Genomic DNA, 112,515 nt, shown 5'->3' on the forward strand with positions numbered 1-112,515 from the left:
ATCCGTTCGGGCGGTGCCCGAACCGCCTTTGCGATATGTGCAACAGCCTGGGCAGACGTACGCGTTCGCGGTAGAGCGGCCTCGCTCGTGCGGTGGCGGCGGAGTGTTCCGACGGTCGTTGATTCGCCGGACCAGCCACGTCGGCGTGTTGGACCCGGTTCGCCTACGCGGTCGCGACAGCGGTGCTTCGGGATACTGCCCGGCGCTTACCGCCGTCGGCGACGGCTACGTCGAGAGCTGCTGAGGCCCTGCCCGAGCTGGCAAGGCGCTTTGTCCTTGGTACGAGTGTGCGCTGGCCGATGCGGTAAGCCGTGACGGCCGGTAGCGATCAGATCGCAGCAGATCCGGGAACCCGATCATGGCGACGCGAGGCGAATGGGGATGGCCTTCGGTGAACAGCAGGGGGAGCGGAGTTGGGTCGGGTGGGTGGATGATCGGGTTGTGAATTCCTCTGTGGACGAGTCAGGTCGGGGCAACTCCGACGCCGTGGTCCTGCTGCACGGATTGGGTACCAGCGGTTGGATGTGGCATCGGATAGCGCCGGTGCTCGCGGAGGAATTCCATGTTTTGGTGCCCGACCTGCCGGGCCACGGGCGCAGCGACGAAGCCTGGGTGTCGCTGGCCGACACTGTGCAAGCGGTGGCGGAGCTCATCAGATCCCGTACGGCGGCAAGGCGGGCTCACATCGTTGGCCTGTCGCTCGGCGGCTATGTAGCCGCGCTGCTCGCGGCGAACGAACCAGCCGTGGTGCGCAGTGCTGTCGTCAGCGGTGTGAACGTGCTGCCCTTCGCTCATCCGACGATGATGCGACTGGCCGGCCGGATCATCGGCCCGTTCGCCACGTCCGGGGCGATGATCCGCGCGAACGCGAAGGCGCTCAAGGTGCCCACGGGGGACTTCGCCGGCTACCGGAGAGCGGCCAAGGAGGTGAAGCGGGGGACCTTCGCACGAGTCGGTGACGAGGTCACCGTGTTCGAGGTCCCCGCCGAGGCGGGATCGTCACCGTGCCGCCTGCTGGCCGTCGCCGGAGCGGACGAGAACGAGATGGTGCAGCGGTCGTTGCCGCTCCTGGCCAAGGGGTTCGCGCGAGGCGACGCGCGAGTCGTACCCGGAGTCGGTCATGCCTGGAGCGGCGAGAAACCCGATCTGTTCACTGAAATGATCCGTGCCCACATTGCTGACGCGGACCTTCCCCCGAGCCTCCATCACCTGGCCGAGGCCTGACCGTCCTGGTTCTCCGCACTGCCGTCCCCGGCCCGGATCGCTGACCGTTCATCAAGCAGATGAGGACGCCAGCCCGGTATCGTGGGTCATCAGGGGAATGGGCATTCAGGTCGAGCTGCGTGTGGCCGCCATGCGGATACAACGACTACCGAAACGGCACGGATGGAACTGGAGCGTCTCGATCGACACGCCGTACTCGTGTTCCCAGTCCCCATCGCATTGCGTCGCGTACCAGCCTTGCAGCCAGGTCAACGCGTCAGGTTCGTAGTAGTGAAAATCGGCTTCGGGTCCGGCCATCCGCTCATGATGTCTCAGGCACGGTCGTTTCAACATCATCTGGTGAGACCGAGGATGGTGAATGGCCTGGTCATGTCGCGGTTGGCCCAGCGGGTGGCTTCGGTGATGTCGGTGCGGCCTGCCAGGCGTAGGGCGTTGATGGCGAGGTTGCGTAGCGATGCGAGGACGCGGGGTCCGGAGCGGGTGCGGACGTGGGAGTGGTCCTCGCGGTAGCAGGTGTCCCTGATGAAGTGCAGGGTTTCGATGGCCCAGTGGCCGCGGTTGAACGCGGCCAGTTCGGCGGGTCCGGCCAGTTCGGCGGGGTGGCTGGTGACGCCGAGTTGTGCGGCTGCGGACTGTTTGCCGTTGCTGTGGGTGACGTAGCGTTCGATCAGCCAGACCTGTTTGACGTGCGGGAACGGCAGGCCGGGTGGAGTGGGTAGGACCCGGATGGTGCGGCGGGTGGTGCGGCCGTGCCCGGTGTCAGTGCTCTCGTGGCCGATCGGAGTGTCGGTCCAGGGCAGGGCGTCGAGGGCGTCGAACAGGGCGTGCCGGTTCTCTTTGACCGGTAGGACGAAGTGGCCACCCTGCTGGTGGATGAGTTCGGCGGTGGCTTTGACGGTGTGCAGGGCGTCGGCGGTGACCGTGACGTCGCGTAGGTCGAGAGACTCGAGCAGGGCACGGGCGGTGGCCGGTTCGCGGGTCTTGGCGCCGTCGGTCGGCGCTTGGGCGATGACGACGGCCGCTGATCCCTGGTGCGGTGGGCCGGCCAGAGCGGACAGCAGGTGCAGTTGTTCACCGTCGATGTCGACGGCGCCGCGGACGGTCTTGCCGTCCAGGCGCACCTGGATCGGGGTGTCGGTGCTGGTGGCGGTCTGCTGGGTGGTGGTCCACTCGGCGATCACCGCGTCCAGGACATCGGTGTCGGTGTCGGTGCAGACCCGCCAGAGTGTCGAGCGTGATGGCCGCCCTGCCGGGCGGGCTTCGGCCCGCGTGTACAGGCCGTCGAGGATGTGGCAGGGCACGTCGGCGACCCAGCCGCTCATCGCGCTGTAGCCCTTCAAACCGGCTACCGTGGCCGCCGCGACCAGCGCGAGCACGACCGCGACCGGATGATCACGGCCCTGGTCCGAACGGCCGTCAGAAACGGCGAGGAACAATTCCAGCAGACCGTGACACGAAGGCGTGAACGAGGCCTCGCCGACGGTCGCCGACGATGCTGGATCGGTGGTGGGGATGACAGACTGCGGCACGACGAAGCTCCGTTTGAACCAGTTCCGTGGAAAGACCTGGTCTCAACGGAGCTTCGTCCATATCCGACACGCTGAAGCCGCCACCATCACTCACCGCAACTATCGATCTTGAAACGGCCGTGATGTCTCAGGTGACGCTGCCCGAGAAGCCACTTGTCGAGCCGAGGCGTGCACCTCGCCCAGGACGAGGTCTCCATCGACGCCCAGGGCGTGCATTCTTTGCGGCAAATCCGGATGCCCCGGCCACCAATCAGCGGAATGATCCTCGAGTGGAAACACCAATCACCGTCAGGCAACTCGAGGCGATCGCGGCCGTCACTGCTCTTGGCATGGAAGTGTGGCTCCGTGGCGGGTGGGCGATGGACTTCTTCGTCGGGCGGGTGACTCGGCCGCACCGGGATGTGGACTGGTTCGCCTGGTCACGCGATGGAGACCGGCTTACTGCCGCGCTGACGAATGAGGGCTACGAGCTCCTTGCGGAGCCGCCGCACGATCGACAACTCGACTTCGTGCGCGGCGAGCTCAATCTCAGCTTTGCACTCACCGACCAAGACCAGTTTGGGCACGTAATCGTGGCTGGCGGACCCTGGGCAGGCCAGCGGTGGCCGGACGGGATGCTGGACTGGCCCCTCGGGCAGATCGGTGATCTTCGGTGCCGGATCATCAGTCCGGCCGCTCAGATTGAGATCAAGAGGATGATGCCGGTGTGGGTGCCTGGCATGCCGAGAAGACGGAAAGACATTGACGACATCGCACTCATCGAGACGGCGGTCGCCACCTGCCGAGAGGGGTGAGACCTCCTGCCCGAGACATCCGCTTCTCGGCAGTTCAAAGAGTCACCGATCGAAGATGCTCTACCGGAGGCGGCCGTCTTGCGACCAGCGGTCGGGTGTTGATCGGCTACTGCGAGTCATACTCGGTACTGTGAATGACCTGTTTGACCAGGCGGCAGCTGAGGCCGCAGAGGCTGCTGGCGAATGGTCTACCGCGATTGCCCTGGTGGGCGCGTATGCAGAGTGCTATAGCCAGGATCCTCACCGGCATAACGCGCACCTATGGCACATCGATCTGCTCGCGAGATCTGGCCGCCTACAGCAGTTGACGGAGTACGCCGTGACCGACGTTCACGCCCGGCGGAGACTTCGGCGGCTTCGGTCTGAGGCGGGCAGTTCCAATCCCGAGCCGATGATTTAGAGGCCGATGCGCGACGCACTCAACTCGGCATGTCCGCGAGCTGAGCCAACGAGCCGACCGCCACACTCCGCAGTGAGCGGTTCGCGGCAGTTTAGTGCGTCCAGGTCAGGGAGTAGCGAGGTCGGAAGGCAGGTTTTCGACTACGAGCTCTGCAGCTTCTTCCGCTGTTGCGGCCAAGCCGATGATCCGTTCGTAGCCAGCGGAAATCACCTGGTAGGGAGGTCCGCCACAGGCGATGAGGGGCAGATCATGGGCGGGCGTGTCGGGCCAACTCCACGCTGTCCTGTAGAACCTGAGCGTTCCGTGCGAAGGCCGGGGAAAGAGGGCGCGCAATGCCGGGTGTTCATAGGAGGCTCGGAAGACCGGGTTCCCCGCCCACCAGTTCGTGTCGTTGTCCAAGAGTTCGAGCCAGACTTTGTCCGGCTCCGGCCTCGATTCCATCTGAACATTTTCGCACGGGTGAGCAACTGCTCGAAGATTTACGAACTTGGCTGGACTGACATACTCAATTCGGCAAATGAGTGAATTGATCATGGGCTCCAGCGGTCAGCTTGCTACGCAGCGTAGTCGCGGGTGTTGGGGGGCCGGCGCGGGCCTGCTCTGGCGGAACGGGTTTCGTTTCTGCGTGGCCACGTTGTCGTTGTTCTGAATATGTCGGGAGCGAAGCGCCGCACACCGGTAGTGGTGCGATTCGTCGAGGGCGGCGCCGGTTTCGGCGGAAGATCGCCAGCAGGCTGTGACCGCTCTGGCCGTCATGATCCGCCAGTGGTGGTCGGGTGGTTGGGGCGCAGCGCCGATACTGTTCCCGGATCGGATTCGTCCGGCGGCGCTGCGGCGGGTGGCCGTCGGTGAGCTGGTCAGGGTAGGCATCGGCGGACGGCTGTCAGCGTCACGATCGGGCCTTGAACAGTGTGAATGCGGTTCGGGTTGTGCCGTATCCGGTCCACTTTCCCGAGGCGTCCACTGTGACTTCGATGCGCACGTGGCGGCTACCTGTGGCCTGGTCGCCGGGGTGCTGGCCGACCCGTCGGCGGCGGCCGGTCAGGCCCGCCGGGTGGTGGAGGCGCTGGCTCTGGCCTTGCAAGGGGCCGTCCTGATCCGGGAGGCGCTGGCCTCCCGTCTCGGGTTGGCGCGCAGCCTCGAATACGGCGCCCTCGGCCTCGGTTTGGACCTGGCCTCGATCGTGGCCCGAGCCTGAAACCGCACCCCGGACGTGGCATCCGCCGGGAGCGCGCTGAGCGTGGCACGTGCCGAAATCCTCCCGATGGTGTGACGACGGCGGATCCGGTCCGGCTGCTCGTGTGAGACTGGTTCGCGCCCTGTCACCGATGCCGGGAGTCCCGATGCACGAGCTGGCGATTGCGGAGAACATCGTCGGAACGGCCTGCTCACGAGCTGCGGGCCGCCCGGTTCGGCGGGTGACGGTCCGGATCGGGGCGCTGACCGCAGTGGTTCCCGACGACATGCGGTTCTGTTTCGACGTGGCCGCCATGGGCACCGCCGCGCACGGTGCGGCTCTGGACCTCGACCTGTGCCCGGCGATCATCTTCTGCCGTTCCTGTCAGGCCGACAAACGCCTCCCCGATCGTATCCCGCTGTGCCCGTGCGGCAGCGCCGACGTGACCGTGACAACCGGCCGCGAACTAGATGTCGTCTCCGTCGAGACCGCCTGAGGTGAGCGCCGGTTCTGTTGTGTTGCGTACGCCGAAGAGCAGCAGGTAACCGATCATCCAGAACTCGCCGATCGACGCCGGGACGGTCAGCAGGGCGGCGGGCAGGAACGCGTGCAGGACGTACCCGGCGGCGCCGGCTACCAGGATCCATCCCAGCGCTGGCGGCATCAGTTTCGTGCGCAGGACCGCCGTACCCAAGGGAAGAAGCCAGAGCCCGAAGAACAGTGAGCCGACCGCCCACATCTTGTCGCTGAGCAGAAGAAGTAGTGGGAGGTTGCCGGGGGAGTCGGTCGCGGCGGACAGCAGCGCCGCGCTGACCAGCACCACGACCGCGTTGACCAGTCCGAAAGCGCCGATGCCGAGGGCGCTGACCGGGTCGGCGGAGCGGAACAGGCGGTAGAAGCCGGCGGCGGTGAGGGCCTGGGTGAGCACGATCAGCAGCTCGAAGGTGACGCGGGCGTCGCTGACGTCGGGGCGGATGAGGATGAATCCGAACAGGCCGCAGGCGGCGAGTCCTAGGTAGAGCAGTCCGGTGACGCGGGCGGTGCGGATCATGTGTCCTCCCGGGACGGCAGCCTTACTGTGTAAGGTAGCTGCCGTGCGCAAACCGCTGACCAGGCAACGAGTGCTGACCGCCGCCGTCGCGATCGCCGACGCCGAGGGCATCGGGGCGCTGACGATGCGCCGTCTCGGTGCGGAACTCGGGGTCGAGGCGATGTCGCTCTACCACCACCTGCACGGCAAGGACGCGCTGCTGGACGGCGTCGTCGAGTCGCTGATCGAGGAGATTCTGGAGGCGGCCGACGGGGTCGCGGAGCGGGACTGGCGACGGCGGCTGCGCGGACAGTTCCTGGCCGCCCGTGAGGTCGTGCGGCGGCACCCGTGGGGTCCGGGGCTGCTGGCGGCGCGTAAGACCGTCCCGTTCGGGGTCTTCCAGTACTACGACGGGATCATCGCCACCCTGCTCGGCGCCGGTTTCGACTACCGGATCGCGCACCGGGCGCTGCACGCGTTCGGCACCCTGCCGCTCGGGGTGGTTCCGGAGATCTTCCAGGGTGGTGATCCCGGTCCGCGTGCTACCGAGTTGCCGCACCTGATGGCGATGGTCGCGAGTGAGTCGCACGAGGCCGAGATCGGTTGGTGTGACAGCCGGGTGGAGTTCGAGTTCACCGTGGACCTGCTGCTTGACGGGCTGCACCGGACTTACTTGAAACAAAGTTAATTAGAAACGTTGACACTCGTGAATATTCGGGACGATGCTGTGAGAGCGCTCTCATCCCTAGGGGGTCCCGTTGTTCCTCAAGCGCGCCGTCCTGGCGTTACTGCTAGCCCTCCCCGCCGCCCTGGCCGTTCCCGCCACACCCGCCGCGGCCATCGGGCCGGACCTGCTCCCGGTTACCGTCACCAACAACTCCGGCCGCTCCGATGCCGTCTACCTGTACATCCTCGCCACCGACATCAGGAGCGGGAGACTCGGTTACGTCAACGGCGCCGGGCAGTACTTCAACTGGCCCGCCGGCGGTCAGCCACCCACCCCGGCACCGGACGTCGCCATCGCCGGACCGGCCAACGGCAGCAGCGTCACCGTCCGCTTCCCGCGATTCATCTCCGCCCGGCTGTACTTCTCGCTCGGCCGCAAACTCGACTTCCGGCTCACCCCGGACGGGCTAGTGCAGCCCGCGCCGTGGGCTGCCGGCGACCCCAACCGGGACGTCCTGTTCGACTGGTCGGAGTTCACCTACAACGACGACGGGCTGTGGCTGAACAGTTCCCAGGTGGACATGCTCGCCATGCCGCACGCCGTCGCCGTCACCGGAGCCGACGGCCGCACCGTCCGCACCGGTGACCCGGTCGCCAACGGCCGCGAGAACATCATCAGCCAGATTCGTGCCAACGGCGATTTCGCCCGCTCCATCTACACCCGATCGGACGGCACCGTGCTGCGCGTCCTCGCACCCGGGAAAGCCGCCAGTGCGGGACTGATGAACGCCAATTACCTGGATTCGTACATCACCTCGGCGTGGAACTCCTACACCAGTCGCACGCTCACCGTGGTACCCCGGGTGAACGAGCCGAACCGTAAGTTCTTCGGGCGGACCAGCGGTAACAACATGGTCTTCACCGACGCGGCCGGTGCTCAGGTCACCACGGTGGCGAAACCGACGTCCGCGAACGTGTGGGGCTGCGACGGAGTGTTCAACGCCCCGAACGTTCCGCCGTTCATCGAACCCGAGATCAAACGCACGCTGTGTACGGCACTCAACCGCGGCACTCTCGGCACGTCGACCCAGGAACCGGTATTGGACGCCGCGCAGTTCTATCGCAACAGCGCCCCGAACCACTATTCCCGCATCATCCACGCCAATATGGCAGACGGTAAGGCGTACGGATTCGCGTACGACGATGTCGGCGGTTTTGAATCCCTGGTCCACAGCCCCGATCCCCGCTCGGCCGCCGTGATCATCTCCCCGTTCACCGGTGGCACCACCCCGCCGCCCACCACCGGCAACGCCCTGATCAGCAGCTTGAACAACAAGTGCCTGGACGTGCCGAACGGTGACTTCTCCGACGGCGTCCAGGTACAGATGTGGACCTGCAACGGCACCGCCGCCCAGCAGTGGGAGGCCACCGGCGGCACCCTGAAGACCGGAAACAACAAGTGCCTGGACGTGGCCTGGGGCTCGACCACCAACGGCGCGGCCATCCAGATCGCCAACTGCAGCGGTAACGCCGCCCAGCAGTGGGTGCTCAGCGCCGCCGGTGACCTGGTGAATCCGCAAGCCAACAAGTGCCTCGACATCGGCGCGTGGGACGCCAATGACGGTGCCAAGCTGGTGCTGTGGGAGTGTCTCGGCGGGGCCAACCAGAAGTGGCGCCGCGGATGACATGACGTATGCTCCGGCGCGGCGAAGTCGTAGCGCAGAGGTCGTCGCGCCTTGGCATCGAGCAGGAGGACGCCGGTTCGAATCCGGTCGGCTTCGCCCCTGACTGCAGTTTCGGTACGGGGAGGCCACGGTGGACGGCGAGATCGTCGTGCGGTGCCCTGCGATCAGCGACCCGGACCGGATGGGCCTGGCCGATCCGGGCGACTTCGACGGCATCCTCGGCCGGCTCGCCGCACCCGAGCCGGTCACCGAGCCGCAGGAGTTCGCCCGCGGCCTGGTCCGTCCGGACGGCCGGGTCGATCTGTGCAAACAGGGCGTCGGGCCGGAGCAGGCGGCCACCATCGTGCGGGCCGCCGCCGGTTCACCGCACGTCGCGCACCTGCTGCTCGGCACCAACGGGCTGGGCACCGACGGCGCGCGGGCGGTGGCCGGCGCGCTGACTCCCGGACACGGGGTCCGCACCGTCTACCTGGGCTGCAACCGGATCGACGCGGCCGGTGCCGGTGCCCTCGCCGACCGTCTGGCCGACGACGGCGAGATCCGGGCTCTCTGGCTCAAACGCAACCCGGTCGGCGACGACGGTGTCCGCCGCATCGCCGAAGCCCTTTCCCACAACACCACCTTGCGTACGCTGGACCTGGTCAACACCGGCCTCACCGCCGCGGGCCTGGAACCGCTCGCCGACGTCCTCGCCGCCCGCCCGCCGGTCCTGGAACGGCTCTTCCTCGGCGGCAACGGCCTGCGCCCCGACGCCGTCCCGGTCCTGACCCGGATGGTCGTCGAGGGTGGCGTGCGCGAACTGTTCCTCGCCGTCAACCGCCTCGGCGACGAAGGCACGGCGGCCCTGGCCACCAACCTCGCCGGCTATCCGATGACTCTCGGCCTCGGCGGCAACGGCATCACCGACATCACCCCGCTCGCCGCGAACCTGCACGCCTGGCATGCCCTGGACCTGGCCCGGCCGCCGTCCGAACGCGTGCTCGGCGGCAGCCCCAACATCGTCGGCGACACCGGCGCGGCCCTGCTCGCCGCGACCCTGCCCGGCAGCGCCCTGAAACGACTCGACGTCCGGTTCACCGACGTCCGCGGCCGGGGCGCGAAACTGCTGCTCGCCGCCGGAACCGGCCTCGACCATCTGGGCCTCAACGGCGGCGTCCCCCGGCGGGTGCGCCGCCTCGCCCCGCGCACCACCCTGCGGCCGCACGAGGACATCGCCGCGATCGTGAGCGTCTACCGATGAGCGGCCAGGACCCGTTCGCCCTCGCCGAATGGCAGCGCATCCGCCGCTACGCGGTGCCCGACCAGATGATCACCGAGTGCACCGAGGCGCGGGAACGCGGCGACTGGCGGGCGGCCTGCGAGGCCGGCGGTGTCGACGTGCTGATCGACGATCCCGCCCCGGTCGCCGAACAACTCGCCGGGTTCGCCCCCGATCTGCTGCGCTGGCACATTCCGCGCGTCCTCGGCGGCCACACCACGGTCGCGGCCGGTCAGCGGTACGTGCTGGTCGGGCACGACGTGGTGATCGGGCCGGACAGTGTCGTGCTGATCGTCGAGTCCCCGGTCTCGGCGCTCGGCTCGCAGCGGCTCACCCTGCGGACGGTCCGCTGGGGCGACCAGCCCGGCGGCGAGGTGCTGCCGATCGCCGCGCACCTGTGGGACGCCCGGCACGCCGGCGAACTGCGGACGGCCCTGAGCGGCTCGGCCGACCGGCTCCCCGGTTTCACACCGTCCGGCGCCGCACTCTGGTCCGCGCCGTCCGGTGACCTGCGCGGGTACGCGCCGTCCGCTGACCTGCGCGGGTCCGCGTCTTCGCACGCTGCGCCCGGGTTCGCGGATTCCGGCGACGACCTGCCGGCCCGGGCCGAGCGGGTGCGCCGGCAGACCACGATCCCCGCCGGGTTCGCCGAGGCCGGGGCTGAAGTGCTCGGCGACTGGCCGCCCCACGACCGGGCCTGGACCGTGGACGCGATGCGGGTCGTGCACGACGCGCGGGCGCTGACCGCCCGGTTCGGCTCCGGCGAGTGGGCGCTGCAGATCGACTACCGGAAGTTTCTGCACATCGCGGTGGACGGCGACACCGTTCGGGTGCGGTGGCAGACCCTCACCTGGTCCGACCAGGACTCGCCGGTGCGCCGGCTGAACCGGATCGACGGCGGCCTCACCCGCTTCGCCGTCGACCTCGACCTGATCAGGAACGGTCGCCTCACCGCCGGGCAACTGCATCCATTGGTCCGCGCGGCACTGTTCCCCGGAGTGCCGACCGCGCCCGCGTCACAGGTCCCGGCCACGCACGCCGAACCGGTGCGGGTCCGCTGCTCCGGGGCATGGCACGAGATCGGTGTTCAGCGCGGGTTGCTCACCCTGCCCGCCCACACCGAGGCCGAACGGATGCGAGAGAAGGCGATGCGGGCGTTCGGCGGGGCGGTCACCGGTTGCTTCGCCGTCGAACAGACTTGGGCCGGTACGGCGGGGCGGCTTCCGAAACGGCTCCGGGCCCACCGTGAGGACCTGTGGCAGCGCATGCTGCACGGCGGCACCCGCACCGTCCTGGAACTACTCGACGCCGGAATGGATCCGAACCTGCGGGACAGCCGCGGTCGTACGCTGATGCACCGGCTCCGTTCGTACGACCATCGGGTTCTGCTCCCGCGCCTGCTCGCCGAGGGTCTGGACATCAACGCCCGCGACCTGGAGGGCAGCACCCCGCTCTACCTCGCCGTCGTCTACCAGGTCCCGGCTGACCTGATCATCGCGCTGTCCGACGCCGGAGCCGACCCGCACGCCCCGAACCAGGACGACATGACGGTCTTCGACTACTTCGACGACGTCCTGGAGTATCGCGACGACCTGGAGCCGGAGTTCGCGGCCGCGGTCGCCCACATCCGCAGACGGGCGTAACTCGCTGGCGGAAATGTCGGGGGGCTCCCGTAAGCTGCGGCGCGGCGAGGTCGTAGCGCAGAGGTCGTCGCGCCCAGCTATCACCTGGGATGACGCCGGTTCGAATCCGGTCGGCCTCGCCGCCTGAACCACGGTACGGGGGAGGAGCCTGGATGATCGACATCGGACACGCCGGCTCATGTGGTTCGAGCCGTCCAACGGCGGTGCACCGATGATCAGTAACGGCCCGATGAGCCTGAACGAGTGGCGGCGCATCCGGCGTTACGCGGTGCCCGGCTGGATGATCGCCGCGTGCACGGCGGCCCGGGAGCGTGGCGACTGGCGGGCGGCCTGCGACGCGGCCGGGGTCGAGGTGCTGTTCGACGACGCCGGCCTGGTGGCGGACCTGCTGGCCGGGTTCGCTCCCGACCTGCTGCGCTGGCACCTGCCCCGCCACCTGAGGGGCTTCACCGAGCTGGCGCCCGGAAAACAGTTCGTGCTGGCACCCGGCGCCGTGGTCACCAGCAGCACGCCGGTGCTGCTGGTGCGCACCCTCCCGGACGACGGCCTCACCCTCGACCGGATGGTCCTGCGTGACCTGCCGGCCGGCCCGGTCTTCCCGGTCCCCGTCCATCTGTGGGACGCCCGCGAGGCTCACGGCCTGCCGGTGCCGGTGGTCGTGCCACCGGCTGACGGCCCGGTGCCGGTCAACGAGGTCGACCTCTGGACCCGGGCCGGTTGGGTGCTCACCGGCGAGCGACCGCGGCACGGGGTGTACCTCGACCGTCACACCAGTGGCCTGGATCCGCTGCTGGTGGCCGCCGAACTGCGACGGGTCTCCGCCCAGTTCGGTGTCGCCGGCTGGCCGCTGTACTCCGAGTGGCATCAGACCCAGATGCTCCTGACGGCGACCCGCGACCAGCTCCAGCTCTCCGGCTATTCGGTCGGCGGCGAGGCCGGGCGGGCCGTCCTGATGCTGCACCCGGACCTGCAACGCCCGCCGATCGACCGGGAGCTGGTCCGCGTCGGTCACCTCACCCCCGCCGACCTGCACCCGCTGGTCCGGGCGGTGCTGTTCCCGTCCGCGCCGGGCGGGCCGACAGCCGCCGAACCGGCCGGTCTGCTGGCCGACGAGATGCTCCGGGTGCGCTGCCGCGGCGTGTGGCACTGGGTCGGGGTCAGCGCGGGCCGTGTCGAACTGCCCGAACACACCGCCGCCGAGCAGCAGCGCGAGCACGCCCTGGCCGCGTTCGGCGGTGAGATGGGCGGCTGCTTCCAGGCCGAGAAGGCGTGGAACGGCGGTGGCGGGCGGCTGCCGAAACGGCTCCGGGAGTACCGTCGCGACCTGATCCTGCGGCTGGAACACGGTGGCGTCCGGGTGCTGACCGAGATGCTGGACGCGGGGCTGGACCCGTTCCTGCGCGACGGGGCCGGTCGCACCCTGATCCACATGCTGCGCACCGTGGGCGACCCCGGCGTGCTGCCCCGGCTGCTCGCGGCCGGTCTGGACATCGAGGCGCGCGACCGGCAGGGCTTCACCCCGCTGGTCGAGGCGATCGACCGGCGCTGGCCGTCCCGTCTCATCATCGCCCTGGTCGACGCCGGGGCCGATCTGCGGGCGTCGATGTCCGCGTCAGCGGCGGTCAGCTATCTCGGCCGGGCCGAACGATTCGCCGACGACGACCTCAAGATCGCGATCGCCTACCTCAGGAAGAAGAACCGATGAGTGCCGGGCTTGCCGCCGCCGACTCGCTGTTGCGCCGGATCCGGGTCACCCGGACCGAACCGGTCGTCGATCACCGGGCCGCCGCCCTCGCCCTGTGTGTGGCGGCCAACCTGCCGGTGCTGCTCTGGGGTGAACCCGGCATCGGCAAGTCGGCCACCCTGGCGCAGCTCGCCGACGGCCTGGACCTGCCGCTGGAGACGGTCATCGCCAGTGTGCACGAGCCGTCCGACTTCGCCGGCCTGCCGATCGTCGGTGACGACCCGGCGGTGCAGGGGGTGCCGATGGCCCCGCCCGACTGGGCGGTCCGGCTCGCCCGCCAGGGCCGGGGGCTGCTGTTCTTCGACGAGTTGTCGTCCGCGCCGCCGGCCGTGCAGGCGGCGCTGCTGCGGGTGGTCCTGGAACGGCGGGTCGGTAGCCTCACCCTGCCCGACGAGGTGCGGATCGTCGCCGCGGCCAACCCGCCGTCCAGTGCCGCCGACGGCTGGCACCTGAGCCCGCCACTGGCCAACCGGTTCGTGCACCTGCACTGGGCGCACGACCCCCGGGTGGTCGCCCGCGGCCTGGCCGGGGTGTGGCCGCAGATCGACGTGCCGGTGGTGAACGCCGATCGGGCGGCGAGTGCGCTGGCCCGGGCGCGTGGGGTCATCGCCGGGTTCCTCACCGCCCGGCCCGGACTCACCCACCACCTGCCGTCCGATGCCGAGGCGCGGGGTGAGGCGTGGCCCTCCCCGCGTACGTGGGAGATGGTCCTTCGTCTTCTGGTCTTCCATTTCTGTGCGGGCACCAGCCGGGAGGCACTGGCCACCGCTGTCATCGGCGCGGTCGGCGACGGGGCCGGACTGGAGATCACCACCTATCTGGACGAGCTGGACCTGCCGGACCCGGAGCGGGTGCTGGCCAACCCGGCCGCGTTCACCCTGCCCGACCGCGGCGACCGGCAGCTGGCCTTCCTGACTGCGATCGTCGCGGCCATCGAGGCGTCGGTGACCAGGCAACGCTGGGAAGCCGGCTGGGAGGTCCTGGCCAAAGCCGTCGACGCGGGGGTGCCCGATGTGGCGGCCCGGGCCGCCTTCGACCTGGCCCGGATGCGCGACCCGAAATGGCCGGTCCCGGCGTCGATCGACGCGTTCCTCGAGGTGCTCATCGCGTCCGGGATGCTGCCCGGTGGCGCCTGAGCACGCTTCCGGAGCGCATGGTGTGCTGGACCGGACGAGACTGCTGGCCGCGCGGCTGAAAGCGGCCGGGGCCCAGCCGTACCTGGCGACGGCCCTCTACAGCCTGACGGTCGTGCCCACCACCGAGGTGCCGACGATGGGCGTCGACCGGCACTGGCGCTGCTACGTCAATCCGGCCTTCGTCGACCACACCCCGGTGCACGAGCTGGCCGCCGTCTGGGTGCACGAGGTCGCTCACCTGCTGCGTGACCACCATGGCCGGGCCGACCTGCTTCCGGCGGCCGTGCGGCACGATCATCATCGGGTCAACATCGCCCAGGACTGCGAGATCAACGACGATCTGTCGGCGCTGCCGCAGAACGCGTTGCGGCCCGCCCTGTTCGGGCTGCCGGACGGGCAGATGTTCGAGCAGTACCTGCCGGAGATCCCGCCGACCCCGCACGCGCCCGAATGCGGTTCCGGCGCGCACGGGCGGCCGATGCCGTGGGAGTCGGCCGGCGCGACGGCGGACGCTGCCCGGGTCAGCCCGGTGGAGGCCGCCGCGATCCGCCGGCAGACCGCCCAGGAGTTGCGCGCGCACGTCAAGGCGCGGGGCCGGGTGCCCGGCGGCTGGCAGCGCTGGGCCGACGAGATCCTGGAACCGACCGTGGACTGGCGGCGGGCCCTGACCGGTGCGGTTCGCGAGGCGGCGTCCTGGGCGTCCGGGGCCGTCGACTACACCTATCAGCGCCCGTCCCGGCGGGGCGCGGCCGTTCCCCGGGTGGTCTTTCCGAGCCTGCGCCGCCCGATGCCGCGGGTGGCGGTGGTGGTCGACACGTCCGGTTCGATGGGTCCCGACGAGCTGCGTGCCGTTCTCGGCGAGGTCGCCGGGGTGCTGCGCGCGGTGGGCATCGGCCGGAACCGGGTCACCGTGCTGTCGTGTGACGCCGACGTCCATACGGTCCGCAAGGTCAGCACCGTCGGTGACGTGGTCCTGGACGGTGGCGGCGGTACCGACATGCGGGTCGGCATCGACCACGCCCTGCGCGGCCCGGAACGTCCGCACATCATCATCGTGCTGACCGACGGCTACACGCCGTGGCCGGACGCCCGGCCCGGTGGGGTGCGGGTGATCGCCGGTCTGGTCAGCGCCGACGTCCAGTCCCCGCCGCCGTGGATCGAGACCATCCGCATCCGATGACCCCTGGGCGCGGCAGCCGTGCCCAGGGGTGAGGGATCAGCGAGTGGTACGGGCCGGGGTGGCGCTGCCGGTGTGGACCGTGATGCCCAGGGCGCCGGTGTCCAGCTTGCCGTCCGGGTCGACGGTGAAACGCCACCGGTCGTAGCGGGTCTTGCCGAGCACGATCACGACCCAGGCGGCGTCCGGCCGGTTGACCAGCGACTGAGCCCGCTCCAGTTCCCGGTTGCCCGGTGTCGAGCCCAGGATCAGCACACCCAACTGACGGCCCGAGGTGCCGCCGCCGCGCAGAGTGAACGCGGTGTCCGACCCCTCGCCCTCGGCGGCGTTCAGGGCGTCGCGGATGCTGACCCGCTCGCCGCCGGTCAGGTGCGGCCGGATGTCACCGGCGACCACCTGCACGTTGCCGGCCCACGGGCTGCTGCTGAGTTCCTCGGTCCACGCCGACACCAGTTCGCGGGCCAGTGCGGCGTCGCCCTGGATGCTGATCATGCCGGTGGCCTGGCCGAGGTCGACCAGTTCGCGGACGCCGCCCGCGGTGCCGAGGGTGACCAGTCGCGGACACGGGGAGGCCAGGTCGTTACTGGCCGGAAGCGCCTGCAGGTCACGCAGCTGCGCCTGCCAGACGCGGCCGTTCTCGGCCGACTCCCACGGCTCCGGCGGGGTCTCGTCCGGTGCGGCGAGTCGCAGCGCGACCCGGCTCTCGTCGATCGAGACGCCGTAGATCGACGGCACTGTGATCCCGGCCGTGTCGGCGCTGGTCACCAGGACCTGCAGGGCGCGGTCGATGGTCCAGGCCGCGGCGGTGTCGAAGGTGCGGCTCGGGGCGGCGGTGTCCGGTGCCGAGCCCGCCGCCGGGGCGGACCTACGGCGCAGCAGGAACCACCAGGCGCCGGCTCCGGCACCGGCCAGCACCAGCACTCCGGCCACGATCGCCAGGATCAGGCCGGTGGAGCCGCCGGAGTCCGCGGGTGCCGCGGTGCCGGTGTCGGCGGGCGCGGTGGTGTCCGCGGGGTCGGCCGGTGCCTCGGAGGCGACGGGTCCGGCGGCCGAGATGGCCGGCAGCGGGCCGGTCTGGATGCCGTCTCCCGTCGCGTCCTCCGGCATGAGCAGCACCCAGCCCGCGTCCAGGACCGCCGGGTCGGTCAGTGCCGTCCCGTCGGCCTGCGGTTTGTCCTTGTTGAGTTCGAAGATCTCCAGGTATCGATCGCCGTCGCCGAGGAATCGCTCGGCGATGGCGTAGAGGAATTCCGGTTCGCCGTTGAAGGAGGGTTGTACCTGGTACCACTTGGTTTCGGCACGTTGCTGCTGCAGCACGGCGGGCGCGCGGTGGGCGGTGCCCGCCGCGGCGGCTGGTCCGGAGGCCAGGAGGCCGGCCGTCGCCAGTGCCAATCCGAGCAGAGTAACGCTGCCGCGACTCAGGGTTCGGCGGTCCATTTGCATCTGTCCTCGCACGCGGAGTTGATCGTGATGGGCACACCCTACATTTACGGTGTGCGATAACGTTGGGCGACTATCCGCCCGTCTTGCGATCCCTGCCATCTCCGCCCCCGGAGGCCCGCGAGCGTGCGGATTTCCTTGTCCGGAGGCGCTGTGCAGCTTTTATTGACAGTAGTAGATTCGAAGACCGGCGATGCCGCCGATGTGGCGCTGATAGCCGACGGCCAATCCACGGTGGAAGCGCTAGGTCACGCTGCGCAACGACTTCTCCGGGATGCGAACCAGCGTTCCGGCACCCCCGTGCTGTACGCCGACGGCAAACCGATCGATCCGGCGCTCGTGCTCACCGACGCACCGGTCCGCGACGGGGCAGTGCTCGGCCTGGACGGCCCGGCCGGCTGGCCCCCGGCCGAACAGGCCGGCCTGCTGGAACTGCGGGTCGTCGGCGGCCCGGCGACCGGCTCGTTCGCCCGGCTCAGTGTCGGCAGCGGTGACCTCGGCAGTGACCCGGACGGCTGGCTGCCGATCGGCGACCCGGCGCTGCCCGCGGCGGCCGTGGCGGTCAGCGTGGACGTCCGCGCCCGCTGCACCGTCGAGCCGCTACCCGGTGTGCCGGTCACCCTCGACGGCGAGGAGCTGACCGGTGCGGCGCAGTGGCTGCCGGGCCGCCTGCTGCGGGTCGGCGGTTCGCTGTTCGACCTGGCCGAGTACGCCCGTCCGGACGCCGCGCTGGAACCGTCCGCAGACGGCACCAGCCTGGACTACAACCGCCCGCCGCGGATCCGGCCGCCCCGCCACCAGACCCGGTTCAAGCTGCCGGTGCCGCCGAATGAGCCGCAGCGCAGCCCGCTGCCGTGGCTGATGGCGATCATCCCGGTGGTCGGTGCGGTGGCGTTGATGCTGGTCACCGGCAACAAGACGCTGCTGCTGCTCGCCCTGCTCAGCCCACTGTCGCTGTTCGGTAACTGGTTGATGACCCGCCGTCAGGGCAAGCAGTCGTACGCCCAGTTGCGCCGGGAGTACGTGGAACGCAAGGCCCGCATCGAGCAGGACGCCCGGGCGGCCCTGGAAGTGGAGAAGGTCGAACGCCGGGAGCTGTGCCCGGACCCGGCGCTGATCGCGGTGATCGCCACCGGCCCGCGCCGCCGCCTGTGGGAACGCCGCCGCCGCGACGCCGACCACCTGCTGCTGCGGGTCGGCAGCGGTGAGCAGCCCGCCGAGGTCGCTCTGGACGACCCGGAACGCGACGAGCACCGGCGGACCGTGCACTGGTCCATCCCGGACGTGCCGGTCACCGTGTCGCTGAGCGAGCACGGCGTGATCGGGTTCGCCGGTCCCGGTGACACCAAGGGAGCGCTGGGCCGCTGGGCGGTCCTGCAGGCCGCGGTGCTGCACAGCCCCACCGATCTGCAGGTGACCGTGCTGACCGACCCGGCCGGAAAGCAGAACTGGGACTGGATCCGCTGGCTACCGCACGCGCGCCACAACAACCCGAGCGCCGCGCCGGTGCTGATCGGCCACGACGCCGATTCGGTCGGCCGCCGGGTGTCCGGGTTGCTGGAACTGCTGGAACAGCGGGCCGCGATCCGCAAGGAGACCGGCGAGGCCGGGTTCCGGGAACCGGACATGCTGGTGGTGCTGGACGGCTCGCGGCGGCTGCGGTCACTGCCCGGTGTCGTGCAACTGCTGCGGGAGGGCCCGGCAGTCGGCGTCTACGCGATCTGCCTGGACACCGAGGAGCGGCTGCTGCCCGCCGAGTGCCAGGCCGTCGCGGTGGTCGAGGGCGGTGCGCTGCGGATCTCCCGGACCGGGGCGGGCGAGCTGACCGGGATAGCGCCGGACTTCCCGTCGCTGGACTGGTGCGCCCGGGTGGCCCGCGCTCTCGCGCCGATCCGGGACGTCAGCGACGACGAGGACGACGCCGCGCTGCCGTCGTCGAGCCGCCTGCTCGACGTGCTGGCGCTGGATCCGCCGCGGGTGAACGACATCCTGGCCCGCTGGACGATGCGCGGTGCCAGTACGTCGGCGGTGGTCGGTGAGTCGTTCGACGGCAAGTTCGAGATCGACCTGCGCCGCGACGGCCCGCACGGCCTGATCGCCGGTACCACCGGTTCCGGCAAGTCGGAGCTGCTGCAGACCATCGTGGCGTCGCTGGCGGTGGCGAACCGTCCGGACGCGATGACGTTCGTGCTGGTCGACTACAAGGGCGGCAGCGCGTTCGGGGACTGTGTCCGGCTGCCGCACACCGTCGGCATGGTCACCGACCTGGATGAGCACCTGGTCCGCCGGGCTCTGGAGTCGCTCGGGGCCGAACTGCGCCGTCGTGAGCACATCCTGGCCGACGCCGGGGCCAAGGACATCGAGGACTACGTACGCACCAAGGGCACCCTGCCCCGGCTGCTGATCGTCATCGACGAGTTCGCGTCGATGGCCCGGGAACTGCCGGACTTCGTCACCGGCCTGGTCAACATCGCGCAGCGGGGCCGGTCCCTCGGCATCCACCTGCTGCTGGCCACCCAGCGCCCCAGCGGGGTGGTGTCACCGGAGATCCGGGCCAACACCAACCTGCGGATCGCCCTGCGGGTCACCGACGCGTCGGAGAGCACCGACGTGCTCAACGCCCCGGACGCGGCGCGGATCGCCAAGAGCACCCCGGGTCGCGCCTACGTCCGGCTGGGACACTCGTCGCTGGTGCCGTTCCAGGCCGGCCGGGTCGGCGGCCGCCGACCCGGAGCCTCCGGCCCGGCCCAGGTGCCCGCCCCGGAGTTGCGGGTGCTGGACTGGCTCGACCTGGTCCGCCCGATCGAGGTGACGAAGGCCGCCCAGGAACAGATCCAGGACGAGGTCACCGACCTCCAGGTGCTGGTGGAAGCCCTGTGGGAGGCGGCTGGGCAAGCCGGTGTCCCGGCTCAGCACAGTCCGTGGCTGCCGGCGCTGCCGGATTCGGTGCTGCTCAGCGACCTGGACGGCACCGACGGTGTGCCGTTCGGCCGTGAGGACCTGCCGGCCCGGCAGGAGCAGCGGACCGCGGCGCTGCGGCTGGACCAGTTCGGTCACCTGATCGCGGCGGGAGCGCCCCGCACCGGGCGTTCTCAGCTGCTGCGCACCATCGCCGGTTCGCTGGCGAAAACCTACTCCAGCGCCGATGTGCACCTCTACGGCCTGGACTGCGGCAACGGCGCGTTGCTGCCGCTGAACAACCTGCCGCACTGCGGGGCGGTGGTCGGCCGGGCCGAGGTGGAGCGGGCGGTCCGCCTGATCGACCGGATCGGTGAGGAGATCCGTCGACGGCAGGGCGTGCTGGCGGCGGGCGGGTTCGCCGACGTCACCGAACAGCGCGCGGCTGCCGCCGTACCGGATCGGCTGTCGCATGTGTTCTTGCTGTTGGACCGTTGGGAGGGGTTCCTCTCCACGCTCGGTGAGCTGGACGCGGGCACGCTGACCGACAAGGTGCTCAACTTCCTGCGGGAGGGCGCCAGTGTCGGCGTCCACGTGGTGATCACCGGTGACCGGTCGGTGCTCAGCGGCCGGATCGCCACGCTGACCGAGGACAAGCTGGCGTTCCGGCTGGCCGACAAGTCCGACGTGGCGATGCTCGGCCTGCACCCGCGTAACCTGCCCGACGAGATCGCGCCGGGGCGGGCGTTCCGGGCCGAGACCGGCATCGAGGTGCAGGTGGCGTTGCTGACCGCCGATCCGAGCGGTGCCGCGCAGGCGGCGGCGCTGACCGAGATCGGCCGGCGGGCCACCGAACGTGACGCCGCGGTGCCGGGCGCGCTGCGGCCGTTCCGGCTGGGGGAGACCCCCAACCAGATCGGGTACGCCCAGGCCGCGGCCCTGCCCCGGTCGGGCGACGGCGCGGGCTGGCTGCTGGCCGGGGTGGGCGGCGAGAACCAGCTGCTCGGGTTCGGTCCCGACCTGGCCGTCGGCGTCCCGGCGTTCGGCATCGGCGGACCGGCCAAGTCCGGCCGCAGCACGATGCTGGCGAGCATGGCGAAGTCGGCACTGGACAGTGGGCAGCAGGTGATCGTGCTGGCGCCGCGCACCTCGCCGGTGCGTGACCTGGCCGGCAAGCCGGGCGTGATCACCGTGCTGACCGGCACCGACGTCTCGCCGGAAGAGCTGAACGCGGCGCTGGCGCAGGTCACCGGCCGTGGCCTGATCGTGGTCGACGACGCGGCCATGCTGCGGGAGGCGTCCGCTTCCAGCGAGCTGCGGGAGGTGATCCGCAACGGGGAGGCCCGCAAACTCGCGGTGATCTACGCGGGTGACCCGGACGATCTGGGTGTCGGCTTCAGCGGCTGGCTGATCGACGCGCGGCGCAGTCGCCGCGGCGCGCTGCTGTCGCCGCAGAACCGGATGGACGGTGACCTGATCGGTATCCGTCTGCCGCGGACCGCGGTGGAGCAGCCGATCCGGCCGGGCCGGGCGTTGCTGCACCTCGGCGACAACGAGCCGATCACGGTGCAGGTGCCGGAGTAACGATGACGAAGAAGGGGCGGGCTTCCACCGGAAGCCCGCCCCTTCTTCGTCTGCCGAATCAGCTGCGCAGAGCCTTGGCCAGCTCGTCGTCGGCCTGCTGGAAGGTGTCCGCGGCGGCGGTCAGGTACTTGCCCATGCCCTCGAGGCCACCGATGACCTTGGTGGCACCCTCGTTGAACTCGGTGTACGACTGGTCGAACTGCTTGCTGGACGAGTCGGTCACGTAACCGCCGTTCACCAGGTTGTTGACCAGGTTCTTCAGCTCGCTGAGCTTGGTGAGGATCTCCTCACGGCCGCTGTTGAGCTTGTTGGAGGCGTCGCGCATCTCCTGGTAGGTCACATTGACGTTAGCCACGGTGTCTCCCCTTGTTTCAGCTGGTGAATCGGAACGTGCCGGTGACGGCGTCGAAGACGTCGAAGAACTCGGTCTCCAGCGCCAGCACCGGAGAACTGCCGGTGATGAGTGCCACCCGGTCCGGGCCGTCCCCGGGGAACGGCACGAAGGTCTGCATGATCAGCGACCGGATCCAGCCGGTGCCGTCGGGCAGCGTGACGTCGTCGACGCCACGAGTGCGGGGGACGAGCCCGACACCGGGGATGTCAGCCGACTCGACCTCCCGCCACAGTGAATCCGCGCCCCGCTTGGGCCGGGCGGTCAGGTGCGGCGCGATCGCGTCGGCCGAACCCTGCTGGTCGGGCGCGTCGACGATGGTTACGGTGACGGTCGCCGACATGATGGCGTCGCCGACCACGGTGACCAGGGTGCCGCAGAACCGGGCACCGCTGTCGTAGGCCCGGCGGGACGTCTCGCGCAGCACCTTGGCCAGGGCCGCGCGGTGTTCGAAGAGCTGCGGCACGGTCTTGAGCCGGTCGTCGACCAGCTTGCCGATCGCCGCGTTACGGGCGTCGGGGTGCAGCTCGACCTCGAACCACGAGTCTGGCACGGTGATCGTGAAGCCGGTGACGGTCATCGTCAGCCCTTCGTGCTGTCGCGCAGTTGCGTGGTCAGGTCGTCGTCGGCCTTGCGCAGATTCTCGACGGCCTGATTCGCCATCTTGATGAGCTGGGCACAGTTCTCGTCGACCCGTCCCCGCCCGTCGCGCCAATGTGACTCAAAGTTACCGATCGCGCCGTCGACCTCGCGGCCGCCGAGATCGCCGGAGAATTCGTTCATCCACGCCTTCGCCGAGTCCATGCCCTGGCGAATGCTCTCCAACTGGGCAGCAAACTCCGTCAGTCCGTCCAAATTGACGGTCAATCGGTCGGCAGCCATGCCCCTCCGCCTCTGTCATCGCGTACGCCGACAGGCAGCGTACGTCCCCCAAACAAGATCATCCAACCTCGTGATCGGAACGCTGGGTGACGGGCGCGCTAGACTGCGGCGGCACGGATCAACGGGAGGCATCAATGGCTCGGCCATCGGACTGGTATGTCCTCGACATGGACAACGACCCCACGCCCGGTGACCCGGACCGGGTTCGCCAGCTCGCGTCACGGTTCCACGACTTCGCCGAGAACGCGCACCGGGCGAAGATGGCGGTGGATTCGTTGCAGGGTGACGGCGCGCTGCTGACCTGGGTCGGCAAATCCGGTGACGCGTTCCGCTCCCAGTTCGGCGACTTCCCGAGCCAGGTGGACAAGCTCTACCGGTCGCACCTGATGGTCGGTGACGCTCTGGAGGCGTACGCCCCCACGCTCGAGAACGCCCAGACCCAAGCCGACCGTGCCCTCGCCGACGGCCGGCTCGCCGCCGAGAAGCTCAAGAGCCTGCAAGGCTCGCTCGGCATCGCCGAGACCGACTTCTCCGGAGCCGCGCAGGCCGCCGACCGGGCCCGCGCCGAAACCCAGGCGCCCGACCCGGACCAGGTCAAACAGGCCGTCCGTGACGCCGAGGCCGCCGAGCAGAAACGCAACCAGGCCAAGGCCGCGGTGGCCGGCGCACAGGGCGAACTGGACCTGGCGAAACAACTCGCCATGCAGGCCAAGGAGTTGCGCGACGGCGCGTCACGTACCTGCGCCCGGGAGATCGACGCCGCCTCCGACGCCGGTATTCAGCCGCGTTCGTTCTGGGCGAAACTCGGCGACGCGCTCAAGCAGATCTGGGACATCATCTGCGAGGTCGCCAAGTGGGTGGCCCTGGTCGCCGGCGTCATCGCGATGATCATCGGCGGGCCGCTGGCCTGGGTCGCCCTCGCCGCCGGCGCGATCCTGCTGATCAAAGCGATAGTCGACTTCTCCCAGGGCAAGGGGTCGGTGATGGACCTGGTCTTCGGGCTGCTCGGGGTCATCCCCGGCGTCCGTGGCCTGACCTCGATCTCCAAGCTCAGCGCGCTCTACAAGGCTGGTGGTCTCAAGGAGATCGGCAAGGCCGCGTTGCAGGGCATGAAGACCCTGGCCAACGATATGGTCGACATCGTCAAGGGCATCGGTGCCGGCGCGGTCTCGGTGGTCAAGAACATCGGCGGGCTGGTGAGCCTGGGCGCCGCCAAACTCACCGACCTGTTCCAGGTCAAGGTGCCGCCGGTGCCCAAGGACGTCGCCCGCACGATCAACATCCGGGAGTGTGTCAGCGACCCGATCGACGTGGCCACCGGCGAGATGGTGTTGCCCCTGATCGACCTGGAACTGCCCGCGCCATTGCCGTTCACCCTGGAACGCACCCATCTGTCGTCGTACCGGGCCGGCAGCCTGTTCGGTGCGTCCTGGGCGTCCACCCTCGACCAGCGGCTCGAAACCGACGCCGAGGCGACCCTGTTCTTCGCGGCCGACGCGATGGTGCTGGTCTACCCGATCGGCGCCGCCGGCACAGCGGTACTGCCCGAGGAGGGCCCGCGCTGGCCGCTCACCGTGGCCGCCGACGGCAGCGCGATCCTGGAGGCCGACGACCGGCTGCTCGGCTTCGACGACCAGGGCCGCCTGTGCACCGTCGCCGACACCGATGGCAACACGCTGCGCGTCGAACGCGACGAGGACGGCACCCCGAGCGCCCTGCAGCACCCGTCCGGCCGGCGCGTGCTGTTCACCGTGGCGGACGGCCGGATCGCCGAGATCACGCTGGCAAATACCAAGATCGCTGCATTCGGGTACGACGACAGCGGCCGTCTCACCGAGGCGGCGAACATCTCCGGCAAACCCGCACGGTTCCGTTACGACGGCGACGGCCGGGTCATGCAGTGGATCGACCGTAACGACTTCGGTTACCGGTACACCTACGACGAGGACGGCCGCTGCACCGGCACGATGGGTGAGGACGGGTTCCTCAGCGCCACCCTGGTCTACGAGGACGGCCGCACCACCTGGACCGACTCGCTCGGCAACGTGACCGTCTACACCTTCGACGAGTACCACCACGTCACCAGCGTGACCGACCCGCTCGGCAACACCGGCCGGTCCACCTGGGGCCGCTACAACGAGCAGTTCACCCGGCCCGCCGCCCCGGTCGACCGCCTCGACCTGGACCGGCTGCGCGGCGGCCGCCCGGCGAACCCGGACCGCGCCGAAGGCCTGGCCGGCTGGTCGGTGCGCCTCGACGACGGTGAGACGGTGGTCTACGACGCCGAGGGCTACCCGGTCGAGCGCACCGACGCGGCCGGCAACGTCCGGCGTACCGCTTACGGGCCGTTCGGGGTGGTGCTGGCCACCGTGGACGCCGACGGGCTGCGCACCAGCTACACCTACGACACCGAACTGCGGGTCACCTCGGTCACCGATCCGGCCGGCCTTCTCTGGCGCTACGAGTACGACGCGGCCGGCCGGGTCACCGCCGAGACCGACTTCAACGGCCGGGCCCGCCGGTTCACCCACGACGCGGCCGGAAACGTGACCGCCGTCGACGGGGTGCCGCTGGAACGCGACGAGACCGGCAACCTGATCCGGCGCGGTTCCCACATCTACGCCTACGACCAGCAGGGCCGCCTCGTCGCCGCGTCCGGTCCCGGCGTGGAACTGAGCGTCGAATGGGACGCCGACGGACGCAAGGTCGCCGAGACGGTCAACGGCCGGACGGTCCGCGTCGAGACCGACGGCACCAGCGTCACCCGGCACACCCCCGCCGGAGCGGTGAGCGTCTGGGAGTCCGACCCGTTCGGCCGGCCGTACTCGCTGCGCAGCGGCGGCCACGAGATGCTCCTCAAACACGACTTCGCGGGACGGGAAGCGGCCCGGAGCATCGACGGCACCCCGGTGCTGGCGCAGCTGCACGGGACCGGAGACCGGCTGCTCGGCCAGATCCTGCCGGCCGTCGGCGGGCGCGTCTTCGAACACCGGGCCGACGGTGCGGTGTCCGGGGCGGTCGACTGGACCGGGCGGCGCGCCTACACCCTCGACGCGACCGGCCGGGTCACCCGCGTGCAGGGGCCGGGGCGCGACGAGAACCACCGCTACTCGTACGGACGTCCGGACGGGGTCTACGACGGCACCTCGTTGCGGTCGTCCGGGGCGGTCCAAGCCACCTACGACTCTCTCGGGCGCATGGTCACCCGTACCCGCGACGGGGTTGGCACCTGGCACTTCGCCTGGAACGACGACGACCGGCTGATCGAGGCGACCACCCCGGCCGGAGCCGTATGGCGCTACACCTATGACCCGCTCGGCCGGCGGATCGCCAAGACCGACGGGGTCGAGCGCTTCGATTTCACCTGGTCCGGCAGCACGCTGGTCGAGGAGGAACACCTCGCGGCCGACGGCACGCTGAGCGTCACCACCTGGGAGCACCACCCGTCCGACGGGCGGCCGCTGGCCCGGACCGTGCGGATCGGCGGTGACCTGGATTTCGCCACCGTCGTCACCGATCGGGTCGGCACACCCACCGAACTGCTCGCCGCCGACGGCACGCTGCGCTGGCAGAGCGACGCCACCCTGTGGGGCTACTCCGACACCACCGAGATGCCGGTCTCGTTCCCGGGACAGTACCGGGACCTCGAGACCGGGCTGCACTACAACGTGTTCCGCTACTACGACCCGCTGACCGGACGTTATCTCAGCCAGGACCCGCTCGGCCTGGCCCCGGCGATCGACCCCGCCGGGTACGCGTCCAACCCACTGCGCTTCGCCGACCCGCTCGGCCTGATGTGCACCAGCCCCGGCGGCTCCAGCGTCCCCAAACCCACCCCCGGCTCCGGTGACATCCCCGGCCTGGTCCAGGACATGGACGAACTGGGCGACATCGGCCTGGCCCTGTCGAAGACGACACCCGAGTTCAAGAATCCGGCCGACTTCATCAAGGACCTGACGGCGAACAAGTCGAACCCGCCGCTGCTGTTCCACGGCTCCGACGTGCCGCCGGACATCATCTTCAAACAGGGCCTGCAGTCGAACGCGATGTTCAAGAACGCCGGCTCGCACTACGACATCAAACTCCACCAGCAGAACAGCTCCAAGATCCGCGAAGGTGGCGTCTACAGCGGTTTCGTCTCCACCACCGAGGACTGGAACGTCGCCCTCAACTTCGTCCGGGACAAGGACATCGCCTTCCAGCTGCAGAACAAGTCCATGGACGGCGTCGAGTTCAGCAAGAACATCGGGGGCAAGGACTACAAACTGCACTATGGGTACGTCTATGCGGTGCGCGCCGACAGTCAGCCCTTCGTCGAGCTGAACGTGCAGACCATCAACGACATCTCCAAGGTGTCGCAGAAGGAGTTCGCCGCTCTCGACCACATCCCCGGCAAGAACATCTCGCACGCCTACCTGATCGACACCCCGTACAACGTGGGGATCAAGGACGGCATTCAGCAGCTGGACATTCCGAAGGGCCCCTTCAAGATGGAGACCTTCGACAACCCGGACTACGTGGCGAAGAAGAAGTGAGGAACCAGTCCATGCGCTGGATGTACGCCGTCGACCCCGCCTACGAGGGCGTCGAGGACATTCCGCCGTACGCGATCGCCGGCGCCTACCCGGTGGCCGCCGACGGCACTCCCGCCGAGGAGCTGATCCCGAACCCCGACTACCGCCCGTCACCCCGGGCCCTCGGCTGGCCGGCCCCGGCCAACGACCTCGAAGCCGCCGTCCAGAATGCCGCCACCGGCCACGGCGACGACGCCACGGTCCGGGCCGCACTGCTGGCGGGCACGGTCTTCGTCGACCCGGCGGCCCCCATCGACACCCCGGACCTGCACGCCTGGACCTCCGACCGCTACCTGCCGTCACCCGGCCCGTCCCACGACTGGCGCCGCCTGCCGGTCACCGCCCTGACCGGCACCCTCGGCACCCGGACCCTGGTCCTCAACCCGGGGACCGACCTCGAGGCGCGCCTGCCCGCCGCGGCGCTCGATCCGCGCTAGGTGCGGGCAGCGGGCTCGAAACCGACGGTCACCGCGAGCCCGCCTCGCGATTCATTTCGGTCAGTGTGCCGGTCTCGGTGTCCAGGATCACCGGCGCGCCGAGCCGGACGGTGGCCGGGCGGTCACCGTGCCCGATCGGCAGGCCGCCCAGCACCGGTACGCCGAGCCGGCCCAGCCGGTCGAGCAGCACGCCCGTCGGGTCGCCGCAGCCGGTGAACTGGCCGACCGCCACCCCGGCCAGGCCGTCCAGCAGGCCGGCCCGCTCCAGTTGGACCAGCGAGCGGTCCACCCGGTACGGCACCTCGTTGACCTCCTCCAGCATCAGCACCACACCGGCCGGGTCCCATGCGTGCCGAGTGCCGGCGGTCGCGGCCAGCAGGGTCAGGTTGCCACCGAGCAGCACGCCCTCGGCGCGGCCGTCGACGCGTACCGGAAATGTGCCCTCGGTCTTCGCGGCGGTGACCACGATCGGGGTATCGGTGGTCAGCGCCCGCACGGCGCCGTCGTCGATGCGGCCGGCGTTCGGGCCGTGCACCGTGACCAGGCGGGCCTCCTTCCACAGGGCCAGGTGCAGCGCCGTGATATCGGAGAAGCCCAGCACGTGCTTCGGGTCGGCGCGCACCGCCGCGAAGTCGGCGTCGTCCACGATGCGCTGCGCTCCGTAGCCACCGCGCATGCACAGAACGCCGCGGACCAACGGGTCACGTAACGCCTCGTCGAGGTCGGCAAGGCGCTGAGCGTCGCTGCCGGCGAAGAACGTGTGCCGGTTCAGCGCGTGCCGTCCGGCTTGGACCCGCAGGCCGTGGGCGTTCAGCATCCGGGTGGCGTGATCCACCCGGCCGGCCTCGACCGGCCCGGACGGCGAGATCAGCGCGACCAGGTCACCTACCCGCAGCGGTGCCGGCCGCAACGGCATGATCGTCATGCCGCGATCCTAGGGGCCTGGATCGTGGCCTCGGCCTCGGACCAGGGGCAGGAACACCTCGTCGACGATCTCGACCAGTACCTCGTCGGGGACCGAAGGGATGCCCCGGATGGCGTATTCGGCGCGCAGCAGCATCATCGGCGTGGTGGCGACCCGGAGGTGCACGGCCTCGGCAGGTGCCTCTCCTCTGGCCACGGCCCGGTCGAGCATCGTCAGCCAGGCACGGTCCATGGCGTCGGTGCCGGATCGTTCGCGCATCAGAGTGAGCAGTTCGGGGTCGTCGGCTGCGGCGGCGAGCAGGCCGCGCAGGGTCGCCCCGTGCGGAGAGGACCAGGTCTGGTTCGCCAGCCGCAGCATCTCCAGCGCGTCGGCCCGGAGGCTGCCGGTGTCCGGGTCCGGCATCACCGTCTCGGACAGGTGACGGTATGCGGCGATGCCCAGCGCCGCCCGGTGCGGCCACCGGCGGTAGATGGCGTTCTTGTTGGTCCCGGCCCGCGCGGCGACCCGGTCCATGGTCATGCCCGGGTAGCCGGACTCCCGCATCTCGTCGGCCGCCGCCCGCAGGATCGCCTGCTCCAGCTCTTCGCCTCGCCGTCTCGTGCTCACACCGTATAGGGTACGGCTCGTACCTTAATGGAGAGGGGATCGCCGTGCGTGTCTTCGGCATGAACTACGACACCGGTTTCGTCAGTGGGACAACCACGACCCACGAACCTTTCGACCCCGAGACGGTACGGCGTGACCTGCACGTCATCCACGACGAACTGCACTGCGACGCGGTGCGGATCACCGGCGGTGTCCAGGATCGGCTGGAACTGACCGCCCGGCTCGCCGCCGAAGTGGGGCTCGAAGTCTGGTACTGCCCCTTCACCTACAACCTCGACCGCGACGAACTGCTGGCATTCGTGCTCGACGGCGCGGAACGGGCCGAACGGCTGCGACACGACGGGGCCTCGGTCGTCTACCTTGCCGGATCCGAGATCGCCATGATGACCAACGGGTTCCTGCCGGGACGCGACCTGGCCGAGCGGGCGACGCTGTTCACCGATCCGGCACGCCTGCGGGCGGCGATTCCGGCGGCACAGGCCGCGGTGCGGGACTTCTTCGCCGAGGCGCTGCCCGCGGTGCGGGAACGGTTCGCGGGGCCGGTCGGCTACGCCTCGCTGCCGCTGGAAGCCGTCGACTGGGAGCCGTTCGACATCATCGCCAGCGACGCCGGGTACCGTGACGCGGCCAGCGCGGCAGCGTTTCCACAGAGCCTGGCAGCGGCGGTCGGGCAGGGCAAGCCGTATGCCGCTACCGAGTTCGGCTGCTGCACCTACCGCGGTGCGGCCGACGTCGCGGGCTCGGCGGAACCGGTCACCTTCGACGAGCACGGCCGTGCCGTGACACTCACCCCCGGCCTGGAACGCGACGAGGAAAGCCAGGCCCGGTACATCGTGGACCTGCTGCGCGACTACGAGGCGGGCGGAGTCGACGCGGCGTTCGTGTACACGTTCGCGAACCGCCACCTGCCGACCACCGACGACCCGGACCGTGACTTCGACCTGGCCGCCCGCGGGATCGTCCGAGTGCTGCCGGACGGCACCTGGACCCCGAAGGCCGCCTTCCACGCCCTCGCCGAGTACGGCCGCTCACGGGGATCTTGAGGGGGTGCGGGCGCCTTCTAGGCTGTGCCTCGCGCCCGCACCGAGCCCGTTGGCCGAGGACGCCGAGGTAGTCGGATCTTGGAGGAACTACAGAGATGCGCCACCGAATGACCGCGGTCCCCGTGGCTCTGTCCGTCGTCGCCGTTCTCGTCAGCGGCTGTTCCGCTCAAGACATCGCATTCGACACCTTCTCCCCGCCGGCTCGCGACGGGCAGGCGACGCTCACCGTGCACGACCGGTGGGAGTCCTGCGACAAGGTGGCATCAGCCGTCAGCGCCTCCGCCACGGCGGGCGAGGGCGCCTCCACCACGGCGGAGGAGGGCGCCGGCGACCTGCTCGACCAGGAACGGTTCGACCAGGAGGCGTTCAGTCTGCCGCTTCTTGACGACGGCTTTCAGCCCGTCGCCGCGATCATCTGTGGCCGTGGGCCGGACGGCGGGTACGACTGGGTGGCCGAGGAAGCGCGTGCCGAAGACCTGACCGCGATGCTGGCCGCTCTGCGATTGCCCGACGAAGCCCCGACCGCGGAGGCCTGCACGCTGGAGCTACCGGCGGTGCCTCGGCTGTTCCTGCTCGACAGCGCGGGCCGCTGGATCCGGCCCGGCATCCCGATCGACGCATGCGCAAAGCCTCGCACCGAGGTCACCGACGCCTATTACGCGCTGGTGATCACCGTCGAGAGCCGACGGGTGCTCAAGCAGGGTTAAAGATCCACCATGTGGCGCAGCACCTCGCGCACTCGGGCGATCTCGTCAGGATTCAGCTTCCAGCATCCCCGGCTTCGGTCGATGCGCCCCACACTCATGGTGCGGATCTGCTCGGTCAGAACCCATTTCTTGCCGTCTTTGGGCGAATTGATGAACACCCGATGCAGCAGGTCAAAGCGTTCTGTGGATGTCACCGGAACCACGTTGACCAGCTTGTTTCCGGTCAGCTTGAGATGGAACGGGGACGAAATGATCAGTCCCGATCTGGTTCCGGCCTGCTCGTGGCCCTCGACGGGATCGAAGTCGAACCACCACACCTGCCAGGGGGCGATAGTGCTGGTCACGCGACATCATCGGCGTCAACGGGCGCGGCGGCAGCGTGCCACAGCCCTGCTTCGGCCATGTCTTCTGCGTGCTTTTCCGGATGCTCTTCCCGGTAGCGGGCGGCCGCCGCGATTGCGGCGACCTGCCAGTGCTCGTCCAGCAGCCGCTGGATGACTTCATCTGCGGTGGTGCCAGGAAACTCTTCGGTGCTCAGTTGCATCACCCGGGCATGAGTGCGTTCGCTCAGCCGCACCATCTTGGATTGCGCCTTTCCGGGTGTCGTCATGAGTGCCAGTGTAGTCATACCAGCGAGTATACGAACTGGTAAACAAATCGGTGTACGCCGCGCGAGCATTTAAACGATCGGGTGACCATCTGCCACGTAAGAGGTCAGAGCATGGCCTGGAGGCGGGTGGCTAGGGCGGCCACCTCTGACTTCAGTTCGGGTGGGGACTCGATGGTGAAGGGGTAGCCCAAGCCGGCGAGCATCTGGGCCATGCCGTCGAGGCGTTCGGCTCCGGTGGTCATTCGGACTCCGGACGGGGTGCTGGTCAGGGTGGCCACGGAGGGTGGGATTCGGCGTTTTGCCTGGGCCAGGTCGGTGTGTAGCAGGACCGACACCTGGTGGTGCCAGTTGCCGGTTGCCAAGCCGGCCGCTACCTGGGCGCCTGGGTCGAATCCGGGTGGGACCTCGAAACAGCCGTCGAGGAGTCGGGGCCGGGTGATGCGGTCCAGGCGGAAGGTTCTGATCGTGGCACGGTCGTGGTCGTGGCCGGTCACGAACCACTTGCCGCTGTGGAAGACCAGGCCGTAGGGGTCCAATCGGCGTTCGGACGGCTCGGAGCCCGGCTTGGTGTAGTCGAAGGTGACCGGCTGGCGGTCGTCGGTCGCCCCGGCGAAGGTGAGCAGCGTGGCGGAGGACATGCCGAGACGGCGTGCCGGGTTGGCGGGGGCGGGTTCGGCTGGTTCGGCGACCCGGGTGGGGGCGGGGCCGGTGAAGTCGAGGGTGGACAGTAAGGCGTCGGTTCGGGCGCGTAGGCCTTTGGGCAGGACTCGCTGGATTTTGGCCAGGGCGGTTTCGGCGGCTGCTGACGTGGTGGTCAAACCGGTTCGGCGGCCGGCGACCAGGCCGAGCAGCACGGCCAGGGCCTCGTCGTCGGTGAGCATCAGTGGGGGCAGGCGGTAACCGGGGGAGAGAACGTAACCGCCGTATCGCCCGCGCCGGCCCTCCACGGGGATGCCCAGGTCGGTCAGGTGCGCCGCGTAGCGCCGGACGGTTCGCTCGTCGACGCCCAGCTGGGTGGCGAGACGGCCGACGGTGTGGCCGGCGGGGCTGGCCTGGAGTAGTTCGAGCAGGCCGAGCACCCGGCCCAGGGACGGTGGCATGGGACACAACTTATACCGGGCGGAAACTGTCCGGTATCGGCCGTAGCGTTGCCGACATGACGACATACGTACTGGTACCGGGGTTCTGGCTGGGCGCCTGGGCATGGGACGAGGTGGCCGCGCCACTGCGAGCGCGGGGGCATGACGTGCACGCCGTGGAACTGCGGGGTGCCACGGTCGAGGAGCATGTCGTTCAGGTCACCGAGCTGCTGCGGGAGTTGGACGACGTGGTGCTGGTGGGGCACAGCTACGGCGGACTGGTGATCACCGCGGCCGCCGACCGGGTCCCGGAGCGGGTGGCACGGCTGGTCTACGTGGACACCGGGCCGCTGCCGGACGGCAGGGCGCAGGCTGATTTCGACGGTTCGCCACCGCAGGCGGTCGACGGGCTGGTGCCGGTGTCGGAGGCGGCGCCGCCGGTGGTGCACGAACGGGGACGGCCGCAGCCGGTCGCCACGGCCACCGATCCGGTTCACCACACCGGAGCGTGGCGGGCGCTACCCCGTACCGCGATCCTCTGCTCTTTCTCGGAGGCGCAGCTGCGGGGGATGGCGGCGACCGTGCCACTGTTCGCCCTGATGGCGGGAGACGGCTGGACCTTCGCCGAACTCAAGAGTGACCACTGGCCGATGTTCTCCGCGCCGGTGGCCCTGGCCGCCCTAATAGGGTCGGGGGATGCATGATCTGATTCGGCCGGTGGTGGTGGCTCCGATGGCCGGTGGGCCGTCGACTCCCGCTCTGGTGATCGCCGCGGCGCAGGCGGGTGCGGTGGGGTTCCTCGCCGCGGGCTACAAGACTCCGGACCTGGTCGAGGCGGAATTGCGGGCGGTTCGGGGCGCGAGCGTGGGGTACGGGCTCAACCTCTTCGTCCCCGCGAAACCTCCGCAGGATGTGGCCGCCGTCGATCGCTATCGGCGGTTGCTGCAGGTGGAGGCGGATCGGTACGGCGTGGATCTGCCGCCGGTGCGGTTGCGCGACGACGACCACTTCGACGCCAAGGTCGATCTCGCGGTCACCTATGCGCCGCCGCTGGTCAGCTTCACGTTCGGCGTACCGGAGAAGGGTGTCGTCGTGGCTCTGCAGGCTGCCGGAGTGGCGGTGGCGATCACGGTCACCTCGGCGGCTGAGGCGGAGCAGGCGCTCACGGTCGGGCCGGAGGTGCTGATCGCGCAGGGCGGCACGGCCGGCGGGCACTCGTCGACGATGAGTCCGGCCGGTTATCGGGGGAACACCACGGCGGTGCAGGTGCTGGCCGCGGTCCGGGCCGTCACCGACCTGCCGGTGATCGCGGCCGGTGGCACCGGGACAGCGGCCGACGTGCGGGAGCTGGTCACGGCGGGGGCGGTGGGCGTACAAGCGGGAACTGTCTTCCTGCTTGCCGACGAGGCCGGGACGCGACCGGCGCAGCGGGCGGTCATGCAGTCGCAGCTTCCGCACGAGACCGTGGTGACCAGGGCGTTCACCGGTCAGCCGGCGCGGGCGTTGCGGAACCGGTTCACCGACGAGTACTCGGAGGCGGCGCCGGTCGGCTATCCGGCCGTGCACCATCTGACCGCGCCGATCCGGGCGGCCGCCGCCGAGCGGGGCGATGCCGGCGCCCTCAATCTGTGGGCCGGCATCGCCCATACGAAAGCCCGGCAGGCGTCGGCCGCCGAGATCGTGGCGTCGCTGATCGGCTGATCGACAGCGACAACGGCCTGATCAGGTGCGGTCGGACTCCAGGGTGCCGCCGTTGGCGACGTCCTGGCGTTCGATCTCGTCGAAGCGGATGCGCACCGAGGCCCGCCGCGCTTTGAGGATCTCGACCGCGGCGGCGGTGACGGCCTCGGCGAACTCTCGTCGCTGATCCAGCGTGCGGCCGGACAGCAGTTCAACGGTGATGTTGGGCATGGACCCTCCCGTTTTTCATAGACAGGAACATTGTTCTGTTACACGGAACACTGTCAAGAGCGTACGCATGGATCGTCATCTTTGTATTCCATGTGTTGACAGGCCGTTTCATGTAGCAGAACATCCACGGAGCGAAACGTCCCTGTAACCCACGCCACACATTGGAGGGGGTGCACGTGACCACGCTCGACTGGTCGGTTCTCAGCGCATATTTCCTGGTCATGATCGGTATCGGGCTCTGGGCCAAGAGCCGCGTCCACAACGTCGCCGACTTCTTCACCGCGCGGGGCATGATCCCCTGGTGGCTGTCCGGCATCTCGCATCACATGTCCGGCTACAGCGCCATCATGTTCGTCGCCTTCGCCGCCGTCGCCTACAACTACGGGCTCGCCATGTACATCTGGTGGGCCCTCACCATCGGGATCGGCGTCGGGATCGGCGCCTTCGTGTTCGCCGCCCGATGGAACCGGCTGCGTTCCCGGTACGGGGTGGCCTCGCCCCTGGAATACCTGGCCCGTCGCTACAACGTTCCCACCCAGCAAGCCCTGGCCTACAGTGGAGCGGCGCTCAAGGTCGTCGACATCGCCGCCAAATGGGTGGCCATCTCGGTGCTGCTGCGGGGCTTCGCCGGGGTGCCGATCCTGTGGGGCATCCTGCTCACCGGCGCGGTCACGCTGGTCTACATCACCGCCGGTGGGCTGTGGGCCGACGTGCTCACCGACTTCGGCCAGTTCGTCATCCAGGGCGTGGCCGGCATCGCGATGTTCGTCGCCTTCCTGGCTCACCTCGGCGGCGTCTCCACCCTGTGGACCATGTGGGACGACCTGCCCGAGGGCCACGGTGATCCGTTCAGCGGGCCGTACACCCTGACGTTCTTCCTGGCCCTGCTGTTCATCAAGACCTTCGAGTACAACGGCGGCATGTGGAACCTGGCGCAGCGGTACATGGCCGCTCCGTCCGGCTCCGCCGCCAAACGGTCCGCGCTGCTGTCCAGCGGCCTGTGGCTGGTCTGGCCGCTGATCCTGTTCATGCCGATGTTCGCCGCGCCGCTGATCGTGCCCGGTCTGGCCAACCCGGAGCAGGCGTACGTCGAACTGGCGAAGACCCTGCTGCCGCCGGGCGTGATCGGCCTGGTGCTGGCGGGCTTCTTCTCGCACACGATGGCGATGGTGTCCTCGGACGCCAACGTGATCTCGTCGGTGGTGACCCGCGACATCGCCCCGCGAATAGTGCGTAAGGTGCGCGACCTCAGCGACGGGGCGGCGCTGACCTTCGCCCGGATCACCACGTTCGCGTTCGTCGCGATCAGCATGGTGATCGCCATCAGCACCGAGGGCCAGGGTGTGGTCCTGAAGATCGTGGTCGACCTGGTCGCGGCCACCATGGGCCCGATCTCCATCCCGTTGATGCTCGGGCTGCTGCCCTGGTTCCGTCGTAGCGGGCCGACCGCGGCACTGGTCTCCTGGGCCGCCGGACTCGGCGTCTGGGTGATCGTCAAATGGATCCTCGAAGAGACCAGCCAGACCATGGTGGTCGGGGTTCCGCTGGTCACCTCGCTGGTGCTCTACGTGGTGATCGGCCTGCTCAAGCCGGAACGCACGGCCCGGCGCGACGAACTCATCGATTCGCTGGACACCGATCCGGCGCCGGGCACCACCCCGGTCTCCGCGTCGGTGCGGGAGGAGCGGTGACCCGGCAGCGCCGCGCCGAACCCGGCGACCGGTGATCGCTGAGTAGGCTGACTCGGTGGTCAGGGAAGGCAGTTCCATCGACAAGACGCTGGCGGTGCTCGAAGCTCTCGCCGAGCACCACCGCGTCACCGACATCGCCGCGGCGACGGGCGTCTCCAAGTCGACAGTGCACCGGATCCTGCAGGCACTCGTCACGTGGGGCTTCGCCCGTCCCGACGGGCTCGGCACCTACGAGCCCGGCCCGCGGATCCTCACCCTGGCCGGCCGGGTCATGCACCGCTTCGACCCGGCCCGGCAGGCGTCCGGCGCCCTGCTCGCTCTGCGGGAGGCGACCGGTTTCACCACCCACTTCGCGATCCGCAGCGTCGACGAGGGGGTGTATGTGGACAAGCAGGAGGGTCGCCGGCCGTACCAGATGCCGTCCCGCATCGGGATGAGCATCGCCCTGCACACGACAGCGATCGGCAAGGCCGTGCTGGCCGAGTTGAGCGATGAGGAGGTGCTGGCGATCTGCCGCCGCACCGGCCTGGCCGCCCGGACGCCGCGCACCCTGACGAGCGAAGAGGACCTGCTGACCCACCTGGCCCGGGTTCGGGCTCTGGGGTACGCGGTCGACGACGAGGAGAACGAGCCGGGCATCCGCTGTGTCGGCGCGGCTGTCTTCGACCACACCGGGCAGGTGCTCGGCGGCATCTCCGTCTCCACCCTGGCGATGGACATGGACATGACCGGATTGGAAGCCCGCGCGCCGGAGGTCATCGCCGCGGCGCAGGCGGTGTCCGCGGCTCTCGGCGCCGCCGTACCCTTGCTATGAAACTAGTTGCATAGCAAGATTCGGGGATGGCTCTGGAACACGCGATCCTCGTCTCGCTGTTGGAGCGGCCCGGATCGGGTTATGAGCTGGCCCGGCGGTTCGAGCGGTCGATCGGGCGGTTCTGGACCGCCACCCATCAGCAGATCTACCGGGTGCTCAAACGGATGGAAACCGACGGCTGGGTGACCGCCGAACAGATCGGGCAGGACGGTCGGCCCGACAAACGCCGCTTCTCGGTTGCCGCGCCGGGTGAGGATGCCCTGGTCGAGTGGTTACGGGCGCCGGTTGCGCCGGAAGCGGTCCGGCACGAACTGGCTGTCAAGATCCGTGGGGCGGCGTTCACCGGCGACGCGGGGCGCGCTGCATTGCTGGCCGAGGTGCGGCGTTATCGGGCTGAGCACGAGACGCTGCTGACCACGTACCTCAATGGTGAGAAAAGGGATTTTCCTGATCCGATGAACCTTGACGCCGGGCAGCGGCTGCAGCATGTGGTCCTGCGCGGCGGGATCGCTTACGAACGGATGCTGCTCGACTGGCTCGACGACGTCCTCGACACGCTCCGGGCACTGTGAAACACGCTCCGCGCACTGTGAAAGGAACGCTCCGTGCTCTTCAACCCTGCCACTTACGACCCCGCGCACCTCGATCCGGAGAGCCGGCGGCTGCTGCTCGCGCTCGTCCGGTTCTTCGAGGACAGGGGCAAGAAAACCTTGGTCAAGAACTACATCGATCGTACGTGGTATCAGGACTTCCTGGAGTTCTCCGCCGACCAGGGCCTGTTCGCGACGTTCCTGACACCCGCCGCGGACGGTGACGGTGACAAGCGCTGGGACACCGCCCGTAACGCCGCCCTCAGTGAGATCCTCGGGTTCTACGGCCTCGACTACTGGTACACGTGGCAGGTCACCGTCCTCGGGCTCGGCCCGGTGTGGCAGAGCGCCAACTCCGAGGTCCGCAAACGGGCCGCCGAACTGCTCGACGACGGGCACGTGATGGCGTTCGCGTTGTCCGAGCGCAGTCACGGCGCGGACATCTACGCCACCGACCTGATCCTCACGCCGACCGGGGACGGTGGGTTCACCGCGAGCGGCACCAAGTACTACATCGGCAACGGCAACGTCGCAGGGCTGGTGTCCGTTTTCGGTCGGCGTTCCGACGTCGAGGGGCCGGACGGTTACGTGTTCTTCGCCGCCGACAGCCGGCACGAGAACTACCACCTGATCAAGAACGTCGTGAACAAGCAGATGTACGTCAGCACCTTCGAGTTGACTGACTATCCGGTACGCGACATTGACGTGTTGCATACCGGCAAGGCCGCGTTCGATGCCGCGCTCAATACCGTCAATGTGGGCAAGTTCAACCTGTGTACTGCGGCGATCGGCATCTGCGAGCACGCCATGTACGAGGCGGTCACCCACGCCCACCAGCGGATTCTGTACGGCAAGCCGGTCACCGCGTTTCCGCACGTGCGACGGGAGCTCACTGACGCGTACGCCCGGCTGGTCGCCATGAAGCTCTTCAGTGACCGGGCGGTGGACTATTTCCGCAGCGCGGGGCCGGACGATCGGCGTTATCTGCTGTTCAACCCGATGACGAAGATGAAGGTCACCACCGAGGGCGAGAAGGTCGTCGACCTGATGTGGGACGTGATCGCGGCCAAGGGGTTCGAGGCGGACACCTACTTCGACAAGGCGGCGATGGACATCCGGGGCCTGCCGAAGCTGGAGGGGACCGTCCACGTCAACCTGGCGCTGATCTTGAAGTTCATGCCGAACCACCTGTTCAACCCGGCGGAGTACGCCGAGGTCCCGGCCCGGCAGGACGCCGCCGACGACGAGTTCCTGTTCCGGCAGGGCCCGGCGCGCGGGCTCGGCGCCATCCGGTTCCATGACTGGCGGATCGCGTACGACGCGCACGCCGCACTGCCGAACGTCGCCCGTTTCCGGGAGCAGGCCGACGGCTTCTGCGACCTGCTGCGCAAGCACGCGCCGACCGAGGACCAGCAGAAGGATCTCGATTTCCTGCTGGCCGTCGGGCACCTGTTCGCGCTGATCGTCTACGGACAGCTGATCCTGGAGAAGGCCGGCGTCGACGACCACCTGCTCGACGAGATCTTCGCGATCCTGGTGCGGGACTTCTCCGGCTACGCCACCGAACTGCACGGCAAGACCGCCACCACGGACGAGCAGGCGGAATGGGCGCTTGCCCACATTCGCCGCCCGGTCGCTGACGCGGCGCGTGACGACGCCGTCTGGCAGCAGGTCCTGGCGCTGGCCGGCGCCTACGAGATGAGGCCCTGACCTGCCTGCGAGATGAGGCCCTGACCTCAGGACGGGGCCGCGCCCACCGCGACGACCGGGTTGATCAGGGTGCCGAGCACGGGGGAACTGATCTCGACGGTGTCGCCGGGACGCACGGTGAAAGCGGCGTCCGGGACCATGCCGGTTCCGGTCAGCAGCACCACGCCGGCCGGGAAGCTCAGGGCCCGGAACAACCAGCCCGCCAGGTCCTCGAAGCCGCGCGCCATCGCGGCCGTCGAGGACCTGGCGGCATACGCCGCATTGCCGGCCCGCAGCACCCGAAGTCCGATTTCGATCGGCTCAGGGCCGACCGTCCAGCTCGGCACGATCGCCGGCCCGAGCGCACACGAGCGGTCGTAGATCTTGGCCTGCGGCAGATAGAGCGGGTTCTCGCCTTCAATGGACCGGCTGCTCATGTCGTTACCGAGGGTGTAGCCGAACACCTCACCGGCCGCGTTGAGCACCAGGCCGACCTCGGCCTCGGGCACGTTCCAGCCGGAGTCGGCGCGGATCCCGACGGCGTCGCGATGGCCGACGACCCGCCACGGACTGGACTTGAAGAAGAGTTCCGGCCGGTCGCCGGTGTAGACGTGGTCGTAGAGGGCGCCGTGCCCGGACTCCTCCTTGCGCCCGTCGCGGCTGCGCCGATAGGTCACTCCGGCCGCCCACACCTCCTGTTTGTCGATCGGCGGCAGGAATGGGCCGGACAAGGACGAGCCGGGTCGGCGGGCGGCGTCCTCGATCGCGGCCCGCGCCCGGTCGAGCGGCCACGCGAGCAGGTCGGCGAGCGTGCCGCCGAACTGCGCCCACGCGCCGTCCTGGCACACTGCCCAGCGTGACCCGTCGCCGTCGCGCAGGTGGTGAAGGCAGATCGGCATATGACCCTCCGTTAACCTGTGGTGGAGATCGAAAGGACTATCGACGTGGCCCGTGTGGTACCGGCGGTCATCCGCGCTCTCGACATCCTGGAGTTGTTCCTGGACCGGTCCGAACTGTCGGCCCGGGAGGTGAACGAGCGGCTCGACCTACCGCGCACCACCGTCCACGAGCTGCTGGTGACTCTGGTGGAGCGCTCCTACCTGATCGCCGTCGCGGGCCAGCCGGTGCGATATCGGCTCGGTCTGCCGTTGTTCCAGCTGGGTTCGGCGTTCGCCGGGCGGCTCGACCTGGTCCGTGAGGCGCAGATCGTCGCGCGGGACGTGGCCGCCGCGTGTGACGAGGCGGTTCATGTGGCAGTGCTCGACGGCGCCGACGTCATCTATCTGGTCAAGGTCGACAGCACCCACCCGGTCCGGATGGTGTCCGCGGTGGGTCGGCGGCTGCCGGCCAACTGCACGGCGGTCGGCAAGGTCCTGCTGTCCGGTCTGGATCGGGCGAGCCTGACCGCGGTGCTGGCGAAGGAGCCCCTGGCGGGGATGACGCCGCAGAGCATCACCGACCCGGACCGCCTGCGGGAACACGTCGAACGGGTCCGGGCCGAGGGGATCGCGACCGACGTCGGTGAGTCCGATGTCGCGATGCGCTGCGTGGCCGCCGCGGTCCGGGATCATTCCGGCGCGATCGTCGCCGCGATGAGCCTCTCCGCGCCGATCATCCGCTGGACTCCGCGTGCGCTCCGGGAGTGGACCGAGCTGCTTCGCGAGGGTGCGTCCACCCTGTCCATCCGGATGGGGTACCCGCCCGCGCGCCGGTAATCGCTGCGAAACATTGACACCTCTCATGTTCCTGTCTAGCGTCGCGTCCACCCGGTACGGTATATCGAACCACGTTCGAGATTTCGAACAAAGGGGTGAGTGGCCATGGAGAAGAATCCGATGTGGTCCCGGCGCGACATCCTGGGGATGGGCGTGGGAGTTCTCGGCGCCGCCGGTCTGGCCGCGTGCGGCGGCGGCACCGAGTCACCGAAGGTGCAGGCCGAGGTCCCCAAGGACCTGCTCGACGCCGCGGTGGCGTTGAAGGGCTCCTCGATGGGGATGCTGTCGCAGAAGCTCTACTCGACCGCGGCGAACGAGGCGCTCGACAGTTCGATCCGCAAGTTCGCCGAAGCCACCGGGACGACGATCGAGAACAGTCTGGTCCAGGCGGACGCGGGGGACGTGGTCGCCAAGATCGATGCCGAGGTCAAGGGCGGCGTGGCCCGTGACCTGGCGTTCATGACCGACTCGCGGTTCGTCGCGCAGTTCCAGGCGCTCGGCGACCTGACCGACGTGTCGGACGTCGTCACGACGCTGACCGCCCGGTACGGCGAGCCCTGCGCGGAGGCCAAGAACTTCTGCGTGTTCGACGGTAAATGGTTCGCGATCCCGTACCACTTCATCGGGATCGGGTCGATGCTGCGCAAGGACTGGATGCAGGAGAAGGGCATCACCGGCAAGGACGTCTACACCTGGGAGGAGTTGCGGGACCTGTGCATGGAGATCTCCGACCCGGGCAAACGCCGGTTCGGCTGGGGCATGACGGTGAACCGCTCCGGTGACGGCAACGGCATGATCGAGGCGCTGATCAACTCGTACGGCGGGGCGATCGCCTCCAACGACGGCCGCAAGGTCACCTTCGACACGCCCGAAACGGTGCAGGCGGTGACGTTCCTGGGTGACATCTACACCAACCCGAAGTTCAAGCCGATGCTGCCACCCGGGGTGGACAGCTGGACCGACACCAGTAACAACGAGAACTGGCTCGCCGGGGTCCTGGGCTACACCCGCAACAGTTTCAGTATCTACGCGGACTCCAAGACCAAGAAGAATCCGGTGTACGACAACACGCACGTCTTCTCCGACTGCATCGGCCCGGCGACCGACAAGTCCCTGCTGCTCGGCCAATCCCAGGGTTTCGTCGTCTTCAAGGGTGCCAAGAACGGCGACCTCGCGAAGCTTCTGGCGCAGTACCTGGTCAGCGCCCCCGCCCTGGTCGGGGTCGCCAAAGAGGCGCCCGGCCTGGCCCTGCCCGCGTGGGAGAAGGTGTGGGACGCCGACCCGTTCTTCACCAGCGGCGACCCGGCGTTCGCGATGCTGCGCACGATGTCCCAGCAGCCGCTGCCGCTGCCCACCAAGAACGGCCTGTCGTTCCCGCAGAAGGCCAGCGCCGGACAGCAGGCCGTGGTCGCCGCCTACGTCCTGACCGACATGATGCAGCAGGTCGTCCAGGGTGCGGCGCCCGCACCGGCGGTCACCGCCGCGCACGCGAAGATGGTGCAGATCTTCAAACAGCAGGGGCTGCCACAGTGAGGTCAGCGGTCCAGCGGCGGCTGGGACGCGACTGGCGGCTCGCGGCACTCTTCCTGGCACCGACCGCGCTGCTGGTCGGGGTGCTGGTGCTGGTGCCGATCGTCCAGTCGATCATCACCAGCACCACCGAACGACACGGCGCGGACAGCGTGTTCGTCGGACTGGACAACTACACCGCCCTGACCGGAGACAAACAGTTCCACACCGGCGTGGTGAACTCGTTCGTCTTCACCGCGTACGCCGAAGTGTTCAAAGTGGTGCTGGGGTTGTCCGCGGCCCTGCTGCTGCACCGGCTGCGCCGCGGACGCGCCCTGCTGATCGGGCTGCTGCTGGTGCCGTGGGTGGTGCCCACGGTGGTGACGGCGTTCAGCTGGCGCTCGCTGCTCGACCCGATCTTCGGCAGCGTCAACACGCTGCTCACCGCCTCCGGGATCGGCCCGCTGCTGGCCCAGGCGCATCTGATCGACGCCTGGCCGGCCGGCTGGCTGTCGGACGCCTCACTGGCCATGCCGTCGGTGATCCTGGTCAACGTGTGGAAGGGGGTGCCGTTCTTCACCGTCTGTTTCCTGGCCGGGTTGAAGGCGATCCCCGCCGACCAGTACGAGGCCGCGACCATCGACGGCGCCTCGGCCTGGCAGCGGTTCGCGAACGTGACACTGCCCGGACTGCGCCACGTGATCACCGTGACGGTGACCCTGTCGTCGATCTGGACGTTCAACAACTTCGACCTGATCTGGTTGCTGACCCAGGGCGGCCCGGGCGAGGTGACCGCGCCGTACGTGCTGGTCGCCTACTCGAAGGCGATCCTGCAACTGCAGTACGGCGCGGGCGCGGCGGTCACGCTGGTCATGCTGCCGATCATCGCCGGGCTGGTGTTCGTGCTGGTCCGTTTGCTGCGCCAGGACGGGGTGCCGCGAACGCCCCGGCCGGGACTCCGGTTCCTGCCCCGGATCGTCGCCGCGGTCGTCACCGTTCTGCTGTTCTGGGCGTCACCGGAGATCTTCTGGAAGGCGGCAGTGGTCCTGGCGGTGGTGCTGCTGATCGCGGCGGCGGTCGGCCGGGTGGTCACCGTGCTGGGGGAACGCGGCGGCCGGCGGGCGTCCGCTGCGGTGTCGAAGGTCGGATCCGGGATCGCGCTGACCGGCCTGCTCGCCTTCGTGCTCGGTCCGATGTACTGGATCGCGGTCACCGCGTTCAAGTCCGAGAACCAGGTCGTGATGCGCGACAACGACCTGTGGCCGACGCCGTGGACCCTGGAGCAGTTCAGCGCCCTGTTCACCGACCAGCCGTTCGGGCGCTGGTACCTGAACACCCTGATGGTGTCGGCGGCGTCCACCGCGATCGCCCTGGTCTGCGCGGCCCTGGGTGGGTACGCGCTGGCCCGGCTGCGGTTCCGCGGAGCGCAGGGCTTCACTGTCACGGTGCTGCTCACCTACGTGATGCCGGGTGCGCTGCTGTTCATCCCGCTGTACCAGCTGCTCATCCAGGCGCGGCTCACCGACTCGTTGTGGTCGCTGGTGCTGACCTACCCGACGTTCACGCTGCCGTTCGCCACCTGGCTGCTGACCGGGTACTTCGCGTCGATCCCGGTCGACTTGGAGGAGGCCGCTCTGGTCGACGGCTGCACCCGGATCCAGGCGTTCGGCCGGGTGGTGCTGCCTCTGGCCAAGCCGGGACTGCTGGCGGTCGCGCTGTTCACCCTGACCAACGCCTGGAACGAGTTCCTGTTCGCCTTCGTCTTCATCACCAAGGACGACTACAAGACACTCCCGGTCGGGATGCAGTCGATGATCGCCGGGGACGTCGTCCCACAGGGGCAGCTCGCCGCGGCGTCGCTGCTGGTCAGCATCCCGGTGGTGATCATGTATGCGTTCGGCCAGCGCTTCCTGACCGAGGGCCTGACAGCGGGGGCGGTCAAAGGCTGAAGATCAACTACCGGGTTCCCAGTACGGGGTACGAAGTCCGGTGCCGACCCGGGTGGTGAACAGCCGCCCGGACAGCGGAAACCTCGCCAGATCAGTGGGGGAGAGATCCTGGGTGGCGGTCGTGATCACCAGGACGTCCAGATCGGGACCGGCGAAGGTCACACTGGTGGTGTGCGGGGCGTCCACCTCGACCACCGCCAGAAGCTCGCCGTCGGGGGACCGGCACTCGATCCGGCCGTCGCCCCAGATCGCCAGCCACAGGTTGCCGGCGGCGTCCACGCACAGGCCGTCCGGAAGGCCGTCGGCGACGGTGAACAGCACGGTCCGGTGGCCCGCCGGGTAGTCACGGACGTAGACGGTGCGGGTGAGCGAGTCGACGCTGTAGAACCGGTCCCCGGCCGGGCTCCAGGCCAGGCCGTTGGAGAGCGTCAGGTCGTCGTCGATCGTGACGCACTCCCCGTCCTGAAGGCGGACCAGCACCTGCGAGCCGGGGCCGAGACTGCCGACCAGGAACCGGCCGGACGGGTCGACCGCGCCGTCGTTCAACCGGCCCGGCGTGCCCTCCGGCAGCACGCGCGCGACGTGCGCCCGCCTGCCGTCGGCGTGCACCCGGGTGAGTGTCTCCCGCTCGGCGACCAGCAGATCGCCGTTCTCGGCGACCGCGACGGCACCCACGCTCCGGTCGAAGGACCAGGTCCGGACCGGCTCGATCCGGTCGCCGAGTCGGCCCTCGTGCACGTGGCCGGCCATGATGTCGACCCACAGCAGACGCTGCCGGGCGTGATCCCACACCGGCCCCTCGCCGAGGAAGTGGCAGGTGCCGGTCGCGGGCCGCGCGGTGTATCGCGTGATCATGGGGTCTCCGTGGAGCCGGCGACGAGGGCGCGGATGGCGGGCAGGTCGTCCGCGAGTTCACCCACCGGCATCCGGTAGACCAGGCCGCTGATGCTGATCGCTCCGCTGGGCACGGTCGGTGAGGTCAGGTATACCGGGACGGCCAGGCAGTTGACACCGGGTTCGTTCTCCTGGTCGTCGACGGCGTAACCGTTCGCGCGGACCTGTTCGAGTTCGGCGTGCAGGTCCTCAGCGGTGGCGGCGGACCGTTCGGTCGGCCGTTCCAGCGGCCGGTCGCCGATCCAGTCCCGGACCGCCCGCTCGTCGCGCAGCAGCCCGGCGAGGAGCATCTTGCCGACGGCGGTGCAGTGCGCGGGGTTGCGGCCACCGATCACCGAGTTGAGCCGGACCGCGCCGACCGGTGGATCCAGCTTCGACCGGTAGACCACCGACCGGCCGTCCAGTGTGGCGTAGTGGACCGTCTCGCCGTACCGCTCGCACAGGGCCCGCAGGATCGGCAGGACCCGGACGTGGTCGGGGCGGGTCTCGTGGTGGGCGAAGGCCAGGCGCAGGAACTCGTCGCCGAGCACGTAGCGCCCGTACCCGTCCTGGCTGGCGAACCCGGCCCGGCGCAGCGACGCGAGCGCCCGGTGCACGGTGGGTTTGGCGCTGGCGACCGTGCGGGCCATCTCCTCCAGGCCGATGCCGCCGGGATGGCGGGCCAGTTCGGCCAGCACGGCCAGCACCCGGTCGGCGCCGACCAGGCGATCCGGGGTCGCGGCCCGCTGTTGCGTCACGATTCCGGATAGTAGACCGCTGTTCCGGCGAACGAAACCATTGCGAAGTGGCGTGCGTCAATGCCATCGTATTTCAATCATATGACCACCGTTCCAGATAACGGAATCTCGGAGGTTGACGATGCAGCCGCGACGCAGTGCGCAGTGGTACGGCGGTGACGACCGGAACAGCTACATCCACCGCGCCTGGATGCGGCGCGGCCTGCCGGCCGACGCGTTCGACGGGCGCCCGCACATCGCCATCGCCAACACCGCCTCCGACCTGACGCCCTGCAACGCCCACCTCGACGAGGTCGGACGCAGCGTCGCCGCCGGCATCGAGCGGGCCGGCGGCATCCCGCTGAACCTGCCGGTGGTGTCGATCGGTGAGACCCAGGTCCGGCCGACCGCGATGCTGTGGCGCAACATGGCCGCGATGGCGATCGAGGAGATGCTGCGCGCCAACCCGATCGACGGCGTGGTGCTGCTCGGCGGCTGTGACAAGACCATCCCGGCGCTGCTGATGGGCGCCGCCTCGGTCGACCTGCCCGCCGTGGTGGTTCCCGGCGGCCCGATGCTGACCGGCACCTTCCGTGGTGTCCCGCTCGGCTGCGGCACCGACGTGTGGCGGCTGTCCGAGGAGGTCCGCGCGGGCACGCTCGGCGCCGCCGAGTTCCAGCGCTCCGAGTCGTCGATGATCCGCAGCAAGGGCCACTGCAACACGATGGGCACCGCCTCGACGATGGGCCTGCTCGCCGAGGTGCTGGGGATGACCCTGCCCGGAGTGGCCGGCACCCCGGCTCCGGACAGTCGCCTGCTGGAAGCCGCCCACGCCACCGGGGTGCTCGCCGTCGGCCTGGTCGACGAGGACCGCCGCCCCAGCCAGGTGCTGACCCGAGGCTCGTTCCTCAACGCGATCGTCGCGCTGGCCGCTCTGGGCGGGTCCACCAACGCCGTGGTGCACCTGCTCGCGATCGCCGGGCGCCTCGGCGTGCCGCTGACCCAGGACGACTTCGACACCACCGGCGCCGGGGTGCCGCTGCTGGTCGACCTGCAGCCGGCCGGCCGCTTCCTGATGGACGACCTCTACCGCGCCGGTGGTCTGCACGCCGTGCTCGCCGAGGTCCGCGACCTCCTCGATCCGGCCGCGATCACGGTCACCGGCCGTCCGCTGGTCGACTACCTGAACACCGCTGCGGTGTACGACCGGGAGGTGATCCGCCCCCGCGCCGCACCGCTGCGCCCGCACGCCGGGATCGCGGTCCTCTACGGCAACCTCGCCCCGGGCGGCGCCGTCGTCAAACCGGCCGCCGCGTCCCCGCACCTGCTGCGGCACCGCGGCCCGGCGGTGGTCTTCGACTCGGTCGAGGACCTGAACACCCGCCTCGACGACCCGGACCTGGACGTCACCGCCGACTCGGTGCTGATCCTGCGCGGCTGCGGCCCCCGGGGGTACCCCGGCATGCCCGAGGTCGCCAACCTGCCGTTGCCGGCGAAACTGCTGGAGCAGGGGGTCCGCGACATGGTCCGGATCTGCGACGGGCGGATGTCGGGCACCGCGTACGGGACGGTCGTCCTGCACGTCGCACCGGAGGCGGCGGCCGGTGGACCGCTGGCCAAAGTCCGCACCGGCGACATGATCGTTCTCGACGTGGCGAATCGCCGCCTCGACGCCGACGTCCTCGACGCCGACTGGGCCGCCCGCGAGCCGTCACCGGAGGCGGCCAAGGCCTATGCGGCGCCGTCGCGCGGCTGGGAGCGGCTCTACGTCGAGACCGTCGGGCAGGCCGACACCGGCGCCGACTGCGACTTCCTGCTCGGCTCCAGCGGCGACCGTGTCTCCCGGGAGTCGCACTGACCGCCGGGGCGGTTTCTTGACAGTAACCCTCCGATCCGGCCGGAGCCGTCCGATCCTTACGGGGAACACCGGGGGAGAGGACACAGGTTGAACAGCAATCGACCGGCGCAGCGACCGGTGGATCACCTCCGCCGGGACCCGGTGCTTCGTGGGCTGACCGGGCTCACGCTGGCCGGGATCGTGCTGTTCTTCGTTTTCGCGGGGCAGCCCGAACTCCAGGTGCGGATCTACTGGTTGTTCCAGGTGCCCCTGGACGCGGCGCTGGCGTTCGGCGGATGGCGGCTGCGGACCCTCGCACCCGCGCGGTATCGGCGATTCTGGTCGATGATCGCGTTCGCCGGGGCCTCGTTCACCATCGGGGACACGTACCACACGCTCTCGGTCCTGGTCGTGCCCGGCGCACCGTCACTGAACGGCGGCGCGGTCCAGACGATCTTCTTCGCGGTGGGGATGACCAGCAACGTCATCGCCTGCCTGATCTTCCCGCAGGGTCTGCGGACCGCCCGGGAGAAGTTCATCTTCTGGCTCGACGCCGCCACCGTGCTGGTCGGCGGCGGGGTGGTCGCCTGGTGTTTCGCGTTCAACCCGATCGGTGGCTCGCACACCGACCGGCTCACCGCCAGCGTCACCGCGGCGCTGGTGCTGGTCGCGACGTTCTCGGCGACCAAGGTCGCCCTGATCAAGGACCCGCCGATGGCGCGGATCGCGGCGTGGCCGATGGTCTGCGCGGCGCTGATCCAGGGCATCAGCTCGGTGCTGCCCGGTCCGTTCCAAACTCTCGACCATCCGTACGTGTACGCGATCCGCCTGCTGCCCTCCCTGTTGATCGCGTTCGGGCCGTGGATCCAGATCATCGTCCTGCGCATCGGGGACACCCGCCACTCCACCAAGCGGCGCCCCTACAGCCTGCTGCCGTACGGCATGATCATGGTGACCTTCGCGGTGTTCTTCATGATGCTGCCGATGACCGCGTCGTCGCAGCTCGTCGGCGCCACCATCGGCGTCGTGGTGATCACCTGCCTGGTCGCCGGCCGGCAGCTGGTCGCCTTCCACGACAACGCGAAACTGATCGGGCGGCTCGACGTCGCCCTCGGTGAACTACGCGACCAGGCCCTGTTCGACGGGCTGACCGGGCTGGCCAACCGGACCCACTTCAGCGCCGAGACGGTACGCCTGCTCGACGCCGAATCCACCCTGCTGCTGATCGACCTCGACGACTTCAAGACCGTCAACGACACGATGGGCCACGCCTCCGGCGACGCCTTGCTGATCACGGTCGCGGCCCGGCTGCGCGGAGCACTGCGCGACGGCGACGTGGCGTGCCGGATGGGTGGTGACGAGTTCGCGGTGCTGCTGCCCCGGACCACCGCCGACGACGCGAACCTGATCGTGCAGAACCTCCTCGACCGGCTCGCCGAACCGATCGTGCTGCTGCAGCACACCGTCGTCACCCGCGCCAGCGTCGGGATGACCGTCGCGCGTCCCGGCGACGACCCGTCGACCCTACTCAGCACCGCCGACATCGCGATGTACGAGGCGAAACGCCGCGGCAAGGGCATCTGGGTCACCTACACCGACGAGATGGGTGCCCGGATCTCCGCCGAGGCCGTTCTCATCCGGGAGATGGGCCAGGCCCTCGACGAGGACCAGTTCGTGCTGCACTACCAGCCGATCGTGCGGCTCTGCGACGGCGCGATCAGCGGCGTCGAGGCCCTGATCCGGTGGAACCATCCGGAACGCGGGCTGGTGTCGCCGCTGGAGTTCATCCCGGTCGCCGAACGCACCGGCCAGATCGTCGACATCGGCCGCTGGGCGCTGCGCGAGGCCTGCCGGCAGGCCGCCGCCTGGCTCGCCGCGGCACCGCATCGGGTGCCGATCTACGTCGGGGTCAACGTGGCCGGCCGGCAGTTGCGTGACCCCGACCTGGTCACCGACGTGGCCACCGCGCTCGCCGTCACCGGGCTGCCGGCGGCTCTGCTGGTCATCGAGGTGACCGAGACCGCGGTCCTGGACGACGAACAGTCGCACGCCACCATGGAGGCGCTGCGCGACCTCGGGGTGCGGCTCGCCCTGGACGACTTCGGTACCGCCGCGTCGTCGCTGGGCCTGCTGTTGACCTGCCCGGTCAACTCCCTGAAACTGGACCGTTCGTTCGTCGAGTCGATCAACACGGTGAGCCGGCAGGCGGCGGTCGCCACCGCGGTCAGCCAGATGGCGGCGGCCCTGGAGTTCGCGTCGGTCGCCGAAGGCATCGAGACCGCGGAACAGGCCGAACTGCTCCGCGGGCTCGGCTACCAGTACGGGCAGGGCTATCTCTACTCGCGGCCGGTCCCGCCGGACGGCATCAGCGTGCTGCGGTCAGTAGCCGATCTTGAAAGTGGCGTCCTGCTGGAGACTGGCCGCTGACGAACTGGTCACCGGGTCGATGCGCAGCACATAGTTGGAGTGGCGCAGGTAGCGGTCCGGGTAGTTGTAGGAGCGGAACGAGGTCCACGACGAGTCGGCCCAGCCGGACGCCTTGTAGAAGGTGGCGTCGCCGGCGAACAGCGTGGTGCCGTCGTTGACGGCCAGGGTCATCGCGTAGTTGACGTGCCGCAGGTAACGGTCGGGGTAGTTCACCGACCGGAACGACACACCGCTCGCGTCCGCCAGGCCGGGGACCAGGGTCCAGAGCTGATCCTGGTACGGGTCGAAGGGGTAGGCGTCGATGCGGCCCACACTGTTCTGGTGGCGGATGTAGCGGTCCGGATAGTTGTAGGACTTGATCCGGCTCCACGCGGGAGTGCCGTAGCGCGCCGTCAGCGCCGACAACTCGGCCGCCGTGATCGCGGTGATGCCCAGGTGTTTGGAGTTGAGCGGCTGGGTGTAGGCGCGGTCGTTGAGCAGCGTCCACGAACCACTCGACAGGCTGGTGGTCTGCCAGCAGAAGAAGCGGCCGTTCGGGCTCCAGGTGTCGCCCCACATGTACCAGACGTCGGCGGTGTTCGACTTGACGATCTGCGGCGCCTCCACCCCACGGCCGGGGGTGATCGCCGAGGTGTAGATGCTGAAGCTGCCCGGGTTCAGGGTGCTTGATCGCGTACCGAGCAGGGTGCTGTTGGTGTTGTTCTTGAAGTACATGTAGTTGACGCCACTGACCGTGACGAAGTTGCCGTCGATCGCGTCGTAACCCGGGTCGAAGAACGTCTGCGGGGCGGACGCCGTCACGAAGTCGCTGGTGTAGTTGACCATCAGGACGTTGCGGCCGCCGACCACCGCGGAGTAGACCACCGCGTACTGCCCGCGCGACGCGTCCCAGATCGCCTCCGGCGCCCAGGCGTGGGTGGCCAGCGAATGCACTTTGAGCAGCCGGTAACCGGTGAAGGTGCGCAGGTCGATGGAGTCCCAGACGTGCAGGTACTGGCTCTGGTAGGTCCAGTCGGTGCCCTTGAGGTCGGTGGCGATGACCGCGAACGTGCCGTCCTGTTTGCGCAGGATGAACGGGTCGCGAAGGCCGGTGCTGCCCTGGGTGGGCGTGGCGACCGGGGCGTTCTGGTTCAGCGGCGTCCAGTTCAGGCCGTCGGCGCTGACCGCGAGATGCAGGTTGTAGTCGGCGGCGGTCATCGACGGCGACTCGGTGAAGTAGGCCATCGCGTATCCGGCGTAGGTGGCCGCGTGGGCGGCTTCGGCACCCAGCACGGCGGCGGTGGCCCCGGCCCCGGCGGCGGCGAACAGGCTTCGGCGTTTCATGGCCCACATCCTCTGTTAGCGCTAACAATTCAGCGTGCACGGCAGGCGTGTTACCGGGAGGCATCGAAGCCATGCCGTCTGTTAATTCGAAGTTGCTGAATGGTTTCGCTCAGGTCGTCCGCTGTCAAGAGATCTTTCTTCTCCTCAGTTCATGCCACAGCTGTCCGCGGCCATGGCCCACGCATCGACCGACCGGCACTCTCTGGGCCGGCCGCTCGCACGGTCGACACGACCACTGCGGGAAAGTTGCCGAGACCATGACGACCAGCCTGGCGCCCACGCCACTGACCAGCGCCCCCGCCGCCCCGGCGGCACCCACCGGAGGACTCGCCCGGCTCCCGTCACTGACCGGGCTGCGCTGGCTGGCGGCCTTCATGGTGTGGGGCTATCACCTCGGCATCGTCAAACCCGCCCACAACGAGAGCCTGGCGCCGTTCTTCCGGGCGGTGTCGAAGGGCGGCATCGGGGTCACGTTCTTCTTCGTGCTGAGCGGATTCGTGCTGGTCTGGAGCTTCCGGCCGGGCGACACCACCACGGGTTTCCTGCGCCGCCGATTCGCCAAGATCTACCCCAACTATGCGTTCTCCCTGCTCTGCGCCCTCATCGTGGCCGCGGTCACCGGCGGGATCGTCAGCGGATGGTCCGTGCTGACCAACATCCTCCTGATCAACAGCTGGTTCCCCGTCGACGGCTTCCCGAACGCCGTCAACCTGGTCGCCTGGACACTCTGCTGCGAGGCGTTCTTCTACGTCACGCTGCCCTACCTGCTGCCCCGCCTGCAACGCCGGGCCACCGAGCGGTTGTACGTCTGGCTGGCCGTCCTGCCGTTGCTCGCGCTCCTGGTGAACACCGCCGCCCGTGAACTTCTCCCGGCCCCGGCCGCCGCCCACTTCGGGTTCTTCCCGCCGGGGCGCTACCACGAGTTCCTGGTCGGCGTCATCGTCGGCGTGCTGGTGGTCCGCGGGAGCTGGGCCGGGCCCGGCCTGTGGACGAGCAGCGCACTGGTCGTCGTCACCTATGTCGCGCACAGCTGGGTGGACATCAGTGTCGTGGTGCCGGTGCTGTTCGCCGCACTCATCGCCGCAGCCGCCACCGCTGACATCGACGGCCGGTGGTCGCCGTGGCGGTGGCAGCCGATCGTCGTGCTCGGCGAGGTGTCCTACGCCTTCTACCTGATGCACTTCCTGGTGATGACGACCGCGGTCACGGTGATCCAGCGCGCCGGTGGGGCCGGCTACTGGTTCGGGGAACAGCCGCTGTTCGGCGGTGCCGGGCTCTTCGCCGTCGGCACCCTGGTCGTGACGTTGCTGATCGCCGTCCCGATGTACTACGGGCTGGAACGCCCGATGATGCGCGTGCTCGGGACGAGGCGGCCGGTGCGGTCCGCTGGTTCGTGACCGGTGCGCTGGTCACTCGTACCGGGATGGTTAAGGTTTGCTCGTACCGCGCGAATCGAAGCCATCGAGGAAGAACCGTGCTGGAAGACATCCGCGCCTACTGCCGGCGTGACCCCGCTCTGTACGGGATCGGGGTGGCCGAAGTGCTGCTCTATCCCGGACTATGGGCACTCTGGGGTCATCGAATAGCCCACCTGTTGCATCGCGCCCGCATCCCGTTCCTGCCTCGCCTGGTGTCCCAGGTGATGCGGCTGTTCACCGGGATCGAGATCCACCCGGGCGCGGTGATCGGCAGACGGCTCTTCATCGACCACGGCGCGGGCGTCGTCATCGGCGAGACGGCGCGCATCGGCGACGACGTCACCATGTACCACCAGGTCACCCTCGGTGGCCGGGGCTGGCAGCGGGACACCAAGGGCAGCCGCCGGCACCCGGAAGTGGGGAATCGGGTGATGCTCGGCGTGGGCGCCACCGTGCTCGGCCCGGTGCGGATCGGGGACGACGCGGAGATCGGCGCGCTCGCCCTCGTCGTCTCGGACGTTCCCGCGGGTGCCCGGCTGCGGGCGCCGGCCGCCGAACCCGTACCACCTCTGACCAGCACTGCCGGCACCAACCCAGGAGCGAGGAAATGATCTACAACGACGTCACCGAACTGATCGGCCGGACCCCGATGGTGCGGCTGACCCGTTTCGAACCCGGTCTGCCGGCCAAACTGATCGCCAAACTCGAGTCCGCCAACCCCGGCGGCAGCGTCAAGGACCGGATCGCCCTCGCCATGATCACCGCTGCCGAGGCCACCGAAGAGCTGCGCCCCGGCTCCTCGATCGTGGAGGCGACCAGTGGGAACACCGGCATCGGGCTGGCCCTGGTGGCGGCGGCCCGCGGCTACAAGCTGACCCTGACGATGCCGGACAGCATGAGCGCGGAGCGACGGGCGCTGCTGCTGGCGTACGGCGCCGAACTGGTGTTGACCCCCGCCGCCGAAGGCATGAAAGGCGCGGTCCAGCGGGCTCTGGAGATCGCCGAGGAACAGCGGGCCTGGCTGCCGATGCAGTTCGACAACCCGGCCAACCCGGACATGCACCGGCGCACCACCGCGCTGGAGATCTGGAACGACACCGACGGGCGGCTCGACCTGTTCGTCAGCGGCGTCGGCACCGGCGGAACCCTGACCGGAGTCGGTCAGATCCTCAAGGAGAAACGCCCCGACCTGCAGGTCTACGCGGTCGAGCCGGCCGAGTCGCCGGTGCTGTCCGGTGGCGAGTCGGGACCGCACGGGATCCAGGGCATCGGCGCCGGTTTCGTGCCGGAGGTGCTGGACCCGACGATCTACGACGAGGTCGTACGGGTGACGGTCGAGCAGGCCCGCGAAGCCGGCCGGCAACTCGCCCACACCGAAGGCATCCTGGCCGGAGTCTCCAGCGGGGCCGCCCTGCACGCCGCGCGCGAGCTGGCCTGGCGCGCCGAGAACGTCGGCAAGACCATCGTGGTGATCCTGCCGGACACCGGCGAGCGTTACCTGAGTACGCCGTTGTTCTCTTAGCTTTTCAAGGCCGGGGTCCCAGCGCTCATCGAGCGCCGGGACCCCGTACGGATCAGAAGTTGGTCTTGACGCCGGCGGCCTTGCAGGCCGCGTTGAGAGCGGTGCCGGCCTTGACCGACTCCGGGGCGCCGACCGCGGAGATCGGGTCCGCAGCCGCGGCGGCCTTGGTCGCGTCGTCCGCGATGATCTGCGCGTTCTTGCCGACCTCGGTGGTGGAACCCGCGACCGCCTCGGTCAGATGCTTACCGAAATCGGTCAGCATCAGTTTGGCGTCGGCCGGCGCGATCTCCCCGTTGCCGCCGGCCTGCGCCAGGGTGAGCAGCGCCTTCTTGAAGGAGTCGCTGGCCTTGGCCGCGTCCTCGCAGATGACCTTGTCAGCGGGTTCGGCGGCGGCGACCGAGGTGGCCTCGGGCGTCGCCGCCTGTGCGGAGGTGGCGGCGGGAGCCGCCGGCGTGGCGGCACTCGAGGTGGCTTCGTCGTCACCGCAAGCGGTCAGACCGAGAAGGGAAACGCCGGCTAGTACGGCGGTAGCAAATCGCACAGCAATCACACAGCAAGACGTTAGTCGATCATCCGTTCGATGATCAAGTTCGATTCGGACGGGGACGGCCGCCGCCGCCGTGGGCGGATCGACCGGGACACGTCTGCCGCGCGGGGAACCGGCCCCGGGCCTCAGCCCCGGCGGAAACCGGCCGATCGGGACTTCCGGGTGCCGAAACGCGGGCGAGGAGCCGAGACCGATGAGTGGATCCGCTGGTTCCCGGCGTGACCGTGCTCTGGTCGTACCGTTGATCCTGGCCGTTCTCGCCCTGGCCGGTGCCGTCGTCTGGCTCACCGTGCGTGACGTCGGCGGGCCCGTCCTCGGTAACGCCGGCGGCACCGTCGCCACGATCAGTGCCGCCGTCGCCTGCTACCGGGTGAGCCGGCTCGCCGCGGCGGACCGGCCGGTGCGCGGGTTCTGGACGCTGTGGTCGGCGTCCGGGACGGTCCTGACGCTCAGCACCCTGGCCGCCATGACCCGGGGCCCGCGCGGGATGCCACTGTACGAGGCTGTTCCCACGCTGGTCAGCCTCACCCTGGCGATGCTGGCGTTCCGGCACGTGCCGCTGACCCCACGGACCCGTCTCGACTGGGCCCGCCTGCTGCTCGACGGCGCCGCGGTGGCCGTCGCCGGGGTGGTGTTCTTCGGCTACGTGGTGCTCCGGTCGATCCCCGACGGCACCTCACTGGCGACCCGGGCCACCGCCGGGGTGGTCGGTATCGGCTCCCTGCTGGCACTGGTCGTTTTCGGCAAAGCCGCCGCCAGCCCGGAAGGACGCGTCGACGCGGCGGCACTCGGCATCCTCGCGGTCTGCCCCATGGTCGGGCTGGGTGCGGTAGGCCTGTTCCTCGGCGGTACCGAGATCGGCATGCTGCTGCTGTCGGTGATCGGCTATCCACTCGTCGGCCTGGGTATCGCGGCGGCGGCGTACCGGCAGGGCCGCGTCCTGACCGGGTCCGCCACCGCACTGGAACCACGCCCGGCCTGGACCTTCGCCGACCCGCTGCAGTTCCTCGCGGTCGCCGTCACCGCCGGCCTGGTCATCCTGGTGTCCGCCCGTGACCTGGACTTCCGGGGCCGCGCGGTGATCACCGGGGCGGTGCTGATCGCCGCCATCGTGGTCTCCCGGCAACTGCTCAGCCTCCGGGAGAACTCCCGGGCACTCAGCGGACTGCGCCGCCAGCAGGCCGAACTCGAACAACTCGCCCTCACCGACAACCTCACCGGCCTGCCCAACCGCAGCGGCTTCAGCATCGCCCTGTCCGAGAGTGTCGACGCCGGCCGGCCCGCCACCGCCCTGCTGCTGGACATCGACGACTTCAAGATGATCAACGACACGCTGGGGCCGGCCGCCGCCGACCAACTCCTGCACCAGGTCGCCCAGCGCCTGCGGCACAGCGTCGGCCCGGGCGAGTCGGTGGCCCGGCTCGGCGGCGACGAGTTCGCGGTGCTGCTGCCGGTCGGCGAACCGGCCGCCGCGGAAACCGCCGCGGCCCGCTACCAGGCCACCATCGGCCAGCCCGTGCACGCCGCCGACCAGCAGTTCCTGTTGCACGCCAGCGTCGGCATCGCGATCGCCGCACCCGGGGAGACCGGCGACGAGGTGCTGCGCAACGCCGACATCGCGATGTACGCGGCGAAGGAATCCGGCAAAGCCTCCTGGGCCCGGTTCGAACCGGGGATGCGGCACGACATGACCGAATACGCCCGGCTGGCCTCCGAACTGCACGACGCCATTCCCGGCGGGCAGCTGCGACTGCTCTACCAGCCGGTGTACGACCTGGTCAACGGCCGGATGCACGGCGTCGAAGCACTGGTGCGCTGGCAGCATCCGACCCGGGGGTTCGTCTCGCCCGCCGACTTCATCCCGGTCGCCGAGCGCAGTGGCCTGATCGTGCCGCTGGGCACCTGGGTGCTCCGGGAATCGTGCGAACAACTGACCCGCTGGCAGGCCGAACACGGTGCCGTCGCGGTCGAGGCCATCAACGTGAACGTGGCGGTCCGCCAGCTCAAGGAGTCGGACTTCATCGACACGGTCGCCGCGGTCCTCAGCGACACCGGCCTGCATCCCCGCAACCTGATCCTGGAAGTCACCGAGTCGTCGGTGGTCGACGGGCCGCACGTCGCGGAGACGTTACGGCTGCTGCACGAGATGGGGGTGCGGCTGGCCCTGGACGACTTCGGCACCGGCCAGTCGTCACTGAGCCTGCTGCGCGCCTTCCCCGTCGACGTGTTGAAACTGGACAAATCGTTTGTTGACGGGATCGCTGACGGCACCGACCGGGGTCGCCTCGCGGTGGCCGCCGCCGTCGCTCAACTCGTCGAGTATCTTCAGCTGAGTTCGGTCGCCGAAGGCATCGAGAGCCGGGCGCAACTGGAGCGGCTGCGGGACCTGGGCTATCGCTACGGGCAGGGCTACTTCATGGCGAAACCGCTGCCGGCCGACGAATGCGGGGCCCTGATGGTGGCCGCACCGATGGCAGCCGTGACACACGGTTAGTCGTCGGTGGTCAGTTCGAACTCCGCGAGCGGAGTGGCCACCCCGTTGACCAGGAGTGCGATCGCGTGCGCGCCCGGATGGTAGCGGCGGGTGGTGATCACCCGGAACTCGTGCTTTCGCCGTACCGAAATCGTGTCTCCGGGGTTGATCGTCGCCGTTGTCAGTTTGAACGTCTTGGTGGTGCGGCTGCCGTTGGCCTTGCGGTGGTGGACCACGTAGTCGATGGCCAGCCGAGCGGGTGTGGCACCGTCGTTGCCGATCGTGGAGCGGAACTCGACGGCCTCACCGAGCGCCACCACCGTCCGGTCCAGGGTGAGTCCGCTGATCCGCAACGTCTGGTGGTCGGCGCTGAACCCGAGTAGCGCCAGGGCACCCGGATTACCGCGTTTGATCAGGGTGCGCAGACCGTGGCGAACAGTCGGGAGCGTGGTGGCGGCCGGGTCGGCCAGCCAGCGGGTGGCGGCCTCGACGACCAGGTCCGGATGGTCGCGGCTGAGGTCGTTGAGGTGGTTGGCGACCGAACGACGGACGTACTCGCTGGGGTCCCGGTAGAGCGCGTCCAGGATCGGCATGGTCGTCCCAGGCCGCGCCAGGATCTCCGGAACCCGTACTGACCAGGGAAGATACGGCCGGGAACCCTCTGAGGCCAGGCGCCGCACGTCGGCGTCGCCCGACTCGGTCCAGCCGAGCATCGTGGCGAGCGCCCGATCGAGGTCGTGCCGCAACAGCACCCGGATCGCGAACTCGGCGGTGAGCACACCGGTCAGCTCCGCCATGATCGTCATCGCGTCGTCGAAGGCCGCCTCGGCACCGTCCGTGACGGCCTTCGACGCGATCGCCGCGGTCACCGGCCAGATCATCCACCCGTGGAACGCCGGCGTCGCCGCCCGCACCACCCGCGCCAACTCGGTGTAAACACCCGGGACATCCACGAGCAGCGCATCCCGCAGCAGGTCGGCGCGTTCCCGCAGGGTGAGCCCGTCGAGCCGGGCCGGAGCCGCCCGCAGAGCCGTCAGCGGCGAGTCGGGCACCGCCCCGGCCACCGCGGCGACCAGCCCGTCCGCTGCGGCGGTCCCGAGGAGTTCGTCGGCAAAAGGCACGATCAAGACCCTACTGCGGTACGCCCACTGTCGACCCCGTCAGGCCCCGGCCCGGCCCAGGATCGCGTCCCGGGAAGTGATGACCGGTTCGGGACGATGTCCGTGCCGTAGGCGGCGTTGACCGCGCGCATCCGCTGGATCGCGTGCAGCGTCCGCATCTGGGTGAACATGTCGCTGGCCAGCGCCACCTCGACGTCGATGCTGAGCCCCGGGCGCACCCCGGCGGCCAGCGCCTCGTCGACTGTTGGGATCGCGGTCTCCAGGCCGATCTGAGCGTCGGAGGCCGGAGCCAGCGAGACGGTCGTGCCGGAGCATGCTCATGGTTGTTCCTTCGGTGCGGGGTGGAGGAGATAACCGGCGTGGTGCAGTTCGCTACTGCTGGGTTCGCTTTTGCGGAACTCGCCGTATGCCCAGAAGCCCGAGTCGTCGAGGTAGACGATGCGGTCGCCGTCGATCCAGAACGTGCCCTGGTAGGCGTGAGGGCGTCCGCCGCGGGTCTCGTCGTAGCGGCCGTCGGCGGTGAGTTCCTGATGCAGGAAGCCGGACTCGTCGATCCACATGCCGAGGTACGGGCTGTCCGAAGCCCTCCGGCGGGCCGTCGGCGTGGTCGCGTGCGGACGTCCGTCGATCATTACCAGGACGGCGTTCCCGGGGCGCCAGATGACGTACTCCCAGGCCTTCCGGTTGTCGCTTTTGATCACCGCGAACGTGGCCCGGCTGCCCGGCGCCAGGCTGCTGAGCCCGGCGATCGGGACGATGCTCAGCCCGGAACAGTCGATGACGGTGGGTCCGTCGTCACCCGCAGCAGCGGGCGGTCCGGGTTCGACAGCGACAATCGTGTCGCCGTTGAGCAGCAGGCCGGCGTTCCGGAGATCGCCGATGACGGGATCCAGCGTGTGGATCGTCGCGTTGACCAGGTGTAGCGGCCCGTCCAGAGCGGCCCGGTCGAAAATCGGTGCGGTCATGCATCCACCGTCGCGGCTGCGCCTAGCCTTAACCAGCGTGAACCTCCCCTGGGTGCGGCACACCCTGGATACCGTCGGCAACGGTGTTTACCGTGGTCGCATGCCCGTCACCGACCTCGGCCGGTTCCTCGCCGCCCGCCGCGCCCGGCTCGGCCCCGACGACGTCGGCCTCCCCTCCCACGGCCGGCGCCGAGTGGCCGGCCTGCGCCGCGAAGAGGTCGCCGTCCTCGCCGGAGTGAGCGCCGACTACTACACCCGGCTCGAACAAGGCCGCGAACGAGCCCCGTCAGCCTCGGTACTGGACGGCATCGCCCGCGCCCTGGACCTGGGCCCGGATGCCCGTGAACACCTGTTCCGTCTCGCCGGCGTCCCGATCGGCGACCAGGCACCACTCACCGACCGCGTCGACGACGACCTGCGGCAGCTGCTGGCCGATTGGCCGCACCTGCCCGCCGTGATCGTCAACCGGCGCCTCGACCTGCTGGCCCGCAACCCGATCGCCGACGCGCTGTACTCCGACTTCACCGAAACCGGCAACCTGGCCCGCATGACGTTCCTCGACCCGGTGGGCCGCACCTTCTTCGCCGACTGGGCCCGCGCCGCCGAGGCCTGCGTGGCACCCCTGCGCCTGGCGCTGGGCCACGAGCCCGGTAACCAGCGAACCCTGGCCCTGACCGAGGAACTGGCCACCGCTGACGCCGACTTCCGCCGCTGGTGGGCCGACCACGACGTGCGCGGCAAGACCCGCGAGGCGAAGAGGTTCCGGCACAGCGCAGTAGGAGAGATGACCCTGACCTACCGCACCTTCGACGTCCTCGGAGCGACCGGCCAGCAGCTCATCGTCTACCGCGCAGCCCCGAACAGCCGCGACGCCGACGCCATCCGCCTACTCGGCATACTCGCCAGTTCCACCGCCACCCACCTACAGCCGGGAACCACCCGCCCGTAGAAGGCCCAAGTCGAATCCCACCGCGCTCTCGTCAAAGCGGCTGCGTGCGCGAGGAGATGCCGCAGGTCAGTTCGCTGGGTTCGCTGATCTGCGGTACCGCGGGTGCTGGTGGCACGGGGGTGTCGTTGAACCAGGTGAAGGGCCGGACCGGGCTGGGCCGGACCGGGCTAAACGGTGTTGGTTCGCGCGCCAACATTCCGCCAACATCGATGCGTCACTCTTCCGGGCATGCGTATTCCTCTCGCCACTTTGGCAGTGGCCGCGGTCACTGCTTCCGGCCTGGTCCTGCCGGCGTTGGCCCAACCCGCACCCGCGTCCGCCGCGGTCGGTGTCCAGGCCGCCGCGGTGCCCAAGCGCACCGACGGCCTCAAGGGCAAGACCGTGTACTTCATCCACGGCTTCCAGATCTCCACCGGTAACCCCGAGGCCAACTGCAAGCAGTGGGACAAGATGAAGAAGGCCTACACCGGGCTGGGCGCGAAGGTCGTCACCGTCGCGTACTACAAGAAGGACAAGAACTGCTCGACCCGCGTCTCCAGTTGGGAGAACGGCGCCAGCATCAAGACGATGGCGAAGTCGCTGGCCAAGAACATCTACGACAAGTACACGAGCAAGGGCAAATCGGTCGACGTGGTCGGCCACTCGATGGGCGGGCTGATCGTGCGGGCCGCGATCACCGGCGTCCAGCGCAAGGAAGCTGGTTTCCCCTCGAAGCTCTACATCGAGGACGTGGTCACCATGGGCACGCCGCACCTCGGCGTGAACAAGGCCAAGGCGTCGCTCTGCCGGCTCCTGGTGTGCAGAGAGATGAGCGAGGGCTCGAGCTTCCTCAAATGGCTGGGTAAGACCAAGAACCCGCAGTCCGCGCAGGGTACCGACTGGACCCTGATCGGCTCCAACAAGGACGGCGTGGTCGCCGAGAAGTCCGCCACCTCGCAGACCGGGTCGAAAGCGGGCTGGATGTCGGCCGGTCACAAGATCGTCTACCAGGACTCGGCGGGTGTCGGGCACTCCGAGTACTACTCGCTGAACAAGGGGACCTACAGCCTGAAGTACTGGAACTTCACCAATCCGAAGTGGGTGCCGCAGAGCGCCGGGGTCGGCCTCAACCCGGTGCTCGCGGCCCGTCGCGGTAACCACTTCTGGCGTTCCTGGTAGCCCTCGCCACTACAGAGCCCGCCGAAGCTCTTCGAGGTTCCGCTCGCCGGCCGGGGTCTGCGCCCCGGCCGGCGAGCGCGCCGTAGAGCAGCTTCTCGTCGGCGGGTTTGACGAACTGGCTCGCCCAGGCCGCGGCCAGTAGTTCCAACTCGAACTCAAACCCGAAACGTTCCTGAAGCACACGGATTTCCATCGCGGTCGGAGGGCTGGACGTGAAAGCGTTCCCGCGATGATGATCAAATCATCTCCCAGGCGATACCCATGGCGATTCTGGGGTGCACGATGCCACCTCCCGCCGGATGCTGCCGACCGCCGTGCCGAACGAGGTGCGCGGATCCGGCGTCGACCGCGGTCGCTGTCGCGGTGAGGGCGTGCTCACCCGTGCCCCGGTCGGGTGGCGAAGCCGGTGAGGTGGGCGTAGGCGACCGCGTGCGTCCGGTCCCGCAGCTCCAACTTGCGCAGGATGCTGGATACATGCGTCTTGACGGTCTCCTCGCCCACGTGCAGGGCGCGGGCTATCTCGGTGTTCGACAGCGCCCCCGACAACAGTTGCAGCACTTCGCGTTCCCGGGCGGTCAGCCGGGCGATGTCGCCGGGCGGTTCGGCGGGGCTCAGCGCGTCGGCGATCCGGGCCAGGTGCCGGCGCACGATCGACGGATCGATCAGCACGTCACCGCGCGCCGCGATCCGCACCGCGGCGATCAGCTCTTCGGCGGGCATCGACTTCAGGAGGAAACCGTGCGCCCCCGCGGTCACCGCCTCGCGTACGTAATCGTCGCTGTCGTGGGTGGTCAGAACGATGACCCGGGTCCGGTTGCCGGGGACGGCGAGGATCGCCCTGGCCGCACCGAGGCCGTCACGCCGCGGCATCCGCACGTCCAGGATCGCGACGTCGGGACGCAACCGCAGGACCTGTTCGACGGCCTGCTCACCGTCGGCGGCCTCGGCGACGCAGGCGATGTCGTCCTGGGTGTCCAGGATCGCCCGCACCCCGGAGCGGAACATGGCGTGGTCGTCGGCGAGTACCACGGTGATCACGGCAGGTTCTCCAGGTCGACGGTGACGGTGGTGGTCCAGGTCCGGCCGCCGGGTTCGGGTCCGCTGCGCACCAGGCCGCCGAAAGCGTGCACGCGGTCGGCGATTCCGGCCAGGCCGCGGCCTGTTCCGGCGGCGGCCGTCTCCCGGTACGGGTTGATCGTCTCGACCTCCACCGTGGCGGGGGTGTGCCGCACCGTCACGTCGACCGGCCCGCCGTGGCCGTGGCGCAACGCGTTGGTCAGCATCTCCTGCACGATCCGGTAGAGCGCGACGTCGAGGGTGCCGGGCAGCTCGTTCGGTGTTCCGACGTGCCGCAGCCGGACCGGAACGCCCGCGGCGCGGAACCCGTGCAGCAGGTCGTCGACGCGGTCCAGTCCGGGGCGTTCGCCGTCCGGAGCTGGTTGGCCGTGCAGCACGTCGAGCATGTGCCGCAGGTCGCCGAGCGCGGACCGGCTGGTGTCCTCGACGTGCCGCAGCGAGGTGAGGGCCGCCGGGTCGGCGGTGGCGGTGAGCCGCAGCCGGGCCGCTCCGGCGTGCACGTTGATGGCGCTGACGTGGTGGGTGATGACGTCGTGCAGGTCGCGGGCGATGGCGGCGCGTTCCTCGGCGACTGCCCGGCCGACCCGTTCCCGGGCGTCGCGTTCCTGGTCTTCGGCTCGGCGGCGCAGTTCGTCTAGGTGGCCGCGCAGGGCGGTGGTGTAGCGTCCGGCCAGCCAGGTGACCAGCCCGAACTTCACGGCGCTGACCGCCACCGTCCAGTCCAGGGCGATGCCGCGGGTGGCGTGCGCGACGACCAGCCCAGCGATCACCGTCACCAGGGCAGCGGCTGCCTTGCGGCCGTGCAGCCAGGCCCCGGCCCGGTACGACGCGACCAGCAACCCCGCCTCGTTGACGCTGAGCGTCTCCGGCCCGCCGAGCAGCATGGCGGAGCCCGCGTTGACGGCTACGGCCGCCACGATCACCGCCAGCGACCAGCGGGTCGGGGTGGCCAGCGCGGCATCGGCCAGCACGATCGCGACCACGGTCACGATCCATGCCGGGCCGCCGCCCGGTACATCGCCGACGAAGACCAGCACGTCGGCGACCGCGCAGACGGCTGCGATCAGCAGCGACAGGTGGGTGAGACGCCGATTGCTCAATCTGCTCCTTCGACGGCGGGACTTCGCGATCATGGCCGCCCGGTGACGCCACCGCATCCCGCGCACGGGGGAGGTTACGAGATCACCGGATTCGTACCGTTCCGGGTATGAAGAAATCCATGGCCGTCAGCGGGCTGATCCTGCTCGGTCTCGGTGTGCTGCTGGTGTGGCCGGCGGACACCCTGGACGTTCCGGACGGTGCGGCCGCCGGATCCCTGAACATGCAGGCGTGCGAGTACGAGACGGAGGCCGGGCCGGTACCGGCGGACTGCGGAACCCTGGCGGTGCCGGAAACCCGCGCCGATCCCGGGTCCGAGTTGATCGCGTTGCCGGTGGTACGGGTCCGCGCCACCGGGACGCCCCGCGAGCCGATCTTCCGGCTGGGCGGTGGCCCGGGAAACAGCAATATGACATTCCCGCAGGCCAGCCGCCTGACCGACGGTCATGACGTGGTGCTGGTCGGCTACCGGGGCGTCGACGGGTCACGACGGCTGGACTGTGGCGAGGTCACCGGTGCCCTGCAGAACTCCGGCGACCTGGTCGCCGCGGAGACGACACGCGCGTTCCGGGCGTGCGCGCAACGGCTCACCAAGGACGGCGTGGACCTCACCGCGTACTCGGTGGTGCAGCGGGTCGAGGACATGGAGGCGGCCCGCACCGCGCTGGGCTACCCGCGGATCAACCTGCTCAGTTCCAGCGCCGGAACCCGCACCGCGATGGTCTACTCGTGGCGGCATCCGGCGTCGCTGGCCCGCTCGGCGATGGTGTCGGTGAACCCGCCCGGGCGGATGGTGTGGGATCCGGAGATCACCGACAGGCAGATCGGGCGGTACGCCGAACTGTGTGCCACCGACAGCACCTGCTCCGCGCGTACCACCGATCTGGCGGCCTCGCTCCGGGAGACCGCGACCGCACCGCCGGCCCGCTGGGGTCCTCTGACGATCAAGCCGGGCAACGTCCGCGTCACCGGCATGTACGGCATGCACCACAACGGACCGGGTGCCGCCCCGCAGACCGCGCCGAACGCCATCGACGCGTTCCTGTCCGCCGCCGACGGCGACCCGAGCGGCCTGTGGGCGATGTCGGCGCTGGGCGACGTCCTGCTGCCCGGCGGGATCGTATGGGGCGAGTTCGCGTCGTTCGCGATGATCGACGCACCGGCGGCGCAGGCCTACTACGCGGCGGGCGGTGACCCCGGATCGATCCTCGGCAACGCCGGCGCGGAGTTCCTGTGGGGCGGCCCCGACGGCTACTCCACGGTGTGGCCGGACAGCCCCGACAACGCCGAGTACCGCACCCTGCGCCCGAGCGACACTGAGACACTGCTGGTCAGCGGCTCGGTCGACTTCTCCACTCCCGCTGAGACGGCCACCCGGGAACTGCTGCCGACGCTCACCCGCGGCCGGCAGGTGATCCTGCCGGAACTGGGTCACACCGGCGACTTCTGGGAGCACCGCCCGGAGGCGAGCAAACACCTGCTGACCACCTTCTACGACACCGGCGCGGTCGACGACTCCCGGTTCGGCGTCCGGCCGGTCGATTTCACCCCGGCGGCGATGAGCCTGCCGGCCATCGGCAAGATCCTGATCAGCGTCACGGTGGGTGGCGCGCTGGCCGGTCTGGCGTTGCTCACCCTCATCACCGCGCGGGTACGCCGGAACAAGCGCCCTGGGATCTGGCTTCGCCTCCTGACCCCGCTCCCGCTCGGAATCGGCGGACTGTGCGTGGCGGCCCTGCTGGTGTGGACCGTGTTACCGGAGACCTACGTGGGCAGCGCCGTCGTCATCGGTCCCGCTCTGGCCCTGAGCATCGGACTGGGCGCCTGGCTGACTTGGCCGCGCCCCACCCGGCGGCTCGGTCCGTTCCTGGCCGTCGGCGGCGCCCTCGCCGGTGCACTCCTCGGACTGTTCGCCCTCACCGGACCGGCCGGCATCGTCACCGCCCTGATCGGCGCGGCAGCCGCCGCCCACCTCGCGCTGCACACCTCCCCGCAGATGGCCCCGGCCTGACCAGAGCCACCATCACCGGCACCGGGCCGGCGGCCTCGACGACTACTTCCGCGCTCGCGAATGTCTTCAGTTGCTCGACTCAGTACTGGGAGTCGTGCCGGTCGGGGAGCGGTGGATGTCGGCCAGTTCGTCGGTGATCAGTAGATCGCGGCGGAACAAGCCGGCCCGGTAGGCGGTCCGGCCGACCATGTGGGCCGCGACCGGTGCCGTGACCAGCTGGAACACGCCGACCAGCACGAGTGTCGTGATGTCGACGACGGTGCCGAGCCGGATCGCGCAGCCGGCCAGGATCAGCAGCAGCCCGAGGATCTGCGGTTTGGTGGCGGCGTGCATCCGGGACAGCAGGTCGGGGAACCGCAGCAGACCCACACCCGCGGCCAGACTGAGCAGCGCGCCACCGATCAGGCAGATCCCGGCGACGGCGTCGAGTACTCCGGTGATGCTCACGGCCGCTCCCCGTTCGCCGAGTCGACATGGCTACCCAGCGCGGGGCCAGCGCCCTCGCCGGCCCGGCGTGCGGCGGGGTCGGCGAAACGGGCCACCGCGATCGAGCCGACCGCGCCGAGCAGGGAGAGCCCGAGCAGGATCGGGAGGCCGGTGGCGTCCCGGCTGTAGGCGGCCTCGGTGGCGATCGCACAGACCGTGATGGCCAGCAGCACGTCGGTGCCGACGATCCGGTCCAGCGTGGAAGGGCCGCGGACGATGCGGACCAGGGCCATCCCGGCAGCGGCGGCCAGGAACACCGCCGCGACCACAGCGATGACGATCATCGCCGTCCCCTTTCGTCGAGTCCCGCTGGGACGGTTGGCAGATCGGGACCCGCTGAGTCGGCCGGCTGGTCGGAGTCTGCTGGGCTGGTCGACAGAGTCGACGGATCCGGGCCCGCCAGACCGGTCGGCCGGGTGGAGCCGAGTCGGGTCAGGAGGGTGATCTCGGTGTCTGAGCCGACCGCCCGGATGATGCGTTCCTCGATGTCGTGGACTTCCTGCCGGAACCGCTCGATGTCGGCGGGGCCGTCGACGTCGAAGACGTGGATGTAGAGGATGCCGGCGGCCCGGTCCGCGTCGACGATCAGGCTGCCGGGTACCAAGGACACCGCTTCGGCGCACAGGGTCAGGTTGAGGTCGGAGCGGACGGCCAGCCGGACCGCGAGGACCGCGCTGCGTGGGACCCGCCGGGAGCCGACCGCGGTCCACGCCAGTTGGGCGCTCGCCACCACCAGGTCGGTCATGAACCGGATCGTGAACCGGAACAGCCCGCCCGGCCGCAGCCGCCCGGCAAACGTCACCGCGGGCAGGGGGAACACCGTCAGTACCAGCGTCGACACGAGCAGCCCGCCGGCCAGGGTGAGCCAGGAGAACACACCCCACAGCAGCATCCACGTCACGGTGAGGGCGATGAGCGCGAGAAACCGGTCCCGGGCGCGCGCGATCACGGCAGCACCGCCTCGACGTACGGCGTCCGGGCCAAAAGGTCTCCGGCGACGCTGTCGGACAGTGCGTAGAGCGGGCCGGCCGCGAGAGTGAGCGCCGTCCCGGCGATGACCAGCGCGGCGGTCGGTGTGATCATCAGCCGTGGTGACCGCAGCGGGGCCGCCGACGGAGTGTCGGACGCGGTGCGCCAGAACGCCAGGTTCCACACCCGGGCCAGTGCGTACAGCGTGAGCAGGCTCGTGATCGCCGACCCGGCCACCAGCATCCAGGACAACACGCTGCCTTCGGCCACCCCGGCCTGGATCAGCCCGAGTTTGCCGAGGAACCCGGAGAACGGTGGGATCCCGGCCAGGTTGAGTGCCGGCAGGAAGAACAGCACCGCCAGCACCGGAGCCGTCCGGGCCAGACCACCCAGCCGGTCCAGCGCGGTGCTGCCGCCGCGGCGTTCGATCAGCCCGGTCACCAGGAACAACGTCGTCTGTACGACGATGTGGTGCAGCGTGTAGAAGACAGCCGCAGCGATCCCGGCCCGGGAGGCCAGCCCCACTCCGAAGAGCAGGTAGCCGATATGGCTGACCAGGGTGAACGACAGCAACCGTTTGATGTCGGACTGTGCCACCGCGCCGAGGATGCCGACCACCATGGTCGACAGCGCCGCGATCATCAGCAGGTCACCGACGCGCCCGCCGGGGAAGAGCAGCGTCTCGGTGCGGATGATCGCGTAGACGCCCACTTTGGTGAGCAGCCCGGCGAACACCGCGGTGACGGGTGCCGGCGCGGTGGGATAGCTGTCCGGTAGCCACGCGGACAGCGGGAAGATCGCCGCCTTGATGCCGAACGCCAGCAGCAGCATGCCCTGCAGCACCATCCGGGTGCCGTCCGGCAGGGCGTCCAGCCGTTCCACCAGCTGCGCCATGTTCAGCGTGCCGGTCGAGGCGTAGACCAGGCCGATGCCGCTCAGGAAGATGACCGAGGAGAGCAGGTTGACCACGACGTACGTCGTCCCGGCCCGGATCCGGTTCTCGGTCCCGCCCAGGGTGATCAGGACGTAGCTGGCGGCGAGCAGGATCTCGAAGCCCACGTACAGGTTGAACAGGTCGCCGGAGAGGAACGCGTTGGTCACCCCGGCGGTCATGATCAGGTAGGTCGGGTGGAACACCGACAGCGGATGCTCCTCGTCGCCGTCGGCCCCGCCCTGCCCGATCGAGTAGAGCAGCACGCACAGGGTCACGGCGGCGGAGACGACCAGCATCAGGGTGGCGAGCTGGTCGGCGACGAGCACGATCCCGAGCGGTACGGGCCACCCGCCGACCGCCACGACCAGCGGGCCGTCGGCGGAGAGCACCAGCAGCAGCACCGACACCGCGAGGGTGGCGGTCAGCACGCTCACACTGATCACCCGTTGCACCCGTGGGCGCCGGAACATCAGCAGGGTGGCGGCCGCCCCGATCAGCGGCATCATCACCGGCAGAGGCACGAGCCAGGTCATCGGCGCGTCCCCTCGAGAAGATCGGAGCCGGAGTCGGCCTCGTCCGCGTCGAGCTCCTCGGCGTCCGAGCCCTCGTCACGTTCGGCCAGTTCCCGGACCCGGCGGTCCTCAGCGTCGTCCTGCACCTCGTCGTGGCCGGACAGCCGCCAGCTGCGATACGCCACCGCCAGCAGGAACGCGGTCATCCCGAGGGTGATCACGATGGCGGTCAGGATCATCGCCTGCGGCAGTGGATCGGTCATCTCGGCGGGGTCGGCGGTACCGACGATCGGCGGCGAACCCGGCTCGGCCGAGGAGAGCACCAGCAGGTTGGCGCCGTTGCCGAGCAGCATCACCCCGAGCAGCACCCGGGTGAGCGTGCGCTCCAGCAGCAGGGTCGTTCCGGCGGCGAACAACACGCCGACCGCGATCAACAGCACGATGCTCGGTCTCATACCAACTCCTCCTGAGGCCGCTTCTCGTGGTCGTGAACTGTGGGCTGGGCGTGCCGGTCGATCTCGGCGCCGAGGCTGCGCAGCACGTCCAGCACCAGGCCGATGACGATCAGGTAGACGCCGATGTCGAACAGCGCCGACGTCACCAGGTGCAGGTGGCCGAGCAGCGGGATCTGCAGGTCGACGATCGCGCTCTGCAGCACCTGCCCGCCCAGGACCAGCGCGCCCACTCCGGTGCCGACCGCGATCAGCAGACCCGCGCCGAGCACCGCGCCGGCGTCGACGGGGGCCGCGGCGGCCAGTTCGTACCGTCCGCCGGCCAGGTAGCGCACGGTCAGCGCCAGGCCCGCGACCAGGCCGCCGGTGAAACCGCCGCCGGGGGTGTCGTGGCCGGTGAACAGCAGGTACACCGAGAGCAGGATGATCGCGTGGAACAGCAGCCGGGTGACCACCTCCAGCATGGTCGAGCGGCGACCGGCCTCCACGGTGTGCCCGGCCATCAGCCACACCGGTTCGCCCGCGGGCGGGTCCGACGGCGTGCCGACCGGGCCACGCCGGTGCAGCTCACCGGCGTGCCGGAAGATCAGGCTGGCCACTCCGGTCGCGACGGCGACCAGCACCGCGATCTCGCCCATCGTGTCCCAGGCACGGATGTCGACGAGGATGACGTTGACGATGTTGTGCCCGCCGCCGTAGGTCACGGCCAGCTCCGGATAGTCGACCGACACCGGGATCGCCTGCCGCGCCGACACCGCCAGGTAGCCGACGCCGGCCATCACGGTGCCGACCGCCACCCCGATCCCGACCCGGACCCGGCGCCGCCACGAACCGGGCCGCTGCGAGAAGTGACTCGGCAGCCGCCGCAGTACCAGCATCACCATGACCAGCGTGACCGTCTCCACGAGGAACTGGGTCAGCGCCAGGTCGGGGGCACCGTGCAGCAGGAAGATCCCGGCATTCGCGTAGCCGGTGACACCGACCAGGATCACCGCGGTCAGCCGCCGCCGGGCCGGCACCGCGAAGACCGCGGCGACCACCGAAACGGCCACCGGCAGCAGATGCAGGGGCGTGTCCCAGAGCCGGAACTCCGACCCGGACGGCCAGCCCGCGATCATCGCCGGACCCGCCGTCGCGATCAGCACCAGCAGGATCGTCGCCAGGTAGAACGGCAGCGAACCCCGCTGGGTCGCCCCGGTCACCTCCACGGCGAGCCGGTCCATCCCGGTCATGATCCGTTCGTAGACCCCGCCGCCGGGTTTCGGACCGGCCTTGCCGGCCGGCATCAGCCGGAACACCGCCAGGCCGCCGGCCAGCACCGACACCGAGAGGAGCAGCGGCACACCGAGTCCGTGCCACAGCGCCAGGTGGGCGGTGGCCGGGCCGTTCCCGAACATGCTTGGGTACGGGGAGAGCACCTCGTCGACGATCCCGGCCCCCACCCCGGCGGCGATCCCGGCGACCGCCAGCACCACGGGCGCGACCAGTAGCGACCCGGCCGGTGTGGGCTCGGTCCGCTCACCGCCCTCGGTGCTCTTGTCGGCGAAGGCGCCCCACAGGAACCGGGTCGTGTAGGCCACCGTCAGCACCGAACCGGCCAGCACCCCCGCCAGCACGATCCAGCCGGTGGTCCCGGAATCGAGCAGTGCGGCGAACACCGCCTCCTTGCCGACGAAACCGATCGCCGGAGGCAGCCCGGCCATCGAGGCCGCCGCCAGCACCGCCGCGGCTAGCAGCACCGGGGCCCGCCGCCCCAGTCCGTTGAGTTGCCGGAGGTCACGGGTGCCGGTCGTCTTGTCGACGACGCCCACGATCAGGAACAGGGCGGCCTTGAACAGGGCGTGGCCGAGCAGCATCGCCACCCCGGCGAGTGCCATCTCCGGCGTTCCGAACCCGAGCACCACCGTCAGCAGACCTAGCTGGCTGACCGTCCCGTACGCCAGAAGCAGTTTGAGGTCGTGCTGGAACAGCGCGGCCCAGCCGCCGAGAAGCATGGTGACCAGCCCCAGCCCGACGGACAGGGCCTGCCATGTCACCGCCGCGGTGCCTCCGGCGGCCACGACCGCCGGAGCGAACCGGGCCACCAGGAAGATGCCGGCCTTCACCATGGCGGCCGCGTGCAGATAGGCACTGACCGGAGTGGGTGCGGCCATCGCGGCCGGCAGCCAGAAACTGATCGGGAAGATCGCCGACTTGGAGAGCGCCCCGGCCAGGATCAGCACGACGGCGACCACCAGCGGGGTGCCGCCGGGCAGCGCGGTGGACATCTCGGACCAGCGGTAACTACCCGCGTGCTGGCCCAGGATGACGATGCCGACCAACATCGCCAGCCCACCGGCGGTGGTGACGATGAGTGCCTGCAACGCGGCCCGGCGACCGGGGCGGCCGGTGCCGTTGTGGCCGATCAGCAGGTAGGAGAAGACCGTCGTCAGTTCCCAGAACACGTACATCAGAAGCAGGTCGTCGCTGACGACCAGGCCCAGCATCGCACCGGCGAAACCGACGAACACCGCCGCGAACCGGCCCAGACCGGGCTCACCGGCCGAGAAGTAGCGGGCGCAGTAGGCCAGAACCAGGGCTCCGACTCCGCCGACCAGGGAGACCAACAACCAGGACAGGGTGTCGACCCGCAGCGCCAGGGCCAGCCCCAGGTCCGGCACCCACGGGTGGATCCACTCCTGGGGTGGCCCGCCGACGTTGGTGATCGCCCAGCCGAAGACGGCCAGCGGGACGAGGGCCAGCAGGTAGAACGCGCGCGGGCCGAGTAACCGGACCAGTGCCGGGGCCAGCACCGCCGCGATCAGGTGCGCACCGAGCAGGATCAGCACGGTGCCGCCAGCAGGTCGTGCAGCCGGGCCAGCGCAGCCGAGCCGCCGATGGCGATCAGCATGTCACCGGGTAGAAGCTTGAGGGTGGGGAGCAGGTGGGACACGCCGACTCCGGGCGGTCCGACTCGTTCCAGCGTCATCGCGGCACCTCCCACTCGTTCTGCACGTCTCCCATCCAAGCCGCCGGTGCCGCCGGTGACCATCCGGTCGGCTCTCCATATCTGGTGCGGGCAGCCACCCATCCCGCGTGGGGGTACCCGCACCCTGGATGGGTGTCTGCCCGGATGGACGTTCGGTGCCCCGATCAGGGACGCTGGGCCGGACAGAGGTGATGATGGGCGGGATGATGCGAGAAACTCAGCGGTTGTCCCTGTTCTGGCGGATATTCCTGCTCAATGCCGCAGTCGTGACGGTGGCGTTCGCCTTCCTCATGCTCGGCCCGTTCACGGTGTCCGCTCCGGTGCTGTTGACCGAGGCCGCACTGCTCAGCGGGGTGCTGGTGGTGATGCTTGTCGCCAACGCCGGCTTGCTGCGCCTCGGGCTGGCCCCACTGGAGAGGCTGGCCCGCACCATGTCCACGGTCGATCTCCTCCGTCCCGGTCACCGGCTCGCGGTCACCGGCCGCAGCGGGATCGCAGACCTGATCAGGAGCTTCAACACCATGCTCGACCGCCTTGAGGCCGAACGCGCCACCAGCGCCGCCCGGGCGCTGTCGGCGCAGGAGGCCGAGCGCAAACGGATCGCCCAGGAACTGCACGACGAGGTGGGGCAGACCCTCACCGCCGTGCTGCTGGAACTGAAACGGGTCGCCGACCACGCCCCCGAACCGGTCTCCGGTGAGGTGCGCCAGGTGCAGGAGACCATCCGCAACGGCCTCGACGAGATCCGGCGCATCGCCCGCCGGTTGCGCCCCGGCGTGCTGGAGGAACTGGGACTGTCCAGTGCCCTCAAGTCGCTGGCCGGTGAGTTCTCCACGGGCGGGTTGACGGTGCGCCGCAACATCGACGGTGACCTGCCCGATCTGGGGCAGGACGCGGAGCTGGTGCTCTACCGGGTGGCGCAGGAGTCGCTGACCAACACGGCCCGGCACTCCGGCGCGCGCCAGGTCAGCCTGTGCCTGTCACATGTGCCGGGTTCGGCTGCCGGGCCCGCGGAGATCGAGCTGCGGATCCGTGACGACGGGGCCGGTGTGGGAGCCGCCCCCGAGGGGGCCGGGATCCGGGGCATGCGGGAGCGTGCCCTGCTGATCGGCGCCGACCTGAACGTCGGTCCCGCTCCCGGGCGGGGCACCGAGATCCGGCTGCGTGTCCCGCTCGGCGGAGAGGAATCCATCAATGACTGACGTCCGGCCCGCCCGCATCCTGTTGGCCGACGACCACGCGCTGGTCCGCCGCGGGGTCCGGCTGATTCTCGACAGCGAACCCGACCTGACCGTGGTCGCCGAGGCGTCCGACGGTGCCGAAGCGGTCGCGCAGGCCCGGGCGGAGCGTCCCGACCTGGCGATCCTCGACATCGCGATGCCCCGGCTGACCGGGCTGCAGGCGGCTCGGGAGTTGTCCCGTCAGATGCCGGACCTGCGGATTCTGATCCTGACGATGTATGACAACGAGCAGTACTTCTTCGAGGCCTTGAAGGCCGGTGCCTCCGGTTATGTGCTCAAGTCGGTCGCCGACCGTGACCTGGTCGAGGCGTGCCGGGCGGCCGTACGGGGCGAGCCGTTCCTTTATCCCGGTGCGGTCAACGCCCTGATCCGTAACTACTTGGAGCGTGTCGCCGACGGGGAGGACCCGTCCGGCCGCACGATCACCGATCGTGAGGAGGAGGTGCTGAAACTGGTCGCCGAGGGTCACTCGTCGAAGGAGATCGCCGACCTGCTCGTGATCAGCGTCAAGACCGTCGAGCGGCACCGTTCCAACCTGCTGCAGAAACTGGGCTTGCGGGACCGGCTGGAGCTGACCCGGTACGCGATCCGCGCCGGCCTGATCGAGCCATGAGCACAGCCGGCGGCCGTGTCTGCGGCCGTGTGGCTGGGTGCGGTCCCTCGCCCGCTTCCGTTTCGGGCGAGGGACCGTATCTTCAGGTATCGGCGAGTGTCCTGGCCCAGGGCTCGTCGATTTCCCCGAGGCCGAGCATGGTCGTGACCTTGGCGAGCATGCCGACGGCGAACCAGCGCCGGACGGCTTCCTCGTCGCCGTCGAGCAGCTTGTCCACGACCGCGACTTGCCGGGCGTAGCAGGCGCGGACGGCATCGCGGATGAGCGGCTCGTCGGTGGCGCAGTTGGCCTGCATGAGAAAGCGCAGGATGTCGCCGTTCTCGATGATCGTGCCGTAGGCGTCCTGCAGAGCCTGCTCCGTCGTACCGGCGGTGTCCAGGGCTTCGGTCAGGAGGTCGCCGACGTGGTCGACGACGGCGACGAAGATGGTCTGCTTGTTGGCGAAGAGGCGGTAGAGGTACGGCTGGGAGATGCCGGCCCGTTCGGCGATCTCATTGGTGGTCGTCCCGTAGAAGCCTTTGCGCGCGAAGCAGCTCACCGCGGCGTCGACTACGCCCTGGCGGCGCTGGTCACTCTTGACTGTCGTCCCGGCAGCAGGCATGTGACCAGCCTATCCGTCATGATCGACGTCAGGCTTCGGCAGGTGTGAGGGCTTCGACGGCGGCCAGCGGGTTCCAGTAGTCGTCGAATCGGGTGATCAGTCCGTCGGTGTCGGTGTGCACGACCACGATGAAGTCCTGCTGGAACCGCTTGCCGGTGGGCCGGGCGGTCCCGTCGAGTTTTCCTCGTGCCACCGCGACCCGCGAGCCGGCCGTGGCGATGAAGGTCAGGTCCACGAGCCGGGCGTCGAAGGTCTCGGTGAAGCCACGCATGTGGGCGTGCAGGGCTTCGCGGCCGTGCACCTCGGTGACCATGCCGGGCGGAGCGAAGGGGAAGGTGAAGGTGGCGTCGGTGGCGAAGAGGGCGGCCCAGGCGTCCAGGTCGGCGGCTGTCAGCAACCGCAGGTGCTCGGCCGCGGCGTGCTGGGCTGGGGTGCGGGTGTCGCCCGTGTCGTTCATGATCGAAACCTAGCACTGCAGTTAGTGGTCGACCTATAACAAAGCTCGTGTGATGGATCATGAGGCTCGGCGCTTGCCGGACTGGACTTTCCCTGCTCGGCGGCGGGCCCGTCCGGACGATGCTCTACGCGGCCTGCCCGGCGCCCTCCTCGAGGGCGCCGGGCAGTGCTGGTCCGGATGGTTCAGTCGACGATGTTGACGTAGTAGCGGTCGTTGTCGGCCAGAGGAAGAGTGAAGTCCATCGATAGAATGCGGTCGTTGACGTAGTAGTCACGGACCAGGTTGCCCGCGTCGCTGTTGGCCTTCGTCGCGACGGCTCGCACCGAGAAGTCCCAGTCCGGGTGAGCCGCACCCTCCAGCGTCGAGGCCATCGGGTACTCGTCGCACTGCTCGACAGTGGTGTCCGGTCGTTCCGGCAGCCCGGTCTCCGCGTACTCGGCGGCGTTCGGCCCCTCCTGGTAACAGGCACCTCGCACATGGTCCCGGTTCGCCTGGTATTCCGGGTCCACCACGTCGCGGATCCGGTGCAGGCCGGGTGCGGCGGCGTCGTCGGCAAGGTATCTGCCGGGGATCACCTTGTCCCGGGGGACAGGAAAACCCAGGGGCACCAGCAGCGGGTACGTCCGGTTGGGCTCCAGCTGTGCCAGGTCGATGTGCCGGGCGACCTCGCCGATGGCCAGGTCCGAACGGCTCATCGTCAGATGCGGTGTCACCTCGTTGTGGATACAGGCCATCGGGTAGACCCCGGCACCCAGCTTGAAGTAGTCCGCCGAGTCGCACCGGATCTGCCGGTACGCGCTGTGCCCCGGATCCGGAACGCCGGGACCGAGCCCCCTGAACTGCACGTACCACTGCGCGTAGGAGATCTTGTCGCGGCCCACGCCGGCGGACTCCTGCCCGCGGATGTCCCAGTAGTACCAGTCGTCATCGTTGTCCCACACCACGAACGGCAGCGTGACCGGTCCCCGCGTCGCCGCGCACGTGTTGAAGTCCTCCACGCAGTTGGCGATGAGCTCCAACGGGACGTACGGGGCCACGAACAGCCGCTCGAACGGGTTCCAGACCTCGTAGTCGACCGATCCCTCCTGCACGCGGGCGAAGGTCCGGATCCGCCGGTCGTGGTCATCCCCCTGGGCGAACAGTTCGAGGGTGAACTCGTTCCGGCCGACCAGCACCGGGATGCCGAGCGGGTAGCGCCAGAAGCTCACCGAGGTCTCGAACCGCTTGCAGTACACGAAGCGGTTCATGATCCGGCCGAATCCGTCCTCGGCGTCGTCGGTCATACACTGATCGACCAGTGCCTGGTCCGGCGTGTCGCCGATCGCCGGCGCGGCCATCGTGGTGACCGCGTCGCTGGAGGTCGACGCCTCCTGCGCGGCGGTCTGCCGGGCCTGCCGTTCGGCGGTCGCCGGCGGTGGTGCCGGCTCGTGGGGTGTCGCCGTGTCCACCGCCGCGGACCGTTGCGCGGTCTGCTCCTTCGGTGCCGTCGCCGACGTGGCCTTGCCTGCCTCTCGCAGCTTTCCTTCGTCGAGCATCTGCTGGTACTGCGCTTCGGTCAGCGTCACGTTCGCCTCGAAGTGCTCCGCTGCCTCTTTCGGCGTCGCCGCTGGGTCGGCGGCGGCTGCCGGTTCTGTCGCGGCCAACGTGCCGGCCACGATCATCGCAGCGGCCGCTGCGATGATCATTCTTCTCCCTGATCTGCGGTACGGTGCCAAGCTGGTCCCCTCACCTTCTGGCCGAACTGCACATGGGGTCGCCGGACCCGCGCGGGCCCGGAGTCTGATGTCGCCGTCAGTGGGCGCTGGGCCCCGCGGTCCAGGGGCCGTCGAACATCGCCGGTGTCAACGCGATCCCGGTGATCACGGTCATCGCGGCGGCGGCCCGCTTCGACGGGGACAGGCCGAGCATGTCGGTGCTGCCGCCGTCACCGTCCGGGCCGGGAAAGCCGGCCGCGCTCAGGGCGTCGTCGAAACGGTCCGGCACGCTGCCCCAACGGCGGAACGTGGCCGGGTCCAGACCGGTGATCAGGTCGGCGTCGGCCGCGTACGACAACTCCTCCCGGTTCGGGTTCCTGTAGATGGAGCACGCCATGCCGCCCGCGGCGGACAGGACGGCCAGCACGTCGAGGTCGGCACCGACCCAGCCGGTGGAGCCGTCGAACTCCAGCACGAGAGTCAGGCCCTCGCCGATCTCGCGGGCGATGAGCAACACCCCGAAGGTGGCCCAGGTCAACCCGGCGGCCTCCGTCAGCGTCGACGCCGGCCGGCAGTCCGCCGGATCGACCTCCATGCCGGACAGTGCCTCGAAGACGTCGCCGCGTGTGAGCGTCACGCACCAGCCCTCACCGAACATGCCGGTAAGGTCGATCGGATCCATCATCAATGACTCCCCCGTCTTTCGCAGGACATTGATACAGGCGGATGGAATCCGTGTCCACCCCGTTTCCGTGGCGGCACCCGGCGCCGCCGACAGTCCCGGTCGGCCGGCTCCGGCGGCACATGGGCCGTCCTGTCGGCGCTGTCCCTTTCCGGAGGGCGGGCGGGTCGGGGAGGTGTGGTTGCGGCGTGGTGAGGCGTACCGGAAAGGGTTAGGAACTCAGGTTTCTGATTGCTGCCGCCAGGCGGGCCGTGTCCAGTTCGGTGTCGGTGGCCAGGGCGCGGAGGATGAACCCGTCGAGGACGGCGCAGACGTCTCGGGCGGCGTCCAGGCCGATGGTGGGTTCCAGCATGTCGGGGACGCCGTCCATCCAGGCGGTGGCCAGGGGGCGTAACGCGGTGTCGCGGGCGGCGGACACGCAGAGTTCGTATTCGATGCGGACCTGGCGGCGGTCCTTCAGGTACTCCTGGGCCAGATCGGTCAGGGCCTCGGGCATGTCGGGGGCGTTGCGCAGACGCTCGTCCCAGAGCCGCAGGTCGGCCTGCAACGTGTCCAGCGCGTGGCGCAGACCGGCGGCGATCAGGTCGTCCAGGGTGGGGAAGTAGTAGGTGGTCGCCCCCAGCGGCAGGCCCGCGCGGGCGGCGACGGCCCGGTGTGTGGTGCGGCCCACGCCGTTCTCGGCGATGACCTCCATGGCCGCCTCGGCGAGGGCGGCCCGGCGAGCCTCCGGGTCACGGGCACGCTGCGGGCGGCGGGTGGTCAATGGACCTCGCCGCCGGTGAGGTTGAGCATCACGACTCCGGCGATGATGAAAGCGATGCCCGCCACTTTACCGGTGGTCAGTGGTTCGCCCAGAAAGGCCGCGCCGATGCCGACGATCGCGGCCGTCCCGACACCGGACCAGATCGCGTAGGCCACCCCGACCTCGATCTGTTTCACCGCCTGCGCCAGCAGAACGAATGACGCAACGTAACCGACGATGACGGTCACTGTCGGCCAGAGTCGGGTGAAACCCTCGGTCGACTTCATCAGACTGGTGGCCACGAGTTCCGCGGCGATCGCGGTGAACAGGTAAAAGTAGGGCACGGGCGCCTTCGATCTTTCTTGTACGGACGTACAAGTACGATCGTACAAGAGTTTCGTTCGGAGCCCGCGGCCTGTTTCTTGCGTTGTCGTTTCGTCAGCCTCGTGGCGGGGGCGATCCAGGCGCCTTCCGGAAAGTCGAATCCGGCCACGCCGTCGGCGGCGGCCCCCGAGTCCTCGCCGCGGGTTCGCGCACCGGCCGACCGCGGCCTTCTCCTGACCTTTACCTGCTACGCCAACGCATTCTCATCCCGCACTGAGTCTCACCTTCACCGGGTCGCCGGCTGCACGAGCCAGCCTGAGGTGCCGGTCATCGAAGCCGCCCGCGAATACCGCCGAGACTGAGGCCGCCGGGGCGACCACACGGCGCGCCTACCGACATCTCTGCGGTGAGCTGCGCCTTCCCGGTGTCGACGCGGATCGGGACGCAGTCCGCCTCGGACACCCACGTACCGCCGGCGAAGACCGTCCAGGCGCCGGAGCCGGGCGGGCACGCTGTCACGCTGATCGTGGTGACCGGGTCGCTGCCACCCCAGCCCAGGCGGGCTCGGCCGGACCACTCCGGGGCCAGGTTCAGGGTGGCTGACGTGCCGGTGCGGATCAGTAGGCCCCATTTGGCGAACATCCTGGTCGGGCCGTCGCCGGGGGATTGCGGTTCGGCTTGCAGGAGCCGTTCGGCGGCCGGTACCGCCACGCTCGCGGCGACCACCCGATAGTCGCCGGGCGGGGCGGCCGCATGGTCGATCGAGTCGGCACATCCAGCGGCAGCCGAAGCCGAAGCCGCAGCGGCCGACGGCGCGGGAGAACTGACGGCGGACTTGGGCGAGTGGCCGGCACTGCACGCGGTCAGGCCTACCACCAGCAAGAACAGGGCAGGCGACGATCTGACTGTCGACATGCGACGATTTTGTCAGAGGTCCCCGCTAGGGTCCGTGCCATGGATCGCGTGCGCCGTGGCCGGGTCGCCACCTCCTTGATCTTCCTGCTGTTCGGGGCCGCGCTCGGGGTGTGGACCGCTCGCATCCCGGCAGTCAAGGAGGGCCTGGGGCTCAGTGACGGGCGGCTCAGCGTTGCGCTGCTGGCGTTCGCCGCCGGGTGCATCGCCGGGATGGTGCTGGTCGGCCGGCTCACCGATCGGTTCGGCAGTTCACGGGTGCTGATTCCGGCCGCGTTGCTGGAGGGTGTGCTGCTGATCCCGCCAGGGCTCAGTGACGGGCTGGTGACGTTGTCGGTCGCGTTGTTCGTCTTCGGGACGGTGCACGGCACCCTCAACATCGCGATGAACGCGAACGCCGCCGAGGTCGAGCGGGAGCGGGGCCGGCCGATCATGTCGTCGTTCCACGCGATCTACAGCATCGGAGGCTTCCTCGGCGCGATCCTGGGCAGCGTTTTCGCACATGCGGGGGTGAGTGTCGCGGTGACTCTGATCAGTGTCGGACTGACCGCGGTGATGCTGGCCGCAGCTGCGTCGGCATGGGTGCTGCGATCATCGCCGCCGCCCGGTGACGAGCGGGAGCCGGTCGGCACGGAGCTGGTCGGCACGGAGCCGGGCGGCGGGGGACCGGGCGGCACGAGGCGCGACAGTGCGGGACGCGGCAGTGCGAGGCCGGGCGGCCGGCGGATGCTGCTGGTCTTCTACGGGATCGTCGTGGTCTGCACCCTCGTCGGTGAGGGCGCGGCCGCCGACTGGAGCGCGGTTCACCTGCGTGACGAGCGGGGCACTTCCGAAGGAGCGGCGGCGTACGGGTATGCAGCCTTCGCGATCATGATGACCCTGGGCCGTTTTGTGGGAGACCGGGCTGCCGGGCGGTTCGGGCCGGTCGCCGTGATCCGGGCCAGTGGGCTGCTCGCCGCGGCGGGTCTCGGTGCCGGTCTGGTGCTGGCACATCCGGTGGCGGTGATCGCCGGGTGGGGACTGTTCGGTCTCGGGCTGTCGTGTGTGGCGCCACAGTTCTTCACCGCAGCCGCCGGGGTGGACCCCCGACGGGCCGGGCAGGCGCTGTCGACAGTGGTCAGCATCGGCTATCTCGGTTTCCTGCTCGGCCCGATCGCGATCGGTGCAGTCGCGACCGTCGTCGGACTGACCACGGCCCTGTGGATTCCGGTGGTACTGGCGATCTTCGTGGCCGCCAGTGCCCGCAGCATTCGGCCGTCGAGAGCTGCCTGACGCGGGTATAGATGGGTGATGACCAGCCGTATCGCCACGATCGCGATCGACGCCCTGGACGCACCGCGGGTCGCCGAGTTCTGGATGGCCGTGCTCGGCTGGCGGATCGTCGAGGACGACGGCGAAGTGCTGAGCATCGGCCCGCCCGCCGGTGCCGGGCCGACGATCGACGTGGTCCGGGTCACCGAACGCAAGACCGCCAAGAACCGTCTCCACCTGGACTTGCGCGCGGACGGCAGCAGCCAGGCCCGGGAGGTGGAGCGGCTTCTCGCCCTCGGCGCCCGCAAGACCGACATCGGTCAGGGCCCGGACGTCTCCTGGGTGGTCCTCGCCGATCCGGAGGGCAACGAGTTCTGTGTCCTCTCCCGGTCTGTGCAGGACGTCTAGGCATACCTAGATGCCACCCGCGCCTCATCTAAATGGTTCTGACCAGCGAACATAGGTAGCCGCTCCCGATGTGCCGGCCGGTCGTGACGCCGAGGATCTACTTATCGGTGAACGACGGGAGAGGAAAATGCTGGTGCATCCGAGCGTTCTGATGGATCTGGTGAACGACCGCCACCGCGAGTGGGCGGCGGAGGCTGACCGGGACCGGTTGCTGACGCTGGTCCGGCGGGCGCGCAGCGGGCGGAAAAAGGAGGCGGTCCGCCGACAGCCCACCGGTACCCTGGCGTCGTGCGAACAGTCCGCGGTGGTGCCAGCCCGGTGATGATCGGCCGGGAGAGCGAGCTGCGTCGATTGGCGCGGCTCGCTTCGTCGTCGGAGCCGGCGGTCGCGATCATCGCCGGTGAGCCGGGGATCGGGAAGACCCGGCTGGTGCACGAGCTGCTGGCGACACTGCCGGCGGAGACGGTGGTGCTGATCGGGCAGGCCGAACCGGGTTCGCTGTCGCGCCCGTACGAGGTGCTGCTGGACGCCGTCGACGGGCGCCCGGAAGTGGACGAGGAGCAGCTCGACGCGTTGACGGACGCGCGGCGCAGCCCGGTCGAGCGGCTGCACACCGGGTTGTCGCTGCTGGCCGACCTGACCGGGGACGCCCCGGCGGTGATCGTCTTCGAGGACCTGCACTGGGCCGACTCGGAGAGTGCGGCACTGTTCGAGCGGATCGCCGACCAGCGTGGCCCGAGGCTGCTGATCGGCACGTACCGGCCGGAGGAAGTGACCCGCCGTCAGCCGGTGGCCGGGTTGCTCGCGCGGATGGAACGACGGCATGCCGTCAGTCACGTCCGCCTGGATCGGCTGACTCCGTCGCAGACCGCGGCGCTGCTGGCGGCCGCGACCGGTGCACCCGCTTCGATGCGGGCGGTGACGGCGCTGCACCACCGTACCGGCGGCAATCCGTTCTTTCTCGAAGAGCTTCTGCGTGCACTGCCCGGCGTCGACCTGGACGCGCTGGTCGAGCAGCCGCTGCCGTGGAGTCTCGCCGAGGTGCTGCGCCGTCAGGTCGAGGATCTGGAGGCGGTCAGTCTCCGGATCGTCGAGGCGGCCACCGTGCTGGGTCACCGGATCCCGTTCGACCTGCTCGCCGACGTGACCGATGCCGGTGAGGACGAGCTGATCCTGGTGCTGCGTGACCTGGTCACCCGGGGTGTGCTGGTGGAGTCGGGGGTCGACGAGTTCGCTTTCCGGCACGCACTGGTCCGGGAGGCGATCGGCAGTCAGATGCTCGGCCGGCAGCGGCGGCGTCTGCACGAGGCGGCGCTGGACGTACTGCTGCGGGGTGGCTCTTCCGATCCGGCCATGGTGGCGCATCACGCGTGCGGGGCCGGCCGTTATGACGACATGATCGCCGCGGCTCGCCGGGGTGCCGCGCTGTACCTGTCGATCGGGTCCGCGTACCAGGCGCTGCAACTGGCCGAGATGGGTCTCGACGAGTTGCCCGACGACATCGAACTGCTGGCGTTCGCCGCCCGGTCGGCGTGGCTGGCCGGGCTGCTCGACGACGCCATCCGCTACGGCCGGCGCTGGCGGGATCTGGCCGGCACCGCCACCGAGCGGGCCGAGTCGCTCTACCTGCTGGTGCGGCTGGCGTGGGAGTTGCGGGAGCCCGGCGAGGTGCGGACGCTGACCCACGACATCGAGACCCTGATCGCGCAGCTACCGCCCGGCGCCGATCAGGCACGGGCGATGACCGCTATTGCCCAGTCGGCTTATTTGACTGACGAGGTCGACACGGTGCTGCTCTGGTCGGATCGGGCGCTGGCGCTGGCCGACGAGTTCGACCTGCCGGCGGTGCGGTTGGCGGCGCTGGTGGAGAAGGGTTCGATGCTCATCGAGCGCAGCCGGACCACCGCTGAGGGCCGCCGGATCCTGTCCGGGCTGATCGACGAGGCCGAGGCCGCCGGTGAGTGGGTGCTGGCCGCCCGTGCCCTGCACGCCCTGGTCGACGGCGAGCCGCCCACCTCGCCGACCGAGCACGCCGCGGTTCTGGAACGGATGCGGGTCGACGCCGAACGGGCCGGGTTCGAGCAGCTCTCGGTGGCCACCTACTACCGCGGCCGGGCTCGCCTCGCGCTGCGGACCGGCGATCTGAACGCGGCGATCGAGGCCCTGGAGGAGGGCCGCGAACGGGACCGCAACTACCGGCGCCGGGGTCGCTGGGCCGAGTACCACGGTGTGTTCCTGGCCGGTCTCTACCTGGAGGCCGGTGAACTGGACCGGGTCGAGCGCCTGATCGCCGACCTGGCCGCGCTGCCCAACAACCCGCCGACCACGATCCCGGGACTGGCCTTCCACCTGGCCTGCCGACGCGGCGATCTGCCGCGCGCCGAGGCGAACATGAACGAGTTCGTCAAGGCCCTGGCCGAACAGTTGTGGCGCAGCGGCGAACAGGCCCACGACCTGATCGCGGCCGCGCTGGAACTGGGCCTGCCGACCGAGATGCTGGATCGTCTGGCTGGGGCGCTGCTGGACGGCGAGGTGTGGGACAGCAACCGGATCCTGGTGAACGCCCAGCTGGCGGAGGCACGTGGCCACCACGCCGAGGCCCTCGCAGGCTACCTGTCGATCGCCGACGCCCACATCCTGGGACCGGTGGTCCGGGGAACGGTCCACGTCAACACCGCCCGCTGCCTGCTGGCCCTGGACCGCCCCGGCGAGGCGGCGACCGCTACCCAAGCGGCGGCGACGCTGTTGGCGCAGTGGGGCGGCTGGCGGCTGGCGGACCTGGCACGCGTCCGCACCCGCCTCGGCCTGACCGAAACCGATCATGCTGCGCCGGGACCGTCCACGCTGACCCCACGCGAACGCGAGGTGGCGATTCTGATCACCGACGGCCTCACCAACACCGAACTGGCCCGCCGCCTCTACATCTCCCCGAAAACCGCGGCCGTCCACGTCTCCAACATCCTCCGAAAACTGAACATCTCCTCCCGGACCGAGGTCGCCGCCCAGGTGGGCGGTCCTTAGGAGAACTTCACCGCGGCGGTACGCCCGACGGGCCCCACAACCACAACGGCCCGTCCCGCCACGTCCGCGCGAGGTGATCCCGGCGCGGGGCCGACCCGCGACCGCCGGGCCGGATGCGCCCCGCAGGCTACTTCTGCGCCTGCGTGGACCGGCGGGCTGTCCGCAGCCGAAGTCCCAGGTAGGTGAGGGGACCCGGGTCCGCGACCGGGAGAACGGTGAAGCCGAGCCGATCGTAGAAGCCCCGGGCCTGCACGTTGGCGGTCACCATGCCGACGTGCAGGCCCGGGGCGTCCACCACCGACACGAAACGCTGGATCAGCCGGCGTCCCCAGCCCCGGCCCTGGTGCGACGGCAGCAGATCGATGTGCAGGTGTGCGGGATATCCCGCCAAGCCGGGCACCAGCATCCGCTCCGGGTGATGGTGCAGAGCGACCATGTCCTCGGTCGGCGTGCGCGGCCCCGCCGGCGGCACCGGGTAGCGGTCGCCGAGCAGCGGGATCCACTCGGTGCGATAACGATGGGCGAATCGGGCGGTGTCGGCGGTGCCCACCACATAGCCGACCGGTTCGCCACCGTCGTCGACGACGTACGCCAGCCCCGGCGACAGGTGCGCGTAAGGGCCGGCGAACAGGTCGCCCATCAGTGCGTCGGTGTCGTACCGGCCGCGAGCGTCGCCCCCGGCGTCGGCGGTGCGCACACAGATGTCGTAGAGGGCCGCACGGTCAGCCGCACGATAGGGACGGATCTCGATCACTCCTGCACATTAGACGTTCCCCCGCAGGCTTTCAGGACGTCGCGGTAGTGCTGGTTGAACATGACGCCGAGGACGTTGCCGAACGGATCGAGCACCGAGGCGGTCACGTACCCCGGCCCTCGCTCGGTGGGTTTGTCGTGCTCGGTCGCGCCGAGTTCCAGCAGCCGCCGGTAGGTCGCCTCGACATCGTCGACGGCCCAGTAGACGATCGCGCCGGACGCCTCCGGCCGGTGCGGGTGCGGGGCGAACCGGCTGTTCAGGATGCCGAATTCGTTCTGGTGGTCGCCGACGCGCCACTCCAGGTAGGCGGAGTCACGCACGAAATACGGCTCGATCCCGAACAGTGCCGAGTACCAGGCGCGCGCCGCGTCCAGGTCGTCGGCGAAGAACGTGACGGTGGTGAATCCACGAAGCATGGGGCTTCTCCTGTCTCTCTCACGGACCACTCTGGTGGCTGAAGTGCTCACCTTCTGAGCACTTTTCCTGACAACCTCACTGACATGCGCGCTGACCGTCTCGTCGCCACCCTTCTGCTGATGCAGACCCGCGGCCGGGTGACCGCCGCTGAACTCGCCACCGAGCTGGAGGTCTCGGTCGCCACCGCCCGCCGGGACCTGGAGGCCCTGTCGGCAGCCGGTGTGCCGGTCTATCCGCAGCCCGGACGGCATGGCGGCTGGTCGCTGGTGGGCGGCGCGCGCACCGACCTGACCGGCCTGTCAGCCGCCGAGGCACGGGCGTTGTTCCTGCTGGCCGGTCCGGTCGCGGGAGCCGCACCCGACGTTCGTTCGGCACTGCGCAAGCTGGTACGGGCACTGCCGGCCCCGTTTCGTGCCGACGCCGCGGCGGCCGCCGAGTCCACCCTGGTCGACCCGGCGGGCTGGGGCGAACGGGACAGGCCCCGGCCGGAGCTCGTCGACCGGCTCCAGGAAGCAGTGGTGCGCCGTCAGCGGATCCGGTTCACCTACCGTGGCGAGTCCCGGGAAGCCGACCCGTGGGGTGTCGTCGACAAGGACGACGTCTGGTACCTGATCGCCGGGACCTCCGGCGGCCGCCGCACCTTCCGCGTCGACCGGTTCACGGATCTGCAGGTCATCGGCTCGCATTTCGAGCGACCGCCCGCGTTCGACCTGGACGAGGCCTGGCGCGAGGTGGTCGGCGAGGTCGAGCGGAAACGGGCCCGCACGAAGGCCACGCTGCTGATCGAGAACCGTTTCGTGTGGGTGCTGCGCGACCACTTCGGCCGGCACTGCGAACTGCTCGACTTGCTACCCGACGGCCGTGCCCGAGTCCGGGTGGGCGCTCCCGAACCCCGCGACATCGCCCGCACCCTGAGCGGCTGGGGCTCGTCGGTCGAGGTCCTCGACCCGCCGGAGGTCCGTGCCGAGCTGGCCCGCATCGGCGCGGAGCTGTCGGCGCTTTACATCTAGGACCTGAGAGATTACTTTCGAAAGATGTCTCTCACTAATCCGTTCGGTGACCTGAGGATCACCGATCCGCAGGCGATGCGGGCGCTGGCCCATCCCGTCCGACTCGCCGCACTGACATATCTGCAGCGCAACGGCCCCGCGACCGCCACCCAGCTCGCCCCGCACGTCGGGGCGACTCCCTCGGTGGTCAGCTGGCATCTGCGGCACCTCGCGACGTTCGGGTTCGTGATGGACGCCGACCAGGGCGGCGGGCGGCAGCGTTTCTGGAAGGCCGCCGCCCGCGGATTCACCGTCGAACTCGCCGAGGACGACGAGTCGCAGAATGCCGTGCGGATGCTGGCCGGGCAGGTGGAGGAGACCGCGCGCCAGCAGATCGACCGCTGGTGGGCCGAGACCGAGCCGGCGCTCGATCACACCTGGCGCCGTCTCTCCGGGCCGTCCAACACCGGCGTCCGGCTCACCGCCGCCGAACTCGACAAGCTCCAGAGCGACATCGACGAACTACTGGGTGGATATGTGCGGCGCGCTAAGGCCGACACCCCCGAGGACGCGCGCCGGGTCCGCATCCTGCGGCACTACCTTCCCGAAGCGCAGTGATGGCGGGATCGCTGTGGCGCGACCGCCGGTTCGCCTCCTTCTGGGCCGGCGAGACCATCTCCCAGTTCGGCGACCGGATCAGTGAGCTGGCCCTGCCGCTGATCGCGGTCACCCTGCTGGCCGCTACCCCGATCGAGGTCGGGCTGCTGATCGCCGCGATCTGGGCACCCAACCTGCTGTCGGTCGTGGTCGGCGCCTGGGTCGACCGTCAGGCCCACCGCAGACGGCTGCTCGTGCTCGCGGATCTGCTCCGTGCCGCCGCACTGTTCAGCCTTCCGGTCGCGTACTGGCTGGGCGCTCTCGGTCTGCCCCAGCTCTTCGGGGTGGCGCTGCTGGCCGGGGCGGGCCAGGTGCTGTTCTCCTGCTCGTACCAGTCCTTCTTCGTGACCCTGGTCGACCGGGACCGCTACGTCGACGCCAACAGCAAGCTGAGCACCAGCCGGTCCGCGTCGTTCGTCGCCGGACCGGCGGCCGGGGGATTCCTCATCCAGGCGCTGACCGCTCCGGTCGCGATCCTCGTCGACGCGGTCTCCTTCCTGTTCTCCGCTCTCCTGATCAGCCGCATCCGTACCGAGCCGTTTCCGGTCGGACAGAAGATGTCGCTGGTCGCGGGCGTCAGTGCCGGGCTGCGTTACGTGCTCGGCCACCGATACCTGCGCGCCGCCCTCGCCTGTGTCACCACCGTCAACTTCTTCGGGTTCGTCGCCCAGGCGCTGGTGATCCTCTATGCCAGCCGCGAACTGGGCCTCCCGGCCGGGCCGATCGGGCTCGCCTTCGGTCTCGGCGCGACCGGTGCCCTGCTCGGCGCGGTGATCGCCCCGAGGCTGTCGGCCCGCTACGGCGTGGGCCGGATGGTGGTGGCCGGCGCGATCCTCTTCCCGGCGCCGGTCGCCGCGATCGCCCTGGCCGGCGGGCCGCAGTGGCTGATCGTGACCATCATCGCCATGGCTGAGGCGGTGTCCGGTGCGGGCGTGATGTTCCTGGACATCAACCTGAACTCGGTGCAGACCGCCGTCATCGCCGATGACATGCGCAGCCGGGTCTCCGGCGTCTTCGGCACCATCAATTACGGCGCCCGGCCCCTCGGCGCGGTGATCGGCGGCCTGCTCGGCAGCTCGCTCGGCCTCCGGCCCACCCTGCTGATCGCCGCCGCCGGCGGGGTGCTGTCGTGTCTCTGGCTCCTGCGGTCGCCGATCCCGAGCCTGCGGTCCCTGGAGTCACTGACGCGGTGACGAGGCGGTGGACCAGGTGCCCAGCGCTTCGATGGTGGCCTCGATGAGGTTGGTGCCGGTGGGGGAGTGCTCGATCGTGCTGCGGTAATACATCGGCCCGATGGCCAGGGCGGCGGCGTCCCGGCTGGGAATCGCCAGGGTGATCTCGCCACGCGTCTGGGCGCCGTCGAGGGCGGCCGCGAGCCGGTCGGTGAGGACCCCGGCGAACTGGGCGCGGCGGGCATCCATGTCCGTGTCCCAGAGGGCGGTGCCGGCCAGGGTCGTGGACACGGCGCGCACGTCGTCGAGGTCCAGTTGCCGGGCGATCGCCGTCAGCTCCCGGCGCAACCAGTCCCTGGTCGGAACGGTGGGGTCGCTGAAGAACGGCATCGGGACGGTGGCCATCGCCTCCATGAGAAGCAGCTCGGCGCGCGGCCAGTGCCGATAGACGGTGGCGCGCCCGACCGCGGCCCGCTCGGCGACCTGGACGTGCGTCACCGCCGCGGGTCCTCTCTCCAGGAGCAGGTCACGGGCGGCGTGCAGGATCGCTTCCCGGCTGCGCAGGAACCGGGGATCGTTTTCGGTGGGCACCCAACCATCTTATGAGACGACTTGACTCATAGTCGAGCTGACGTCCATGCTTGAGTTGTGAGACATTCTGTATCGCAAGAGATGACGGTCGTCGTCCTGGGCGCCTCGGGCGCCACCGGACGGCACGTGGTGTCCACCGCGCTGGAGCGAGGGCACAAGGCAGTGGCACTGGTCCGCCGACCGGGCACGTTCGGGCCACGGGACCGGCTGACCGAAGTGATCTGGCCGGACGTCACGGACACCGCTGCCCTCGTCCACGCCCTGCCGGGGGCCGACGTCGTGGTCAGCGCTCTGGGCGGCGCGGGCAAGGGACCGACGACGGTCTGTTCGGACGGCATCGGATCGGCGGTGACCGCGATGAACACGGCCGGGGTGACCCGCCTGATCGCGGTCAGCGCCCATGGCGTGTTGGAGACCCACGACCGGTCGCTGTACTCGGTGGCGGTGTGGGCCAACGTGGCCGAGCGGATGCGCGACAAGGAAACGATGGAACCACTGATCACTGCCTCCGGTCTGAACTGGACGATCGTGCGGCCCCCGAAGCTGTCGAGCCACGCCGCGATCGGGCGGTACACGGCCGGCACCGACCTGCTTATCCGGCTGTGGAGTGCCATCGGCCGCGCCGACCTCGCCGCTTTCCTGATCGACGAAGCCGAGACCCCGCGATATGCACACGCCTATCCGCGGATCACCCGATGAACACCGCGATCCCCGACCTGACGGACAAGGTCGCCGTCGTCACCGGCGCGACCGGCGGCATGGGCCAGATCATCGCCGCCGACCTCGCCCGAGCGGGCGCACACGTGATCATCATCGCCCGCGACCCGGCCCGCATCGAACCGCTGGCAGCGAACCGGTTCGAGGTCGTCACCGGAGATCTGTCCCGCCGCGAGGACGTCCGGACCGCCGCGCGGATGATCGCGGACCGGCACGACCGGATCCACCTGTTGATCAACAACGCCGGAGCCCACTTCCCTGGACACCACGTCTCGGCCGACGGCATCGAGATGCACATCGCCCTCGACTACCTCGCCGCCTACGGACTCATGACCCTGCTGGACGGCCCGCTCCGGCGCGGCCGGGCGCGCGTGGTGAACGTCGCCAGCGACACCCTCAACGACACCCGCCAGGTCAAACTCGCCGGTCGTCCCCGCCCGGCGACCCTCGACCTGACCGGCGTCGACGACCTGGCCCAGTTGAACCCGGTGGCCGGGTTCGTGCCGTTCCAGGCGTACGCCCGCGCGAAGCTGATGACCGTCACCGCCGGTCACGCAGTGGCCCGTGACCTCGCCGCCGACGGGGTGACCGTCAACGCCCTGCACCCCGGGATCGTGGCCACCGACATCATCGATGACCTGATCCCCGTACCGATGCGCCCGTTCCGTGCCTTGATCCGCCGCAGCCTCCTCACCCCGGCCCAGGGCGCGCAGGGCACGCTGCGCCTCGCCACCGATCCCCGCCTGGCGGGCGTGACCGGCGGCTACTTCAACCGCGACATCGCGACGACCACACCGCCGGTGTCCCATGACCCCGACACCCAGCGGAGACTTCTCGCACTCAGCGAACGCCACTTCGCCCTAGAGCGCGGGCTACGGTGAAACGATGATCGACTCGCCTTCCACCGACAACCTGTGGCTTCAGAAGATCGCCGCTGACCCGGGCCACTCCCAGTGGTACATCGAACGGTTCCGGATCATGGAATCCCGCGGCGACGACCTCGGCGGTGAGGCCCGGATGATCGACGCCATGCTGCCGCGCGGAGCCGACGTCCTGGACGCCGGGTGTGGCACCGGCCGGGTCGGCGGGCGCCTCGCCGCCGCCGGGCACCGGGTCACCGGCGTCGACCTGGACGCCACCCTGATCGCCGAAGCGCAGGCACAGCATCCCGGCTCGTCATGGCAGGTCGGTGACCTCAGCACCCTCGCCCTGCCCGGCCGGTTCGACCTGATCGTGTGCGCGGGCAACGTGATGGCGTTCGCCGGGCCGTCGCAGCGGGCCGGCATCCTGCGGGGCTTCGCCGGGCACCTCGCCGAGGGCGGCCGGGCCGTCGTCGGCTTCGGGGCGGGCCGCGGTTACGAGTTCGACGACTTCCTCGCTGACGCCCAGACGGGCGGGCTCGCCCCCGAGCTGCTGCTGAGCACCTGGGATCTGCGCCCGTTCACCCCGGTCGCCGACTTCCTCGTGGCGATCCTCCGGGCCGCTGATCAGTAGTGGTTGCCGGGGTGATTCTCCAAGGCGCGCCGTAACGCCCGGCACACCATGTTGAAGACCCGGGGATCCGGGTGTTCGTAGATGACCACCACCATGCCGCGGTGCCAGGCCCGCAGACGGAAGCCCCGGGACCGCCGCCACAGCCGCCACCACGGGCCGTCGAGAGCCTCGGTGGTGACGTCGCTGATCTCGGCGATCGCGAACGCGTCCTGGCCGTCCGCCGAGTAGTGCACGAAGTGTTCGTTCGTGACCTCGGCGGTCGGCCCGCGGTAATACACCACCCTGCGCACCAGGTCATGGTCACATGACCGTCGACAGTGCTCAATGCGTCAGGTTTTCCGGTATGGCCCGGCCGGGATGTCGGCGGCCAGGATCCACGTCTCCCACTCCTCGGTGCTCACCGACGTGGCGCAGCGGCCGTCCGGGGAGAGCGCGACGAAACCGATCGACTGGCCGGGCAACCCGACCCGGCTGGCGCGGGGTGCAACCGTGCCGATCCGGACCCGCAGCCACGGCAGGCGGCCCGCGCCCTCGACCGAGAGCAGAACCGTTCCGTCGTCGGCGATCGTGCCGTTCTCCCTGCTCAGGCGAAGCCATTCACGGTCCAGGTGACCGTCGGGGTCGGCTTCGTGGTCGGAGATCCGGACGGCCGGCACCACCGACGCGCGGATGAACGGTTTCCACACGGTCATCGGTTCCGGCTGAAACGCGGGGTCCACGAAATCCTCGACGGTGAAACCGGCTCGGGCCACCACGGCCCGGACCGTCTGCGGGTCGGCCATCAGTGCTCCTCGGGACGCCGTCATCGGGGGTTCGTAGCATGGTGGCATGCCGGACGCGGAACGGCAGGACCCGATTCGAATGGTGTCCTACGACACTGCCTGGAAACCCGATTTCGAGCGCGAGCGGGTACGGGTCGAGAACCTGCGGTCGTGTCCGGAGGCCGCGGCCGATTACGGCCGGATCAAGACCGCGCCGGCCGCCGAGGACGACACGGACCGGCGGCGTTGTCGGGCGGCCAAGGCGCCGTTCATCCGTGCCGTCCTCGACCGGCTTCAGTCCGGCGGCAGTTCGGATTCGCGGTAGGTCATCGGGCCCGCCGAGCCGTGGACCACGAACCGCAGCTCGTCGGCCTTGCCGTTGCCCTCCCGGCCGGGCCACCAGGCCAGCCACCAGCCCGCGCGGGTGGTCGCCCGGATCGTGGTGCCGCCGGGCAGGATCACGTCCACATCGGTGACACCCGGTCCGGCCCGGCCGACCACCTGCGAATACCACGTGCCGTTACCGCCGGCGCCCTGCGATATGACGCTCACCTGATCGGCGGGTGGGACCGGCGACTCCGGGTCGAGCAGTGACGCCCCGGCCACTCCGTCCGCGGGGTCGAGGATGTCGCAGACCACTAGGCCGTCGTCGTCCTTGGCGATGAGCAGGGTCGTGGCGATCCCGCGCCGTTCGGCGAGCAGCACGTCGCCGGCTGTCGGCTGCCGGATCCAGCCGGTCGACCATCCGGAGGCGCACTGCTGGGCCTCGGGAAGGGCTTCGGTGGAGGTCAGCCGGTCCGGGACCGGGGTCCACGAGGCGTAGGCGGCGTCGAGGTCACCCGGGAGCAGCGAGGGCACGGCCAGCACGCCAACCACGGCGGCACACGCGACGGCGGCCACGCTGACCACGAGCCGCCAGCGCGCGGCGAAACCCGTCTGGGTGGCGAAACCCGTCTGGGCGGGGGATCGGGTCAGTTCGTCGACGAACGCTGCGGACCGGGCCCGTCGTGCGGGATCCGGTTCCCAGTCGCGGGACGGGTCGAGCGCCGACAGTTCTTCCAGTTCGTTCATGCGGGACTCCAGGACGGGGCGGGCCGGGGTGCGGGCTGGGACATGGCGTCGCGCAGGCGGCGGCGGGCCCGGCTCAACCGCATCCGGTAGGTGGTCGGGCGGCAGCCCAGCACGGTCGCCGCCTGGGTGTCGGTCAGCCCGTCGAACGCCACCAGCGCAAGCACCTCATGGTCGGCGGCACTCAGCGTCCACCAGGCGCGGACGAGATCTATGCGGGCCACCACCCCGGGCGCCCGGTCGTCGGAGACCATGCGCACGTCCACGACGGCGTGCCGGTTCCGGGTCCGGGACTGGGCGGCCATCACGTTGCGGGCCACCCCGAACAACCAGGGCACCGCGTCGCCGGGCAGTTCCCCCAGCCGGCGCCAGGCGATCATGAAGACGGTCGACACGATGTCGTCGACCTCGTCGTCGGGGACCCGCCGCCGGACGAAGCGCATCAGATCGGTGTACGCCGCGTCGTGCAGGCGCCGAAAGTGTTCCTCGGAAGTCACATCTGGATATGTCGCATCGACCCTCAGGTGTAACACCTCAATTCTTCGCCGATGCGGATCCGCTGTCCGGGCCGACGCTGACCGGGAGTCATCACGACGCCGACGATCTGGTCCAGGACGCGCTGCTCAAGCTACGGCCATGGCGTCGGCCCTGGCCGGCGCCATGGCCGGCGTCGACAGCGACCATGCCGGAGATGTCTACCCCAACGCCTGCGGCGGTGGGCGGTCAGACGGCGGCGTACTCACGAGCCGGGTGCCTCCGCCGTCGCGTTTCGCCTCGTACATGGCTACGTCGGCGGTCCGGAGGAGGTCGTTGACGATGTCCTCGGTGCGGGCACCGGTTTCGAGGTCGAGACCCGCCGGGACGAGGACGCCGATCGAGGCGCCGACCGCGACCGGTACGCCGTCCACCGTGACGGGCTGCACGATGGTGTCCTCGATCCGGGCCGCTAGGGCGGCGATGTCCGGTTCTGCCAAACCGGTGCGGATCACGAAGGGGTTCTGCTCTGCGGAATGGAATCGACTGTCGGTTCGAGGTCTGCCCTGATCACGCCGGAGATGCTGCTGGCGGGTTGTGGGCGGCCCGGGTTCGGGCGTGTGGCCCTGGTACGGGGGGCCGCGGGCGTACCGGAAATCGTCACTCAGTCCTTTGTCCCGCTGACCGGGACCTCGAGCCGGCAGCTCGCCGCACATTGTCATCAGGTGGCTCGGCATGCGGACGAACTACAGAACGCCATTTTCGGGGGCGACGACCCGGCGTAGTCAATGAGCGAAAGCAGCCGAGAAATTTCGGCTCGCCGGAAACTGTCCCCTGACCGGCGACATCCCGGCAGATCGGGCCGCGACCCGACAAGCGTGACCGGCGATGCCCGCCTGCGCCACGTCATTTCGACTGGTCGGGCCGCGCAGTCCATGGCTTGGGCCGATCCGCTCGCTCGGCCGGCATGTACAAGGTGGTGCTCAGCGAGGCAGACGGCGTCGTGGATCTGGACGCCTGGCTCGACGGTGTCCTGCTTCTCCGGCTGTGACCCACTCCGTGGTTGCCGTCGCAGCCGCGGCGGCGCTGGCAGGAGCTGTTCTCGGACCCGCCGCCACCCGGCCGGTTGCCGCGTAGGTGGATCCGTTCACGTCCGGCGGCCTCGGGTCGGGCTCAAGGCCGCCGAACGGTACGGTTTCGCTCTCGCCGGAGGTGCGCCGGATGCAGCGCCCCGGGCAGGCTGACCAGGCCGTGACCGATGACGTACTGCCCGATCCCGTCCGACCGGATCGGCGGGATCGTGCAGTACGCGTACCCGGTCCGCGAGCAGCGCGCACTGCTCGGTGAAGGCTGCTCGCAGGTCGGCGAGCGTGGTGGCGACCGACGGTACGTCGACGAGCCGGTCTCCACCGGGCGGGTGTCGTGGTCACCGGTGCCGATCAGCAGCACGTGGGCATCGACGATTGAACGCACGCGGGCACGCTATCCACGATGGATCACGATCCCCCCGAACGGCCGATTCAGCTCGCCGGCAGGCTCCGCATCAGCGCCTCGACGCCGGCCCGGATGCCGGGCAGCAGGGCGTACAGGTGGTCGCCCGGGCACAGCGTCGCTCCGGCCGCAGGGTTGGCGTTGTGCCAGTCCTGGTGGCCGGCGATCGTGGCGATGGTCGCCGACACCCCGGACACCGGGTTCACATAGTTCGTGGTGCCCAGCGGGTCGAGCCGGGTCGCCGCCGCCAGCAGCGCCAGCACGTGGGTCAGCGATCGTGTCGCCGCGGCCGAGGGCGGGGCCGTCATGTAGTTGCCGAGCACGCAGATGCCGATGTTGCCGGCGTTGAAGCCGCCGACGTGACTACCGTTCACCATCATCGGCAGGCCGTCGCCGCCGAGGTCCGGCCCGAACACCGGGACCGGGCCTTCGTCGGAGTAGGTGCCTTCGTACACCACGCCCTTCTCGTCGATGATCAACTGGTAGCCGATGTCGCCCCAGTCGTTGACGACTGCCTGGTTGTAGTAGATGCCACGGATGTGGGAGATCGGATCCGAGACCGGGACGTCCTCTCCGCTGTGGTGCACGGTGAGCGTCTGCACCGGGTGGAACGCCGGTGGCGTGTCCAGCGTGCCGTCCGGGTTGAGGCGGTACGCCTCGTCGGCGCCCCACGCGGCCCGGCTCAGGTAGCGGGGACGGAACCCGGCCGGCGCCGACAGCGGCAGAGGAGCCTCCGGGGCGGCGGTCGCCCGGGCCGGGCCGTCCACGGTGTTCACCTCGGTGACCCGCACGGCGTTGCCGCGTACCTCGTAGTCGAGCGCCCCGGAGGCGGGAACCAGAGTGCGGCGCCGTACCGCGGAGCCGTCCGGGCCGCACGGGCAGCCGGTCACCGGCTGCCAAGGCTGCCAGCCGTCCACGGTCCTGATCCGTACCGAATCGGCGCCCGCGACCGACAGGTGGGTGAGCGGGAGCGTGGGCGTCACCGCGACGCCGGCCGGGATCGTGCCCCGGGCCGCCGACATGGTCTGCGGCACGGTCGGGCGAGTGGTGGCGGAGACAGCGGCAGCCGGGCCGGCCACGGCCACGGCCAGCGGAGACCCGACGGCGAGGCCGGTGGCGCCGCGAAACAGGGATCGACGAGAGAGCATGGTTCGAGAACATATCAAAGCAGTCCAACTCGTATAGGTACCGTTATGCAGAGTAACCGCCATTGGCGGCGGGTCTGAGAGGATTCACACCGGCGGCGAAGGCGAACGCCGTGTCCGACTGGACTGGAGGGCGTCGCGAGGGTGGGGTCGCCGGCCACCGCGGCGTACTCCGCAGCACCAGGTCGAGCGCGGGACTGACGAGCGACTGCCACACCGCGGCGGGTCGCCGAGCCCAGCCAGGGGTGTCACCCCGACAGACGCCTGAAGCAACGCGCCCAGCGCGAGCCCCGAGAGCGAAATACTCGCCGACACCGGGACGCAGCAGCCGGTACGGCCGGCTCAGTACTCATACGCGCAGGGGACTCAGAGGGCCGGTTTCCTGCAGCGCGTTCCGGGGTGCCGGGTATTTTCGCGGAATGGACACAGTAACCCTCTCGGGCGCACGGGTGCGGCTCCGACCAGCGGTTGGGGACGATGTTCCGAGCTTGACGCGGATCCGGTCGACGCCAGAGGTGTACCGGCGATGGGGTGGCGGCGATGATCTGGCCGGTGTCGTCTCCACGGATCTCGCTGATCCTGGTGTGCATCTGCTGGTCATCCTGTTCGAAGACCGGGTCGTCGGCGCGATTCAGTGGAGCGAGGAGGACGACCCGGACTACCGGCACGCCGGTATCGACATCTACCTTGATCCCGCGTTTCACCGTCGCGGGCTGGGAAGCGACGCCGTTCGCACCCTGGCCCGGCATCTGATCGACGACCGGGGTCACCATCGTCTGGTGATCGATCCCGCCGCGGACAACGATGCGGCGATCCGTTGCTACGCGACGATCGGCTTCCGGCAAGTGGGAGTCATGCGACGGTACGAGCGCGGGCCCGACGGCGACTGGCACGACGGCCTGTTGATGGACATGCTCGCCCACGAGCTGGTGCGAACCTGAATCCCGGCTGAGCGACTCGAAAGATTCCGCGCCCCACCCACCGACCGGTCGGGCTCATACGGGCCCTGATGACGGCGGGGTTGTTCGCAGCCGCAGGAGAGCGAAGGGTGGGTAGTCTTCCTCGATCTCGGCCGTTCCGTCTGCCCAGGTGAACAGAAGCCAGCATCCGGCCTGCTTGACGAAGAACAGATTCCTGAATGGCGCGGTTTGGACGGCCAGCCAGCCGGCGACCTTGCCGTTGTGAACGAGCTCGGCGATCGTGCCGTCGAGGACCGCCAGCCGTGCGCTAAGGTCTCGACTCTCTTCGTTCACCGGGTCATCCTGTCACTCCTCGTAGCCGAGATCTTCCTCGGAGTCCAGGCGCCACCCATCGTGCTGTTTGACCAGGAGAAATGCGGTGCGCTCAAAAACGTCGTAGTAGCCGGCATCCGGAGCGTGACCACACGTGAACCACCTCGCCTCGACCCGCGCCGCGTCCGGGGTCTCGCTGACGACAGTCACCATGTCCAGTGTCGAAGTTTCGCCGTGCTCACCGGTTTTGTTGCCGCTGTTCGCTTTGGCGTACTCAGCGCAAAAATCGGCAGGGTTCTGGAAGAGCATCTGACCAACCCCTCAGGCCTGTATTCGATTGACCGGAAGCAATGCCGTCGCGTCGGGCATGGATTCTACCGTAGGGCCTGGCACAAGAGGGGCTGATGGCCTGGGCCGGCCGGGCGGTCAGGTGTTGCGACGGCCGTTGGGGGCTGAGCTGTTAGCGTGCGGCCATGGTGGAGAGAGCGGCGCGCCGTACGGCCGGTGGGCTGGTGTTCGCGGGGATTGCCGGGGCTTTGGCGGGGGCGGCGGTCACCGGACGCCGGGATGTCCGGGCGGCGGTGGCCGGTGGGCTGGCGGGGGCGGCAGGCCTGGTGGCGATCGAGGCGGCGGCGCGGGCCCGGCAGCGGCCCGGGGAACTGCCGGCCTGGTGGTCGCGGGTGGCGATGAGTGGTGCGATCGCGGCGTCGGCCGGGTGGCTCGGTGCCCGGGTCAGCAAGGCCGGGCCGGTGGTCGTGGGGCTTGCCGCCGGCGCGTCGGCCGGGGCGCTCGGACTGCGGCCGGAGAAGGTCGCGCTCGGTCCGGTCGTCGGTGTGGCCGGGGGAGTGGCCTGGCGTCTGGCAGCCGGACGGGAGGCACCGCCCGCGGCGGTGGCGGCCAGTGCGGTGGTCGGATTCCGGATGCTGTCGGCGGTGCTGTTCCGGGAACCGCAGGTGAAACTGCTGGCCGAGCGGGTACGGGCCGAGGACCTGCCGTTCGTGGTTCCGCTGGAGGCGCGCACCCGGTACGTGGGTGTCGACTACGTGCGAGATCTCGCCGAAGTGGTCGGCGGCGACTACCGGGCGGACGCGCAGGACGTGGGGATCGTCGGCTCGCTCGACGACCTGGCCGGTCCGCAGTTCGACCCGGCCGGGGTGGATCCGCTGGTGCGTGAGTTCTATGAGCGGACCACCCGGTTCAAGCTCGACATCGTCCCCGAGTGGCGGGCCTGGGTGCGGCCGGGTTACCTGCTCTACCGGACCTTGGTGGCCCGGCCGGTCGGGCAGGCCAACGTGCCGATGAACCAGCGGGAGACCGTTCGCGGTGTTCGGAGCCGGATCGACACGATCACCCCGGACGACAAAGGGCCGATTGCCGTACGGGGATGGATCCGCTCGTTCGCCGACACCGACGAGCCGATCTATGTCGGCATCTACACGACGTATCGGCACGAGGGCCGGGGTTATGTGAGTGTCGGCTTCCCGGTGCCGCAGGGAAGTTTCACCGCGACTCTGCTGCCGATGCCCCGCCCCGGTGGTGGCCTCGTTCTGACGAGCAGCAGCGACCTGGCGCATCCGGGCCACTACCTGACGTACATCGACCCGGCGACCCGGGAGTTGACCACGCTCGCGGTGCCCGGATTCACCGAACGCCTCGACGTCTTCATCGAGAACGGGGAGCTGAGGGCCGAGCACGCGTTCGCGCTCTACGGGCTGCCGTTCATGGTGCTGCACTACTCGATCCGGCGAAAGGACGCGAAGTCAGCGTGACCACAGCCAGGCGGTGATCTGTTCGACTGCCTTGTCCCGGTGGCGGCGGTAGGTGTTGAACGACAGGTGCAACGAGACGGCGACCCGTTCCTGGGTGCCGGCCGGCTCCAGGAACGTACGGCTGATCAGGAGGTGGAGGTCCGATGGCAACGTCGCCGCGGCCGCCGCGACGAGGTCCCGAAGCGAGTCTCCGGAGGTGGCCCGCCGGACCAGCGGTGACCGGGTCAGCGGATTCTCCCGCAACAGGTCCGGAGAGTTCAGGTCGCGCAGGGCGGACCGGACCGCGGCGGTGAACTCCGGCCGGGACAGTACCGGGTCACCGAGGTCCGCTCCGGCGGGGCGGGCCGGGGCGCCGAGCTGGCGGGCATGCAGCAGATCCACCCATTCGGCCAGGCCGGTACGCCGCCAGTCGTGTGCGAACACCGGGAAACGGGTGCCGCCGACGGTGAACTCGGTGGCCGGCCAGAAGTCGAACAGTTCCATCGCCGGTGTCCAGCGGGTCGCGTCGGTGAACGCGCCGACCATCGTCCATGCGGTCTCCGGGCCGAGTGTGATGATGTCGAGCATCTGGCAGGCGACGAACAGCGTCAGCGACGGGGACGGTTCCTGCCCACGGTCACGATCCAAGAAGAAGCGCCAGGTCAGTACGTGTTCGCCGGACCGTGGGGGACCGTGCTCGAACACGTACCCGATCATGGTGTTGAGGCCTGGGTCTTTGCTCTGTTCGAGGTCGTCGACGGTGAAGCGGGCGGCGAAGCCGCGCAGCGACCCGGCCGCCGAACGGAAGACCCGGAAACCCTCCGGGCGGCGATCCAGCCAGTACGCGACGAGCCCGGCCTGCTCCTCGCCCTGCCAGCGTGTCGTCATCGCGAGGATCGGTTCCCGGTCGCCGTCGCGGAGCCGGTCGGGGTAGGCGCGCATCGTCGGGGGCAGCGAGTTCAGGGCGGCGAGCGGCGAGCGGGCGCCGTTGAGGACCACGGCCAGTACGACGAGGTGTACGCGTTCCCGGTCGTCGGCGGTCGCCAGGATCCGGTCGCGGACCGCTTCGAGTTTCGCCCGGTAGAGGGCGGCGAACCGGTCCGGATCACGCCAGCGCAGGTCGGCGTTGAGGGCGTCGCGGACCACGTCGTGCGGATGGATGCCGTAGCGGCTCTCCTCGACGAACGGCTGCGCGCGTAACCAGTCGAACAGTTCGCCGGAGTCGTCTCCGGCCATCGAACGCAGCACGTCCGCGGTGGTGACCGGGAGCTGCGCGAACACTTCGAGGGCCGTCCGGTGCCGAGGATCGGGGATCGTGTCGATCAACTGGGTCAGCAGCGTTCCCACCACGTCGGGCAGGTCGTCGAGCCGGGCGGGGTCGGCGCCACGCCGGACCGCGTCGGCGAGCATCGACAGGGTGAGCGGATGTCCGCGACTGATCGTCATCAGGCGGTCCCGGGCGCCGGCCGGTACACCCTGGCCGTCCAGGTAGGCGTGCCCGTCGGCGGCCGGCAGGTTGCCGAGCGCGATGATCCGGGTCAGCTCGCGCCACGCCGGATCCGCGCGCCAGCCGGGGCCGGGCGGGCGGCGACCGGCGATCACCACCAGGCAGTTCGCCGGCAGCGAAGGCAGGTACTGCTCGCGGATCCAGTCGTCGACCGGTTCCAGCAGCTCGTAGGTGTCGATCAGCAACACCGGGCACGCACCGGCGGCGGGCACCGGCAGCATGTCCGGATATCGGGCGTCGGCCCGGACCGAGTCGGGGACCGTGCGGGCGAACATGTCGAGCAGCGTGCTCTTGCCGACCCCGCCGACCCCGTGGACGAACAGCACACCGGCAGTGCCCAGGGCGGCCCGGAACAGTGCGATCTCGTCGTCGCGGCCCACGAACGACCGCCGCCGCAACGTCTGAAGGATCTCCCTCACCCATCGACCCTAGTTCGGGCACCTGATGGGCACCGCATGGGCTACCGGCCATGGTCCGGCGCCACCAGGATCGACGGCATGACCGATTCTCTCGACAACTGGGGACGCTGGGGTGACCGCGACCAGCTAGGCGCCGTCAACCTCATCACCGACGAGGCGCGCACCCGCGGCGCCGCCGAGGCCCGGACCGGACAGACCGTCTCGCTGGCCCGGATCACCACGCCGTTCCCGCTCACCGGCGGCCCGCTGGCGCCCGCCACCGCCCCGACGACCGCGGTACAGACGATGATGCTGTTCACCGGATTCGGTGCGCCCGCGATGGCCGAGGTGATGGTGGTGACCACCCATCATCCGGAGGTGACCCACCTGGATGGTCTGGGGCATTGGGCCGAGGGCGGCCGGGTCTACCCGGGTGTCGGCGTCGCCGACAGTTCCGGGCCCACCGGGGTACGGCACGGCGCGGCCGACGTCTTCGGCGGCGGGATCCTGACCCGCGGGGTGCTGCTCGATCTGGCTCCCGGCGGACGGCTTGCCCCGGCGCATCCGGTGACCGCCGCGGAACTGGACGCGGCGGCCGGCCGGGCCGGTGTCGACGTGCTCTCCGGTGACGCGCTGCTGGTGCGGGGCGGCTGGGACCGGGCCACCGCCGGTGACGTGCCGTTGCCGGGTGTCACCGCGGACGCGGTGCACTGGCTGCACGAGAAGGGGATCGCCGTCTACGCCGGGGACGTCGGTGACGCCATGCCGCCGCTGCCGGGCGAGATGCCGGGGGCGTTGCACCGGCTCGCGCTGGGGAGACTGGCCATTCCGCTGATCGACGGCCCGAACCTGGAGGAACTCGCCGTGACGTGTGAACGGCTGGGCCGGTGGACGTTTCAGTTCGTGGTCGCCGCGCCCCGGATCGCCGGGACGACCGGCCTGCCGGTGAATCCGCTCGCCGTCTTCTGAACCGGCCCGGGCATCAGTCGTTCAGCAGGCTCTTGGTCTCCCGGCGCATCCGCTCGGCGTCTTCACGGTCGGCAGCGGAGACCTCCAGGGGCACCCGCTTGGCGCCGCGGAACGACGAGAGGAGTTCCTGCGGCGGTGACTCGATCAGGGCGACGACCGGCAGAATCCCCTTCTCCACCGGCTTGGCCAGCACCCCGGCCAGTTTGACCAGGAACCGCACGGGCGCGGAGAACTTACCGGCGAAGCTGCTCTTGACGAACTCGGGGTTGACGAACGCGTACCGGATCCGTCCGGCACTGACGTTCTCGGTGAAGTCGATGCCGAGCAGTTCGTTCGCCCGGCGGGCCTGCGCCCACGCCTTGGTCCAGCTGGCGTTGCGGGTGAACATCAGGTCGTCCCAGTTCATCGCCTTGGCGCCGGCGCCGATGACGGCCAGGTTGACCACGACCGGCGCCGGGGCGTCGGTCATCAGCGGGGCGAGGCCGTGACTGAGCAGGTAACGGCTGAGGTAGAACAGGGCGAACCAGTGCTCGATGCCCTCGCTGGTCTCCACCCGGTCCATCCGCAGGAACGCCGCGCACAGCACCAGCGCGTCGACCCGGTCGAACCGGGTGCCGATCTCCTCGATGACCCTGCGGTTGTCCGCCACCAGGGAGAGGTCGGCGGTGAACAGGTGCAGGCGGTCGGCCGCGCCGAGCCGCGCCGCCTCGTCGGTCAGGGCCTGGGCCTTGGCCGGGCTGCGGCCGATCACCACGACGGTGTTGCCGGCTTTGATCTGCTGGATGGCGAGGGCCCGGCCGATGCCGTCGGTCCCGCCGGAGATGACGATGGTCTTCAATTGACCCCCTGAAAGCGATGCCCGGGTCCGCCCTCCAAAATAAGCGGAACGTCTGATCCGTTTCGTGATGAACGTTAACACGGCGCCGACCCTCCGTACCAGCACCGGCTACTCTCCGACCATGTCCGCCGAATCGACGCCCGCCCGGCCGCTGCGCAGAGACGCCGTCGACAACCGCCGTCGCCTGCTGCACGCCGCCACCCAGGCGTTCGCCGAGAAGGGCCTCGCGCTGGACGTGCGCGACATCGCCAAACGCGCCGGCGTGGGCATCGGCACCATCTACCGGCACTTCGCCACCAAGGAGATCCTGATCGACGCGGTGGTCGACGAGGCCCTCGACCGGTGGGCGAAGACCGTCCGGGAATCGGCCCTCGCCAGCGACCCCTGGGAGGGTTTCGTCCGGTTCATGGAGCAGTCCCTGGACCTGCTCGCGGAGCACCGCGCGCTATTGGACGGGCTCACCGACCCGCGGATCGCCACCCCCCGCATCCAGCAGTGCCAGGCCGAGCTGCGGATCGTCCTGGCCGGACTGATCGAGCGGATGCAGGCGGCCGGCGCGATACGGGCCGGCACCACGGTGGACGACGTCTCACTGCTGATGATCGGGCTGGGCCGGATCATCCAGGTCACCGAGGACCAGGCGCCCGGATCCTGGCGCCGCCAGCTCGACATCATGCTCGCCGGGCTCCGGGCCGGTGACCGGTGACGGATCGGTGGCGTCCCGGCGAAGCCGGCTCGGAACGGGGTGCCTCGGCTCAGATCCGATGACGGGGGGTCATCTCGCCCAGAACTCAATGCCGGACAAGACCGTCTCCGCGGGCTCGTCGCTGCCCGCAGATCGCTCCACTCCCAGGTCCAGCCGGCCGTTCAGCGTCCCCACGAACGGGGTGGGCTCACTCAACATCTCCGTCCCGTCGATCCAGACCCGGACCGTGTCCTTGCGAACCCGGATGGTGATCACCCGGGGACCCCGGCCGGTGAACAGGAGGTTCTGGAACTGCGCCGGCAACGCGCCGTCATCGCGGTTCGTGACGAGTTCGAAGTCGTACTCGCAGAAATGGGCGGAGTAGAGATTCACGTCCCCCTGCCGGAAACGGGCGACGGCGCAGGAGCCGAGACCCACCGACTCCAGGGTGAACGTCATCGTGTGCAGCTCGGGGAGGGTCTTCTTGGGACCGAGGCAGAAGAACTCGGGCGCGGATGTCGTCGTCACCCGCAGGCCGTTCTTGTCGTACTCGCAGGTCCCGCCCTTCGCGTTCTTGCCCGCCTTCCACAGGGCGGCCTTGGTCAGCGGATCAGCCAGCAGGGGAGTCGGTGAGGGCAGGGCGGCAGCCGACGAGGCTGTGGTGCCGGGGTCCGAGGCGTGGTCGGCGGCCAGCCGGATCGGAATCGCCGCCCCGGCGGCCAGCACACTGGCCGCGGCCGTGGCCAGCAGCACCCTCGGCAGACGGCTGCGAGGTTTGTCCGCATGGCTGCTCAGGACGTCCGTGGCCGGCTCGGTTGCCAGCAGCAACTGGAGCAGTTCGGGCGCGGTCGGCCGGTCACCGGGATTCTTCGACAGCGCGCGCTCCACCGCGGTGCGCAGCGCGCCGGTCAGGTTGCCGAGATCCGGTTCGCGGGTGAGGATCCGAACCGCGATCGCGGTGCTCGAATCGCCGTGGAACGGGCCCTGACCGTTGGCGGCGTAGGCGACGACCGCGCCCCAGGCGAAGACGTCGACCGCCGGGGTCACCGCGGTCACCGGCCCGTCGAGACGTTCCGGCGCCATGTAGGAGACCGTGCCGACCAACTGCCCGGTACGGGTGTGCTCGCTGGTCGACTCGGTCGCGCGCGCGATCCCGAAGTCGATCACCTTCGGGGCGCCGAGCGCGAACAGCACGTTGCGCGGTTTGAGATCGCGGTGCACCACGCCGGCCCCGTGGATCGCCACCAGGGCGGTGGCCACCCCGACCGCGACACTGTGCAACGCCCCGTCCCGCAGCGGCCCGTTCTCCGCGACCACCTCCGCCAGGTCCGGGCCGTCGACGTATTCGACCACCAGGTACGGCGGGTTGTGATCCGGGTCGGCGTCCAGCACCGCGGCGGTCGAGAACGGAGGAACCTGGCGGGCCCGGTTGACCTCGCTGCGGAACCGGGCGCGGAACTCCTCGACCGCGGCGAACTCGGTGCGGATCATCTTCACCGCCACCAGGCGGCCGTCCCGGCCACGCCCCTGGTAGACCGCGCCCATGCCACCTTCGCCGAGCACTCCCAGCAGGGTGTAGTCGCCGAGTTCGCGGGGGTCGTGCGGGCGCAGCGGGGAGACCGGCATACGAGGACACGCTCCTGAGAGGACGGCCGGACAATTCAGGGAATCTAGCAGTCTGGATCAATGCCCTACCGTGGGTGGCGCAGTCAAGATCTTCGCGTGATCGTCAAGGCGCCCCTCCAACGACAGAACACGGAGAGAATGTGTCGCGTAACCCGTTCCTGACGGCCGTCCCGGTGCTCGCCCTGCTGACCACCCTGACCGCCTGTGCCGGATCCACCGAGGAAACCGCCGAGCCGGCCGCGGCGTCGCCGGCCGGCAAGCCCGCCACCAGCAGACCCGCGACCGCGACCACCACCAGGGTGCCCGTCAAAGGCGAGTGCGCCGCCGCGGACCTCGCGGTCAGCATCTCTCCCCAGCAGACCGGTGAGACCGACGAGCTCGGCATGGTCATCATCACCAACAACGGCCGTAGGAACTGCACGGTGAAGGGCTGGCTGACGCTCGCGCTCCACAACGCGGCCGGCGAGCCGGTCGACGTGCCCACCCAGAACGTCAACGAGCCCGGCGCGCCGACGACCGTCAAGATCCAGAAGGGCGGGTCGGCGTTCGCCGGTATCAAGTGGACCCAGTGTGACAAGTCCGACGCCGCGTGCGGTGTCGGGAACGCCATCGGCTGGTCGCTCGACGGCACCGTCAAGGACACGTTCGCCGAGCTGGACAGCCTTCCGGATCCGGAGCAGAACACCCTCACCATGAAAGCGCTCAAGGTTGGCACCTTCCAGCCCGTCCGCCAGGGCGTCGTCGCCTGGTGAATGCCCGGCGACGGTGACCGTCATGATCGGCTCGTGAACCGGGCGTCCGGCCAGGCCGTGACCACCACAGACATCGACGGGGATGTTAGCGTCGCAGGTTGTGAGACGCGTGATGATCGCCCTGGTCGTGGTGGCTGTCGGCCTGTGCGCCGGGGTGGGTGTCTACGGGCAGGTGCGCCGCCACAATCGGGAGGCCGCCATCGAGTGGTCACGACAGCAGCGGCTCGCGGCGCGTACCCCACTGCAGAAGGCGGCGGCCGACATCGACCTGGCCCGCCGGGCCGGGGACGGCGTGCACTTCGCCGTGGTGCCGGAACGTCTGCCGCCCGGTCTGGTCACGATGGAGCCGGCCGTCGACGCCTATCTCGACGGGGTGACCGACATCTATTCGTACGGGGATCTGAAAGCGCTGGTCAAGTACACGGACGTGCCCGGACGGCGGCCGTGCGGTGAGCACACCTGTGTCCGCGACACCGAGGTCGGCTTCGTGACCGCCGAAGCGCCGAGCCTGCGGCACGCCTCGGTCTGGCTCACCGGGCAGGCGTCGTCGGCGGGGCAGGAATCCGAGGTCCGGCGGTTCTGGGCGGAGACCAGATGGGTGCCGACCGCGGAGGCCGGGTGGTTCACCAAACTCGCCTACGAGGGTGACGTCGGCTGACGGCCCGAAGTCTCTCGTTGCCCGCAACGGACAGGGTGCCCGGCCCGCGATTATATCCCTGAGCTGGGCATATCTGTCGCCCGTAGACAGATGCGGCCGGTTCGGCAGGATCTTGGCCAATGGTCATCGGTCGATGGATGCGGCATCATGGCCGATGGGCCGGGGAAACGGAGGTCGGGTGAAACAAGCGTGGTGGAGTCAGGTCGATGAGGCGGCACAACTGCTGGCTTCCCGACTGAACGCTCTGGTGGCGGTGGCCGCGCGAAACGGCGTCTACCGCCCGCCGCCGGGAACGCCCGCGCCCCGGCGGCGCCGGCAGCCCGCCTCCCTGCGGCACCTCGCCGAGGTCATCCGGACCAACCGGCTGGCTCCCGGGATGTCCGTGGACAAGGACGACGTCGCGGCGGTCCTCGCCGGGGATCCGCAGTCGGTCACCGATCCGGTTCTCGTTCTCGCGGTCGCCCGCGCCGCCCATCTCATCGCCGAGGTGCCCCTCGAGGACGCCGACGCCGATCGGTTCGCCGTGGCGGCCGCCCACGTGTCGGCGCTGATCGACGCGGCCCGGCAGGCGGACGAACGTGCGCCGGACCTGGTGCCGGTGCCCCTCTTACCGGTGGAACCCGTCGTCATCGACGCCTACTTCACCACTCGCCGGCCCGGCCGGCACCGGGCGCTGATCGCCGCTGTTCTGGGCGTCCTGGTGCTCGCCGGTTTCGCGGCCTTCCGCAGCGTCGGACAGCGGGAACCGCCGCCCGAGGTGACGGCCCCGGCTCCGGCCGCGGTGGGGACGGTGACGCCGCTCGCCCACGCCGACTCCCGCGACGACTATCTCCATCCGCGGCCGGTCCTCGACGCGCTCGATCACGGTTTCACCGGTCTCGACGTCGACGTCGTCCTCCACGACGGCAGCCTCCTGCTCTGCCATCACGTCGACGGCGACGTCTGCGAGGACCCGCGCGGCAACCGGATCGCCGCGAAGCCCTTCGACGAGACCTATCTGCGAGGCCTCGAGAGCCGGGTGAACACCCACGGCGGCCGGGTGTACCCGGGTTTCCACCAGCAGGTCCTGCTGTTCGTCGAGATCACCTGCGTGACCGACGCCTCCGGCTGCGCGTTGCCGGCCGACCGGGCCGAGGCGGCCACCGACCCGAACAATCCGCTGGTGGTCGCGCGCACGATCATGGACGCTCTGGTCCCGTACCGCGGCATGCTCTTTCATGTCGAAGAGACCGCACGGTTCTGGGGCCCGGTGCAGGTGGTCATCACCGGCGATCACAACAACGACCGGCTTCCCGCTGGGGTCGACGGCGACGATTCGGTACGAGGACTTCTTGCGCGTCAGGCCGGCACCTACGCGTTCCTCGACGGAACCTTCGCCCTCGACCGGGACCAGCACAACGCGGACCTGGTCCCGGTGATCAGCTTCCCGAATCCCGCCACCGACCAGAACTGCACGGGTGCCGGCGAAAAACCGATCCAGCTCAAGCACTGGGACGACGTCTTCAAAGCCCAGACCACCGGCCATCACGTACGGGTGTGGGATCCGTGGGACTGCGTTGATCGGACCCACTTCTGGACCGATGCCCTCTACGGTGGCGTCGACTATCTCAGCAGCAGTCACCTGGCCCCGCTGGGAGAATGGCTCACCACCAACGCCGCCGGAGGTGGTGGCGGCGCCTGCGCCGTTCCCGAATGGATCGAAACGGAGCGGCTCAACGGGCAGTACTGCACCCTGATCACCGGTGAGGTGCCGGTCATGAGCCGCCCCGATCCCAATTCCGCGCCCGCCGGTTCACTCGCGCGGGGCGGTTCCATTTGGTTCCTGGGCCAGCAACCGGGCGAATCGCACAAAAACGCTTCGCAACACAATTTCTGGTGGGCCTACACCCGAGCCGACAACGGACAGTGGGGCTGGGTCTCGCTGATCCACTTCACTGACGGCCTGCTCGACCAGTCCGCCGAGGGCCTGCAATACAGCTGCTACGACATACGCCCCGGCGAAAGCGCTGACTGCCACCCGCTCTGAGCCGAGAGACCGAGCCTGGCCGGACACGGGCGGGAGTGGGCCGTCCGACCACGCCGAGGCTTTACGCTGCGGGTATGCACCTGCGACAGTACGGTGGCGCCGATCGTGGGCTCACTGAGGCGCTGGAGATGGATGGTGTCGTCAAACGGAACCTCGGTGGGGTGCTCACCAGAGCCGAGGCCGTTGAGGTCCACCGTCATCGACTCGCTGCGTCGGCGCGGGGTGACCGTTTCTGGACGGTGATCGATGATCAGGACGAGCCGGTCGGTGTGGTCGGGATCTGGTCGACGGTGTGGGCCGGTGGTGTCATCGACGAGGTGGGCTGGATGCTGGTGCCGGCCGCACACGGGCGGGGACTTGGCCGGCGCGCGGCAGATCTGCTGGTGGAGCGGGCGCGGGCGGACGACCGGTACACCGTGATCCACGCGTTTCCGGCGGTGGACAATCCGGCGTCGAACGCGATCTGTCGTTTTCTTCGGTTCAGCCAGATCGGTGACGCTGATCTGGACTACGCCGGTCGTCCGTTGCGCTGTGCTCACTGGACATTGGACGTGTCAGGCTGACTCACGCGGCGGAATGCCGGCCCTTCTCCGGGAGGATCGTCATTCAACCGCGTGAGAACGTCGAGGAGCAGATCCACCTGCTCGTCGGTGTTCGCGGCGGTCATCTGGATCCGGAACCCGACCTGGTCGCGCGGCACCCCGGGGTACGGCGCCAGAGTCGTGTAGACGCCTTGCTCCAGGAGCCGCCGCCCCACCTCGTGGAGGTCGGCCGGGTCGGCCACCGGCACCTCGATCAGGGGGAATCCGGAGTGGTTGGGGGTCGCCGCTCGCAACACGCGTAAGTGATCCAGGACTCGGGCGGTCTTACGGTGGAGATCGGCGCGGATGTCGTCCCCGCGGTCGTCGTTGACGTCGAAGCCGGCCAGCACGGTCGCGAGCGAGGCCACCGGAACCGGCCCGGAATACAGGTAGGTCGGCATGGTGACCTTGAGCTTGCGCTTGACGCCGGGCGAGCAGGCGATGAAGGCCAGCATCGACGAATATGCCTTGGAGAAGCCGCCGACCAGCACGATGTTGTCGTATCCGACGTCATGGTGGCGCACCACGGCGTTGCCGCGAATGCCGTAGGGAGAACTGGCGGTGGGCTGTTCGCCGAGCACTCCGAACCCGTGGGCGTCATCGATGTAGAGGCTGGCGTCGTGGGTTCGGCACAATGCTGCGAATCGGGCGAGATCGGGGGTGTTGCCGGTCATGCTGTTGACCCCGTCCATGCAGACCAGTTTCGTGACCTGGCCAGGAGCTTCATGGAGTAGTTCCGCGAGATGATCGAAGTCGTTGCTCCGGAACCGTTGGACGGTGGCGCCGGTGGCCCGGGCGTGAACGCAGCCGTCGTAGACCGTCTTGTGAGCGCGCTGGTCGAGGAAGATCAGACCGTCGCCGGCCAGGGCCGGGATCGCCGCCAGGTGGATCTGGGAGATGGTGGGGAGGACCAGCGCCGCGGGTGCGCCCAGCAGGCCGGTGAGTCTTTCCTCGATTGCCGGGTAGAGCCGGGGGCTGCCCAGCATGCGTGACCAACTCGGATGAGTGCCCCAGCGGCTGATCTGTTCCGTGGCGGCCGCGGCGATCTCGGATTCGAGGTCGAATCCCAGGTAGTTGCAGGAGGCGAAGTCGACCAGCCAGCGATCACCGATCCGGATGCGGCGGCCGTCGATCTCCTCGATGACCTGGTCCCATAGGCCGGCTCGTTGCAGGCCTATGACGCCCTGGTTGGCCGGTGAATGTTCCCATCGCTCATGCGCATCGGTGATCACAAGAGAAAATTATCGGGGTCGATCGATCAGCGGGCCACTCCATCAACGATCTGGTGGTGGAACCACACGTTGGGCTCGACATAGACGGCGATGTCCTCCGCCAGGTCGCAGTGCACGGGTGTGAGCCCGCCGGGGACGACGACCGGGCCGGCCGTGTCGAACGGCAGCCCGGTCCACTGCCTCCATCGGCTCAGTGGCGCGCTCACCGACATGGAGTTCGGTGCCACCGCCACCATGCGTCCCCCGGCGCGGGCGTGCACCCGCAGCCACGGATCCTGCGGCAGGCCATCGTCGCGGACCCGGGCGGCATACTCGGCCATTGTCATCTGCGGATGGAGATGCTTGCGGGTCGGCCGGACCGGCGCGACCAATGAGGCATGGCCGAGGGCGGCGGCGTTGCTTCGCGCGGCTGCCAGCATCAGGGCCGAGAATCCCCGGCCGCGCGCATCCGGTCGGACCAGAGCCAGCACCGCGGATACCAGATTGCCCCGACGGCCGGTCAGTTGATCTTCAGCGGCGCGGAGCAGGACCTCGTCGTATCCGCCGGGGGGAAGGTCGGCCGCCGGGTCCGGGATCCAGGTGAACGGAACGGTGTACAGCACGGCGACGGGTACCCGCGGGCACGCCGGGTCCACGCCGATCAGGGTGTACTCCGGAAAGCGCAGACTGAGCGCATCGAACAGGGCGATCGACACCGCATCCTGGTAGAGGAACTCGGCGATCTCGGGATCAGCCAGGTCACCCAGCCGGGAAGCCAGGCCGACGTCCTCAGCTGCCGTGGTGACGACCAGATCGCCCACTCCGCACCGCCCTTCTCCGTCGACCTCGTCAGACCCATCGGCCTCGTCAGTAACAAAAGCTCAGATGCTCGCGAGTCTGCCCGATCGAACGATCGAAGGGCAGCCTGTGGTCGGCGGGTGGGAGGATCGATAGTGGCAAACCGGCTGATGTTGGTGTACGCGAGCCTGGTCGCCGCACTCAGCGGTCTCTACTTCGCCATGCCGATGTGGCGCCTCGAGATCTGGAGCTGCTTCGGCATCCTGAGCTGCCTGGGAATCGTCGCCGGCGTCCGCCTGCACCGGCCGCGCCGGGCTGCGCCGTGGTTACTGTGGGCCGCCGGTACCGGGTTCTTCGCCACCGGTACGGTCACCGCGCTCGTCCTCAGTGAGGTCATGCACTTACAGGCCTTCCCCTCGGCGGCCGACGCGGTCTTTCTCGGTGGCTCAGTCCCGTGTCTGCTCGCCTCACTCATCACGCTCACCCGTTCCAAAGCGACAGTGATCGACCGGGCGAGTCTGGTCGATGCGCTGATGCTGACCACCGGAGCCGGGTTTCTCTCCTGGGTGCTGGTGGTCAACCCGTATCTGTCCAGCCCGGACCTGACTCCGCTCCAGAAGGCCATCGCGGTCGCGTATCCGATTTTCGACGTTCTGATCCTCGCGATTCTCGTCCGTTTCATGCTCGGAGCCGTCCGCAGCCGGAGTGCCATTCTGCTCCTCTTCTCGGGCGCCGGCCTGTTCGTCGCCGACGTCATGTACGGCCTCAATCAGCTCAACGGCTTCTGGGAGTTGGGCAGTCCGGTCGACCTCGGCTGGATTCTCTTCTATGCCAGCAGCGGGGCCTCTGCGCTGCTGCCGTCCATGCGGCAACTGACTGAACCGCGAATGGTCTCCGGTAGCGTGGTCGGTGCTCACCGTCTCGCGCTCAGCATCGCTTCGCTTGTCGCTCCCGGTGTTCTGCTCACCCAGGCATTGACCGGACAGGTCCGCGACGGTGTCGTGATCGCGCTGGTCTCCGCTGTCCTCGTCGCGCTGGCGGTGACCCGGATGTCGTTCGTCGCGGCCGGCCTGCGCCGCACCCTGGTCCGGGAGCGGGAACTCCGCCGAGCGTGCGAACAGTTGCTGTCGGCTACCGACATCGCGACCATAACCGCAGTCGTGCACGAGGCTGTCGAGCGCCTGCTGCCGGCCGGCACCGCACATCGGGTGCTACTGCTGTCGCCCGAACGCGACGCGGACCAGACGGAGAGGTCTCTGACGAAGGCTGTCGCTTTCGAGGAGACGCGTGACATGCCCCCGCAGATCGCCGGCCGTCTCACCGGACACGAGTTGGCCCTGCGCTGCCAGCTGACGGTGGGCGAACGGCACACCGGTGAGCTGGTCGTCGCCGCCGATGAGAAGGCCCTCGTCGAGCTGCAGCAGGCGATCTCGGTGCTGGCCGGTC

112 protein-coding genes and 2 tRNA genes (1 of these 114 cut by a window edge) are annotated in these 112,515 nt (G+C 69.5%); 59 read left to right on the plus strand and 55 right to left on the minus strand.

Going from position 1 to position 112,515, the window contains the following annotated elements; all coding sequences use genetic code 11:
* Window positions 1–381: 381 nt before the first annotated feature.
* A complete protein-coding gene (locus tag BLU81_RS06370; protein WP_157751329.1) occupies window positions 382–1,224 on the plus strand; it encodes an alpha/beta fold hydrolase in 843 nt (280 codons plus the stop codon).
* Window positions 1,225–1,329: 105 nt separating this feature from the next.
* On the opposite strand, the gene BLU81_RS06375 is transcribed toward BLU81_RS06370, so the two are convergent.
* On the minus strand, window positions 1,330–1,521 hold the full coding sequence (locus tag BLU81_RS06375; protein WP_231954230.1) for an Imm53 family immunity protein: 192 nt from the start codon (window positions 1,519–1,521) through the stop codon (window positions 1,330–1,332).
* Between the two features lie 35 nt (window positions 1,522–1,556).
* Complete coding sequence (locus tag BLU81_RS06380; protein ID WP_092542489.1) at window positions 1,557–2,753, minus strand: ISAs1 family transposase; 1,197 nt, start codon at window positions 2,751–2,753, stop codon at window positions 1,557–1,559.
* A 269-nt stretch (window positions 2,754–3,022) separates the two neighbouring features.
* On the opposite strand from BLU81_RS06380, the gene BLU81_RS06385 reads away from it, so the two are divergent.
* On the plus strand, window positions 3,023–3,547 hold the full coding sequence (locus tag BLU81_RS06385) for a nucleotidyltransferase domain-containing protein (RefSeq protein ID WP_231954232.1): 525 nt from the start codon (window positions 3,023–3,025) through the stop codon (window positions 3,545–3,547).
* 505 nt (window positions 3,548–4,052) lie between these two features.
* Here BLU81_RS06385 and BLU81_RS51945 read toward each other — a convergent pair.
* Window positions 4,053–4,481, minus strand: coding sequence for a DUF6193 family natural product biosynthesis protein (locus BLU81_RS51945; RefSeq protein WP_373873310.1), 429 nt, complete (start codon window positions 4,479–4,481; stop codon window positions 4,053–4,055).
* Window positions 4,482–4,929: 448 nt separating this feature from the next.
* Here BLU81_RS51945 and BLU81_RS06390 point away from each other — a divergent pair, with 448 nt between their 5' ends.
* Complete coding sequence (locus tag BLU81_RS06390; RefSeq protein WP_092542491.1) at window positions 4,930–5,145, plus strand: hypothetical protein; 216 nt, start codon at window positions 4,930–4,932, stop codon at window positions 5,143–5,145.
* Window positions 5,146–5,290: 145 nt separating this feature from the next.
* Entirely contained in the window at window positions 5,291–5,620 is a 330-nt protein-coding gene (locus tag BLU81_RS06395; RefSeq protein ID WP_092542493.1) for a hydrogenase maturation nickel metallochaperone HypA/HybF, read from the plus strand.
* On the opposite strand, the gene BLU81_RS06400 is transcribed toward BLU81_RS06395, so the two are convergent.
* A complete protein-coding gene (locus BLU81_RS06400; protein ID WP_092542495.1) occupies window positions 5,591–6,175 on the minus strand; it encodes a DUF4386 domain-containing protein in 585 nt (194 codons plus the stop codon). The two genes, BLU81_RS06395 and BLU81_RS06400, sit on opposite strands and share 30 nt — an antisense overlap.
* A gap of 43 nt (window positions 6,176–6,218) precedes the next feature.
* On the opposite strand from BLU81_RS06400, the gene BLU81_RS06405 reads away from it, so the two are divergent.
* From BLU81_RS06405 to BLU81_RS06445, 9 genes are all read left to right on the plus strand, one after another.
* On the plus strand, window positions 6,219–6,842 hold the full coding sequence (locus tag BLU81_RS06405; protein WP_231954234.1) for a TetR/AcrR family transcriptional regulator: 624 nt from the start codon (window positions 6,219–6,221) through the stop codon (window positions 6,840–6,842).
* Between the two features lie 70 nt (window positions 6,843–6,912).
* Entirely contained in the window at window positions 6,913–8,505 is a 1,593-nt protein-coding gene (locus BLU81_RS06410; RefSeq protein WP_092542497.1) for a beta-1,3-glucanase family protein, read from the plus strand.
* Window positions 8,506–8,528: 23 nt separating this feature from the next.
* Window positions 8,529–8,601, plus strand: a tRNA-OTHER gene (locus BLU81_RS06415).
* Window positions 8,602–8,635: 34 nt separating this feature from the next.
* Window positions 8,636–9,745: a leucine-rich repeat domain-containing protein gene (locus tag BLU81_RS06420; protein WP_231954235.1), complete on the plus strand. Its 1,110-nt coding sequence runs from the start codon at window positions 8,636–8,638 to the stop codon at window positions 9,743–9,745.
* Window positions 9,742–11,406 (plus strand): ankyrin repeat domain-containing protein, encoded by a 1,665-nt coding sequence (locus BLU81_RS06425; RefSeq protein WP_092542499.1) that lies wholly within the window; start codon window positions 9,742–9,744, stop codon window positions 11,404–11,406. The genes BLU81_RS06420 and BLU81_RS06425 overlap by 4 nt, the downstream gene beginning before the upstream one ends.
* A 46-nt stretch (window positions 11,407–11,452) precedes the next feature.
* Window positions 11,453–11,525, plus strand: a tRNA-Asp gene (locus BLU81_RS06430).
* A 92-nt stretch (window positions 11,526–11,617) separates the two neighbouring features.
* On the plus strand, window positions 11,618–13,111 hold the full coding sequence (locus tag BLU81_RS06435) for an ankyrin repeat domain-containing protein (RefSeq protein ID WP_157751331.1): 1,494 nt from the start codon (window positions 11,618–11,620) through the stop codon (window positions 13,109–13,111).
* The gene (locus tag BLU81_RS06440; protein WP_092542503.1) at window positions 13,108–14,286 is read left to right on the plus strand and encodes an AAA family ATPase; all 1,179 of its coding nucleotides are present in this window, start codon (window positions 13,108–13,110) and stop codon (window positions 14,284–14,286) included. Before BLU81_RS06435 ends, BLU81_RS06440 begins: the two co-directional genes overlap by 4 nt.
* Window positions 14,276–15,466, plus strand: a complete 1,191-nt coding sequence (locus BLU81_RS06445; RefSeq protein ID WP_092542505.1) for a vWA domain-containing protein — start codon at window positions 14,276–14,278, stop codon at window positions 15,464–15,466. Before BLU81_RS06440 ends, BLU81_RS06445 begins: the two co-directional genes overlap by 11 nt.
* A 36-nt stretch (window positions 15,467–15,502) precedes the next feature.
* Here BLU81_RS06445 and BLU81_RS06450 read toward each other — a convergent pair whose 3' ends face one another.
* Window positions 15,503–16,900: a hypothetical protein gene (locus BLU81_RS06450; protein WP_092542507.1), complete on the minus strand. Its 1,398-nt coding sequence runs from the start codon at window positions 16,898–16,900 to the stop codon at window positions 15,503–15,505.
* A 168-nt stretch (window positions 16,901–17,068) separates the two neighbouring features.
* On the opposite strand from BLU81_RS06450, the gene BLU81_RS06455 reads away from it, so the two are divergent.
* Entirely contained in the window at window positions 17,069–21,385 is a 4,317-nt protein-coding gene (locus BLU81_RS06455) for an FtsK/SpoIIIE domain-containing protein (protein ID WP_231954241.1), read from the plus strand.
* Window positions 21,386–21,443: 58 nt separating this feature from the next.
* Here BLU81_RS06455 and BLU81_RS06460 read toward each other — a convergent pair whose 3' ends face one another.
* From BLU81_RS06460 to BLU81_RS06470, 3 genes are read right to left on the minus strand one after another with little or no spacing between them, the layout of a single operon-like run.
* Window positions 21,444–21,740, minus strand: a complete 297-nt coding sequence (locus BLU81_RS06460; protein WP_092542509.1) for a WXG100 family type VII secretion target — start codon at window positions 21,738–21,740, stop codon at window positions 21,444–21,446.
* Window positions 21,741–21,756: 16 nt separating this feature from the next.
* Complete coding sequence (locus tag BLU81_RS06465; protein ID WP_092542511.1) at window positions 21,757–22,356, minus strand: hypothetical protein; 600 nt, start codon at window positions 22,354–22,356, stop codon at window positions 21,757–21,759.
* Between the two features lie 2 nt (window positions 22,357–22,358).
* Entirely contained in the window at window positions 22,359–22,658 is a 300-nt protein-coding gene (locus BLU81_RS06470) for a hypothetical protein (protein WP_092542513.1), read from the minus strand.
* A 134-nt stretch (window positions 22,659–22,792) separates the two neighbouring features.
* Here BLU81_RS06470 and BLU81_RS06475 point away from each other — a divergent pair, with 134 nt between their 5' ends.
* The gene (locus BLU81_RS06475) at window positions 22,793–27,193 is read left to right on the plus strand and encodes a DUF6531 domain-containing protein (protein ID WP_157751333.1); all 4,401 of its coding nucleotides are present in this window, start codon (window positions 22,793–22,795) and stop codon (window positions 27,191–27,193) included.
* 11 nt (window positions 27,194–27,204) lie between these two features.
* Window positions 27,205–27,669, plus strand: coding sequence for a type VII secretion system-associated protein (locus BLU81_RS06480; protein WP_231954243.1), 465 nt, complete (start codon window positions 27,205–27,207; stop codon window positions 27,667–27,669).
* Between the two features lie 28 nt (window positions 27,670–27,697).
* Here BLU81_RS06480 and BLU81_RS06485 read toward each other — a convergent pair whose 3' ends face one another.
* On the minus strand, window positions 27,698–28,594 hold the full coding sequence (locus BLU81_RS06485; RefSeq protein WP_373873311.1) for a S66 peptidase family protein: 897 nt from the start codon (window positions 28,592–28,594) through the stop codon (window positions 27,698–27,700).
* 9 nt (window positions 28,595–28,603) lie between these two features.
* The gene (locus BLU81_RS06490; RefSeq protein WP_092542517.1) at window positions 28,604–29,200 is read right to left on the minus strand and encodes a TetR/AcrR family transcriptional regulator; all 597 of its coding nucleotides are present in this window, start codon (window positions 29,198–29,200) and stop codon (window positions 28,604–28,606) included.
* A 44-nt stretch (window positions 29,201–29,244) separates the two neighbouring features.
* On the opposite strand from BLU81_RS06490, the gene BLU81_RS06495 reads away from it, so the two are divergent.
* Window positions 29,245–30,243, plus strand: a complete 999-nt coding sequence (locus BLU81_RS06495; protein WP_092542519.1) for a hypothetical protein — start codon at window positions 29,245–29,247, stop codon at window positions 30,241–30,243.
* A gap of 107 nt (window positions 30,244–30,350) precedes the next feature.
* Complete coding sequence (locus BLU81_RS06500; RefSeq protein WP_092542520.1) at window positions 30,351–30,950, plus strand: hypothetical protein; 600 nt, start codon at window positions 30,351–30,353, stop codon at window positions 30,948–30,950.
* On the opposite strand, the gene BLU81_RS06505 is transcribed toward BLU81_RS06500, so the two are convergent.
* From BLU81_RS06505 to BLU81_RS06515, 3 genes are all read right to left on the minus strand, one after another.
* Entirely contained in the window at window positions 30,947–31,294 is a 348-nt protein-coding gene (locus BLU81_RS06505) for a type II toxin-antitoxin system PemK/MazF family toxin (protein ID WP_092542522.1), read from the minus strand. The genes BLU81_RS06500 and BLU81_RS06505 overlap by 4 nt on opposite strands.
* The gene (locus BLU81_RS06510) at window positions 31,291–31,560 is read right to left on the minus strand and encodes a hypothetical protein (RefSeq protein WP_157751335.1); all 270 of its coding nucleotides are present in this window, start codon (window positions 31,558–31,560) and stop codon (window positions 31,291–31,293) included. Before BLU81_RS06510 ends, BLU81_RS06505 begins: the two co-directional genes overlap by 4 nt.
* Window positions 31,561–31,664: 104 nt before the next feature.
* Complete coding sequence (locus BLU81_RS06515) at window positions 31,665–32,660, minus strand: helix-turn-helix transcriptional regulator (protein WP_092542525.1); 996 nt, start codon at window positions 32,658–32,660, stop codon at window positions 31,665–31,667.
* Window positions 32,661–32,716: 56 nt separating this feature from the next.
* Between BLU81_RS06515 and BLU81_RS06520 the strand changes: the two genes are divergently transcribed.
* Window positions 32,717–33,343, plus strand: coding sequence for an alpha/beta fold hydrolase (locus BLU81_RS06520; protein ID WP_092542527.1), 627 nt, complete (start codon window positions 32,717–32,719; stop codon window positions 33,341–33,343).
* Window positions 33,336–34,340, plus strand: coding sequence for a nitronate monooxygenase (locus BLU81_RS06525; RefSeq protein ID WP_092542529.1), 1,005 nt, complete (start codon window positions 33,336–33,338; stop codon window positions 34,338–34,340). Before BLU81_RS06520 ends, BLU81_RS06525 begins: the two co-directional genes overlap by 8 nt.
* A gap of 21 nt (window positions 34,341–34,361) precedes the next feature.
* Here the strand turns inward: BLU81_RS06525 and BLU81_RS06530 are convergent, their stop codons facing one another.
* Window positions 34,362–34,550 carry a tautomerase family protein gene (locus tag BLU81_RS06530; protein ID WP_092542531.1) on the minus strand — a complete coding sequence of 63 codons (189 nt, stop codon included), beginning with the start codon at window positions 34,548–34,550 and terminating at the stop codon, window positions 34,362–34,364.
* A gap of 176 nt (window positions 34,551–34,726) precedes the next feature.
* Here BLU81_RS06530 and BLU81_RS06535 point away from each other — a divergent pair, with 176 nt between their 5' ends.
* Genes BLU81_RS06535 through BLU81_RS06550 form a run of 4 tightly spaced genes read left to right on the plus strand, consistent with a single transcriptional unit; the run spans window position 34,727 to window position 39,355 of the window.
* Window positions 34,727–36,241, plus strand: a complete 1,515-nt coding sequence (locus tag BLU81_RS06535; protein WP_092542533.1) for a sodium:solute symporter family protein — start codon at window positions 34,727–34,729, stop codon at window positions 36,239–36,241.
* Between the two features lie 55 nt (window positions 36,242–36,296).
* Window positions 36,297–37,055, plus strand: a complete 759-nt coding sequence (locus BLU81_RS06540; RefSeq protein WP_092542535.1) for an IclR family transcriptional regulator — start codon at window positions 36,297–36,299, stop codon at window positions 37,053–37,055.
* Window positions 37,056–37,081: 26 nt separating this feature from the next.
* Window positions 37,082–37,627, plus strand: a complete 546-nt coding sequence (locus BLU81_RS06545; protein WP_092542537.1) for a PadR family transcriptional regulator — start codon at window positions 37,082–37,084, stop codon at window positions 37,625–37,627.
* Between the two features lie 33 nt (window positions 37,628–37,660).
* Window positions 37,661–39,355 (plus strand): acyl-CoA dehydrogenase family protein, encoded by a 1,695-nt coding sequence (locus tag BLU81_RS06550; protein ID WP_092542539.1) that lies wholly within the window; start codon window positions 37,661–37,663, stop codon window positions 39,353–39,355.
* A gap of 26 nt (window positions 39,356–39,381) precedes the next feature.
* Here BLU81_RS06550 and BLU81_RS06555 read toward each other — a convergent pair whose 3' ends face one another.
* Window positions 39,382–40,233, minus strand: a complete 852-nt coding sequence (locus tag BLU81_RS06555; RefSeq protein ID WP_092542541.1) for a fumarylacetoacetate hydrolase family protein — start codon at window positions 40,231–40,233, stop codon at window positions 39,382–39,384.
* A 45-nt stretch (window positions 40,234–40,278) separates the two neighbouring features.
* Between BLU81_RS06555 and BLU81_RS06560 the strand changes: the two genes are divergently transcribed.
* The 3 genes from BLU81_RS06560 to BLU81_RS06570 all read left to right on the plus strand — a co-directional run bounded on the left by BLU81_RS06560 (window position 40,279) and on the right by BLU81_RS06570 (window position 44,507).
* Entirely contained in the window at window positions 40,279–41,049 is a 771-nt protein-coding gene (locus BLU81_RS06560; protein WP_092542543.1) for an IclR family transcriptional regulator, read from the plus strand.
* 105 nt (window positions 41,050–41,154) lie between these two features.
* On the plus strand, window positions 41,155–42,582 hold the full coding sequence (locus BLU81_RS06565; RefSeq protein ID WP_092542545.1) for an extracellular solute-binding protein: 1,428 nt from the start codon (window positions 41,155–41,157) through the stop codon (window positions 42,580–42,582).
* A complete protein-coding gene (locus tag BLU81_RS06570; RefSeq protein ID WP_092542547.1) occupies window positions 42,579–44,507 on the plus strand; it encodes an ABC transporter permease in 1,929 nt (642 codons plus the stop codon). The genes BLU81_RS06565 and BLU81_RS06570 overlap by 4 nt, the downstream gene beginning before the upstream one ends.
* A 3-nt stretch (window positions 44,508–44,510) precedes the next feature.
* Here the strand turns inward: BLU81_RS06570 and BLU81_RS06575 are convergent, their stop codons facing one another.
* The gene (locus tag BLU81_RS06575; protein ID WP_092542549.1) at window positions 44,511–45,362 is read right to left on the minus strand and encodes an SMP-30/gluconolactonase/LRE family protein; all 852 of its coding nucleotides are present in this window, start codon (window positions 45,360–45,362) and stop codon (window positions 44,511–44,513) included.
* Window positions 45,359–46,138 (minus strand): IclR family transcriptional regulator, encoded by a 780-nt coding sequence (locus tag BLU81_RS06580; RefSeq protein WP_231954244.1) that lies wholly within the window; start codon window positions 46,136–46,138, stop codon window positions 45,359–45,361. The genes BLU81_RS06575 and BLU81_RS06580 overlap by 4 nt, the downstream gene beginning before the upstream one ends.
* Before the next feature lie 121 nt (window positions 46,139–46,259).
* On the opposite strand from BLU81_RS06580, the gene BLU81_RS06585 reads away from it, so the two are divergent.
* Entirely contained in the window at window positions 46,260–47,975 is a 1,716-nt protein-coding gene (locus BLU81_RS06585) for a dihydroxy-acid dehydratase (RefSeq protein WP_092542551.1), read from the plus strand.
* An 87-nt stretch (window positions 47,976–48,062) separates the two neighbouring features.
* Entirely contained in the window at window positions 48,063–50,381 is a 2,319-nt protein-coding gene (locus BLU81_RS06590; protein WP_157751337.1) for a putative bifunctional diguanylate cyclase/phosphodiesterase, read from the plus strand.
* Here the strand turns inward: BLU81_RS06590 and BLU81_RS06595 are convergent.
* Complete coding sequence (locus BLU81_RS06595) at window positions 50,334–51,704, minus strand: glycoside hydrolase family 43 protein (protein ID WP_092556694.1); 1,371 nt, start codon at window positions 51,702–51,704, stop codon at window positions 50,334–50,336. The genes BLU81_RS06590 and BLU81_RS06595 overlap by 48 nt on opposite strands.
* A 257-nt stretch (window positions 51,705–51,961) precedes the next feature.
* Here BLU81_RS06595 and BLU81_RS06600 point away from each other — a divergent pair, with 257 nt between their 5' ends.
* The 3 genes from BLU81_RS06600 (at window position 51,962) to cysK (ending at window position 54,644) form a co-directional block, all read left to right on the plus strand.
* Entirely contained in the window at window positions 51,962–53,101 is a 1,140-nt protein-coding gene (locus tag BLU81_RS06600; RefSeq protein WP_157751339.1) for an acyltransferase family protein, read from the plus strand.
* 77 nt (window positions 53,102–53,178) lie between these two features.
* Window positions 53,179–53,733: a serine O-acetyltransferase EpsC gene (gene epsC, locus BLU81_RS06605; RefSeq protein ID WP_197686139.1), complete on the plus strand. Its 555-nt coding sequence runs from the start codon at window positions 53,179–53,181 to the stop codon at window positions 53,731–53,733.
* Window positions 53,730–54,644: a cysteine synthase A gene (cysK, locus tag BLU81_RS06610; RefSeq protein WP_092542556.1), complete on the plus strand. Its 915-nt coding sequence runs from the start codon at window positions 53,730–53,732 to the stop codon at window positions 54,642–54,644. The genes epsC and cysK overlap by 4 nt, the downstream gene beginning before the upstream one ends.
* Before the next feature lie 52 nt (window positions 54,645–54,696).
* Here the strand turns inward: cysK and BLU81_RS06615 are convergent, their stop codons facing one another.
* The gene (locus BLU81_RS06615; RefSeq protein WP_157751341.1) at window positions 54,697–55,194 is read right to left on the minus strand and encodes a hypothetical protein; all 498 of its coding nucleotides are present in this window, start codon (window positions 55,192–55,194) and stop codon (window positions 54,697–54,699) included.
* 30 nt (window positions 55,195–55,224) lie between these two features.
* Between BLU81_RS06615 and BLU81_RS06620 the strand changes: the two genes are divergently transcribed.
* Together BLU81_RS06620 and BLU81_RS06625 are read left to right on the plus strand one after the other, a co-directional pair.
* A complete protein-coding gene (locus tag BLU81_RS06620; protein WP_092542560.1) occupies window positions 55,225–55,413 on the plus strand; it encodes a hypothetical protein in 189 nt (62 codons plus the stop codon).
* The gene (locus tag BLU81_RS06625) at window positions 55,385–57,685 is read left to right on the plus strand and encodes a putative bifunctional diguanylate cyclase/phosphodiesterase (protein WP_092542562.1); all 2,301 of its coding nucleotides are present in this window, start codon (window positions 55,385–55,387) and stop codon (window positions 57,683–57,685) included. Before BLU81_RS06620 ends, BLU81_RS06625 begins: the two co-directional genes overlap by 29 nt.
* Here the strand turns inward: BLU81_RS06625 and BLU81_RS06630 are convergent.
* From BLU81_RS06630 to BLU81_RS06640, 3 genes are all read right to left on the minus strand, one after another.
* Window positions 57,682–58,785, minus strand: a complete 1,104-nt coding sequence (locus BLU81_RS06630) for a DNA alkylation repair protein (RefSeq protein ID WP_092542564.1) — start codon at window positions 58,783–58,785, stop codon at window positions 57,682–57,684. The two genes, BLU81_RS06625 and BLU81_RS06630, sit on opposite strands and share 4 nt — an antisense overlap.
* A gap of 2 nt (window positions 58,786–58,787) precedes the next feature.
* The gene (locus tag BLU81_RS50295; protein WP_231954245.1) at window positions 58,788–59,003 is read right to left on the minus strand and encodes a hypothetical protein; all 216 of its coding nucleotides are present in this window, start codon (window positions 59,001–59,003) and stop codon (window positions 58,788–58,790) included.
* A 99-nt stretch (window positions 59,004–59,102) separates the two neighbouring features.
* A complete protein-coding gene (locus tag BLU81_RS06640; RefSeq protein ID WP_092542566.1) occupies window positions 59,103–59,750 on the minus strand; it encodes an Atu4866 domain-containing protein in 648 nt (215 codons plus the stop codon).
* A gap of 100 nt (window positions 59,751–59,850) precedes the next feature.
* Here BLU81_RS06640 and BLU81_RS06645 point away from each other — a divergent pair, with 100 nt between their 5' ends.
* Together BLU81_RS06645 and BLU81_RS06650 are read left to right on the plus strand one after the other, a co-directional pair.
* Window positions 59,851–60,699, plus strand: coding sequence for a helix-turn-helix transcriptional regulator (locus BLU81_RS06645; RefSeq protein WP_092556698.1), 849 nt, complete (start codon window positions 59,851–59,853; stop codon window positions 60,697–60,699).
* Between the two features lie 228 nt (window positions 60,700–60,927).
* Window positions 60,928–61,857 carry an esterase/lipase family protein gene (locus BLU81_RS06650; RefSeq protein WP_092542568.1) on the plus strand — a complete coding sequence of 310 codons (930 nt, stop codon included), beginning with the start codon at window positions 60,928–60,930 and terminating at the stop codon, window positions 61,855–61,857.
* A 375-nt stretch (window positions 61,858–62,232) separates the two neighbouring features.
* On the opposite strand, the gene BLU81_RS06655 is transcribed toward BLU81_RS06650, so the two are convergent.
* Complete coding sequence (locus BLU81_RS06655; RefSeq protein WP_092542570.1) at window positions 62,233–62,895, minus strand: response regulator; 663 nt, start codon at window positions 62,893–62,895, stop codon at window positions 62,233–62,235.
* Window positions 62,892–64,034, minus strand: coding sequence for a sensor histidine kinase (locus BLU81_RS06660; RefSeq protein ID WP_197686140.1), 1,143 nt, complete (start codon window positions 64,032–64,034; stop codon window positions 62,892–62,894). Before BLU81_RS06660 ends, BLU81_RS06655 begins: the two co-directional genes overlap by 4 nt.
* Before the next feature lie 107 nt (window positions 64,035–64,141).
* On the opposite strand from BLU81_RS06660, the gene BLU81_RS06665 reads away from it, so the two are divergent.
* Entirely contained in the window at window positions 64,142–66,043 is a 1,902-nt protein-coding gene (locus tag BLU81_RS06665) for an alpha/beta fold hydrolase (RefSeq protein WP_092542572.1), read from the plus strand.
* Between the two features lie 66 nt (window positions 66,044–66,109).
* Here BLU81_RS06665 and mnhG read toward each other — a convergent pair whose 3' ends face one another.
* The 7 genes from mnhG to BLU81_RS47650 are packed head-to-tail and all read right to left on the minus strand — an operon-like array spanning window position 66,110 to window position 72,364.
* Window positions 66,110–66,490, minus strand: a complete 381-nt coding sequence (mnhG, locus tag BLU81_RS06670) for a monovalent cation/H(+) antiporter subunit G (RefSeq protein ID WP_092542574.1) — start codon at window positions 66,488–66,490, stop codon at window positions 66,110–66,112.
* Window positions 66,487–66,813, minus strand: a complete 327-nt coding sequence (locus BLU81_RS06675; protein WP_092542576.1) for a monovalent cation/H+ antiporter complex subunit F — start codon at window positions 66,811–66,813, stop codon at window positions 66,487–66,489. Before BLU81_RS06675 ends, mnhG begins: the two co-directional genes overlap by 4 nt.
* Window positions 66,810–67,478, minus strand: a complete 669-nt coding sequence (locus tag BLU81_RS06680; RefSeq protein ID WP_092542578.1) for a Na+/H+ antiporter subunit E — start codon at window positions 67,476–67,478, stop codon at window positions 66,810–66,812. Before BLU81_RS06680 ends, BLU81_RS06675 begins: the two co-directional genes overlap by 4 nt.
* Window positions 67,475–68,965, minus strand: coding sequence for a Na+/H+ antiporter subunit D (locus BLU81_RS06685; RefSeq protein ID WP_092542580.1), 1,491 nt, complete (start codon window positions 68,963–68,965; stop codon window positions 67,475–67,477). The genes BLU81_RS06680 and BLU81_RS06685 overlap by 4 nt, the downstream gene beginning before the upstream one ends.
* A complete protein-coding gene (locus BLU81_RS06690) occupies window positions 68,962–69,399 on the minus strand; it encodes a Na(+)/H(+) antiporter subunit C (RefSeq protein WP_092542582.1) in 438 nt (145 codons plus the stop codon). The genes BLU81_RS06685 and BLU81_RS06690 overlap by 4 nt, the downstream gene beginning before the upstream one ends.
* Window positions 69,396–72,224 (minus strand): Na+/H+ antiporter subunit A, encoded by a 2,829-nt coding sequence (locus BLU81_RS06695; protein ID WP_092542584.1) that lies wholly within the window; start codon window positions 72,222–72,224, stop codon window positions 69,396–69,398. Before BLU81_RS06695 ends, BLU81_RS06690 begins: the two co-directional genes overlap by 4 nt.
* A complete protein-coding gene (locus BLU81_RS47650) occupies window positions 72,218–72,364 on the minus strand; it encodes a hypothetical protein (RefSeq protein ID WP_157751343.1) in 147 nt (48 codons plus the stop codon). The genes BLU81_RS06695 and BLU81_RS47650 overlap by 7 nt, the downstream gene beginning before the upstream one ends.
* A gap of 203 nt (window positions 72,365–72,567) precedes the next feature.
* Here BLU81_RS47650 and BLU81_RS06700 point away from each other — a divergent pair, with 203 nt between their 5' ends.
* Both BLU81_RS06700 and BLU81_RS06705 read left to right on the plus strand, forming a co-directional pair.
* Window positions 72,568–73,566: a sensor histidine kinase gene (locus tag BLU81_RS06700; protein WP_197686141.1), complete on the plus strand. Its 999-nt coding sequence runs from the start codon at window positions 72,568–72,570 to the stop codon at window positions 73,564–73,566.
* Entirely contained in the window at window positions 73,559–74,218 is a 660-nt protein-coding gene (locus tag BLU81_RS06705; RefSeq protein WP_092542586.1) for a response regulator, read from the plus strand. The genes BLU81_RS06700 and BLU81_RS06705 overlap by 8 nt, the downstream gene beginning before the upstream one ends.
* 82 nt (window positions 74,219–74,300) lie before the next feature.
* Here the strand turns inward: BLU81_RS06705 and BLU81_RS06710 are convergent, their stop codons facing one another.
* The 7 genes from BLU81_RS06710 to BLU81_RS06740 form a co-directional block, all read right to left on the minus strand.
* Window positions 74,301–74,819 (minus strand): TetR/AcrR family transcriptional regulator, encoded by a 519-nt coding sequence (locus BLU81_RS06710; RefSeq protein WP_092542588.1) that lies wholly within the window; start codon window positions 74,817–74,819, stop codon window positions 74,301–74,303.
* 28 nt (window positions 74,820–74,847) lie between these two features.
* Complete coding sequence (locus BLU81_RS06715) at window positions 74,848–75,276, minus strand: nuclear transport factor 2 family protein (RefSeq protein WP_092542590.1); 429 nt, start codon at window positions 75,274–75,276, stop codon at window positions 74,848–74,850.
* Between the two features lie 182 nt (window positions 75,277–75,458).
* Window positions 75,459–76,961 carry a NucA/NucB deoxyribonuclease domain-containing protein gene (locus tag BLU81_RS06720; protein ID WP_092542592.1) on the minus strand — a complete coding sequence of 501 codons (1,503 nt, stop codon included), beginning with the start codon at window positions 76,959–76,961 and terminating at the stop codon, window positions 75,459–75,461.
* A 106-nt stretch (window positions 76,962–77,067) separates the two neighbouring features.
* Window positions 77,068–77,655 carry a DUF6461 domain-containing protein gene (locus BLU81_RS06725; protein WP_157751345.1) on the minus strand — a complete coding sequence of 196 codons (588 nt, stop codon included), beginning with the start codon at window positions 77,653–77,655 and terminating at the stop codon, window positions 77,068–77,070.
* A gap of 208 nt (window positions 77,656–77,863) precedes the next feature.
* The gene (locus BLU81_RS06730; RefSeq protein ID WP_231954246.1) at window positions 77,864–78,415 is read right to left on the minus strand and encodes a TetR/AcrR family transcriptional regulator; all 552 of its coding nucleotides are present in this window, start codon (window positions 78,413–78,415) and stop codon (window positions 77,864–77,866) included.
* Complete coding sequence (locus BLU81_RS06735; RefSeq protein ID WP_092542596.1) at window positions 78,412–78,738, minus strand: DMT family transporter; 327 nt, start codon at window positions 78,736–78,738, stop codon at window positions 78,412–78,414. Before BLU81_RS06735 ends, BLU81_RS06730 begins: the two co-directional genes overlap by 4 nt.
* A gap of 307 nt (window positions 78,739–79,045) precedes the next feature.
* Entirely contained in the window at window positions 79,046–79,633 is a 588-nt protein-coding gene (locus tag BLU81_RS06740) for a hypothetical protein (protein ID WP_157751347.1), read from the minus strand.
* Between the two features lie 39 nt (window positions 79,634–79,672).
* Here BLU81_RS06740 and BLU81_RS06745 point away from each other — a divergent pair, with 39 nt between their 5' ends.
* The 4 genes from BLU81_RS06745 to BLU81_RS06760 all read left to right on the plus strand — a co-directional run bounded on the left by BLU81_RS06745 (window position 79,673) and on the right by BLU81_RS06760 (window position 84,310).
* Entirely contained in the window at window positions 79,673–80,902 is a 1,230-nt protein-coding gene (locus BLU81_RS06745) for an MFS transporter (RefSeq protein WP_092542600.1), read from the plus strand.
* Between the two features lie 18 nt (window positions 80,903–80,920).
* On the plus strand, window positions 80,921–81,289 hold the full coding sequence (locus BLU81_RS06750) for a VOC family protein (protein ID WP_092542602.1): 369 nt from the start codon (window positions 80,921–80,923) through the stop codon (window positions 81,287–81,289).
* A gap of 127 nt (window positions 81,290–81,416) precedes the next feature.
* Window positions 81,417–81,611 carry a hypothetical protein gene (locus tag BLU81_RS06755; RefSeq protein WP_092542604.1) on the plus strand — a complete coding sequence of 65 codons (195 nt, stop codon included), beginning with the start codon at window positions 81,417–81,419 and terminating at the stop codon, window positions 81,609–81,611.
* Window positions 81,578–84,310, plus strand: a complete 2,733-nt coding sequence (locus tag BLU81_RS06760) for an ATP-binding protein (protein ID WP_231954247.1) — start codon at window positions 81,578–81,580, stop codon at window positions 84,308–84,310. The genes BLU81_RS06755 and BLU81_RS06760 overlap by 34 nt, the downstream gene beginning before the upstream one ends.
* Before the next feature lie 127 nt (window positions 84,311–84,437).
* On the opposite strand, the gene BLU81_RS06765 is transcribed toward BLU81_RS06760, so the two are convergent.
* Together BLU81_RS06765 and BLU81_RS06770 are read right to left on the minus strand one after the other, a co-directional pair.
* Window positions 84,438–85,064 carry a GNAT family N-acetyltransferase gene (locus BLU81_RS06765; protein ID WP_092542608.1) on the minus strand — a complete coding sequence of 209 codons (627 nt, stop codon included), beginning with the start codon at window positions 85,062–85,064 and terminating at the stop codon, window positions 84,438–84,440.
* Window positions 85,061–85,480 carry a VOC family protein gene (locus BLU81_RS06770; protein ID WP_092542610.1) on the minus strand — a complete coding sequence of 140 codons (420 nt, stop codon included), beginning with the start codon at window positions 85,478–85,480 and terminating at the stop codon, window positions 85,061–85,063. Before BLU81_RS06770 ends, BLU81_RS06765 begins: the two co-directional genes overlap by 4 nt.
* Window positions 85,481–85,564: 84 nt before the next feature.
* Between BLU81_RS06770 and BLU81_RS06775 the strand changes: the two genes are divergently transcribed.
* The 3 genes from BLU81_RS06775 to BLU81_RS06785 are packed head-to-tail and all read left to right on the plus strand — an operon-like array spanning window position 85,565 to window position 88,320.
* Window positions 85,565–86,491: a helix-turn-helix transcriptional regulator gene (locus tag BLU81_RS06775; RefSeq protein WP_092542612.1), complete on the plus strand. Its 927-nt coding sequence runs from the start codon at window positions 85,565–85,567 to the stop codon at window positions 86,489–86,491.
* A gap of 24 nt (window positions 86,492–86,515) precedes the next feature.
* Window positions 86,516–87,088 carry an ArsR/SmtB family transcription factor gene (locus BLU81_RS06780; RefSeq protein WP_092542614.1) on the plus strand — a complete coding sequence of 191 codons (573 nt, stop codon included), beginning with the start codon at window positions 86,516–86,518 and terminating at the stop codon, window positions 87,086–87,088.
* On the plus strand, window positions 87,088–88,320 hold the full coding sequence (locus tag BLU81_RS06785) for an MFS transporter (RefSeq protein ID WP_092542616.1): 1,233 nt from the start codon (window positions 87,088–87,090) through the stop codon (window positions 88,318–88,320). The genes BLU81_RS06780 and BLU81_RS06785 overlap by 1 nt, the downstream gene beginning before the upstream one ends.
* On the opposite strand, the gene BLU81_RS06790 is transcribed toward BLU81_RS06785, so the two are convergent.
* Entirely contained in the window at window positions 88,306–88,890 is a 585-nt protein-coding gene (locus BLU81_RS06790) for a TetR/AcrR family transcriptional regulator (RefSeq protein ID WP_092542618.1), read from the minus strand. The genes BLU81_RS06785 and BLU81_RS06790 overlap by 15 nt on opposite strands.
* A gap of 81 nt (window positions 88,891–88,971) precedes the next feature.
* Between BLU81_RS06790 and BLU81_RS06795 the strand changes: the two genes are divergently transcribed.
* Genes BLU81_RS06795 through BLU81_RS06805 form a run of 3 tightly spaced genes read left to right on the plus strand, consistent with a single transcriptional unit; the run spans window position 88,972 to window position 91,101 of the window.
* Window positions 88,972–89,589, plus strand: a complete 618-nt coding sequence (locus BLU81_RS06795) for an NAD(P)-dependent oxidoreductase (protein WP_092542619.1) — start codon at window positions 88,972–88,974, stop codon at window positions 89,587–89,589.
* A complete protein-coding gene (locus BLU81_RS06800; protein ID WP_092542621.1) occupies window positions 89,586–90,488 on the plus strand; it encodes an SDR family NAD(P)-dependent oxidoreductase in 903 nt (300 codons plus the stop codon). The genes BLU81_RS06795 and BLU81_RS06800 overlap by 4 nt, the downstream gene beginning before the upstream one ends.
* A 4-nt stretch (window positions 90,489–90,492) precedes the next feature.
* A complete protein-coding gene (locus BLU81_RS06805; RefSeq protein ID WP_092542623.1) occupies window positions 90,493–91,101 on the plus strand; it encodes a class I SAM-dependent methyltransferase in 609 nt (202 codons plus the stop codon).
* Here the strand turns inward: BLU81_RS06805 and BLU81_RS06810 are convergent.
* Together BLU81_RS06810 and BLU81_RS06815 are read right to left on the minus strand one after the other, a co-directional pair.
* Window positions 91,095–91,391: a hypothetical protein gene (locus tag BLU81_RS06810; protein ID WP_157751348.1), complete on the minus strand. Its 297-nt coding sequence runs from the start codon at window positions 91,389–91,391 to the stop codon at window positions 91,095–91,097. The two genes, BLU81_RS06805 and BLU81_RS06810, sit on opposite strands and share 7 nt — an antisense overlap.
* A gap of 39 nt (window positions 91,392–91,430) precedes the next feature.
* Window positions 91,431–91,907: a hypothetical protein gene (locus BLU81_RS06815; RefSeq protein ID WP_172890503.1), complete on the minus strand. Its 477-nt coding sequence runs from the start codon at window positions 91,905–91,907 to the stop codon at window positions 91,431–91,433.
* A gap of 22 nt (window positions 91,908–91,929) precedes the next feature.
* Here BLU81_RS06815 and BLU81_RS06820 point away from each other — a divergent pair, with 22 nt between their 5' ends.
* The gene (locus BLU81_RS06820; RefSeq protein WP_092542629.1) at window positions 91,930–92,187 is read left to right on the plus strand and encodes a GrpB family protein; all 258 of its coding nucleotides are present in this window, start codon (window positions 91,930–91,932) and stop codon (window positions 92,185–92,187) included.
* On the opposite strand, the gene BLU81_RS06825 is transcribed toward BLU81_RS06820, so the two are convergent.
* The 5 genes from BLU81_RS06825 to BLU81_RS06850 form a co-directional block, all read right to left on the minus strand.
* Window positions 92,157–92,933: a hypothetical protein gene (locus BLU81_RS06825; RefSeq protein WP_092542631.1), complete on the minus strand. Its 777-nt coding sequence runs from the start codon at window positions 92,931–92,933 to the stop codon at window positions 92,157–92,159. The genes BLU81_RS06820 and BLU81_RS06825 overlap by 31 nt on opposite strands.
* Window positions 92,930–93,427, minus strand: a complete 498-nt coding sequence (locus BLU81_RS06830; protein ID WP_197686142.1) for an RNA polymerase sigma factor — start codon at window positions 93,425–93,427, stop codon at window positions 92,930–92,932. Before BLU81_RS06830 ends, BLU81_RS06825 begins: the two co-directional genes overlap by 4 nt.
* Window positions 93,428–93,625: 198 nt before the next feature.
* Window positions 93,626–93,919, minus strand: a complete 294-nt coding sequence (locus tag BLU81_RS06835; protein WP_092542633.1) for a hypothetical protein — start codon at window positions 93,917–93,919, stop codon at window positions 93,626–93,628.
* A 658-nt stretch (window positions 93,920–94,577) separates the two neighbouring features.
* A complete protein-coding gene (locus tag BLU81_RS06845) occupies window positions 94,578–94,877 on the minus strand; it encodes a hypothetical protein (protein ID WP_157751349.1) in 300 nt (99 codons plus the stop codon).
* A 47-nt stretch (window positions 94,878–94,924) separates the two neighbouring features.
* Entirely contained in the window at window positions 94,925–96,043 is a 1,119-nt protein-coding gene (locus tag BLU81_RS06850; protein ID WP_092542639.1) for an N-acetylmuramoyl-L-alanine amidase, read from the minus strand.
* Between the two features lie 416 nt (window positions 96,044–96,459).
* Here BLU81_RS06850 and BLU81_RS06855 point away from each other — a divergent pair, with 416 nt between their 5' ends.
* Entirely contained in the window at window positions 96,460–96,981 is a 522-nt protein-coding gene (locus BLU81_RS06855; RefSeq protein ID WP_092542641.1) for a GNAT family N-acetyltransferase, read from the plus strand.
* A gap of 54 nt (window positions 96,982–97,035) precedes the next feature.
* Here BLU81_RS06855 and BLU81_RS06860 read toward each other — a convergent pair whose 3' ends face one another.
* On the minus strand, window positions 97,036–97,293 hold the full coding sequence (locus BLU81_RS06860) for a hypothetical protein (protein WP_092542643.1): 258 nt from the start codon (window positions 97,291–97,293) through the stop codon (window positions 97,036–97,038).
* Between the two features lie 12 nt (window positions 97,294–97,305).
* The gene (locus BLU81_RS06865) at window positions 97,306–97,581 is read right to left on the minus strand and encodes a hypothetical protein (RefSeq protein ID WP_092542645.1); all 276 of its coding nucleotides are present in this window, start codon (window positions 97,579–97,581) and stop codon (window positions 97,306–97,308) included.
* A gap of 164 nt (window positions 97,582–97,745) precedes the next feature.
* Between BLU81_RS06865 and BLU81_RS06870 the strand changes: the two genes are divergently transcribed.
* Complete coding sequence (locus BLU81_RS06870; RefSeq protein WP_092542648.1) at window positions 97,746–99,041, plus strand: hypothetical protein; 1,296 nt, start codon at window positions 97,746–97,748, stop codon at window positions 99,039–99,041.
* On the opposite strand, the gene BLU81_RS06875 is transcribed toward BLU81_RS06870, so the two are convergent.
* A complete protein-coding gene (locus BLU81_RS06875; RefSeq protein ID WP_092542650.1) occupies window positions 99,033–100,946 on the minus strand; it encodes an ATP-binding protein in 1,914 nt (637 codons plus the stop codon). The genes BLU81_RS06870 and BLU81_RS06875 overlap by 9 nt on opposite strands.
* 78 nt (window positions 100,947–101,024) lie before the next feature.
* Here BLU81_RS06875 and BLU81_RS06880 point away from each other — a divergent pair, with 78 nt between their 5' ends.
* Window positions 101,025–101,894 (plus strand): cyclase family protein, encoded by an 870-nt coding sequence (locus BLU81_RS06880; RefSeq protein ID WP_092556708.1) that lies wholly within the window; start codon window positions 101,025–101,027, stop codon window positions 101,892–101,894.
* 13 nt (window positions 101,895–101,907) lie between these two features.
* Here BLU81_RS06880 and BLU81_RS06885 read toward each other — a convergent pair whose 3' ends face one another.
* On the minus strand, window positions 101,908–102,732 hold the full coding sequence (locus tag BLU81_RS06885; protein WP_157751350.1) for an SDR family NAD(P)-dependent oxidoreductase: 825 nt from the start codon (window positions 102,730–102,732) through the stop codon (window positions 101,908–101,910).
* Window positions 102,733–102,853: 121 nt separating this feature from the next.
* Here BLU81_RS06885 and BLU81_RS06890 point away from each other — a divergent pair, with 121 nt between their 5' ends.
* Entirely contained in the window at window positions 102,854–103,438 is a 585-nt protein-coding gene (locus BLU81_RS06890) for a TetR/AcrR family transcriptional regulator (protein ID WP_157751351.1), read from the plus strand.
* 69 nt (window positions 103,439–103,507) lie between these two features.
* On the opposite strand, the gene BLU81_RS06895 is transcribed toward BLU81_RS06890, so the two are convergent.
* Window positions 103,508–105,043, minus strand: a complete 1,536-nt coding sequence (locus BLU81_RS06895; protein ID WP_092542656.1) for a serine/threonine-protein kinase — start codon at window positions 105,041–105,043, stop codon at window positions 103,508–103,510.
* A 140-nt stretch (window positions 105,044–105,183) separates the two neighbouring features.
* Here BLU81_RS06895 and BLU81_RS06900 point away from each other — a divergent pair, with 140 nt between their 5' ends.
* The 4 genes from BLU81_RS06900 to BLU81_RS06915 all read left to right on the plus strand — a co-directional run bounded on the left by BLU81_RS06900 (window position 105,184) and on the right by BLU81_RS06915 (window position 109,042).
* The gene (locus tag BLU81_RS06900; RefSeq protein WP_157751352.1) at window positions 105,184–105,795 is read left to right on the plus strand and encodes a DUF4232 domain-containing protein; all 612 of its coding nucleotides are present in this window, start codon (window positions 105,184–105,186) and stop codon (window positions 105,793–105,795) included.
* A 100-nt stretch (window positions 105,796–105,895) separates the two neighbouring features.
* Window positions 105,896–106,453 (plus strand): hypothetical protein, encoded by a 558-nt coding sequence (locus tag BLU81_RS06905; protein ID WP_157751353.1) that lies wholly within the window; start codon window positions 105,896–105,898, stop codon window positions 106,451–106,453.
* A 178-nt stretch (window positions 106,454–106,631) separates the two neighbouring features.
* The gene (locus BLU81_RS06910; protein ID WP_092542662.1) at window positions 106,632–108,479 is read left to right on the plus strand and encodes a PI-PLC domain-containing protein; all 1,848 of its coding nucleotides are present in this window, start codon (window positions 106,632–106,634) and stop codon (window positions 108,477–108,479) included.
* A 74-nt stretch (window positions 108,480–108,553) separates the two neighbouring features.
* Window positions 108,554–109,042 carry a GNAT family N-acetyltransferase gene (locus BLU81_RS06915; protein ID WP_092542664.1) on the plus strand — a complete coding sequence of 163 codons (489 nt, stop codon included), beginning with the start codon at window positions 108,554–108,556 and terminating at the stop codon, window positions 109,040–109,042.
* Here the strand turns inward: BLU81_RS06915 and BLU81_RS06920 are convergent.
* Window positions 109,015–110,292, minus strand: a complete 1,278-nt coding sequence (locus BLU81_RS06920; RefSeq protein WP_092542666.1) for an aminotransferase class I/II-fold pyridoxal phosphate-dependent enzyme — start codon at window positions 110,290–110,292, stop codon at window positions 109,015–109,017. The two genes, BLU81_RS06915 and BLU81_RS06920, sit on opposite strands and share 28 nt — an antisense overlap.
* Before the next feature lie 26 nt (window positions 110,293–110,318).
* Window positions 110,319–111,092 (minus strand): N-acetyltransferase, encoded by a 774-nt coding sequence (locus BLU81_RS06925; protein ID WP_197686143.1) that lies wholly within the window; start codon window positions 111,090–111,092, stop codon window positions 110,319–110,321.
* Between the two features lie 132 nt (window positions 111,093–111,224).
* Between BLU81_RS06925 and BLU81_RS06930 the strand changes: the two genes are divergently transcribed.
* Window positions 111,225–112,515, plus strand: the beginning of a protein-coding gene (locus BLU81_RS06930) for a putative bifunctional diguanylate cyclase/phosphodiesterase (protein ID WP_157751354.1). 1,721 nt of this gene lie beyond the right edge of the window; 1,291 of the gene's 3,012 nt are visible here — the first part of the coding sequence; its start codon is at window positions 111,225–111,227; its stop codon lies beyond the right edge, outside the window.

This window comes from Actinoplanes derwentensis (genome assembly GCF_900104725.1).
Classification (GTDB): domain Bacteria; phylum Actinomycetota; class Actinomycetes; order Mycobacteriales; family Micromonosporaceae; genus Actinoplanes; species Actinoplanes derwentensis.

Excerpts from the sequence above, each read along its gene's own strand:
- BLU81_RS06370 (WP_157751329.1), top strand. The coding sequence starts at position 382 with ATGGCCTTCGGTGAACAGCAGGGGGAGCGGAGTTGGGTCGGGTGGGTG.
- BLU81_RS06375 (WP_231954230.1), bottom strand. The coding sequence starts at position 1,521 with ATGGCCGGACCCGAAGCCGATTTTCACTACTACGAACCTGACGCGTTG.
- BLU81_RS51945 (WP_373873310.1), bottom strand. The coding sequence starts at position 4,481 with ATGATCAATTCACTCATTTGCCGAATTGAGTATGTCAGTCCAGCCAAG.
- BLU81_RS06395 (WP_092542493.1), top strand. The coding sequence starts at position 5,291 with ATGCACGAGCTGGCGATTGCGGAGAACATCGTCGGAACGGCCTGCTCA.
- BLU81_RS06400 (WP_092542495.1), bottom strand. The coding sequence starts at position 6,175 with ATGATCCGCACCGCCCGCGTCACCGGACTGCTCTACCTAGGACTCGCC.
- BLU81_RS06425 (WP_092542499.1), top strand. The coding sequence starts at position 9,742 with ATGAGCGGCCAGGACCCGTTCGCCCTCGCCGAATGGCAGCGCATCCGC.
- BLU81_RS06435 (WP_157751331.1), top strand. The coding sequence starts at position 11,618 with ATGATCAGTAACGGCCCGATGAGCCTGAACGAGTGGCGGCGCATCCGG.
- BLU81_RS06440 (WP_092542503.1), top strand. The coding sequence starts at position 13,108 with ATGAGTGCCGGGCTTGCCGCCGCCGACTCGCTGTTGCGCCGGATCCGG.
- BLU81_RS06450 (WP_092542507.1), bottom strand. The coding sequence starts at position 16,900 with ATGGACCGCCGAACCCTGAGTCGCGGCAGCGTTACTCTGCTCGGATTG.
- BLU81_RS06465 (WP_092542511.1), bottom strand. The coding sequence starts at position 22,356 with ATGACCGTCACCGGCTTCACGATCACCGTGCCAGACTCGTGGTTCGAG.
- BLU81_RS06470 (WP_092542513.1), bottom strand. The coding sequence starts at position 22,658 with ATGGCTGCCGACCGATTGACCGTCAATTTGGACGGACTGACGGAGTTT.
- BLU81_RS06475 (WP_157751333.1), top strand. The coding sequence starts at position 22,793 with ATGGCTCGGCCATCGGACTGGTATGTCCTCGACATGGACAACGACCCC.
- BLU81_RS06480 (WP_231954243.1), top strand. The coding sequence starts at position 27,205 with ATGCGCTGGATGTACGCCGTCGACCCCGCCTACGAGGGCGTCGAGGAC.
- BLU81_RS06485 (WP_373873311.1), bottom strand. The coding sequence starts at position 28,594 with ATGACGATCATGCCGTTGCGGCCGGCACCGCTGCGGGTAGGTGACCTG.
- BLU81_RS06500 (WP_092542520.1), top strand. The coding sequence starts at position 30,351 with ATGACCGCGGTCCCCGTGGCTCTGTCCGTCGTCGCCGTTCTCGTCAGC.
- BLU81_RS06510 (WP_157751335.1), bottom strand. The coding sequence starts at position 31,560 with ATGACGACACCCGGAAAGGCGCAATCCAAGATGGTGCGGCTGAGCGAA.
- BLU81_RS06515 (WP_092542525.1), bottom strand. The coding sequence starts at position 32,660 with ATGCCACCGTCCCTGGGCCGGGTGCTCGGCCTGCTCGAACTACTCCAG.
- BLU81_RS06520 (WP_092542527.1), top strand. The coding sequence starts at position 32,717 with ATGACGACATACGTACTGGTACCGGGGTTCTGGCTGGGCGCCTGGGCA.
- BLU81_RS06525 (WP_092542529.1), top strand. The coding sequence starts at position 33,336 with ATGCATGATCTGATTCGGCCGGTGGTGGTGGCTCCGATGGCCGGTGGG.
- BLU81_RS06530 (WP_092542531.1), bottom strand. The coding sequence starts at position 34,550 with ATGCCCAACATCACCGTTGAACTGCTGTCCGGCCGCACGCTGGATCAG.
- BLU81_RS06545 (WP_092542537.1), top strand. The coding sequence starts at position 37,082 with ATGGCTCTGGAACACGCGATCCTCGTCTCGCTGTTGGAGCGGCCCGGA.
- BLU81_RS06555 (WP_092542541.1), bottom strand. The coding sequence starts at position 40,233 with ATGCCGATCTGCCTTCACCACCTGCGCGACGGCGACGGGTCACGCTGG.
- BLU81_RS06565 (WP_092542545.1), top strand. The coding sequence starts at position 41,155 with ATGGAGAAGAATCCGATGTGGTCCCGGCGCGACATCCTGGGGATGGGC.
- BLU81_RS06575 (WP_092542549.1), bottom strand. The coding sequence starts at position 45,362 with ATGATCACGCGATACACCGCGCGGCCCGCGACCGGCACCTGCCACTTC.
- BLU81_RS06585 (WP_092542551.1), top strand. The coding sequence starts at position 46,260 with ATGCAGCCGCGACGCAGTGCGCAGTGGTACGGCGGTGACGACCGGAAC.
- BLU81_RS06595 (WP_092556694.1), bottom strand. The coding sequence starts at position 51,704 with ATGAAACGCCGAAGCCTGTTCGCCGCCGCCGGGGCCGGGGCCACCGCC.
- BLU81_RS06600 (WP_157751339.1), top strand. The coding sequence starts at position 51,962 with ATGACGACCAGCCTGGCGCCCACGCCACTGACCAGCGCCCCCGCCGCC.
- cysK (WP_092542556.1), top strand. The coding sequence starts at position 53,730 with ATGATCTACAACGACGTCACCGAACTGATCGGCCGGACCCCGATGGTG.
- BLU81_RS06620 (WP_092542560.1), top strand. The coding sequence starts at position 55,225 with ATGATCAAGTTCGATTCGGACGGGGACGGCCGCCGCCGCCGTGGGCGG.
- BLU81_RS06625 (WP_092542562.1), top strand. The coding sequence starts at position 55,385 with ATGAGTGGATCCGCTGGTTCCCGGCGTGACCGTGCTCTGGTCGTACCG.
- BLU81_RS06640 (WP_092542566.1), bottom strand. The coding sequence starts at position 59,750 with ATGACCGCACCGATTTTCGACCGGGCCGCTCTGGACGGGCCGCTACAC.
- BLU81_RS06645 (WP_092556698.1), top strand. The coding sequence starts at position 59,851 with ATGCCCGTCACCGACCTCGGCCGGTTCCTCGCCGCCCGCCGCGCCCGG.
- BLU81_RS06650 (WP_092542568.1), top strand. The coding sequence starts at position 60,928 with ATGCGTATTCCTCTCGCCACTTTGGCAGTGGCCGCGGTCACTGCTTCC.
- BLU81_RS06665 (WP_092542572.1), top strand. The coding sequence starts at position 64,142 with ATGAAGAAATCCATGGCCGTCAGCGGGCTGATCCTGCTCGGTCTCGGT.
- BLU81_RS06675 (WP_092542576.1), bottom strand. The coding sequence starts at position 66,813 with ATGATCGTCATCGCTGTGGTCGCGGCGGTGTTCCTGGCCGCCGCTGCC.
- BLU81_RS06685 (WP_092542580.1), bottom strand. The coding sequence starts at position 68,965 with ATGACCTGGCTCGTGCCTCTGCCGGTGATGATGCCGCTGATCGGGGCG.
- BLU81_RS06690 (WP_092542582.1), bottom strand. The coding sequence starts at position 69,399 with ATGAGACCGAGCATCGTGCTGTTGATCGCGGTCGGCGTGTTGTTCGCC.
- BLU81_RS47650 (WP_157751343.1), bottom strand. The coding sequence starts at position 72,364 with ATGACGCTGGAACGAGTCGGACCGCCCGGAGTCGGCGTGTCCCACCTG.
- BLU81_RS06700 (WP_197686141.1), top strand. The coding sequence starts at position 72,568 with ATGATGCGAGAAACTCAGCGGTTGTCCCTGTTCTGGCGGATATTCCTG.
- BLU81_RS06705 (WP_092542586.1), top strand. The coding sequence starts at position 73,559 with ATGACTGACGTCCGGCCCGCCCGCATCCTGTTGGCCGACGACCACGCG.
- BLU81_RS06710 (WP_092542588.1), bottom strand. The coding sequence starts at position 74,819 with ATGCCTGCTGCCGGGACGACAGTCAAGAGTGACCAGCGCCGCCAGGGC.
- BLU81_RS06715 (WP_092542590.1), bottom strand. The coding sequence starts at position 75,276 with ATGAACGACACGGGCGACACCCGCACCCCAGCCCAGCACGCCGCGGCC.
- BLU81_RS06720 (WP_092542592.1), bottom strand. The coding sequence starts at position 76,961 with ATGATCATCGCAGCGGCCGCTGCGATGATCGTGGCCGGCACGTTGGCC.
- BLU81_RS06725 (WP_157751345.1), bottom strand. The coding sequence starts at position 77,655 with ATGATGGATCCGATCGACCTTACCGGCATGTTCGGTGAGGGCTGGTGC.
- BLU81_RS06740 (WP_157751347.1), bottom strand. The coding sequence starts at position 79,633 with ATGTCGACAGTCAGATCGTCGCCTGCCCTGTTCTTGCTGGTGGTAGGC.
- BLU81_RS06745 (WP_092542600.1), top strand. The coding sequence starts at position 79,673 with ATGGATCGCGTGCGCCGTGGCCGGGTCGCCACCTCCTTGATCTTCCTG.
- BLU81_RS06750 (WP_092542602.1), top strand. The coding sequence starts at position 80,921 with ATGACCAGCCGTATCGCCACGATCGCGATCGACGCCCTGGACGCACCG.
- BLU81_RS06755 (WP_092542604.1), top strand. The coding sequence starts at position 81,417 with ATGCTGGTGCATCCGAGCGTTCTGATGGATCTGGTGAACGACCGCCAC.
- BLU81_RS06770 (WP_092542610.1), bottom strand. The coding sequence starts at position 85,480 with ATGCTTCGTGGATTCACCACCGTCACGTTCTTCGCCGACGACCTGGAC.
- BLU81_RS06775 (WP_092542612.1), top strand. The coding sequence starts at position 85,565 with ATGCGCGCTGACCGTCTCGTCGCCACCCTTCTGCTGATGCAGACCCGC.
- BLU81_RS06780 (WP_092542614.1), top strand. The coding sequence starts at position 86,516 with ATGTCTCTCACTAATCCGTTCGGTGACCTGAGGATCACCGATCCGCAG.
- BLU81_RS06785 (WP_092542616.1), top strand. The coding sequence starts at position 87,088 with ATGGCGGGATCGCTGTGGCGCGACCGCCGGTTCGCCTCCTTCTGGGCC.
- BLU81_RS06795 (WP_092542619.1), top strand. The coding sequence starts at position 88,972 with ATGACGGTCGTCGTCCTGGGCGCCTCGGGCGCCACCGGACGGCACGTG.
- BLU81_RS06800 (WP_092542621.1), top strand. The coding sequence starts at position 89,586 with ATGAACACCGCGATCCCCGACCTGACGGACAAGGTCGCCGTCGTCACC.
- BLU81_RS06805 (WP_092542623.1), top strand. The coding sequence starts at position 90,493 with ATGATCGACTCGCCTTCCACCGACAACCTGTGGCTTCAGAAGATCGCC.
- BLU81_RS06815 (WP_172890503.1), bottom strand. The coding sequence starts at position 91,907 with ATGACGGCGTCCCGAGGAGCACTGATGGCCGACCCGCAGACGGTCCGG.
- BLU81_RS06820 (WP_092542629.1), top strand. The coding sequence starts at position 91,930 with ATGCCGGACGCGGAACGGCAGGACCCGATTCGAATGGTGTCCTACGAC.
- BLU81_RS06825 (WP_092542631.1), bottom strand. The coding sequence starts at position 92,933 with ATGAACGAACTGGAAGAACTGTCGGCGCTCGACCCGTCCCGCGACTGG.
- BLU81_RS06850 (WP_092542639.1), bottom strand. The coding sequence starts at position 96,043 with ATGCTCTCTCGTCGATCCCTGTTTCGCGGCGCCACCGGCCTCGCCGTC.
- BLU81_RS06855 (WP_092542641.1), top strand. The coding sequence starts at position 96,460 with ATGGACACAGTAACCCTCTCGGGCGCACGGGTGCGGCTCCGACCAGCG.
- BLU81_RS06865 (WP_092542645.1), bottom strand. The coding sequence starts at position 97,581 with ATGCTCTTCCAGAACCCTGCCGATTTTTGCGCTGAGTACGCCAAAGCG.
- BLU81_RS06870 (WP_092542648.1), top strand. The coding sequence starts at position 97,746 with ATGGTGGAGAGAGCGGCGCGCCGTACGGCCGGTGGGCTGGTGTTCGCG.
- BLU81_RS06880 (WP_092556708.1), top strand. The coding sequence starts at position 101,025 with ATGACCGATTCTCTCGACAACTGGGGACGCTGGGGTGACCGCGACCAG.
- BLU81_RS06890 (WP_157751351.1), top strand. The coding sequence starts at position 102,854 with ATGTCCGCCGAATCGACGCCCGCCCGGCCGCTGCGCAGAGACGCCGTC.
- BLU81_RS06895 (WP_092542656.1), bottom strand. The coding sequence starts at position 105,043 with ATGCCGGTCTCCCCGCTGCGCCCGCACGACCCCCGCGAACTCGGCGAC.
- BLU81_RS06915 (WP_092542664.1), top strand. The coding sequence starts at position 108,554 with ATGCACCTGCGACAGTACGGTGGCGCCGATCGTGGGCTCACTGAGGCG.